Consider the following 115,343-nt stretch of genomic DNA (forward strand, 5'->3'; position numbering starts at 1 on the left):
ACGATGACCAATACCGAGATAGCAGTTAAGCGAGCGGGGAGTTATTTGGTCACAGGGGATTTGGCCATCATTGGAAAGGACATGGGAGCCAAGCTGAACTTTGAAGTCCACTTCTATGATGCAGATGACCAACTGATCTTCAAGAAAGAAACAGGTATTTTTGAATTTTACTCTGAGCCCAATCGTGCAGAACCGATCGTGTTTTATGGTGAGTTTGACTCGGACATAGCAGAAAAGGTAGATTTCATGGATTTCATCGTGATATCTAGCGAAGTATTGCCCTACTATGAGTTGTCATCAGATTGCTATGGTCCATGCAAGGATCATCAACTCAACGTAAGTATCAAGGAGTTTCGTAAATCATAAGAATTTTGACATGATCACGGGCGTATCATATCCTTCACCATACTCCCGTGTATATACTTCATCTATCAACCATCTTTTTTAGAGTCTCTTAGATAAAAGATCATACTAGGAGATGAGTATTTGGATATTAAGGTCTAGCCTAACAATGGGCTGCCTTTTTGGCCTAAAATCTGTCTGTCCAATAGATAGATTGAGAGTCTGTGAACCTAAGGTGTTGACCTGCCTGTCATAGGTGGGTTTGGCCTTATTATGCATTTTATTCTCGGCTAAAATCATGGCGTTTTTAACTTATAGTTTGTTTAGTTAACCTAGTCTACTTGTCTTTTTAAATCCTCAAAAACGTGTATTGTCTATCGGCCTAATTTCCAGAATGGACTCGACCTGTGTGGAAGTTTAGAATACCATGGATCTATTTGGAGACTATAATCTCTTTCGGTGTGGTCTCGGCTTTCTTCTTTTTTCTTTAGATCGGTTAGAATGTAAATGTCGTGTAAGGCTGTTTTTATAATCACTGTAGCTTGTGTGCTGTAGTATATACAGACCTTTTTGGACTTTAAATGGTAGGATTAATTATTGTCTAAATATGTATAAATACCATTATTAATCTTGTTTAATCACTTAAATAAAGCTGTCAATTTATTTGATAAAACACGGTAAAAATATGCCTCTTACAGCTTTTATTATTTGTTTTTACCTGTTAGTCAACAGGTTATTGATGTAACCGTTATGTGATAAATTCCTGTAATTGCTATGAAATGCTAGGTTAAGTTGTTAATATTGGTATGTTAACAATTGGTTAATCAATTTATTGCGATCCAATTTGTTAGCGCATGATTTATACTAAAACTATTATTACTATGATTAACAAACAGAACAGGAGATGGAATCTCGGGGGATTCTCTGTCCTATTGATTGCAGCTATTTTGATATTTAGCTGCTCCGAAAATGAATTGCTCGAGTCAGAGGAGTTGTCTATTGTTTCGCCAGAAATGGCTACTCCCAATGTAGGAACGAAGTACTATCTGAAAAACAGAAAAAGTGGACGTTACTTAGATGTGGAAAACAAGAGCAATACGAATGGTGCTAATATCCAGCAGTGGGGAACCTCCTCAGGTACATCGGATACTCATCGTCAGTGGGAAATTCTTAGTACTAGTGATGGCTATGTGAGACTCAAAGGAGTAGACAGCGGTAAAAGCATAGAGGTATCTGGTGGTAGCAATGCCAATGGCGCCAATGTACAACAATGGGCTTATCAAGGCACCACACATCAGCAATGGCAAATACTATCGACGGGTGACGGTTATTATCGTCTCAAAAACCGGGATAGTGGAAAATCCATGGGTGTAGCTGGTGGCAGTACATCGAATGGCGGAAATGTAGAATCTCGCGCTTGGGACGGTAGTACTAAATTTCAGTGGCTATTTGAGGAAGTCGGTGGATCAAGTGGTGGTGGCGTACCTGGAGGTACAGCTAGTGTCCCTTCGGATTTGATGGACAATTGCAACCAATGGAAAATCACTTACCCGAATGGAGTAGAGGACAAGACTCTTTGTGGTGAGAGCAACAACGAGTATTTTTATGTCAATAGTGCCAAAAATGGTATTGTGTTTAGAACACCGATTCGCAGCAACAACGGTACGACACCCAACTCTGATTATGTACGTTCGGAATTAAGAGAGCGCAAGACAGATGGTAGTTCGGATGTTTATTGGACTACTTCTGGTAATCATATGGTATATGTCAAACAGGCCATTACCCATCTTCCGATCAATAAAGATCACTTGGTAGCAACCCAGATTCATGGCAACAAAGATGACGGTATCGATGATGCGATGGTACTAAGATTAGAAGGATCACATTTGTTTTTAAGTTTTAACGGGGGTGATCTAAGAAGTGACTTGACCATTAAAACCAACTATACTTTGGGTACCGTACACGAGGTGATATTTGAGGTGATAAATGGCAAACATTACTGCTACTATAGCGAAAATGGGAACCTAGCTAGTGCATATGAAAATGGCAATGCCTCTAGCTATCTTGTAAAAGATGGTAGTAATTCTTATGTTATGAACAGAAGCTATGACGATGCATACTTCAAAATTGGTAATTATACGCAGAGTAATGCAGAGAAAGAAGGTAGTGACACGGGCAACTCTAACAACTATGGAGAGGTCGTTGTTTATGACTTCTTTGTAGAACATTAATTAGGTACTTAATGAAACCTACAAGGCTTCATTCTTGTATGGAGGCTACCTCAAAAGGGTAGTCTCTTTTTAATTTAATGGTTTGGAATGCTTCGATTGGCAGGCTGTGAGATCGATCGGACGCTGAATTGTAACAGGCTGGAAACAGTGATATCAGCGGCAGTGGTTTGCAACAATCCCCGCATGAATTCTTTACCATCTCAGCCAAACCATATCCATCCATTCCCTTGCATACCATACCATTGTTAATCAAATTGAGCCAGCATTTTGAGATTCACATATTGGATTCGAAATGCTTTTTTCATTTTTAAGCTTTATTTAGGATCTAATCATAGATGACAATACAGTCTCAATATCTTGTGTCCACACAAGAAAAAATCCTGTCATCTATAAATCTTTTAAATCCTGTTCGGACAAATGACAGCTGTAGCAAATGAAAAAGAGATACCCATGTATACCTACTAAGATTTAAGGAGCTCTTTGTCCATGGGATGGTGGGGTAGTCTATCGGGCTGTGGTCTCTCAGGTCACAGGACGATTGGTCGGCTTGGCAGGGCGATCGGTAGGGGATAGACAGGTTAGGACACTCGTATCCTGGTAGTTTTGTATTGTCTCTGGCGTACCGTTACCATCAGGCAAAACTACCGTTAGGTTAGGGTCAGGAGTACGGTACTTTAGGGGGGTAGCCTCTAGTACCCTTGGGTGAGGGTACCGTTGCTAGGGAGCAATTGTACCGTTGACAGGGAGTGACCATAACGTTACCTACGACTGGAGGTAACGCTAGTCTACCTGTGCCGCTTTTAGGGAGAGCGAAAGCCTAAGTAAAGGTCTGTGTTCTTTTAACAAATTTTAGCGTTTTGGAACTAGTTTTTGGTATCAAACTTGCTGATAGTCAAGTGTGTCCCACAGAGCGCTCAGTTAGGATTACAAATCAAATAATTTTTTAATCTTTTAAATATTTTCAATTATGTCAGTAACATATAAAGTAACTGAGCGCGTTGATCCAAGGGATCTTACGCTCCCCAAAAAGTTTTATGCAAGAATCATCAATGGCGATGATGTCAATTTCGAAGAATTGGCCAGCATTATTAGCAAAGTGTCTAATCTCAATTATGGCTCGGTGGTAGGTACATTGGCCACTTTAATAGAGGTAATAGAGATGCAACTCGTCCATGGTAGACAGGTCAGGCTTAGCAACCTGGGTACCTTCTTTATGACCTTGAACAGTGATGGAGTAGAGTCACAGGAGGATTTTAGAGTCAGTAATATCAAAAACGCTAGAATACGGTTTCGTCCGGGTCCAAGGTTGAAGAGACTCATGAGAAACCTAGATTTTGAAAGAACTGCGGTTTTGGATGCATCTACTACGACAGCAGCATAAGTAGTAACGAAGTATAGATTTTCATTTAACAGACAAATACAATGTTCAATCTTACACCCTGAAACGGTCTCGCGATAGTGAGACCGTTTTTTTTTGTTTTGTTTTTCAGAATGCTAACTGGCTTTTTATCCTCATCGATAGCGACGAAAGTGAATTCTCCACTGATGGCTTTTTCTCGCTCGTTTTTGTACATCTGCTCTACGAATATATCGACACGGACTTTCATACTCGTATTGCCAACATGGGAGACGTTGCCTACTAGCTCCATGAGAGTACCGACCTATATGGGGTGAGAAAAATCGATACGGTCACTGCTGACGGTGATCATTTGTTACCTGCTGCACTTGGCCGGATATCTACTTTTTTCTTGACAAGGATATTAAGCTGCTCTTCTTCTAGATAAGACATGATCTCTTCGGTATTCCCCGGCCTGAGTCAGATATTGGCCATCCTACGAGTCTGGCTTACAAAAGCCATCAATGGGTGGTGGGAATTACGCCCGCGTTTATTGGATTGTAGTACTTCATCGCTTCTAAGCCAATCACAATAAACATATAGACTCGCCCCACCCCAAATACTTAACCAGAAACGCTCAATAATATGCTTTGGGTCATAACTAGAACCCAGAGCAGGTACATCCAGTTCGTCGAGCTTCTCTCTTATCCCTGTTGGATCAATGAATCGTTTCATCAAACTCATGTCTATGAAAGGAGTGACTGGCTTGCTTGAATACTCAATCGGAAGGTTAACCATTTTGGTGAATTTAGTTCCATACCAAAATCTTTATTCTCAATGCATAATCGAGGTTAAAGGTGTATTTGGAGATGTATTTTTGTAGTAAACGAAAGAAGTTATCTATTCAACGGGTATAATAGTTGTTTCAACGAGTAATTTGAATTCATCTCAAATGAAGTCGGTATTCTTGCAGGTAGAATAAATAAAAGAAGGGATGAGGTACCAATCAGAAGAGATGGAAACAAAGATTTTTCATGAATATCAGGAAAATTGTTTGTTGTTTAAATTTAAAAACAAGTTTACTGAGGAAGCCAGTGAAAAAGCATGCTCATTTTGGGAGCGTGAATTTGAAAAAAGAGACGTTGGCCATAAGATGTCACTGGTGTGGGACTGTACGGAGATGTCTGGTTTTGAGTTAAATGCTCAAAAAAGATGGGTCAAGTGCATGAATAAACATGTGTCTCAAATAGAAAGAGTGACGGTCATATCCGATAATATAGTGATAAGAGGTGCTGCGCGGTTGATCTTGCAGGCATATTCCTATGAGACTAAAGTGGTGAAATCATACAAGGAGTTGAATCTATTGCTTCATAGTAATTAAAAACGAATAAAGTCTGTGTCATACCTTGATACAGACTTTATTCGTTTTTCAGAATGCTAACTGGCTTTTTATCCTCATCGATAGCGACGAAAGTGAATTCTCCACTGATGGCTTTTTCTCGCTCGTTTTTGTACATCTGCTCTACGAATATATCGACACGGACTTTCATACTCGTATTGCCAACATGGGAGACGTTGCCTACTAGTTCCATGAGAGTGCCGACCTGTATGGGTTGAGAAAAATCGATACGGTCACTGCTGACGGTCACCATTCGTTGTCTGGAAAAACGTGTCGCGGTGATGAAGGCGACTTCATCCATGAGTTTCATGGCGGTACCTCCGAATAGTGTGTCGTAGTGGTTGGTCGTGTTAGGGAATACGGCTTTGAATATGTGCGTTTCTGAAGCTTTGATCTGTTCTTCGAGGGTCATACAAACATGGTTTATGCTTTGAATTACTTTAATGTATCAGCCCTTTTAGTCAGGCCGATGTTAGTACTATTGTCTCGTTCATATTCAGCACATCTGTAATCATAGCGTTGGAAGACTCCTGCCAAAATCAGATGATGCCGCAATCTATACAACTTAGCGCATAGCCTGTCTTAGCTATTAGATTAAGTCAGAGGATGGGCGAATATTACTACATTGTTTTTTGTGTGAGCAATCTGTACCCCATGTACAGATCATGATAGCGTAGTAGGAGTGTCGAATATCTAATTTCGGATCACCCTGTATTTCTGGGGGAGAGGTAGTAGATCATACTTCGTTATTCAAGATTCATTAATCGAAATTCGTGATTGTTTTTTTATAAAACAATCACCTATTATGCGTCTTTGAGGTAATATTTAAATGATTGGAGTAATGAATCTCGAATGCTCAATGTCGAATATTGATTTTTATCCCTAGAAATACCGACTGATCCCTAATTTTGATCTTAGCTATAGAGATGGGCTATTGAGAGAACATTGGATATAAAAAAAGCTACGCGGTTGGCGTAGCTTTTTGATTGTATCTTTCGATAGCTATTATTCGTTGTGAAGCCAAGCTTTCTTAGCGAGTAGCTCTTCTTCTTCTTCTTCGTAATCTGGATCATCGACACAGCAATCTACCGGACAGACAGCCGCACACTGGGGTTCTTCGTGAAATCCGTTACACTCAGTACATTTCCCAGGGACGATGTAATACAAATCTTCAGACACAGGCTCTTGTGCTTCTTTGGCATCTACCTGAGTCCCGTCTTCTAGCTCCACTTCGGTTAGGCTCGTTCCTCCAGCCCAGTCCCATTCTACACCACCTTCATAGATAGCAGTATTGGGGCATTCTGGCTCGCAAGCTCCGCAGTTGATGCATTCATCGGTAATAATAATTGCCATTTTAGTTTACTTTAATTATCCTAAAAATTAAGTGTGCAAAAATAAAGATTAATTTTGCCTGCCAAAGTGTTTCTGGCATTAGTTTAGGTATACGGATTTTATAAAATATGTTTTTAGAGGAGAGAGTAAAATTATTTGTGGGTTTAGGGAAGGTGCTGTCAAAACTGAGCAAGGAACAGCGGACAGAACTAGCGCTATCGGCTCGCAACCAAAACAGTTGGTTTACAGAGGAGAGTGTTGATTTTGCCTTGCAAGGCATTCAGTCTTTCTTAGAGCAATCTTCTTTAGAAAAGTGGGTCTCATCCTATGACTTGTCACATACCAGAGCCAAAAGGGTAGGGGTGATCGCTGCTGGTAATATCCCTTTGGTGGGCTTTCATGATATGCTATCGGTTTTGATCGCTGGACACCATTTGCTTATCAAACCTAGTTCTCAGGATACTTTTTTGGTGACTTATATCATTGCGGAGTTGGTCAAACTGGACCCACGAATCGATGCGTATATTTCTGTCGTGGAACGCCTCAACGATGCGGAGGCGTACATCGCTACAGGTAGTGACAATACGGCGCGGTATTTCAAGCATTATTTTAAAGACAAACCTAATGTCATTCGTGCAAACCGCACTTCGCTGGCAGTCATCACAGGTAAGGAAACTCAGACAGAACTAGAGGCATTGGGTGAAGATGTGTTTCGCTACTATGGTCTGGGCTGTAGAAATGTCTCTAAAATACTCGTCCCAAAAGGCTATGAACTGCCCCAGCTATTAGATGCATTTGCTGGTTATGCGGCAGTGGGAGATCATCACAAGTACCGAAACAACTATGACTACAACAAATCCATCTATCTGGTCAACCGAGAGCCACACCTAGACAATGAGTTTTTGCTAGTACGAGAGAGTGAAGAACTCGTGTCTCCTATATCTGTACTCTATTATCAGTACTATGAGAGTCATGCAGAGTTGGAACGCTATCTCCAAGCACACGAATCAAAAATACAATGCGTCGTAGGGCAAGAGTATATTCCATTCGGTCAGGCACAATTGCCGAGTCTGGAGGATTATGCAGATGGTGTGGATACGATGGCGTTCTTATCTCGTTTGGAATAGTTCGTGTCAGTTACTAACTTTTCTAGTAAAGAGGTAGATATATAGTGATTAGATTCTTGCTAAAAGTGTTTTTGCTTTAGGAATAGCAACTCACCATGATTATATTGATACTGTTACCCAGAAAAAGTAACTGAAACCACAACCTACTAGATGAGTAATGACCAACTAAACCAATATGTCTTTGAGAGAAAACTACTCATAGGGGTATGTATGATTGCATTGCTTCGATCCATGTATTCGATGTACCAGTTGTATATGGGAGTGATTGATACGGGAAACCTTGTAGGTCAGTCCGTATTATTTACGGTATACCTAGGGACTTTGATTTATGTATGGGTTATTGGTTATCGAAAAGGGGTCGCTATGTTTTTTGGTGTGGTTTTTTCATTGGCCAACTCATATCTTTGGTTGGTGAATGGTGGGGTGACTGGAGTGGTAGAGACGGGGATGGTAGCATCTGTTATTGTAGGAGCTATTATAACATCAGGACGTCATCATGTTTATATAGTCGTTTTTACCCTAGTGTGCCTGTTGGTTGCGATATACTTGTGGGAGTTTCAGCAAGATTTGATTTCAATAATCATAGGAGATCAAGGGAACTCTATATTCAAGTATCAGATTCTTGTAGTTCTAGTTACAATTGGTATGGTTTATTTTTCATTTCAGCACAATGCCGAGCGAAAGGATCAGTGGGAAATTAAAAATGTATTGCATAAGAAGATGGCTGAGATCAGAAAAGAGAACGTGAAACTCATAGAACAAGAAAAGGAATTGTTGGCACTGAATCAGTCACTAACTCAAAATGTGCAAAATAGGAAGGAGCAATTGAACAGGCAAAATAACGCAATAGAACAATATCTTGAGTTGACCAGTATGCAAATTTCTCCGTCTGTTGATGAAATGAACAATCAAATTATGCGGTCGAATTTTGAAGGAGAGTATGGTAAACTACTTAAGAAATCAGGTACAAGTCTGGTGAAATCTTTACTTCGTATTCAGGGCAAGAAAGACAAGAAAGAATAGGGAAACGATGAATATTCAAGATCGATATCAGGCACCTAGTGCTTATTTGTTTTTTTCAAGGCTCTTGAAGATATCGGTTCTGTGTTTTTTGATTAACATTCTGAGGGTTACATTTTTGAGTTTTGATATGTTAAGCTTATCTCTCAATATAGTGTTGCTTGGGGTTACGCTGTTTTGTATTTGGATGCAAACGAGAAAGAGACTGATGGCGTATGCAGTATTTGTTTACTGTGGATTCTTGGTTGCGATATACGTCCTGTTTTGGGGGACGCAAGGGGGCGTGTATGGGGCTTTTAGTACAGCATATTTCACAATATTAGTCATGTTGATAGCTGTTTTGCCAAGGGTGTACAAAATCCCTGCTGCGGTGATATTATGCCTGCTCACTCTGGTTTTGAGTACCTATTATAATAAACCGATTGAGGAAGCGGAATTGACCAGTATTTCCATGTATATGGATTTCTTGATCAATGTTGTTTTTGTAGCAATTTGTATTGTGTATGTCAAGAAAGATATGGAACAGGAACGCATAACCTACTATCAATATAATGGGCAAATCGATAGGTTGACCCAAGAACTGAATGATAAGCGGAAAATGTTGCTTGAACAACGAAAGCATATAGAAACCACCAAGAATAATCTAGAAAGTATCATAGAAGCCAAGACGCTTGAACTCAAAAAGAAGAATCAAACACTATATGACTATGCCTATGACAATGCACATATATTGAGAGCTCCCTTGTCTAATATCTTAGGGCTAATTGCGATTTTGGAAAAAGAAATGGGGACTAGTACGGATTTAACCAATGATCTGGAGCAGCTCAAAGCACTTGCTAATAGTTTAGATGATTTAGTTAAAGAAGTTAATGTGATTTTGCGTTAAACTTAAAAAGAAAAAGCCTTTGTAAATTCATTATTTACAAAGGCTTTTAAATTTCGAGAGCCCCCTGTCGGACTCGAACCAACGACCGCCTCATTACAAGTGAGGTGCTCTACCAACTGAGCTAAGGAGGCAATAAACTTGCGTAAAAAAAGAACCTTGATTCTATTTTCTTGACCTCTTTTGGTCAATTGCGAGTGCAAAATTAACGTAGAATTTTTCTCATGCAAGTATCTCTGATAAAATTTTCAGAGACTTTTATAAACCGTATTGATAGCCTATCCTGCGTAGGTGATTAGCTTTAATTCTTCCTTTAATTCTATCAATTGATTTTCAGCATCTTGAATCTTTTGTTCGAATTCTTTGAGCATCTTTTCCGCATTTTTAGAGTTGGCAAAGAATCCCAAATTATTTTTCCAAGTCGATACATCGCTCTCTAGATTCTGGATTTTTCTCTTCAACGAGTACTCTTTTCGCTGCAGTTTTTGATCCCCGTGAGGGCCAGCTTTGATTTTGTGAATGCTGATGAGTGACTTTAGTTCGTCTAGTTCGTCTTCTTCGAAATTTTTAGCATTGTTGACTACTGCTTTTAGCGCCGTTTGGTACTTGTTCTGAATACTCTTGATGGCCTTCTTAGGGACGAAACCTAGTGCATTGTATTCGTCTTGTAGTTCGTAGACTTTTTCTGGATCTAGATCATCGACATGTGCGAGTTCTTCTAGCTGTTTGATGATAGCTTCCTTTTTGACCAAATTATCATCATAGGATGATTCTTTGATTTTGTTGTGATCTCTGCGTTTGTTAAAGAAGGTGTCACAGGCTTTCTTGAAAGACTTGTATATAGACTCTCTTTGCTTTTCAGGAACTGGACCGATGTCTTTCCATTCCTTTTGTAAATCCTTTAGTTTGTTAGCCGTATTTTCCCAGTCATCATCTTTGCTGGCTAGTTCTACCGCTTGGTCGACTAGTTTTTGCTTGATCTCTAGGTTTTCTCCTCGCTGAGAATCCAAAGTCTTGAAAAATGCGGACTTGTTGCGGAAGAAAGCCTTAAAGGCTCCCCAGAATTTTTTATTGATTTGCTTGGCCTGCTCTTTGGGCATGCTACCAGTGGCATCCCACTCTTTTTGGAGTGCTAGTAGTTCTTTGGTTTTAGCATTCCACTCACCGATTTTTTCAGCACTAAATTCTGCGTACTCTTGGATTTGATCTGCGAGCGTTGATTTTTTGCTGAAGTTTTCTTTGAACTCTTCTTTTAGATGACCGTAGTATTCTTTTCTTTTCTGATAGATTTCATCCGAAGCGGACTTGAATCTTTGCCAAGTTTCTTCTTGTACCTCTTTTGGGATGGGGCCGATATGTTTGTACTCCTCATGCAGTTCGTTGAGACGTTTGATCGCTTCATTGAGGTTCTCATTTTGAGCTAATGCTTCTGCTTGATCGCATAACTCTAATTTCATTCCCAGATTTTTCTTCTTGTCGAGTTCTTTTAGTTCGAAATAGATGCTGCGATGATCGTAGAAGAGGTCCAAAAGTGCGTTGTAATTCGCCCACAGTGTTTTGTTGTGCTGAGGGTGAACTGGGCCTATGGATTTCCATTCATCTTGGAGTTTTCGTAGCTCGTTGATGCTGGCGGTGTTCTCGTCATCGTCTATGAATAGTCTCAGACGCTCTAATAGATCGTTTTTAAGTTTGAGGTTGTTCTCTTTTTGTTTTTCGAGTTCTTTGGCGTTTTTGTAACGCTTTTCTCTGAGTATTTTATGGTATGCTTCGAAATTTTCGCTTGTTTCATCAAGTTTGTAATCGAAATCATCTTCTTCGCCTCCGTCTTGGATGAAACGAGATAGTGCGGCTTCTTTCTCTTTGTCAAAGATTACATCGTAGGATGTACGAATGGCTTGTATTTTCTTTCCCTTTTTGAACCCCTCGTCAGATTTGGATATTTCAGCGATCTGATCCAGTAATTCTTCTTTGGACATGGAGGAGTAATCTACCTCATCGTCATGCTGGTCTTCATTGAGTTCGTCATGATCTTTGTGATCATCATCCGAATCATCATTGTCCTCGATCTTAGCTTCCTCGTTTGACAGAGTAGCGGGGTTAGACTCCTCTGTAGACTCAGTATGTGCAGGTGAGGGAGTAGATTCAGCTTCACTTGTGGGCAGCTCTGTAGTCGCAGTAGAGTCCTCTACTGGTGGCACATCTACTTCGTCACTAGATAGTTGTGTTTTGTCATCGGTTTGTTTGGATTCAGCCTCGGGCTGAACGGCATCTGGCTTCAATGCTTTCTCAGCATCTTGCGCAGCTAGGTCTTTTTTATCAGTCATAACTATCGGTTTCTCTTATTGCAATTTAGCAAAAATCAATATTAGTTCATTTTTGGGTCAGTAGGGTAGTTTGCGAACATTTTGAATTTCCCTCCAAGTTCGCTCATCGATACTTTCCAAAGTTCTTTGGTGTCTGTGTCTAAAATCTGTTTGGCATTGGCTCCTTTGTGCACGATCCACGATTTTGCTTCTAGTTCTTCTTCTAATTGGCCAGCGTCCCAGCCTGAGTAACCTACAAAGAATCTGAAATCGGTAGGGGCTATGATGCCCACCTTGATCATTTCCATTAGTCGATCATAGTCACCACTCCAATATAGCCCCCCGCCAATATCTTGTCCGCCAAGGGTTTCATCTGTAGATCTGTGGATGAAATGAAGCGTGTCTTGTTGCACAGGGCCGCCGACGTAGAGTTTTTCTTCAAAACCCTGCGCTTCAAGGATGGCTTCATCAAATCTCAGGTTGGCTTCCTTGTTGAGTACAAAACCAAAACTTCCCTCTGTACCATGAGAGCAAATCAGAATCACAGTTCGTTCAAAATTCGGGTCGGGCAAGTAAGGTTCTGAGATCAGTAAATCTCCTTTTTCTGGCTGGAAGGTTCTTTTTGAGTGAAAATAATCCATAGGCTAATGCAGTGCGGGTGTCAAGGGCATGTCTGCCATAATCTTCCCTTCAATTTCATTAATTTCTGTCAGACGATCAAACACTTCGTCTTCTTTGAAATAGTTGAGAGCCAATTTGACGAATACCTCACCATGTTTTGCCTCGGAGGCCCAGAGATCCTGGTAGAATTTTTTGAGTTCCCCTGGCTCTAGGTGTTCATAGACCAGCTTAAAGCGTTCAGCCCCTCGATTTTCTACGACAGAGGCTAATAACAGTCTATCCAGAAAGCGTTCTTCTCTACCGCTTCGGCAGTTTTTGATGAGCTTTTTCATGTAGAGGTCTTCGCGGATTTCGTGGCGTAGCTGGATGCCTCGCTTTTCCATGATTTCATAGACAGACCTAAAATGCTCGAGCTCCTCTACTGCTGTATCGATTAGCTCTGGGATGATCTCTAGCCGATCTGGAAATTTTGCTACAAAACTCATTGCCATTGCGGAAGCCTTTCGTTCACAGTCAGCATGGTCTTGCAGGAATTCATCGAAATTATCTAGCACGATTTTGACCCATTCAGGTGAACTGTCGTAGACTAGAGGTAGGCGTAATTGCATGTGATTATTCGTTTGGAGTGACGCTAGGAGGACGAACTATTGCCTCCAATTTTGCACATAGTTAATGATTTAATTCATATTTGCACAACATTGAAATAGAAAGATGGGAGAAGGAAATATACAAGGAATACGAAAAGATTATGGGGTGGAAGAACTTTCTAAAACCAGCGTTTTGGACAGTCCCATTGATCAATTTGAACTTTGGTTCAAGGATGCCATGAAAAGTGAAGGGAGTGAGGTAAACGCATGTGTGCTGTCCACTCTGGCTGAGGACAATTGCCCTGAAGGGCGGGTGGTTTTGCTGAAGTTTTTTGCGGAGGATGGTTTTACGTTTTACACAAACTACGAGAGCAAGAAAGCCCAGCAGCTGGCTAAACATCCATTTGCAGCGATGACTTTTTACTGGCGTACCAGAGAACGCCAAATTCGTGTTAAAGGCAGGGTCGAGAAGGTGTCTGCTGAGGTGTCTGATGCCTACTATTTCGAACGGCCAGAAGGGAGTCGGTTAGGTGCGTGGGCTTCTCCACAAAGCCAAGAGATTCCAGATCGGGCATTCTTAAAGAAGCGTGTAGAGAATGTGAAACAAAGGTTCGAGACTGAAGAACTAAAAAGACCTGATTTCTGGGGTGGTTATATATTGATTCCTACTGAAGTGGAGTTTTGGCAAGGAAGACCCAGCAGGCTGCACGACCGTATCGTGTATTCGCTCGTCGATGGGCAATGGGTGACCAAGCGTCTCGCACCTTAAACCAGCTGTCTTGAGTCATATTTACCTTACGCGCTATGCGTATCCCGAACGCTGCCTTGACGTGGACTGGCATGCAGAGAATCCCGAAATTATAGTCGTGCTACCTGCACACAACGAACCTGATTTGATAAGATCGTTAGAGGCCTTGGAGGACTGTGCATGCAGTGCGGCAGTGTCTGTTATCGTCATGGTCAACGCATCTGCCAAGGCTAGCGATCAGGTGAAAGAACTGAACCACAAGAGTTATAATGAAGCCTGTCAATGGTCTGTTGACCGAAAACACAATTACCACTTTATAATCAATAATGAGCTACCTGCTAAACATGCTGGTGTCGGACTGGCTCGTAAAATTGGTATGGACGAAGCGGCACGGGCATTTGATATGATAGACAAGGATGGCGTGATTCTGTGTTTTGATGCGGATAGCGTTTGTGAACCTAATCTATTGGAGGAAGTGCTTCATTTGTTTTCTGACCCCAAAGTCAACGGTTGCTCTATCCACTATGAACACCCGATGTCTGGTGACCTAGATCAAATGCAGTATGAAGGAATTATCAATTACGAACTGCATTTACGTTACTATATAGATGCTTTGCGATTTGCAGGGTTTCCATATGCCTTTCAGACGATAGGTTCTAGCATGGCTGCCCGATCATCTGTTTACATGAAGCAGGGTGGGATGAACCGTCGCAAAGCGGGTGAAGATTTCTATTTTCTTCATAAAATTATTCCTTTAGGTGGTTTTTATAACTTGAATACCACGACGATTTACCCTTCTGCTCGGGTGTCAGACCGTGTACCTTTTGGGACAGGCAAAGCGATAGGTGATTGGATGGAAGATCGTTCGGAGCACTACATGACCTATGCTCCTCAGACATTTTTAGATCTCAAGCAATTTTTGGAGCAAGTGTCGTCTTGCTATGAGATGACTGAGTCGGAGTGGGGTAGTTTTTACGATTCATTGCCAAATTCTATTCGTTCGTTCGTGTACAAAGTCGAGTTTATGGATAAGATGAAGGAGATAAAAGTACATGCCACGAATCATGAATTCTTCGAACGACGCTTTTACCAATGGTTTGATGGGTTCAAAATGCTAAAGTATGTTCATCACACAAGAGATCAGTTTTATCCTAATACACTGATTAGCGACGCTGTAGAATGGTTATTTGATGTGTTGGATTTGGATAGCTCGCAGAATGCTTTGAGGGATAAACTGGAAGTAATTAGAGCCTTTGATCAAAAACAGCCTTAGCTTTTACTCGTCCTGCATTTCCATGCCTAGTTCGCCCATGAGGTATTGGTTGTATTGTTCGCAGGTGAGTTTGCCAGTGAGTCCAGAGTAGGGGCATGTCTGGTAGACCGAACCGAAATTACCAGGTTTGATAAGCACACCACTGCCATGACAAATTGGACACATGACGTAGTCTGAGGGACAGTCATAGTACCCGTCAGTAGTCAATTGATTTTCGGTTTCTTGGACTTGTTGTTCTTTGATGAGTCGGTAGGCATTGTTGGCTCTGTCTAGATAGAGCACGGCTTGGTCGTAGTATTGGCCAGAAGTTCCTTTGAGTTGGACGTATTTGGTGAGCCAGTTGATGGCTTGTTTGTACTTTTTGAGGTGGTAGGAGTTGCGGCCAAAGTAGTAAGCCATTTCGCTAGGTAGCTTGCCTAGTTGATTTAACGCTTCGCGAAACAGGAGGTCGGCAGTTTGGTAGTTGCCATCGTACATCGCCTCAGCACCCTTGTCCATATTGGCTAAACCATCACGCTGGATGATTCCCTGCGCTGTAGCATCATGACTGCTGATGCTTACCCAAACCATAATGATCAATAAGATATATCTATTCACTCGTACTACTTAAATGTCTTTTCACTGTAAAAGGTTGCAAAGAAAAGGATTGCCATGATAAAAGTTGAAATTATTGCAATTATTCATAGTCATTAATTGGAATTTTGAAAATGTGTAAATATTTTCATGGGTTTTCTTTGATGTTATCTAATGAATTTTCAAATTTGGGGCATCAATAAAGACTATGAAGAACTCAAGAGCATATTGGAACTACTTTTATTTTTATTACTATGCAAAAGCATCAGGGGTGAAAGAATAGTTCTTTTGTGTAAACAAGAAATATAAAAACCTCGGATGTGTTCGGGGTTTTTTTTTGATATAAACATGATTAAATGGAGGTTGGAATTCAGGGTGTATTAGGATCGTTTCATGATCAGGCAGCGGCCAAATATTTCGCAAGAGAAGATTTGGAACTGCGTCCATTCAACGACTTCAGGTCGCTGGCCAAATCGATACAGGCCAAAGAGTTGGATTATGGCGTGATGGCTATAGAGAATACGATCGCTGGGAGCATTTTGCCCAACTATGCATTGATCAATGAGTACGATCTAGAGGTAGTAGGAGAGGTTTACATCAGGATAGAAATGAACCTCATCGTGAATCCTGGAGCTAAAGTGGAAGAACTCAATCAGGTGTTCTCTCATCCTATGGCGCTATTGCAGTGTGCGGATTTTTTGGCTTTGCATCCTCAGATCAAATTGACAGAATATGAAGATACCGCCGATAGTGTGCGGTTGATCAAAGAGTCTCAGCTGACGAATGCTGCAGCGATAGCCAGTAAAAAGGCCGCTGAGTTATTCGGTATGGAAGTACTCCATGAGAATATAGAGACCAATAAGCTTAATTACACAAGATTTTTGATCATGAAGAGTCGTATGAATGGTCATACGGCTGAACCAGAGAAAGCTTCTTTGAGGATCATGACCAAGCACGACCCGGGTCGGTTGTCTGATGTGCTGGTGGCGTTCAAAGAGCACAAGATCAATATGACGAAGATTCAGTCTATGCCTGTTTTAGGCCAGCCATACCGATACGCATTCAATGTGGATGTGGTGTGGGAGGATTACAAAGACTATCAATCTGCCCTCAAAGCCATTGAGAAAAGTGCGGAATTGATTAAAATACATGGTGAATACAAAAAAGGAGTAATGCCTGAATATGATAAAGGTAGCAGATAGAATAGCGGATGTAAAGGAGTACTATTTCTCTAAGAAATTGGATGAAATTAGGGCCATGGTCGCGGACGGAAAGGACGTGATCAATTTGGGGATCGGTAGTCCTGACTTGCCCCCAGCGCCAGAGGTAGCTGAGGAGTTGGTGAGGAGTGCCAGTGATGCGACGAATCACGCCTATCAGTCTTATCGCTCGATTCCCGAGTTGAGAGAGGCGATAGCTGCCTTCTACCAAAGTCATTATGACGTGGAGTTGAACCCCGTTTCGGAGATTTTACCCTTGTTGGGTTCCAAAGAGGGAGTGATGTACATCTCTATGGCCTTCTTGAATGCTGGGGATACGGTTTTGATTCCTAATCCAGGGTATCCTGCCTATAAAACAGCAGCGGAAATGATGGGGGCTAAAGTAGTGTTCTACGACCTGAAAGAAGAAAATGGATGGGTACCACAGTTTGATCAGATCGATGCAGCAGTGATCAAGGCAGCCAAGATGATGTGGGTGAACTATCCCAATATGCCTACAGGGAAAAAGGCGAACAAAGAAATTTTGGCTGGCTTGGCAGAGTTTGCCAATCAAAATGAAATATTGGTCATCAATGACAATCCATATAGTTTTATCCTCAATGACAACCCATTGAGTTTGTTGTCTATCCCGGGGAGCAAGGAGAATTGCTTGGAACTAAACTCTATGAGCAAGGCTTTTAATATGGCAGGCTGGAGAGTAGGGATGGTTAGTGGACGACAGGAGTACATCGATGCGATTTTGAGAGTGAAATCCAACGTGGACTCTGGGATGTTTAGACCTGTACAGGATGCAGCGGTTAAAGCACTGAGCCTTCCTAAAGAGTGGTTTGAATCCATCAATAAAGAGTATCAGCAGAGGCGTCTGTTGGCAGAGCAGTTGCTTGATATATTAGAATGTCAGCATGACGAACAGCAGTCGGGTATGTTTCTATGGGCTAGGATTCCTGAGGGGAGACAGAGCGAGGAGTTTGTCGATGAGATACTGCAAAACAAGTATGTGTTCATCACGCCGGGAACAATTTTTGGTTCGAATGGCGAAGGATATATAAGAATATCTCTTTGCTCTACGCAGGATGTATTGCGTACAGTATTGGGGAGATTAGAAACGGTAAAAGCATGATCGTATCAATAATAGGTTTAGGACTGATCGGAGGATCGGTGGGTAAGCGACTTAAAGAAGTAGGTTTTGCAGACTTAGTGCTGGGGGTGGATCTCAGCGATAACAACTGTGCGAAAGCGGTGGAGTTAGGGCTAGTAGATGAGACGGTCGTCTACCAGCAAGCGATCCAACGTGCCGATCTTGTTATTTTGGCAATCCCTGTAGATGGGATGACCAAACTGCTACCAGCTATGCTCGATGCGATTGATGAGGGGACGACAGTGATGGATCTCGGGTCTACCAAAGAGCAAATATGTCAGGTGGTAGAAGGACATGAGAATAGAAAGAGTTTTGTAGCGGCACACCCTATTGCAGGGACGGAGAATTCTGGGCCAGAAGCGGCGTTTTCGTCACTCTTCGATGGTAAAACGGGGATTATCTGTGATGCAGAGAAGTCTCAAAGGTCATGTTATGAGCTGGCCAAGTCATGTTTGCTGAATCTTGGGATGCATATCATCGAGATGGATAGTCAGTCGCATGATTTGCACATTGCGTATGTGTCACACATATCGCACATTAGCTCTTTTATCCTTGGACAGACGGTCTTGGAGATTGAGAAGAATGAGGCGAATATATTTAACCTCGCTGGGAGTGGATTTGCCTCTACGGTGAGGTTGGCCAAGAGTTCGCCACAGATGTGGGCACCTATATTTAAACAGAATAAAAAGCACATCAGCAAGGCGTTGGGTGCATATATTGATAATTTAGCAGCGTTTAAGACGCTGCTGGATGAAGGAGAAGAGGATGCCATGATCTCTTGCATGGATAATGCCAATGAAATCCGTAGGGTTTTGAAGGGTATTGATAGCAAGAAGAGGACTGACAGCCCCATTAAAGAAGAAGTAGTATAACTCATTATTATTATTTAAAGACATGAAAGTTAATTTGACATTGTCGCCTTTGGAAAACTGGATTGAAGGGTTGAACGCCCCTTTGATTATCGGTGGACCATGTAGCGCAGAGAGCGAAGAGCAGGTTTTAGAAACTGCTCGTCAGATCAAAGCAAATACCAATATTCAGGTATTGAGAGCGGGTATTTGGAAACCAAGAACAAGACCAGGAGCATTTGAAGGTATCGGTGTAGTGGGCTTGAAATGGTTGGAGAAAGCAAAAGCTGAAACGGGTCTTTTGACCGCAGTAGAAGTAGCGAATGCTGAACACGTAGAGTTGGCGTTGAAATTCAACGTAGACATCCTATGGGTAGGAGCAAGAACAACGGTGAACCCGTTTTCTGTTCAGGAAGTAGCGGACGCACTGAAAGGTCATGATGTACCTGTATTGGTTAAGAATCCAATCAATCCAGATTTGCAATTGTGGATCGGTGCGTTGGAGCGTATTAACCAAGCGGGTATTACCAAATTAGGAGGTATTCATAGAGGATTCTCTGCAAAGAGTGGTTCGCAGTATAGAAATGACCCGACATGGGAGATTCCGATCGAGTTGAAGAGAATCATTCCTAATCTACCTATTATTTGTGACCCTAGTCATATCGCAGGCAACAGAGCGTTGATCGAACCAGTGTCACAGAAGGCATTTGATATGCAAATGGACGGTGTAATGATAGAGACGCATATCGATCCTGACAATGCACTCAGTGATGCTAAACAGCAGATCACACCAAAGACATTGGCAGGTATCTTGGATAGATTGATCATCAGAGAAGCGAATTCTGAAGATGTGGATTTTGAATTGAGATTGAAAAATCTTAGAGAGAAGATCGACAAGATAGACAATGAACTGTTGGAAGTATTGGCACAAAGAATGCAAGTGGCTGAAGAGATCGCGATGCACAAGAAGGAGCACAATATCACGATCCTACAGGTCGGTAGATATGAGGAAATCATGGAGAATAGAGTGAAAAAAGGGAAGGACTTGTTGCTCCAAGAGCAGTTCGTACATGATCTCTACGAAATGATCCACAACAACTCTATCAAGAGACAGACAGCGATCATGAATTCTGGTGAAACAAAAGCAGAGAACGCATAAGGGATAGATTCCTTTGGTGAAATATCAAGCCCTGGTTTTCCGATTTGGAAGTCAGGGCTTTCTTTTTTTGAATTGGAGCTGAACGCCAATTGTATAACTTAATCGAGCGGGTTGTATTTTGTTTATAAAAGGAGCTTGGTGAGGTGCAGTTAGGTTGTTATCGTACTTCTTTTTCTATATCTTATTGTATAAACTTCTTTTCATTCCCACTTTTATTTGAAATCATCTTTGTACAAATTGCGACGAATACGGAATTATACAAGTACAGTACATGGAGGTAAGAGGAATAATGCTGAGAGGAATCGATGATTTTGTGTCGAGCAAGCATGAAGGGAAATATGAGCAATGGGTGTCTAAGTTGCCTCAACAAACATCTGAGCTTTTGGGTAACGTATCCAGTTCGTCATGGTACAACATCGAAGATGCATTACTCAAACCACTCGAAGCGTTGTGCAGCTTGGCATATTCAGATCCCCTGAGAGGTTCGTGGGAGGTAGGTCGATACAGTGCTGAGACAGGCTTGACAGGGATATACAAAGTCTTTGTGATGGTGAGTACACCGAGTTTTATTCTCAAGCGTGCCCCCAGAATACTAACGACTTTTTACAACCCTAGCCAACTGGAAATCAAAGAGAGTTCGAACAACGGCATCTTGGTGAGATGTACCAAACTGCCCGTCAATAGTGAGTTGATAGAGCACCGTATCGCAGGATGGATCGAGCGAGCAGGCGAGATCTGTGGCTGTGTCAATATGAAAGTCGAAATTCTAAGCTCGATGGCCAAAGGTGACGCCGTCTTTGATCTAAAAGCAAGCTGGGACTGATCGTTTTGAGTCATCCCATAGAGGACTCTGGTACTTCCTCCGACCTTTGTGCTTATTTGACTTAGACTATCGGTATTCTGGATTTTCAAATCCCCAACGTGTACCGTCACTCCATGCTTTTGTCGAGTTGCCATAGTTAGGGTAAGCGTCATTTGCTTTGAGCATGGCTGCTAGATGGAGCAGATTATAGGTCATGAAAGTTGCATTTCGATTGGTGAAGTTACTGTCGAAACCTACGGGAGGGTTGACTTCCTTGCCTTGCCATGAGGTGTCTCCATAGCTCGGGCCTGGTCCCACTTCGCCTATCCACCCGCAGTCTGCCTGTGGAGGGATCGAGTACCCGATATGCTGCAGCGCATACATGATCCCCATAGCGCAGTGTTTTACGCCATCTTCGTTTCCGGTGATCATACATCCGCCTACTTTTCCATAGTATATATATTGCTCTTTTTCGTTGGTTTTTGCACTCATGGCGTACAGTCTCTCGATGAGTTGCTGCGTCACCGATGATTTTTCTCCCAACCAGATAGGCGTACCTACGATGAGGATGTCCGCCGCTATGATTCTCTCGAATAGTGCAGGCCACTCATCGACCTCCCAGTTGTGCTCAGTCATGTCGGGGTAGATGCCGGTGGCAACCTGATGATCAATCAGTCTAATGTGGTCTACCTTGACATTTTCTCGCTTCATGATCTGCTTGGACACATCCATGAGCGTATCGGTATGACTGGTGTCGGGAGATTTTTTGAGCGTACAGTTGACATATACGACACTGAGGTTACTGAAATCTGGGATTTTCATAGGAACAGTGGGTTAGATGAACAGGGACTTATAGTAATACGGGAGGGGAGTGAGTAGGTTGGAGGCTGTCTAAATCAACTCTCTTTAGATAGACTAATACCATATCCAAAAAATACTCCAGGTTGAAAAATAAAAGGGGTATTGAAAAAAGATCCAGTATGTCCCGTTCTTGATATATCGAAATTAACTTCTGTGAATAGATAATTCCTTTTAAGGAAATATCTCATACCACCTTTGAATCCTATCCCTACTTGGGTTTTATTAGAATCAATATTAAATGTTGTTGGAGTTTTAGCATTTTCATCTAGTTCATTGCCCATGATAACGCTTGGATTTAATATAATATTGAAATTAACCCCAAGAGCCGCATATGGTCGCCATTTTCCAGAGGAAAATAGATAGTCTACACCAAGCTGTGTTTGGATAATGTCATACGCGTAACGGACCTTTTTTTTAAAAAAAATTGAAGAAGGATCTATGTAGTCTCCTGTGAACTCTTGACTAAAGTAGCTTACTCCGCTTATGAAACCCCATCTGTTACTTTTAAAGAGTGCTTGACTTTTAAACTTTACACTATAAATCATTGCGAAAGGATCAGTTAGCCAACTGGTATTTCCCGAGGGTTGTCCTGACGCACCATCATATGATTTATACCTCAAAGAGGTACGCATTACACCTATAGATGGCTCTATCGAAGACTGCCATTTAAACGATTTCGTGTAATCTATACATGCATATTCATCGCAAACAGCATTGTGATACTTCTTGGTCAGCCTAATCATAGATTTATCATATAGCTTTGCATTTTTTAGTTCACTGGAAATATCCGACGCATCAGAAAAGGCATACATGAGTACTCCTCGGTATTCTTTGGCTTCTCTAGTGTAGGTTTCGCCATCAATCGTTACTTCTTTTTCACTATTGACCAAATTATAGATTTCATCTTCTTTTTCTATGAAATATAAATCCGTCCCCTCAGTGCGTAAAGTATAGAGATTAGCATATCCTTTGACCAGATATTCCAAAAAGTAATTATGTGTACTATCATTTAAAGTCACCACTTTCGATATGAAAAAATCTCCTGCCTCGAAACGATAACCTAGGATATCTGTTGGCTGATACATTTTAGTGTCTTGTCCGTCTTTGTTCAGGCTAAATTCACATCGTGTATTACTCTTTTTTTTATCCATCACCTTGAGGTATCCACTCAAAGTGTCTTGGCTATGTAGGATTATATAGCCAGGTTGATAACTGTCTTGAGCATAGGTGACTCCTGATACAGTAAGTATTAAATAGAAAATGATAGTTGGTATTAGGCGAAAAGAATTCATGAGTCAATGATTACTACAAAGTATAGCTTCAAATATATAGTATAATATAGCTATTCTCTACGCTTATGATTTCAGGAATAATGATCCTAGGTTCTAATAGCAGGAAGGGTATCTTGCCCGTTGCATAGGTTATGCATTATGCTTAGGTGGTGTGCTGACATTCGCCTCGCCGGCTTGGCCTTACTTTCTTCCTTGATGAAGAAAGTAAGCAAAGAAATCAAGGGCTGCATTCATTTCTTAACGCATTTCGAAAGCGCAAATCAGGAAACAAAAGAAACTCTCCCTGCTGTCTGCTGCATGATGATTGTCTTTTGTGCCAGGGCTCAAACAGCTTTTGTTTCTGATCTGATTTTCCCTCTCTCAAAGTTAAAATGAATAATGCCCAATGGTGTTTTCTTTTCTTTGGTAGGTTAAGGGATGGTGATCCTAGGACTTAATATAGGGTTTGTTGATAGAGGAGAGTGGTCACGCATTGCATCGAAAAGGGCTAAATGTATCCTTTGGTGGTGCCAGTGCAACATGAGCTCTTGCCTTGCGCAAGCACCGGCTTCACCTTGCGCAAGCAGAGTCCTCACCTTGCGCAAGCATGGGGTTGACCTTGCCTTACATGAACCTTCATGTAAGCTTACTTCGAGCCTGAACTAAAGACAGCTAAAAGTGGAAGTATCTGTTTGATGTATACTATTGTTTGAAAATTAAAAACAGGAAGTATCAAAGTTTAGCTCACACGCACCTATTCAGGATACCATTAGTAACCTAATAGGGGTAGAGGAAGGGTGTTATGATCATTTTTTTCGTATTAACCTTTGTACGTGGCATCTCTGATAGATACTGACCCGTCTTTATGATATTCAATAACTTTACTGAAGTGGAGGTAAATAACCTCATCTCTATATTTGAATGGAGGATCTTTTTCTGATGAGTTTTCTAGCACGATCTGTTGTGGGAGATATGGTTCAATCAGTGCTTTGAGTTTTGTTTCCTTTTTGACAGAGATTTGGAATATAAGAGGGTCAGGTGTTGTTATATATATGAGTATTGGTTTCTGTCCGACGATATCATAATACGGAGGTAGATCGTTTTGTCGACTGTCAAAATTGAATAATGAAGGAGAAATATAGTATGCCATGAGTACATCTGGATTGTTTCCTTCTACAGCGCGAATTTCAAAATACCCTTGTCCTTTTTTAAAATAGTTATCGGTCTGGTTCAGGTCTGCTGTGAACGTTTCGATCACATGTATAAAGGTGCTATCGGAGATAATTGCTCTAGATACATATTCCTGTTCACCCTGTGCACAGAGCTGGCTCACAACCAATAAGTGTAGAATCAAATGAATGATGGTTATTTTCATGTTTAATTTATTTGATTGCATATTGAAGTCAAAGCTCCAATATGTTTATTAAAGAAATTGTTTTGTGTGCTATTGAATTGAGCAATAGATCCGTACCCCACTACCCAATGATTTATTGTAGGATATTTTTGTGCCAATAATTTATCATCTAGACCAACTTGATGAGAAGTTCCATCCGTATCGTCCTGTCGGCAAGGCGTGTGAGTATGAATGCTAGCAATTACTGGTATAAAAGTTCCAGATCTGTTGGTTATGGAACCTAGGTATGTATTCTTAGGAGTGCCACTAGAAGCATAATAAGATTGACCATTAAAGTTAATTATACCTGGAACACCACCTCCATTCAATGTAGCAGTGGCAGTTATTATAATTTGACCATCGGCAGTGAGGTAGCCAGCAACTTCATTGTTAGGATACTGATTCCACATGTGATTTATACCCGCACATTTGTTTTTGAACTCACTTATAGGAGTCGGATTCAACACCAAGTCATTTAATTTTAAAGTTACTTCTTTTGCGGTTGTCCCAGATGAGCCCCCTCCACCTGCACCCCGAACTTGGTTATTACAATCACTAAGCGCTTTGTAAGAAGTTAATTTAGTTAAAGGTACTATTTTTTAAGAGGATACTAGTTTTTGCTAAATGGAAAGTGATTCTTTTGAGTCATAGTTTTACTCATGAGGTATTTGATAGCCTAATTTGACTTTAATCCAGTTTTTGATTGACGTAGTATTGAAGTGAATTGAAGAGTCGTTGAAGTAGCTGTTTTTTATCATTCCGATACAAACAAGTCTTTCTTTGTTGTCTAGTTGGGCCAGTGTATGAGCACAGCTCGACTTTTTCAATGACAAAGACTAAATAGACGCGATGTATTTATTAGGATATGACTTGGGTAGTTCTTCGGTAAAGGCCGCCTTGGTAGAAGTGGATAGTGGCAAGACGGTAGCGTTGACGCAGTATCCAGAGGTGGAGATGGATATTATTTCGCACGAGGCGGGCTGGGCGGAGCAAGAGCCCCTCGTCTGGTGGAACAACATCCAGAAAGTGACGCAGAAGCTTCTCGCTTCTAATGCGATCGATACTACTCAAATCAAAGGAATAGGGATCTCCTATCAGATGCATGGGCTCGTGCTCGTGGACGAAAACGATGCACCACTGCGACCATCGATCATCTGGTGTGACAGCCGTGCGGTAGAGATAGGCAATCAAGCCTACCAAGAGATCGGAGAGGATCAGTGCCTCGAAAGACTCCTCAACTCACCGGGCAACTTCACTGCCTCCAAACTCAAGTGGGTCAAAGACAACGAACCAGAGATATTTGCCAAAGTGCACAAGATGATGCTCCCAGGAGACTTCATCGCACTCAAGATGACGGGCCAGGCGACCACTACGGTTTCGGGCTTGTCGGAGGGGATGCTTTGGGACTTCAAAGAAGAAAAAATAGCAAGCTTCCTATTGGATCACTACGGCATTGACGCCAGTGTGATCCCAGAGATCGTACCTTCTATAGGCGATCAAGGGCAGCTCACGGAGGCAGCAGCGGCATTCTTAGGATTGACGGCTGGCATACCTGTCGGGTACAGAGCAGGCGATCAGCCCAACAATGCTTTGTCCCTCAATGTATTCAACCCCGGAGAGGTAGCTGCGACAGGGGGTACGTCTGGTGTGGTGTACGGTGTGGTAGACAAGCCAGCCATCGATCCACAGACGAGAGTTAATTCATTTGCACACGTGAATCACACCCAAGAAAGCCCACGTGTGGGCGTCTTGCTGTGTATCAACGGGGCAGGGATACAATACAGCTATGTGAAGCAGATGATTGCTACCAACGGCATCTCGTATCCACAGATGGAAGAGATGGCTTCTGAGATCGCGATCAATTCGGACGGCTTGCGTATCATTCCTTTCGGTAATGGCGCAGAGCGTGTCTTGGAAAATCAAAATCCGGGTGCACATATATCCAATCTACAGTTCAACCGTCACGGACAGGCACACTTTTTCAGAGCGGCCTTGGAGGGGATTGCTTATTCGTTCATCTACGGGATGGAAGTGATGCAGGACATGGGCATGGATGTGCGTGTGATGAAGGTCGGCAATGACAACTTGTTTCAGTCCGAAATCTTCTCTACGACGATCGCGAGTGTCCTAGACTGTGAGATACAGATGCTGGAGGCGACAGGTGCTGTGGGTGCTGCCAAGGCATCAGGAGTAGCAGCGGGTGTGTATGAGAATGTCGAGGTAGCATTCGCCAAAATGGATACGATCAAAACCTACAAAGCGGCACAAGATCCTGCACCATATAAGGCAGGGTACAAGATTTGGAAAGAAGAATTACAGAATTTACTAAAATAGAAAAACAGATACAGACATGGCAGATGACGCAAAAATCGTGACTGGAGACAAAGAGTTCTTCAGCGGAATAGGCAAAATAAAATATGAAGGCAGGGATTCTGACAACCCGATGGCATTCAAATACTATGACGAAAACAAAGTCGTAGCAGGCAAAACCATGAAGGAGCACTTCAGGTTTGCGATCGCATACTGGCACACGTTCTGTGGGACGGGTGGAGATCCATTTGGCCCGGGTACGAAAGTATTTCCTTGGGATGCGAAAGCTGATGCAGTAGAGAGAGCAAAAGACAAAATGGATGCTGCTTTCGAATTCTTTACGAAGATCGGAGCACCATACTACTGTTTTCACGATGTGGATTTGGTAGACGAGGGAGCCTCTTTGAAGGAGTCGGGTGAGCGTCTAGATGCGATCACAGATTACGCCAAGTTGAAGCAAGCTGAGTCAGGGGTGAAGTTGCTGTGGGGTACTGCGAACGCATTCTCAAACCCACGTTACATGAACGGAGCCTCTACGAATCCTGATTTTGATATCGTAGCTTATGCTGGTGCACAGGTTAAAAATGCCATCGATGCGACGATCAAACTGGGTGGTGAAAACTACGTGTTCTGGGGAGGTAGAGAAGGCTATATGTCTTTGCTCAATACGAACATGAAGAAGGAGCAAGAGCACATGGGTAGGTTCTTGACCATGGCGAGAGACTATGCACGCAAGCAAGGCTTCAAAGGGAATTTCTTCATCGAGCCTAAGCCCGCTGAGCCATCTAAGCATCAGTATGATTTTGATTCGGCGACAGTGATTGGTTTCTTGAAGGAGCACGGATTAGAAAATGATTTCAAAATCAATATCGAGGTGAATCACGCGACTTTGGCGCAGCACACGTTCACACACGAACTACAGACTGCTGCAGATGCAGGGATGCTCGGTAGTATTGATGCGAACAGAGGAGATTACCAAAATGGATGGGATACGGATCAGTTCCCGAACGACATCACCGAAGTGACTGAGGCAATGCTCGTGATCTTAGAGAACGGTGGCCTACAAGGTGGAGGGGTGAACTTCGACGCGAAGACGCGTAGAAACTCTACTGATCTAGAGGATATCTTTTATGCGCACATCGGTGGTATGGACATCTTCGCAAGAGCACTGATGATCGCAGACGATATCTTGACCAACTCACAGTACTCTAACTTGAGAAAAGCGAGATACAGCTCATTCAACACGATCCAGGGCAAGGAGTTCGAATCAGGTAAGATGGATTTCGAGACGTTGGCCAAGATCGCACACGAAGGAGGCGAGCCTAAGTTAAGAAGTGGTCAGCAGGAGCTCTTCGAAAACATCATCAATCAGTATATAAGATAATATTGATAGAAATAACAGGGGTAGATTTAACATAAGTCTACCCCTTTTTTGTGCTTCATTTTGTAGCATTGCAGCAACAATTACTAAAGACTAAAACTATAACAATTTTGAAAACAGAAGAAAAAGTAAACAATCTCTATGTGATAGGGATTACGCTAGTAGCGACTTTGGGGGGATTCCTCTTTGGGTTTGATAGCGGAGTGATTAACGGTACCGTGCATGGGCTGGAGGTTGCGTTTGAAGCGGAGGATGTTGGCAGTGGATTCAATGTAGCTTCTATGCTGTTGGGCTGTGCAGTAGGAGCCTTCTTTGCAGGTAAGCTGGCAGATGCCTATGGTCGACGTACGATGCTTATCGTGGCGGCTGTATTTTTTATCATCTCTGCATGGGGATCGGGGATTGCGACGGTTTCTCCAGAATTTATCGTTTATAGAATCATCGGTGGACTAGCAGTCGGGGCGGCGTCTGTGATGGCACCTGCTTACATTGCGGAGATTGCACCGGCACGCTTCAGAGGGGCTTTGGCGACCGTGCAGCAAGTGGCGATTATCACGGGGCTATTTTTGTCTTTCCTTAGCAACTATATTTTGGCAGATATTTCTGGTTCGGCCATCAATATCCTTTGGATGGATTTTGAAACATGGAGATGGATGTTCTGGATGGAATTGTTCCCAGCAGCGATCTTTTTGATTTCCTTGTTTTTCATCCCAGAGAGTCCACGTTATCTCGTGGCTAAGCAAAAGAATGAGAAAGCGCTCAAGGTCATGGATACGCTCTATGGTGCAGGTATGGGACAGCCCAAAGTGGATGAAATCGAATCTTCTTTAGCCAAAGATCATCACAAGCCGCGTTTGTCTGATTTGTATGACAAGACATTGGGTAGAATCAAGCCTATCGTATGGATAGGGATAGGGCTCGCCAGTTTTCAGCAGTTCGTCGGGATCAACGTGGTATTCTACTACGGATCTATCCTATGGCAGGCCGTTGGTTTTGGAGAGAATGATGCGCTATTGATCAACGTGGTATCTGGCGCACTCAGTATCGGTGCGGTAGTGGCTTCTTTGTTGCTGGTAGACAAGATGGGTAGAAAACCTATTTTGGTCATCGGATCGATAGGGATGAGTATCACGCTTATTTTGGTCGTGGTGGCGTTTGCATCAGGATCATTGGTAGCAGACCCAGTGACAGGCAATGAAACGCTAGCACTCAGCGATTCGATGGGTGTATTGGCACTGATAGCTGCTAACCTCTATGTGATCTTTTTCAACTTCTCGTGGGGACCTGTGATGTGGGTGATGCTTGGTGAGATGTTTCCGAACCAAATCCGTGGATTGGGTCTGGCGATTGCAGGTATCGCGCAGTGGGTGTCTAACTTCCTAGTGACACTGACATTCCCGATGATTTTGGGATCAGCTGGTTTGGCCTTTGCGTATAGCTTGTACACGCTCGGAGCGATCATATCGATCTTCTTTGTGATCAAGTATGTGAAAGAGACCAAAGGAAAGGAACTAGAAGAGATGGAGGGCTAAAGTACCTCTCTTATAAGATTTTAAAAATCCCCTAGCTCCTCTGGTGTTAGGGGATTTTTTTATAATAAGCTGACTGGTAGTGTTGTAGGTGTATTGTACTACATTTTAAGCAAAAACCGTAAAAGTATAAATAGGTATTTATCAGGTAGTTAAGAATTTCGACTTGATCTAGTTTTGTAACAAAAGAAATTAGTTATGAAAAGAATCATATTCATTCTTGTTGTGATGGCTAGTTTTCAAGCGACAGCACAACTAACCTTGGAGAGCGGCAAGTACATTCATCAAAAGATCGTCAGAGTAGAAGGCGATAAAGTAGAGTTGTATAGAAAAGCACAGGCCTTTGCAGAAAATAGATTTTCTGGATCTGAACATAAAATTTATAGTCTAGAAGCGGAGAATAAAATCCGAATCAAGGCGACACAAGAGCATGAACTAGATGGGATGCCCAATGCGGTGAGTTATACTCTGGTGATTGAGTGCCTTGATGGGATGTATAGAGAAACCGTCAAAGATTTGACATATAGAACCAAGGGTAAAGTATATGTCCTAGAAGATAAAAAACTGAAAGCCAAAAAGAAGATTATCCCTGATTTGGATGGCGAGTTTCAAGTCATCTCCGAAAGCTTAAAAACGAGCATGTATGGAGAAATGATGGCGCAAAAACAGCCTTAAGAAATAGTAATTAGTCATATAGTTTTAGAAAGCAAAAGCCACTGATGAATCTCATCAGTGGCTTTTTGTTTGTGTCCGAAACTAAATGTGCAAATCTAGTTTTTGGGCTGTTACTGTTTGATAAAGCGTTGTGTATAGCTCTTTTGTGCCGTATGCAGTCTGAGCATGTAGACTCCATTGGGCAGGTGGCTCAGGTCAAGAGTGATCCCATTGCCGGCAGGGGTCCACTGTAGCTGCTGGTAGCTCTTGCCTGTCAAGTCCAAGATTTCCATCCACTCTATGTCCATACCTGATTGGTTCACTTGTAGGTGATGGGTGGTAGGATTAGGGTATAGTGTGAACGCCTGTTTTTCCTGAGTTAGAGCAGGGGAATTAATCGTTCTGGCACCAGAGCAGCTACTGCCTACTACGAAACTGTGTGGGTTGGCGGCTGTGTTCCTTTCGCCCCCTTCGGGTACACTGTATGTGTAGTAGAAGTAGACCGTTTGTCCTTCGCTCACATTGGATAGCGTCAGTGGCGTATTGGGAGATACGCCATAGCCAGGGTAGGGGCCCGTTGGGTTTGTGCCGTAGTAGAGGATCGCCAGTGAGGCACCGACTCCCGCATACCCAGGTTCAAAAGTTAAAGCAGGTGTATTGCCACCTGTGATACTATAGGTATAATCCCCATTGCTAGGTCCTCCTGAACAACTGCTCACTACACTGTTGACCGTGAGGTTGGTGTTGGCGCTGATACTGCCACTGGTGGCTGTGATGACATAGTTGCCCGCGCTGCTGGCCGTATACAGCCCACTGTTGTTGATGCTACCACCTGAGGCAGACCATGTATAGCTAGCAGCGATAGGGTCACCATTTTGGTCATATCCTTGTGCACTGTACTGCTGTGTCTGTCCTTCGTCTATTGTCGCATTGTTTGGTGAGACCGTGATAGTGGTCAATACAGGAGCTTCGTCTAGGCTAAAATCCATTCTGTTGATGTTGAAACCACTTGAAGTCGCTGCTAAGCGCAGTGTTTGACTGCCTGCCGAAAGACTGACTGATGAAGTCACGGTCGTCCATGCTTGCCATCCTCCTGTGGCGGTGAAGGTGACGTTGGTGAGGGTGGCACCATTGGATTGTATGTCAAAGGTTTTTTGCCCAGCGCCAGCTGCGGCCAACCTAAATGCAACGGTGTAGCTGCCTGATGTGGTTACGTTGACCTCATAGTCTAGCCAGTCTCCTGCATCGATATAGCCGACGTTGATGCCGCCTCCTGCGTCAGTTGATGTCTCGGTTTGAATACCTGAAGCATCGCTGTAGTCTTCAGCTTCGATACTGCCCGGTATTGCTAGGCCTGTACTGCTTGGTGTGACCAGTACAGGAGCAGTGGTTGTGATCGACCCTGCCTGTGCACTAATGGTGAAGTTGCCCTCGGCTGTCGCGGTGTAGGTGCCATTTTGATCGATAGTACCACCGTTTGCGGACCAATTGATGTTGGCAGACATGGCATCACCGTTTTGATCAAAAGCTTGTGCTGTGTAGACCTGTGTTTGTCCTAGGACTAGGTTGGCACTGGATGGAGACACGGAGAGGCTGGTCACTACAGGCGTGAAAACATCCGACTGTATGTCGATCCAGTTGATGTTAAATCCGCCAGTCGCTGCGGAGAGTCTGAGTGTCTGACATCCTGCATTGAGCGTGATCGTACTGTTCACAGTGGTCCAGTTTTGCCATCCACCTGTACCATTAAAGTTGACAGTCGCAGTACTGTTGCCATCGATCAGTAGGTCGATAGATTTAGCCGCTGTACCATCACCAGCGATACGTAGGTCGATACTGTAATTACCCGCATTCGGGACATCTAGGATATAGTCCATCCAATCCCCTTGGTCTATCCATCCGACATTGAGTCCACCGTCGGTGTCAGATGTAGCCTCTGTGTCTGTACCACTGGTTGAGTTGTAGTCCTCTGCTTGTATCAGCGCAGGCAGAGGCGTACTGCCAGCGCAGACAGAGGCTTCTGTGACGGTGATTTCTACCGATGCGGTATGGGTCAAGCTGCCGTCTGAGACTGTCAGGCTGGCGGTATAGCTGCCGGTAGCTGTATAGGAGTGAGAAGTAGAAGCTGTTGTTGCGCCATGTCCATTTCCAAAATCCCAAGAGTAGCTCAATGGGTCTCCATCGGTATCAGTCGATCCTGCTCCGCTGAACTGTACAGCCAATGGGGCATTGCCTGAGGTTTGATTTGTGGATATTACAGCGGTAGGAGCGGTGTTCGATCCATCATATTTGTAGTACACATCTGCAATGGCAATATCGCTGATGTTGCCCGCGCCACTGATACTGAGTAGTTGTAGGACATTGGCGAAGTTGACACTTTCGAAATCCGCCAATGGAATCTCTATTTCGTGCCATTGCCCATCTCTGGCAAATCCATAGGGATCACTGCCCGCGTCGAAATAGATCACGTCTTCCTGTAGTCCGACATTGATTCTCATTTCCAGCGTTTCGGTGGCAGACGATTTCATGGCGAGGTGCAAGTAGCCTCCCTGAAATGCCGACAAGTCGTGCAGTTCGTTGGCGGTAAATGCAAAGCCAAACCAGCCCTTGTTGTTGTGTGTGTAGCTGAGCGCTGCTTGCCCATCGAATGTCTGAGGAGTCCCTGCGATGAGTGTTTCGCCCCACACGAACAGCTCACCTTCGGTACCTAGGTCGAGCTCGTCCGCTACGGCCGATTCGGTAAACAAACCATAGTCTCCTAAGGCAGGTACGACTTTGGTGACTTGAGTAGAGGGCTCAGAGGAGTAGTGGATTTCGTCGATCTCTATTGTGAGGTCCGTACTTGGCTCGTTGAACTCCACATTGCCAATGATCAGCGGCATGTAGACTTGTTGGAAGTTGGTGATCAGCAGGGAAAGTGGAATCTCTACATCGTGCCACTGGCCATCACGGACCAATCCATATTTTTCTTCGCCACTGAGAAAGTCAATGCCTGCACTTCCACTGGCGCTTTCCGCAGAGATGCGAAAGGGCTCTTGTGACGAAGTTTTGAATTTGAATCGCAGCGAGCCGTTGCTATAGTTGGCGAAGTTGAGCACATCGGAGCTGTTGAATCCTAACCCAGCCCACTGATTGGCAGGGAAGGTGATACTATAAGCAGAATCTCCGTAGATACTGGCGACCGTCTGGATAGTGAGCGATGGCGCTACTTCGGCTTCCCAAGTGAATATCTCCGAGTCTACCCCGAAACCAAGCGAGCGAGGTGTACTGTGCGTCTCGTCATAAATGCCAAAGCCCTGAGCAGGGAGTAGGTCAGCCTCTACATTGCCTAGCGTAACCTGACCCTGTCCAGAGATGTCATAGACGCGGACATAGTCGATTTGCATGCTGGACTCTGAGCCAGGGTTGGGGAGGGCGCTGACATTGGCGGCAGTGTTTTCTCCGTTGCTGGGGTCAAAAGGTAGCCATCCGCCGACGGCTAGATTGAGGAGTATGTAGAAGTTGTCTCCCGAGAAGAACTCGTTTTGAAAGGTAGGTGTATTGGGGATACTGAATATGACTTTGGCTGTAGACTCTATCGGTTCACCTTGAGCATCCGTTTGGAGGATGAGTGTAGTGAGAGAGTCAGGTGTCCAATGCGCTCGGTAGACGAAAAAATCGTCGTTTAGCTGCTTGCCCGCTTCGATGCTCGCGTCATATTTGAATGCCTCTTCATTGCCGTATTGAAGGTTTCCTGTCACTCCAGCGTCTTCTGCTCTCCAGAACACGTTGGCTTTTGCTACGTCATTGCAGTCTGTAGAGAGCGCATTGAAGCCCGCTTCCATGATGTCAATCTCTCCCGTGAAGGGCCAGCGATTGGCATCTCCGAGCATCCAAAAGGCAGGCCATAGCCCATTGTTCATGTCGGGCAGTTTGATACTTGCTTCGATCATTCCGTATTTGACGCTTAGCTTGTCTTTGGTGAGTAGTCGTGCGGACGTGAATTCTTTGCCGTTGACGTTTTCGCGTCTCGCAGTAATCGAGAGGATTCCGTTGGATACACTGGTGTTTTGATCGGTGTAGGTCTGTAGCTCTTGGTTGCCCCATCCGGGGATGCCTTCCGCTGATCCATCACCGATGGCGTAGCTCCAGATGTTTTGGTCTAGCGTCGTCCCGTCGAACTCGTCCGACCAGAGTAGGTTCTGTGCCTTCACGGTAGTAAAACTCACCAGTAGACACAGGTAGGTGAGATAGTGTTTGACTTTAGTCTTAGTACTGTCTTTCATAATTTGATGTTTTAGTAATTAGTTATGGGTTCATGCTGTAAACCCATAACCAATGTTTATTTATCCGACTACTATTCAAAAGAAATCACCACTACAAAAATTCATCATTCCTTTGATGCTTAGTGATTTGTGAATGAATGATGGGTGTGAGAAACAACACCATTTCATAGCGTTGGCTGTTTTTGCTACATCATTACTACTTCATGCGTGGAGAGAGATTTTTTCGGAAAACTGCTCAATTTAGAATTGTCAAACTCGGACGATATCAACATATAAGGGGAAACGCCGTAAAGTATTTGAACAAAAGTGACTGCTGTTTTGTGATTTTTAGTCATCTGCTATATTGCTTCTCTATATTTGTGAATTGAAGAAAACCCTGTTCCCATATTTCCTAAGTGCCTCACTGCTTTTCCTGACTTTAGGGGCTGCGGTGGTCGGCTATTTTGCCTATCTCAATCTCAATAATATCATCATCACTCTTGAGAGGGAGGTAGAGCCTAACGTAGATTTGATCACACTGGGGCAAGTATCCAATGAACTGGAGCGGATGGAGAATGCCATTGAAGGGTATGTTTTCTACGAGGACTCTACCTATATGCTAGAGTTTGAAGAAAGTACAGCGCATGCGATTGCACTCCTTGGAGAGATCAAAATCAGAAACGAACATGCGGCGTTTGATGATTATATCGATTCACTCGAAAAACTTATACTTAATAAAGTCACCTTGCTTAATCAGGCGACAGAACTGGGTATGGAAACAGTAGAGGAAACGATTCAGTATATCCATAAGATTGGTGAGAAAAAGAAAGTAGAGCCTGCTGAACCCGCTCAGGTCAATGTAGTCGTTCAGACCAAGAAGATGGGCTTTTTTCAGAAGCTACTGGGCAAACGAAATCAAGAAGATACTGTGGCGGTCGATACGGTCAAGACTGTTGATAATCGTACCGAAGAAGTCTGGACAGAGGTGAACTCACAGTTGGATTCAATTTCACGGTCAGCACAGAAACGCGCCTACAATAAGAAGATAAGAGAATATACACTCTACCAAGATCATCTCGATATCGATAGACAGATCGTGTTGCTCATCGCTGAGATGGAATCATGGCAAGTGGAGCAGATCAAGACCCGTGCTACGTATGCTAAGGATAGAGCGGAATTTACCAATCGCTACGTGACGATATTTACCGTCATGGCGGCAGTGGTGCTATTGATTACCCTGACAGTACTCATCATCTATGTGCTGAGGACGCGCAGCTATCAAGATGCACTGAGTGCTGCCAGAGAGAGTGCGCTGCAGACTGCTCAGGACAAAGAGCAATTCTTGGCCAATATGAGCCATGAGATACGGACACCCATGAATGCCATCGCGGGTTTTTCTAACTTACTACTAAAGTCTAAGCTAAGCCACAAGCAAAAAGATCAGGTAGCCATCATTGATAAATCTTCTAAACACCTGCTTCACATCGTCAATGACGTACTGGACTTTACCAAACTCCAGTCAGGTAAAATCAAGCTGGAGGAGGTTGCTTTTAAGCCTATTGAGGTAATACAAGACGCAGTACAGCTCCTCGAACAAAAAGCCCAAGAAAAAGGGTTGGTTTTGGAACTCAAAATAGGAGAAATGCCCAGCGGATTGACAGGTGATCCGTTTCGCTTGAAGCAGATTTTGCTAAACTTGATTTACAACAGTATCAAATTTACAGAGCAGGGGAGTGTACTGGTAGAGGCGACTACTGTTGAAAAAGAGTCAGCGGTGGTGTTACAACTGTCTGTGACTGATACGGGTATTGGCATCCCCACGGATAGACAGCAACAGATATTCGAAGAGTTCGAGCAAGTCAGCCAGGGAGATAACCAAAAAGGGACAGGTTTAGGTCTATCTATTACCAAGAAGTTGATAGATATGCAGCAGGGGATGATATCCCTAGAGAGCAAAGTGGGAAAGGGTACGGTTTTCAATATCCAGATACCATACCAACCTATAGATCTTCCCGTCGAAGCATCAGGTACAACAGATACCGTAGCGCTTCGTGACTGGTCAGGGACGCATGTGTTGATCGCCGATGATGAGTTGTTTAACCGTAAGCTTTTGACCACTATACTAGATGAGCACGGGATCACATACCAAGAAGCGGAGGATGGTCAAATAGCCTATAACTATTTGACCAAAGAACGCTATGATATGCTGCTACTTGATTTTCGGATGCCAAAAATGAATGGCCCAGAGTTAGCCGTTAAGTTGCGCGCTTCGTCTATCGAGAATGCAACCATACCTATCATCGGACTTACCGCCACCATATCGGATCAGGATATCCTAAAAGCGAAAGACGCAGGTATAGACCATGTGCTGAGAAAACCATTTACTCCCGAGGATTTGCTAGCTACGATGGCAGGAGAACTGGATCAAACCAATATTGAGAGCAAAGAAAATCGTACACCTGACGACCACCCCATGTTTTCGTTGGAGGGACTGAGTCGAATGGGAGATGAGGCTTTTGTCATGGATATGGTAGAGACTTTCATCCAGAGTACCGAGACCAATCTTGATCTACTCGATCAAGCCCTGCAGCGTGAAAACTGGGAAGAAGCTGCTGATGTGCTGCACAAGATCATCGCTCCGGCACGTCACTTTCGGTTGACACAGTTGGTCACATTGATGAAAGAGACCGAACTCACTGCACGTCAGGGAGTCGCTATCTCGGCAGAAGATTATAAAGAAATCCGTCAATCTACGTTTTCAGTGATTGCGTCGCTTCGCCTATATTTACACCAAACACAACAAGCGCAATGAGAGATAAGCCCATGAAGGTATTTGTAGTAGAGGATGATGTGTGGTATAGCAAATTATTAGTGCACACCCTGAGTCTCAACCCTGATCATGAGGTGACGCCCTTTACAGATGGCAAGTCGCTGCTCGATCAGCTCAAACAGAAACCTGATTTGATTACCCTCGATTTCCGCTTGCCAGATTACTCGGGTACGGAGTTATTCGACAAGATCAAGGCTTTTGATCCCAACATAGAGATTGTCATTATCTCAGAGCAGCAGGATATTGAAACTGCTGTGAGCCTACTCAAACGTGGGGCCTACGACTACCTGACCAAGAGCGAAGACATCAGGGATCGGTTGATCCATGTGATGAACCAGCTAGGCAAGAACAGAGAACTCGTGCAGCGTGTTGAGACCTTGCAAGAAGAGGTAGAGCGCAAGTATGATTTTCAGTCTAGTATTATCGGGCAGAGCAAGGGGGTCAAGCGCGTCTTTAAGCTCATCGAAAAGGCTGTATCGACCAACCTGACTGTCATGATCTCAGGAGAGACTGGGACGGGCAAGGAAGTAGTGGCCAAAGCGATTCATTACAACAGTCCGCTCAGTAAAAAACCATTTGTGCCTGTCAACATGAGTGCGATCCCTAAAGATCTCGTGGAGAGTGAACTATTCGGTCATGAAAAAGGAGCCTTCACAGGCGCAACGGGTCAGCGCATAGGCAAGTTCGAACAGGCGCATGGTGGGACGATTTTTTTGGATGAGATTGGAGAGATGGATATTTCGCTACAGGCCAAACTACTCCGTGCCCTTCAGGAGAAAGAAATCACTCGAGTAGGTGGGACGCAAACCGTGAAAGTCAATAGCCGTGTCCTAGTCGCCACACACCGAAACTTGCAGGAGGAGGTGAAGAATGGCAATTTCAGAGAAGATCTTTACTATCGACTTTTTGGTCTTCCTATCGAGTTGCCTCCTCTTAGAGAGCGTGAGAAGGATGTATTGATCCTTGCCAAGCATTTTGCTGAGTCTTTTGCCAAAGAGAACAAGCAAGCCAATAAGAGTTTTACTAAAGAGGCGCAGCAGAAACTGCTCAACTATTCCTATCCCGGCAACATACGTGAGCTCAAAGCCATCGTAGAATTGGCGATGGTGATGGCGGATGGCTCGGAGATCGTACCCGATGACATTACTTTTGCACAACGCGATGTGGTCACGGACGTACTCTCCGAAAACCTGACAATGAAGGAGTACCAGCTCAAAATCATCCGACTCTACCTCAAACAGAACGACGACAATATCAAACTCGTGGCGGAAAAACTGGACATAGGGCAGTCCACCATATACCGTCTGCTCAAGGAAAACTAATTCCCACTTCCAAAGCTAATTTCTCATATTGAGAAAAATTACAATCCTATAGATGTGTAACTATCTGGTAATCAGTATTTTTTAGATTTGGTATGTCTCTTGGAAGACTAGAGGTAAACAGATTTGAAATCATGAAATATCTGATAATGACATTGACTGGCTTGCTCATGATGACAGGCACACTGTACGCTCAGAACATGCGTTCACGCTACGACTACCAGACTGCCGTTGGGGTGCGTGGCATTGGGACTTCTGGGCTGACGATCAAACATTTTACGAAACGATCTACGGCGATAGAAGGGATCATCGGGTTTTATCCGAATGCATTTTCGGCGACTGTACTCTACGAGCGCTATGCCTCAGCCTTTGACGTCCGCGGACTCAATTGGTACTACGGTGTGGGGGGACATATAGCCACTCAGTCAGATGTGGTGGACAATGAGGGTATCTATCGCCGCGAATCCTCCGAGTTTGGTCTCGGGGTGGATGGGATATTTGGGATAGAATACAAAATTCAAAACGTCCCCATCGCAGTTAGTTTGGATTTCAAACCCTTCGTCGAAGTAGCCACGGATGGAGATGCTTTTATGGCATTGGATCCTGGACTGGGGATCAAAGTGGCTTTTTAATCGCAGCGTGATAGCCTGTTGGGTTTTACACCCCTGTGAGGATTTGTTATCAAATGAGAAACACTAAATCAATCAAAATTCCAAAGTGGAATTTGTTAACCATAAATAGAAAATAAGAACCTAAAATTTAATAATCATGAAAGATAGAACCATTAAAATCACATTATTCGTCAGTGCGCTCGTCGTGACGGTGGGGCTTGCGGCGTTGTTCTTCACGATGGAAGAGGAGAAAGGTCGTTTGTCTGAGAAGTCTATGAGACTGGAAGAGAAACTACAGAGCAGAGATTCTGCATACAACGAGATCATAGACATCATGTACAACGTAGAGTCTAAGATCGAGACGATCAAGGACAGAGAAAACCTCATCACACAGACTGCTGTAGGTGAAGTGACCAAGCAAGACCAGATGCAGATGATGAGAGACATGAGTCTCATCGATAGCCTGATACTCGAGACCAACGATAAGGTGGCGAGTCTTGCAGATAGATTGGACAAAGCGAATTTTAACCTCAAGTCTTTTCAAAACAAAGTAGGACAACTGTCTGCTGATTTGAAAGAAAGGCAAGAGTCGTTGATCGCTCTCAGAGACAACCTGAAAGAGAAGGATGTCAAAATCATAGAGCTCTCTACCGACTTGGCGAGCCTAGAGACCAAAGTAGTCAACCAAGACTCTACGATCCAAGATCAGATGAGTGCTATCAACCAGCAGGAGGATAGACTGAACACGGCCTACTTGGCGATAGGGACCAAAAAAATCCTAGAAGAAGAAGGTCTCGTGACCAAAGAAGGGGGATTCCTTGGCTTGGGCAAAACCACCGCACTGAGACAAGATATGCCTCAGGAAAAATTTGAGGAGATAGATATTCGTACCGTCAAGAGTCTCGCCATAGACGCTGACGAAGCAGAACTCATCTCGGAGCACCCTGCCAGCTCTTATGAGCTGGTCAAAGAAGGTGACCATGTGAAGTACATCAGAATCTTGGATTATCAAGAGTTCTGGAAGATCTCTAAGTTCTTGGTAGTAGCTGTCAATAGCTAATACTTGGTCAGTTTGTGCACTTCTCGATCGGTGGATCGGGGAGTGCTAGTTCTTAATACACAAGATCGATACGATCAATCAGCAATAATGAAGGAATGACACACGAAGAGTAGTCAAATTTGTGTTTCATTCAAGCGGATGCTGCTATCTGCGACGAAGGCCAGCGTAATGCTGGTCTTTTTTTGAGTGTAACAATGTCTGGAAGTTAGATGCATGTAGAATATGATAAGTCTATTCATCTGATACAGTTATGCAATCAAATTTTAAAAATAGTATCTGTTTCGCGAGTAAATTTTGACCAACGTCTATGTGATTTTTCTTATGCACTAGTTCGAGAAAGATGATCATCCAATTTTTTACATTCTTAGGTCAATTGAAAATGCTATGCTATTTTGAGTTTTTGAAACCAGCCTTGGCTAGCTTTTGATGCTTAGTTTGATGTTTTTGATATTTGTGCAACAGCGCAATTAACTATTAATTGCTTCTTTGAGCTGTGGGAGTTTAGTTAGATCGGTATTCTCGTAGAGTATGTCAAAAATTACACCTTTTTGATATTGTTTTCCTTGAGCTGTAGATTGATCTAGTGTTTTTAAATGTTGACCGATCAATCTTGGAAATAATCTGTGAGAATAGATTTAAAATTCGGCATGGAAGTGTGCTGTTTTGTTGTTCAACCCTAAGATACGTTGGGACGCTATTTAAAGAGGGGTAAAAAAGTCCAAATACAGGTGGATGTTTCTGGTTATTTCTTTGATTAGGAGTTTGTATAGTATACATTTGCACCTCCAAAAAATTATTGATAGCGAAAAATGGCTGTAACTAGACTAAAAAGAAAAGGAAGAAGAAATAAGGTTGTTGCAAAACAGAAAGTAGCTAACATCCAGAGATTGAATAGCAAACCAGTGATTAAGGCTGTGGATGTGGATGCAATCAAAGAGGATTTTGCTAAATCTGCATCTAAACCGAAAGCGAAAAAAGCTGAGAAAGTAGAAGAGGTGAAGGCAGAAACTGCTGAAACAACAACTATAGAAGAAAAGCCTAAGAAAGCAGCAGCTAAGAAACCTGCCGCTAAGAAAACTGCTGAAAAAGCAGAGGAGACTGAAGAAAAGAAGCCAGTAGCTAAGAAAAAGCCAGCGGCTAAAAAAACAGCAGCAAAAAAGACTGAAGACAAGTCAGAAGAAAAATAAGCAAGCACTAAGCTTACTACTAAAAGCCTTGATAGTTAACTGTCAAGGCTTTTTTTACGCCCTGAGTCTGAATGATAACTGACATGAAAAATGTGCAGCCGTTATCTTTAGTTGAACACGAATGACGCCATGGCATCATCGCAGTTAACTACCCTGATGTGTGTGGTTTTTTTACGACTGTGTGGTTCCCAGTCCTTTGAGCTGTTACTTTTTGTCTTGAATCAATAGTAAAGCTGCCTTTGCTTGGTAGTCGATCCCGTCCTTGTACTTGTGCTTGTTGTAGGATTGGGCTTTCTTGAAATAGTATTTTGCTTTTTCGTAATCCGCTCGTGCTTCATAGATGTATCCAGTTTGTAGGCAGGCTGAGGGTGCAAAATACCAGTTCTCATTTCCTGATTTTTTGATGACATTGAGGTAGTTAAACAAAGCTCCTTCTGAATCACCCTGTTTGTCATACAGTCTGCCATACCTGTAGAAGTACTCTACTTCGTCCTTCTTATTTTTGATACTTTCTTGTTTAATCCGATCGAGTGTACGCTGTGCCATACTAAAGTATCCGCCATCGATGGCCAGTCGTGCCTTATATAGTTCAGGGTTTGGGTAGCGGTCATTGGAGAGGTAGTCTGTTGCATTTTTGTCTGCAGCGACGAGAGACCTTCCCGCTTTTTTGGCTTTGTCCCAGTGTAGTTCTGCATTTTTCTTTTGCCCCTCTAGCCAGTAGGTCAGGAAGATTTTGAACCAAGTGTCTTTGATGTAGTTTTCTCCCTTGTGCATATTGAGGAAGCGTGCGTAGTTGAGTCTAGCTAGGGCGTATTGCTGTTTTTGTAGATAGATCTCGCCGAGCTTGTAGTAGATGTTGGTGATGGGGTAGTAGCTGTCTCCTACGAAGGTTAGCTTAGTCAGTGTTGGGAGAGCTTCTTCGCTTTTGGCATATTTGACGAGCGCTACATTGTAGAGATAGCTGACGGCTAGGTTGTCCTTGTTGTGTCTGCGGATCTCATCTATCAGATCCATTGTCACCTTTTCCTTGTTGATGATATTGATTGCAATAAGACACTTGGATAAGCTAGTTTCTAGCCAGTAAGGGTTTTGAAAGGTGATGTTACTTAGTTCTTCCCAGCCTTCGATGACATTGGCACGTAGGCCGAAGTAGCGAAGTATCCAGTGGTAGCTCTCTGGGACTACAGCGAAGAGTACGTGCAGTGTGCCGAGTGTTTTGTTGTTGTGTACAAAATCGGGGAATTGTTCGATGTTGTCATTGATCTCTAGGTAAGCGCTACGGAGTGCCCACCCTGCACGCATTTCTTCCTGAAACATCGTCTTGACGAGTGCCCAGTGTACTTTGATCTCAGCGGAGTAGAAGCGTTTGTAAGGATCGTCACCGTCTAGGGCTTTTAATCCGTCTAAGTGATCTTCTTCGCTATCATCGTACCGATTGTATAGGTCTGGGTCTTCGGTGATGAGTATCTCTAAGGCATCTGCCAAACTTTTCGTGTAGTGGTAGTGTCCTAGTTCTTCGTGGCTGGGGATGATTTGTTTTAGTTTCTTTCGGCCCGATTCTATTTTTAGTTTGAGTATATCCTGATAGGCTGAGTAGACACGTGGGTAGCTGTCTATAGATTTTTGAGCGTGGGAGTCGAGAGATAAGAAAGTAAGGCTGAGTAAAAACAAAAAAAGGTGAGTACGACTCACCTTATATTTTTTGATATTTCCAACAGTATAGCTCAAGTTAAGCTTTTTTCTTAGCTGCAGTTCTTCTTGTTCTGGTTGGCTTTTTCTCTTCTACTTCTTCTACCTCTTCTACATCTGCCAATACTCTACCACAGTGCTCACATACGATCAGTTTCTTTTTCTCTCTGATCTCAGCTTGCTTTTGCGGAGGCACTACGTTGAAACATCCGCCACAGGCACCTCTTTTGACAGGTACTACAGCTAGGCCATTTCTAACGTTTTTTCTGATCTTGTTGTATGAAGTCAATAGACGCTCATCGATTTTGTCAGATGCTTTTTCTCGTCCTTTTAGAAGTTTCTTTTCCTCTTCTTCACTTTCAGAGGTGATGTTGTCGAGTTCTCCTTTTTTGTTGTCGAGATCCTTCTTTCTTTCTTCTAGAATGTTTTTGGTATCAATGATTTCCTCGTTTTTAGCATCCATTTTGGCGTGAGCCTCTTTGATTCTTTTTTCGAGAATTTGAATCTCCAACTGTTGCAATTCTACCTCTTTGGTGATTGCGTCGTATTCTCTATTGTTTCTAACATTCATCTGCTGCTCCTCGTATTTTTGGATCAGTTTTTCTGAATCCTTGATGGCAGTTTTGTTGTTAGTAATAGACAACTCTAGTTCCTCAATAGCACTGTTGTGGTTGCCCACTCTGGTTTCGTACCCAGCGACTTCATCTTCCAGGTCCATTACCTCTTCTGGCAATGCCCCACGGACTTTGATGATTTCGTCTAGTTCTGAATCTATTGATTGTAATTTAGTGAGAGCTTCAAGCTTTTGCGCTACAGTACTTTCCATGAATTTTCTAAAAGTAATTAACCGGATTTGTATTCTCCTCGGAGAAATTGACTGCAATATTAGGTATTTTTTCGGTTAAATGATCATATATTAATTCTTTTGTAAACACTTCACTTTCATAGTGTCCGATGTCTGCAATGATGATAGAATTCTCTGCATCGAAAAACTCGTGATACTTAAAATCCCCAGTGATAAATATATCTGAGCCACTCGCTTTGGCAGTATTGAGGAGGAAGCTACCTGCGCCACCACAGAGCGCAACTTTTTGTATGGTATCGGTGTGGATGGTGGTGTGTTTGATCACCGATAGGTTGAACTGGTCTTTGAGGTGTTGGAGAAAATCCAATGTTGGCATAGGTTTGACTAGGTGGCCGATCATTCCAGCGCCCACTTCATGGTTGGTGTTCTCCAATGTAATGAGATCGTAGGCTACTTCTTCATAGGGATGCGCTTTTTTCAAGGCTTGAATCACCTTATTTTGTAGATGACTAGGAAGGATAACTTCCACGCGGTTTTCCTTTTCCTGATGTTTTTCTCCGACTGTTCCGAGATGTGGTGTAGCCCCTTTGTTAGCACGGTAGCTCCCTGTGCCCTCTACCGAAAAGCTGCAATGTTCGTAGTTGCCGATCTGTCCAGCACCTGCGGCGTGGATCGCTTCTAGTACAGCATCCGTATCGTCACTAGGAATATAGGTCGTCAGCTTGATCAGCGTCTGGTTTTTAGGAGCTAATATTTTGCAATCGGTTAGACCGATGGTGTCTGCTATTTTTCGGTTGACACCTGAGGGGATGTTGTCGAGGTTGGTGTGTATACTAAATAGGGCTATGTCGTGCTTGATGGCTTTGATGACGGTACGCTCGACGTAGTCTTTGCCAGTAAAGCTTTTGAGTCCTTTGAATACGATCGGGTGATGCGATACGATCAGGTTGCACCCTTTGCGTATCGCTTCTTCGACTACAGTTTCGATGCAGTCTAGGGAGATGAGTACGCCGGTGAGTTCTGTGTTTGGGTCTCCCACGATTAGCCGTGAGTTGTCATAGGATTCTTGGTAGGCGGGAGGCGCCCATTGATTGAGGGTATCGATTACTTGACTGATTTTCATTGTGGTCTGTTGTATTGAAACATAGCGTTCAAATCTAGGGTTTTTTGATCACCTTTATGAATACTTTTGCAGTCATGATCTCAATCTCCAAGATACTTTTAGCCCCGCTGGTGGGGATGACTGCTTTTTTTGCGTTTTGGCGTAAGCGACAGTTTGAAACGGGTGTATGGAAGTCTGTGGAGTTCGAGTTGCCGACGATAGCGGTACTGAGTAGTGAGGATCATCGATCAGTGCCTGTCTGGTCCTTTGTACAGAGTATGCTGAGGCGGTATGATCATCAGGGCGCTCTGCTGGTGGATAAACGTGCCGCTAAGTATCGAGCGTTGTCTATAGAACCTATGGCAGATGCGGAGTATTTTGATCAGATCACTACTCCAACTAATTTGGGCGCTGCCTATGCTTATGCCAATAATCCAGTGATAGCCATGTCAGAGTCTGTAGCGATGTTCCCCGAGGAGGATTGTTTTGTGATCCCAAAACAGAAACTCTACAATGAGGTGAGACATCATTTGGCTATTTTGACGATGGATGTAGTGCAGCCTTATTGGAAGGAAAGTTATTGGCCTGTAGGAGGGAGATTTGAAGCACTGAAAGGTTTGAACGCTATAGATGTGGTGTTGTTTACTTTTTCTGGCTCTGTCCCAGATTTTAAATTTTGGCGAGATAAAACCTTGGTTTTTTGTCATTCTGAGGTCGTGGTTGCGTTTTTGGAATTAGATAGTATGAATGACGAGGAAGTTAAAAATGTATATTATTCAACCGATGGATCAGAATTTGTAGCGGATCGTGATACCTTTGAATCCTTGTTTATAAATTTGCTTTTTTAGAACAGAAACTACGGAGTGGCAGCCAAGAAAATCTCATTATTCTTATTGTTAAGCATCATCTCGTGGGGTGCGATGGCTCAAATCATCGATGACTCGACCAAGCTGGTGTATGGGCCGACTTCTACACGATATATCACGATCGGTGATCTCAAACACAGTGATACACTTTACCATATCATGGATAGTTCGATTCATAATATGGAAAACTTCGAGCTGCACCGTACTTCGGTCATAGACTATCAGTCCCTAGGCAACAATGGTACGGCACTAAAGCCAGTCTACTATCAGATCCCTACTACGATCGGGAGTACAACTGGATTTTCTGCCTTTGAGCCCTACGTTAAGAAGGTGGAGGATTTCAAATACTATGATAGTAAGTCCCCGTTTATTAATCTCCATGTTGCCATAGGAGGTAAGGGGCGCTCTATGGTGGATTTTAGTTTTTCTAGAAATATTAACCCTCAGTGGAATGTAGGGTTCGATATCTACCATGTGTCTTCGGAGAAGCAAATAGGCACTTCGTCCATTCGTGAAAACCAAGTCAAATCAACCGCCGCAGATTTTTATGCTTTCTACCGCAGCAAGAATAGAAAGTACCACGCTATGTTTCATGCCTATACCAACGATCAGGTGATCCTAGAGACAGGAGGGATTACTGAGGATACGCCTGTGAAGGAGTACTATGAGTATCAGGATGCCAATATCTACCTACAGAACTCACAAAGCTTTGACAAACGTGGACGTTTGTTTTTGTACCATCAGTATTCTCTCAAGCCATTTTTTGAGCTGTACAATACTATAGAGCGAACCAATACCAATAATCAATACACAGACACTCCACTGACCCAATCTATTACTGACGGATACTATGATCAAATTCTGATTCGGACAGACTCTACTGAGGATGCTTCTAATATGATAGAGACCAAGATCGAAGCGGGAATCAAAGGAAGAGTAGCTGACCGGATATTTTATTCTGCCTATGTCAAGCGTCGAGATATGAGTTTCAAGTATCGCTATATCGAGCCCTTTACGGGAGAGTATGAAAACTATCTAGGTGGGGATATGAAAATTCATCTCACGGATAAATACTTGGTAGGAGGTGAGATAGAGGCAATGGATGAAGGGAACTATTATTTCAAAGGCTTCTTCGAGAACAATTTCTTGCGCGCCAGTTATACGAGTAGTTTGTATGAACCAGCATTCATGACGGAGCGGTATTTTGGTAATCACTACGAATGGAGTAACAGTTTTAATTCTACGTTAGCGAATAGTATTCAGGGATCACTGTTCTACGCACTGCCGTTTTTGTACCTGGAGCCGTCGGTTGATATCAGCACGGTGGATGAGTATGTGTATTTTGATTATGACAAGATGCCCAATCAGTCCAGTAGCCCTATATTTATCAATAAGTATACCGCCAAGGCAAACCTTACGCTGTGGAAGCATATTCATCTAGACAACCGTCTGGTCTGGAATAATGTATCGGGCGACGGAGCGAATGCGATGCGGATGCCCGATTGGAACTATTTTGGGAAAGTGTATTATGAGAATATTGTCTTCAATGACTTCATGCAGTTTGAAATAGGGTTTGATCTAAGATGGCAGTCGGCCTATTTTGCGAAGGCTTATGACCCGATCACCCAGCAGTTTTTCTTGCAAGACGATTTTGAGATGCCGTCATACTTTACAGCGGATTTATTTTTTGTGATGAAGGCCAATGACCTAACTTTCTTCTTCAACTGGATCTATTTGAATCAAGCCAGAGATTCGGGGTATTTCACTTCTCCATATTACCCCGGTCAGCGTAGAGCCATAGATTTAGGCGTACGCTGGATGTTTTTTGATTAACACAATACACAATACACAATACACAATACACAATACACAATACACAATACACAATACACAATACACAATACACCTTAACTTAGAGAGCAACCCTATATCCCACTATCTGTATGGACAAGACAACTTTAGGACTCAACCTACCAACTGACCCACGATGGGCCAACGTATCCGAAATGAATCTTGCTGAGATATTGATTGATCACGCCTACTGTGAGCAAAAGGCTGCTTCGTCTGGCATATCATTGATCGTGACCTATCCTGAGCGTACAGAACTGGTGGAAGTGATGACGGATTTGGTTGCTGAGGAGTGGGGGCATTTCGAGCGTGTGCTAGAAAAGATGAAAGCCCGAGGGATCACGTTGGGACGGAAAAGAAACGACGAGTATGTGGCAGCCATTAGCAAGATTTCGAAAAGCGGAGGCAGCAGAGACGAACAGCTGGTAGAAAAGCTCCTGCTCAACGCCCTGATCGAAGCTCGTAGCTGTGAGCGGTTCAAGCTGTTGTGGAAGAATATAGGAGATGAAGACCTATCCAAGTTTTACTATGAACTGATGATCTCCGAGGCAGGTCATTATCATACCTTTTTGGATCTAGCCAAAAAATATAAAGGGGAGGAATATACGATGACACGATGGGCTGAGATTCTGGAGAAAGAAGCCGAAATTATTCAAAAACTGGAGGTGCGGTCTGATCGGATGCACTAAACAACTCATGTAGGGAGAGTGTTAATTCTTAGCAAAACACCTTTTTGTTAGATTGATTTTCAATGATTCGCTCATTCGTAGTGAGATCTTCTAATTTTATGTTGTTAAAATTAGAAATCTACTTGACCCATATCATATATTTCATAACTTACGCATCCCTCTATTCATTGAAATTTGATTTCAATTTTGAATAAAACACAGCATGTTTAAAAGAATATTGTATGGTGTCTTTCTCTCGTTGGAGATGCTTCTATCTAATGGCTTGCATGCGCAAGTAGATGTGTCTATTTTAGACCTAGGTGGAGATTTAGAAGCTTGGTATCAAGAAACTATAGCGCTCAAAAATACACCCATTGCCGTTGGTGCTTATTATCATATTCAACCTCAAAGCATTAAAGAGCACCAGTTCTTTTTGAGCCCTGTCTGGGAGGAGGGGAGCGTGCATATATCAGATGAGTTCTTTCAAGATATCCGTATGTTGTACAATACCTACGAGGATATTCTTATCGTCGAGAATAGTGGGATTTATCGATCTAGTTATCAACCTCTCAAACCTAATCAGCAAGCAATCGGTTCTTTTAGTATTCACGGAGCAGAATTTATTCGGCTAGATGCTAATGAGATTCTTCCGGGTGGTTTTTATGAATTGCTTTATGAAGGGGGGCAAGCCCGTGCTTTGGTAAAGCGAATAAAAATTAAACGAGTTGCGTCTCAAGGAATAGAGTATGAGACTCAGGAAGTGTTGTACTTGCAACTGGGTAGTGTTTATTATAAGTACAGAGGAAGAAAGACCTTTTACGAATTGTTTCCAGACCATAAAAAGGAAATCAAATCTTATATCAGAAGTCAAGGTATAACGAACCTAAACCGTCATAACGAATCGGGATTTGTGTATGTACTCCAATTTTGTGAAAAATTCATGCCTGCCTTATGAGATACTTGATATTAATCCTCTTTCTGGCAGTTGCACAGTTAGGCGCAGCACAAACTCCGGACTCTGTAAGACTGGATATGGTATTAGCCGAGATAGCGTCGCACACTGATTATGAATTTTCCTATCGTAGCGAGTGGCTGAACGGTATCTATGTGAGTTCTAAGGTAGATTACAGTCAGCCAATTGTTCCACAGTTGGATCAAGTGTTGGTTAATACTGTTCTTACTTTTTATGTCATGGGCAACCAGATCGTGTTGCTCAACAATCAAGAGATTGTCACAGAACCTGTTTTTGTACAGTCTATCAATTCCAAACAAGAAGTAGTGCCAGAGGATGAGGACGTTGTGTTTAGTCGCGAGCAGTCTGGTCAGGACTTGAGTCTAGAGGAGACTCTATTAGACGTAGGGAATAGAAAATTGTACGAAAAAGGTAAACGTTGTACGCTGGCAGGGTATGTGAGAGAGTCTGGTAATGGTACACCGGTACAGGATGCTTATGTCTATATAGAGAGTCCATTCATTGGGACGACTACAGACGCAGAAGGCTTTTATTCACTCAATGTACCGAATGGTAAACGTACTTTGCTTATTCAGTCTGTGAATATGAAAAATACGCATAGACGTTTAATGATGTATTCGGATGGACGACTGGATGTGGATATGGCCGTAGATGTGATTGCACTTAATTCGGTGGTGGTCAGTGCCGAACGGGAGGCCAATACGAAGAGTCCTCAGATGGGATTGACTAAAATCAGTCCAGAGAATATGAAAATCGTACCTGCGCTGCTAGGAGAGAAGGATTTGGTTAGAGTCGCTACTACGACAGCTGGTGTGCAGTTTTTGGGTGAAGGCTCGGCGGGTATAAATATACGGGGAGGTAAAGCAGATCAGAACTTGTTTTTGTTCGATGGTACGCCTGTATATAATACCAATCACTTTTTTGGGTTCTTCTCGGTCTTCAATGCAGATGCCCTCTCAGGGATGAATTTGTACAAGAGTGCAATTCCTGCGGAGTATGGAGGTAGACTTTCTTCCGTATTTGATATCAAATCAAAAGAGCCGAACAAGGAAAAATACTCTGGTTCGGGAGGAATAGGACCTGTGACTTCTAAACTCATGGTAGAAGGTCCAACCTTCAAAAATGGCCCGACCTTCATGGTAGGAGGGCGAGCAACCTATTCGGACTATGTACTCAACAAAATCAAGAACTCCCCACTGAAGAATAATGATGTGTCTTTCTATGACCTGGTAGGAAAACTGGACTATGAGATCAATGATAAAAACTCGGTCTCAGTTAGTGGATATTATAGCAAGGATAGATTTCAACTGTCCTCAGATACGCTTTTGTCCTACACGGATTTTTCCTATTCTAACAAGCTGTTGACTGCCAACTGGCGTCATGTATTCAATGATAAGTTGCAGGCGGATTTTCAGGCAGGGATGACGCAGTATGATTACGATATTGGGTACGATGTATTGCCGACGCAGGCGTTTCGTATTGATTATGGGGTAAAGGAAAACCACTTGTCAGCTAAGTTTGACTACTATGTCAACGAAAAATTGAATTATAAATTCGGGATGCAGGTCAAGCATACTTCTGTGACACCAGGTATCAAATCTCCCACTGGTAGCGAGTCGCTAGTAGACAAAGATCGAGTTCCTGATGAGCAAGGTGTAGAACTGGCTCCTTATGCCTCTGCACTTTATAGCCCCACAGATAAGCTGTCTGTAGAGGGAGGGATTCGGTTGTCAATGTTCGCTGTATTAGGCCCTGGAGAGGTGAATGAGTACGCACCGAATCAACCCATCGATCAGAATTATGTCATTGGTACTGATACGTATGGAAAGAATGAAATCGTGAAGACCTATATAGGACCGGAGTATAGATTATCGTCTAGGTATTCATTGACAGAGACGAGTTCAGTCAAGGCGAGTTATAACCGTACCCGCCAGAATATCCATCTGTTGCTCAACTCTTCGTCTATTGCTCCGACTGATATGTGGCGGTTGTCAGGTCCTTATATCAAACCACAGATATCAGATCAGGTTTCTCTAGGTTACTATCGCAATATCTATGGAAAACATGCACTAGAGATGTCCGCAGAGGTATATTATAAGCATATTCAGAACCTATTGGATTTTAAAGTAGGAGCGGATTTACAGTTCAATAAACATATAGAGACAGACCTATTGCAAGGCACAGGTAAGTCTTATGGTATAGAGTTGTCACTCAAAAAGAGCTCGGGTTGGCTGACGGGCTGGATTAATTACACCTATTCGCGATCGTTGATCCAGCTTGATGGGGATTTTCCAGATGAGATTATCAATGGTGGAGAGTTCTTTCCGACAGGGTATGACAAACCGCATTATCTTAACTCTGTGACGAATTATAAATTTACCCGTAGACTGACGATGACGGTCAACTTCGTCTACGCGACGGGAGTGCCGACGACTTACCCTACAGGGAAATACACCTTTCAAGGTTCTGAAAACCTCTTGTATTCTGATCGAAACTCGTACAGAATACCAGACTACTTCCGTGTGGATCTGGGAATTAATATAGAAGGCAATCATAAAATTAAGAAACTGGCACATTCCTATTGGTCATTTTCGGTGTACAACCTCCTAGGTCGTGACAATGTTTATTCTACTTTCTTTAGAGTAGAAGATGGAGAGGTCAAGGGCTATAAGATGACGGTTTTTCCATCTCCGATTCCTACGATTACTTATAATTTTACTTTCTAAGATCATGAAGAGACTATTGTATATCGCGCTAATTCTGCTCGGTTTTGATGCCTGCGTCGAACCTTATGATTTCGAAGTGAGAGAGACAGATGAAGTGATGGTAGTAGATGCTGTACTTACGAATGTTTCCGAGCATCATACGGTGAGATTGAGTATATCGTATGCGCTAGATGGTGAGCAGGCAACGAACGTGTCGGGTGCCACGGTATCAGTGGAAGAAGTTGGAGGGATGCAGTACGCATATACAGAAGTAGAGGCTGGAGTGTACGAGTCAGATTTGGAATATGCAGGAGTGCCTGGACATAGCTATATCTTGCATGTAGAGTTGAATGATGGCAATCGCTTTGTGTCAAGTGAAGAGTTTTTGCCTAGCCCAGTGCCTATCGATAGTATTTATGGTAGGTATCTAGAACAGAATTCGCAAGTAGACGAGGGTCAATTAAAAGGAGTTCAATTCATGGTGGATAATCATAACAATTCAGAGGAATTCTCTAGCTATCGGTATGAGTATAGAGAGGACTATGAGGTGAAGGTGCCCTATCCTTCAAGTTATGAATGGTTAGCGGCAGAGGAAGTATTGGAACTTCGTGAAACATATATTGGTACATGTTATAGGTTTTTGGAGTCAAATGAGCTGATAGCTGAGACGACCAGTGGGCAAGTGGAAAATAGATTGTCAGAATTCCCTATCGTTTACATCGAGGATAATGAGGCTCAACTACGTTATACTTTCTCGCTCATTGTGGATCAGTTTTCTATCACTCCAGGAGCCTATCAGTACTATAAGAATTTGAAGGAAAACAATGAATCGGCAGGTAGCTTTTTTGACAAACAAAAAGGTACAGTGTTAGGCAATATGAGTCATGTGAGTGATGCGTCTTACCCAATTTTAGGCTATTTCGAAGTAGCCGGTGTGAGTACCGATTCCCGAGTATTTCGAGCAGGGTCATTTAGAGATCAGGGTTTTTCGCCGATTCAGTCATACAATTGTATCTATGATCGGGTAGCTGATTCGGTAGCTGTGGAAGAACTTCCAAAATACTCTGGACTGGGTTTTTCTTATGAGGTGTATCAGTTGACTTATCCATCGCCAGACACTGCTATTATTATAACGAGTACTTGTAGTGATTGCCGTAAACACGGGACTTTGGATAAACCAGATTTTTGGGATCAATGAAGAGAATTTTAACATACCTTTTGCTATTATGCATTAGCCTGACAGGATATGCTCAGCAAAATATAGAAGAGCGGGTTTATCTTCATCTCAATGCCACGGATCTAATCGTAGGTGAGGCATTGTACTTTTCATCGTACACTACGAGCCAAGTGACGGGACAATTGTCTGGGTTGAGTTCATTGCTGTATGTGGAGTTATTGGATGAGGAAGGAAACCCCGTACATCAGACGAAAATAGCCCAGAAGCAAGGAAGAGGAGCTGGTAAAATTTTCCTCTCTACGGATTTAGTGACGGGTCGCTATCAATTGGTCGCTTATACGCGATGGATGCGGAATTTTAATTCCTACTACAGTCAGTCCGTGACGATTGTGAATCCATACAAGACCTATCAAAATGGAGTCTATGAAGAAGAAGTAATCTATGATGTGAATTTTGAGGTTGAAGGAGGATTTTGGCCTCAGGGGAAAGAAGCAAATGTGCTACTTCATATCAAAGATCAATATGGTAGAGCCCAGCAGCCCAAAGCACGTATCCTTGCTAAGGGGGGAGAGAAGGTGGTTGATGTGGAGTGGGATGCTTATGGTTTTGCAGAAGTGACGCTTGATGCCATGTCTGTAGTTGACTACCAACTGGCTATAGAAACAGAATCCGCTTTTCGGTTCATTGATTTACCTAAGCCATGTAATTCGTGTACAGGCTTGAGTGTTGAAAGAGATCCTTTGACTGGGGATTATCAAGTACAGGTGACCAGTACTTCAGATTTGAGCAACCAGTTGGGATACTTGGAGATTTGGGATCAGACTGGAAAGATACAGGGTATGCCAACCACGCTCAATACTAATACCCTCTTGGTATCAGCAGACTTGACAGCAGGCAAGCTGACTGTCAAACTCTTGGTGGGCGGTGCTGTTCAGAATACGCGCGTTTTCTGGAATGGAAAGCGAGAAGCGATTAGTCAAGTAGTACTCCCACAGATGTCAAAAAAAGAGAAGGTGACTAGAGTATTAGACTATCCAGTAGGCAGTACGCTGTCCGTATCAGTAAAAAAAGTATATGGCTATGACCAGCCCGAGTCTAGTGCAGCATACCGAATAGTTCCGATGAAGTATCGGGGTTTATCCTTGTCTTCGGATGCGCTATCGGGTGATTTGCTTGATAGAATGATGTGGTTGTCTCGATCCGTAGATATTGAAAGTGACTCTATCCAAATGGTCAAGTATCTGCCAGAGTATAGGTCTGGTGTCGTGCAAGGAGTCGTGACATCTAGTAGCAAACTGGTAGACAAAAACGTTAATGTAGCTCTGTCGTTTCAGTCTTCGGATATGGAGATAGATGCTACTTCAGTATCAGACTCAGGTGTATTTTTCTTGAAGTATAATCCCGGTTTCGCTAATGAAAAAGGAGTGGTGAGAGTACTTAATGATCCAACGGGTGATTATCAAGCTACGATTTATCAAGAGTACAATGAAGCTTATGCTCCCTTGTCAGTTATGCCACTGGTTTTCGATACGATACGTATTGAGCAGGTGGCACAGCGGTCTATCGCCAATCAAATCGAAAATGCTTACTATGTGGTGGATACTGTGCCATCGGCCACCCGACCATACCCTGTAGTAGATGAAATGATTTCTTACGTGTTAGCAGACTATACACGTTTTCCTTCGATGCGTGATACGTTCATCGAACTAGTATACCAGGTGGGGGTGAGTAAAAATGAAAACAAGTTCGCATTTAACATGCGAATAGTTGATCTCCCATTTTCTGATAAATTGGACGTAGAGACGATGGTGCTGCTGGACGGAGCATTTTCTACTGCAGAAGACGTTCTCAAGCTTTCGCCTTATTTGGTGGAAAGAATCGATGTGATGAACAAACGCTTCTTTATAGGGGATGTGATGTTCGATGGGATTATTTCGATAGTTACCTATGAGCAGGACGGTGGCGATACCGAGCCAGTAGGAGAATCACTGAGTCTATCTGAGGTACAACCTGAGTCAGAGATAGTGACCACTGCTTTGCCTACTGAGAAAGCGCCAATGTTTAATGATATGTTATATTGGAACCCTTTGATCTATACAGATAGCTCCAATGCGACGGTAGAGTTTTTTACCTCCAATGTGACAGGAATCTTTGAAATTCAGATAGAAGGGGTTGATAAAGCTGGAAACACTATTTCTGAGACTTCAAGATTTGAAGTGAAGTAGTTTTTTGGTTTGACTTTTTTAATATTCTCTTTTACAGCTTGTTAGTTGTTGGTTAGTGTTTTTTCTTTTCATTTTTATGATTTCAATGACTTGATTACTCTTGTTGTTAGAACGCATGAAGACAGCATAAATAATTAACAGTTAAATCATCATACCATGAAAAGAAGAAATTTCATTCAAAAATCCAGTCTTACTGTAGCCATGGGAGCACTGGGAATCCAGCAGGCTTTTTCCTCGAATCATAGGGCCATCGCTTCTACCGAGGTGATCAAGCCCAAGGTGCTGAAACTAGGAGATACGATAGGTTTAATCACCCCTGCAAGTGCCGTGAGCCGATCTGCTTTCGAAAAGACCCTGGAGAATATTGATCGACTGGGTTTTAAAGCTGTCTATTCTGATAACATTCGAGTAAAGAGAGGGTTTTTGGCTGGGACGGATGAGCAACGTTTGGCAGATATACATGCGATGTTTGCCAACGACCAGGTCGATGGGATCGTCTGTGCACGTGGAGGCTATGGTACGGGACGCTTGTTGAGCGAGATAGACTATTCGATCATCAAGGCGAATCCCAAGGTGCTGATCGGGTATAGTGATATCACAGCCTTACTTTATGGTATTTATCAGCAGACGGGATTAGTTTGTTTTCATGGTCCTGTTGGTGCATCTAATTTTACGGACTTTACTACAGATGGCTTCAATGAGGTGTTGATGAACAAGACGAAAGGGACTGTGATCGCTCGACCGAAGACTTGGGAAGAGAAAGGAGCTACTTATGATACTTATACGATTACACCGGGTAGTGCTAGAGGCAAGTTGATTGGTGGTAACCTTAGCTTAGTCGTTTCTTTGATAGGTACACCCCATGACATTGATTTCACTGACAAGATTGTATTCATAGAAGAGATCGGAGAGTCCTCTTATCGAGTAGACCGTATGCTAACTCAGCTGTTACAGTCAGGGAAATTAGAAAAGGTGAGGGGTATTGCTTTGGGTATCTTCAATGACTGTGACTATGAAGAAGAGGATCAGAGCTATCCTAGCTCTATATCTCTCAGAGAGGTGCTAGAGGATAGACTCGAAGATCTAGGAATACCTGTAATGTATGGATTGCCTTTTGGTCATATTGCAGATAATGCTACCCTTCCTTTTGGGATAGAGGTAGAGTTGGATGCTTCTAACCATACGTTGACCCTTTTAGAGTCTGGTGTTTCTTAATCTATTTTTTGAGTCGTGAATTCTCATCTCGGTCGTTATCGTTTAGCCTTTGATTCTAATAACCTGAGTTCGATTAAAAATGAATCATGCTCTATATACTTTATTCAAGCGGTTTGAAAATCATACTGTTTACACGGTAGCACGTTTATAGGTTCTCTAGCCCCCTCTTCTTTCATTGACAATGAAAGAAGAGGGGGCTATTTATCTACCGGAGGTATGGTCTATCTGGCTTGAAGACAAAGTATGATTGATGCATTTCCGACAAGGGTTTAATGAATGTTGTAATCGAACTCAGGTTAACAAATGACTGATATTTAAGTGGTTGGTGAAAACACTTGTTTTTTCAGTGATTAACCCATTGTAAAGCCTGTGTTATGGCATTTGACACTGTGGTAACTATGGGGTGATAATTCTTATTTCTTACACTTGACCATTGATATTAGAGTGGTCAAATATATGACCTTTTTATAATACTGTTAATCAATGTTTTAAGTGTTCTTATTTATCATTGTTGACCGTTTTTTTATAGAGATTGACTTGGGTAAAATTGATTAATTGAAATTTTCTAGAACCAAAAAACGTTTTACCTATGTTAAGAGTTTTTACTTTATTAACGCTGTTTTTCGCGGTGGTGGTCTCGGGAGCGTATGCTCAGCAGACCGTTAGCGGGAAAGTATTCGGCGAACTGAATGACCCACTTCCAGGAGTGAGTGTTGTGATAGCAGGTACCACTCAGGGTACTATTACTGATTTGAACGGAGAGTATAAGATAAGTGTAGATGGAGACAGTCCTTCTCTTATATTTTCTTTTATCGGATATGAAAATCAATCTGTAGAGGTTGGTGGTCGTTCTGTAGTAGATATTACTATGGTAACTGACGTAAAGAGCCTAGATGAAGTCGTGGTGACAGCTTTTGGCGTAGAACAAAAGAAGAAGGCTCTGGGGTATGCTGTTCAACAGTTGGACTCAAAAGAATTGATGGAGTCGCAGCAGACCAATATAGTGAATGCACTACAAGGACGGGTAGCTGGGGTACAGATCAATAGCTCGAGTGGACAGCCGGGAAGTGGATCGAGTATTATTATTCGAGGAATTACTTCATTAAACCCTAGCGCCAACAACCAACCATTGATCGTAGTAGATGGGATCGTTATGAGCAATGCGACGGATGTACCTGATATATTGCCATCGTCTGGTAGTAATGCAGCTAACTCTGCAGAGCAGGGGTCAAGCACGAACAGAATGGCTGATATCAATCCTAACGATATAGAATCACTCAATGTACTCAAAGGTGCAGCAGCAGCAGCCCTCTATGGAGTGAGAGCTGCGAACGGTGCTATTATCATCACGACTAAATCGGGTAAAGCAGGGAAAACAGTTGTTAATTTCAGTGCAACTCAAGGATGGGATGTATTGGGTAACCGTCCAGAATTACAAGAGAAGTATAGAGAAGGTCGATATGGACGATTGAGATTTAATAGCGATGGTTCTCCATTGAGGTTTCAGACTCAGGGACCAAAAGTTAGAGAAGGAACAGAAATATATGATAACATCGAAAACTTCTTTGAGACTGGAAGACGTCAGGAGTACAATATCAGTGCACAGGGTGGTACGGAGCAGGCTCGCTTTTTTACATCTATAGGACGTCTAGATCAGTCGGGTATCACACCTGAAAGTGACTGGGCTAGAACTACTTTTAGATTGAGGGGTGATATTACTGCTTCTGATAAATTGACCATAAGATCTGCAATCAGCTATACTAATTCTGGAGGAAATAAAGCACTTTCAGGAGACAAGTCCATCATGAGTTCTATGAGTTATATGACCAACAGTTTTGACGTAACGGATTATATAAACCCGGATGGTTCTATGAAGGATTATTCAGATGGGATCATCGATAACCCACTGTACTTAGCGAAGTATGCCAAGTATACCGATGATGTCAATAGAATATCTGGGAACGTAGGGTTCAACTATAAGATCACCCCATGGTTGTCAGCAGACTATACGATAGGGCTTGATCAGTACAATGATAACCGAAATAGATTTATGCCTCCAGGGCTAGATGGGACTTCACAGACCGGTGGCTTTATCGTAGATGCCAATATCGGTAGACGGGAGATCAATTCTAACTTTTTGTTGACGGCAACAGTTGATCTCACAGAAGATTTAAATGCTAGTTTGACGCTAGGGCAGCAGGTTGTTGATATTAATTCTCGCTCTACTACTAGAAGAGGAGAGGGCTTTTTGTTCTCTGATTTTAATGATATAGACAATACATCTAATCTTTTTGGTAGCGATAACAAGAGCCAATACAGACAAGTAGGTTTTTTCTTTGATGCAAAGGCAAATTATAAAGGAATCGTCTATCTCGGAGTGACAGGGAGAAATGATATCTCGTCTTCATTGTCAGAAGAAAACAACAGTTATTTTTATCCTGGAGTGAATTTAGGACTGATATTTAGTGAGTTCTTATCGAGCAATCATATCTTGAGCTATGGTAAAGTACGAGCGAGTTGGGCTCAGGTAGGAAAGGATGCAGCGCCTCATCTCATTGGCTTTACTTATAGTGGTGCCTCTGGTTTTCCATTTGATGGTGCCAATGGCTTCCGAAAGAGTTCAGTCGCTGGAGATGAAAACCTAAAACCAGAGACTACTACGTCCTTCGAGATAGGTACAGATCTACGCTTTATCAATAACAGATTGTCACTCGATGCAACATATTATGTCCAAAATAGTACGGATATGATTACGAATGTGCCATTGTCTAATTCTACCGGTTTGTCTAGATATACCACTAATGCGGGTGAAATAGAAAATAAGGGGATAGAACTGATGTTGAATGCGCAAGTCATCAAGACATCAGCTTTCACTTGGGATATGAATATGAACTGGTCTAAAAATGAAGCTACCGTGATATCTGTCGCTGATGGTATAGACGAAATCGAGGTGTACAATGAGGGTAAATCGGAAATTATTTACAAGCTAGTACCAGGAGGAAATGTGGGTGATTTGTATGGTAATACCATGGCAAGAACCGAAGATGGCCAAGTGATTATAGGTTCGGATGGTTTTCCACAAAGAGCAACTGATCCCGAAACAGGTGCATTGGCGATTTCTAAAATCGGGAATGCCATACCAGATTTTATTGCAGGGTGGAACAACCGTATCTCCTACAAAGGAATCTCACTCTCAGCGTTGCTTGAATGGCGCAAAGGGGGTGATGTAATGGATATGGCACTGATCAATGGTCAAAGAAACGGGATTTGGAAAGATACCGAGAGAAGGTTCGAGGACGTGATTTTTGCTGGAGTTAAAAACGTAGGTACAGCAGAGTCGCCAGTTTACGAAGACAATGATATCGTAGCAAGATTAGATGATGGCGGTAATACATACAGAGCGAGTTGGTTAGCGTATGTGGGAGAAAATACGCTGCAGGATGCATCTTGGTTACGCCTGAGGACAGTGACGCTCGGGTATCAGCTTCCTTCTACTTTGATCAATAAGGTAGGCTTGACGAGTGCGAGAATCACTTTTACAGGAAATAATCTTTTTGTGAATACTCCTTACAAAGGATATGATCCAGAGTCAAATTACTTTGGTTCGGGTAGCAATATAGTAGGCTTTACGGGTATGACTGTACCGGGTACGAAAAGCTATTTGGTGACATTAAATCTTAAATTTTAATTGAGATGAGAAATAAAATATATAAAAATATAGCGCTAGCTCTTTGTATCATATTTGGTGCAAGTGCTTGTGACGATTTTGTAGGCAATGGGTTCAATGACAACCCTAATGCTGTAACTTCAGTGTCGTTAGAATCTTTGCTGCCAGTAGGTATAGAGTCTGCAGCAAGTTTGCAGTATCAAGTTAGTTTTACGACTAGCCAAGTGACACAGCAGATGTATGGTGGTGGAGCCTCTGATCATGAGCCATTTTCACTACCAGGATCATGGACAGAAGCGTATTTGGTGTCATTGCTGAACATGGATCAAGTAGTCAAACAAGCTACTGAAGAAGGGGTGCCTCACTACGCTGGAGTCGCTCAGGTTTTGATGGCACAAACCGTAGGAATGGTAACTGATACATGGGAGAATGCTCCATACTCTGAAGCTCTTTCTGGTTTTACAAATCCACAGCCAGCTTACGATTCGCAAGAGGATCTTTATGTGGCTATTGATGAACTATTGACCAGTGCATTAGTCAACTTGTCTACTCCTGCAGTAGAAGGTGTTGAAATCGGAAGTGAAGATTTAGTATACGAAGGAGATATTGCTAAATGGATTAAGCTGGCTTATTCCTTGAAGGCTAGATATGCAATTCATTTGACTAACAAAGGTGCGACAGCAGCCGCTGACGAGGCTTTGTCAGCGATTACTAGTGGTTTTGACTCCAATGATGATGATTTCGAATTGATTTATAATGATGTCAACAAGAATCCATGGCACTTGACACCTGTATTGGCTAACAATACAGGGAATATAACGATCTATCCTGGAGCCTATTTTATCGACGAGATGAATGGAGTGAATTTTCCATTTACTACGATTACTGAAGACCCTAGGTTGAGAGTGTTAACTACGCCAAATGATCCATCATTTACTACTTTGGTAGGGACGTCATTGGACGGGACGCAGCTGGGTAATACCAACCTTAGTGAAACATCGTATAACACGACCGTGGATGCGCCTGTGACAGTGATGGGATATGCAGAGTTGAAATTTATTGAAGCAGAAGCATACTTGATTAAGAATGATAATGTGAATGCTTATAGTGCTTACCTCGAAGGGATTAGTGCTACTATGGAAAAACTTGGAGTAGATGGATCATCATATTTGGAGGATGCCAGTGTCTCTGTAGGGGCGGCTAATTTGACGATGGCGTTGATTATGAAGGAGAAGTATATAGCATTGTTCTTGAGCCCAGAGACGTGGGTAGATATGAGAAGAATGGGCTATGATACTGATGTCTACCCTAATTTTTTGGCTCCCCCTGTGGAGATTCAAGATAGCGAGGTGCCAGAGGGAGAGTTTCCTCAGCGTGCATTGTACCCACCAGATGAGTATAGTAGAAATAACGCAAGCGTGACAGCAGCCTTTAATTCGTTTGCTGATCAGATGTGGAGAGATCAATAATTTAATGACTAAAGAAATTTATTATGAAAAAGATATATAACGTACTTATGGCTGTGGCACTGACGGCTTTGGTAACATCCTGTTATGAGAAGCCTGAGGCCAAGATCGATGAGTTGATAGAAGAGAGCTTAGGTTCTGTGCCTGTGGCAGCAGATTATACCTTTGTAGGGGATGCTCCTGTAGTAGGTGGACAGGTTAGTTTTACATTTAATTTTTGGTCAGATGTGGAGATAGCCACCATCAACATGTATTCGTCAGTAGATGGAGGTACGACGTTGGTACTAGAGCAGACCAATACGTTCGCAGATGCGGCATATTCGGAATACTATGATACGGATACCATCGCTTATACATTTGATATTCCTACCACTTTAGTCTCGAAAGATGCGATTCAGTATATCGGGGAGGTAATCAATGAGAATACCAATAGTGATAGTCGAACACTGACGTTCGAAGTACAATAAACTTCTTTTGATCAAAGGTAGAAGAGATTCTACCTTTGATCAATAATACTTTTTTTGGCTTAGTGATAATTCCAAAAGACAAGGCATCATTATGCCGTGAAGACGTCATTCATAAAGTCTTAATATTATCTAAGATCATCTAGATTAGACACTAGTTCGGATGATATGTAGTTGTCTTTGTTGCGTTTAAAATAGTCTAAAATACGCCCTTCTGCTTGTTCCGGATCAATGTCTGAGTGAGTGGATATCTCATGGTGACTAATCTCATTAAAGTCAAAGTTTTCACCCACTCGAAGTAGAATATTCTTTTTGGAGATGGCTTGTTTCTTGTTGTTGAGTGATGAGGATGACCCCATGAGTATCTGGGGGAATGGAGCAATTCCGATGTTGAATATCAAGTATTCGTTTTCGTCCCAGTTGAGATTCTCCATCAAAATGTAGATAGCACTGTCTCTGATTTCGATATGCTTGCTTTTATAACTGTGCCCGATGGTTTTGCTCTCGGCTACCACGGTCCCAAGGTTATTTTCGTAGATTCGAAAAGGAACTTTTGCGATGGTGTCACCGAATTTGGATTTTTGGTAATACCGGAAGTAATTCCCGAGATAATTTTTCTTTAATAACACTTGGCTGGGGTTTTGACTGGTATGTGGAAGTAGTTCTGAACGCTCTTTTTTCCATTCATCCCACTCTTCTATTTCTACCTCTAAGAAGCATAGGAGGGTATTGAGTTTTTTATCTTTGGGTGTAGAGGGTTTAGTCCAGTAGGTTTGCAGGGTTTTACCACTGATCCAGTTGAATGTACGATACTTTGGGATGCTTTTGAGGTAGTCTATCATATCCTCAAAAGATTTGAGAGACTCGGTATGAAAGAGCCTATTGAGCTCATTTTCTCCTATGAGCCATTGGTTTTCTACCAGTACTGGATTGTTGATTACTTGACTCGTTACTTTGTAGTTTATCCTCTTCGCTATATGCGTAAATACGGTTCTATTGTATTCGCTCCAGTTTAGACCATTTTTTTGGGTGTTGATGACAGAACGGATTAGCTCTGAGCTTTCGAGTGCATTTTTTATTTTTGAAGGTATCACCTATCAAATATATGGTGTAGGTGCATTCATTATCAAGTTTATGATACTAATATTTAGCGGATAAACAGACTATTTGTGAACCTGAAATTGTGTTAGATCAGTTGTCTGATTGGTAGGGTGATAATGAAGGCTGTACCTAGTCCGACTTTGGTTTTTAACTGAAGCTTTCCATGATGCTTTTTGATCAGATCAGCCGTGATGGATAAACCTAGCCCTGTACCTTCACTTTGTGTTTTGGTGGTGAATAATGGGCTAAACATCTTCTCTTTTACGTCATCTGGGATACCGCTACCGTCATCTTGGATAATGATTCTCACATGTGTGTCCTCCACTTGCTTGATCGTAATGGTGATGGTGCCATACTTATCGAGTGCATCTACACCGTTACCGATGATATTGATAAATACCTGATTGATTTCTCCTTGGAAACAATCTATTTCAGGTATGTTTTCGTCGAACTTCTTAACGATTTCTGCCTTGTGCTTGTACTTGGGTTTTAGGATGAGTAAGGCAGCGTTCATGACCTGAACGATATCTGCTTTTTGGAAAGTTACATCGTCTTTTCGTGAGTAGACGCGTAGACCTTCTACGATCTCATGAATCCTAGTCGTACCGAATTTGGTGTCCTTGATCAGCTCTTTGATATCAGATCTTATTTCGTCGATTTCTTCATTTTGTACACTGACATGCTTGAAGAGTTCTTCAGCATTTTCTTCTATCAACAGTACACCATTGGAGATGAAGTTGATTGGGTTTTTGAGTTCGTGAGCGATACCAGCTGTGAGCATACCGAGTGCAGACATTTTTTCTGCTTGGATCAAGCTGTTGTGTGTTTCTTTCAGATCCTGGTGAGCTTTCTCGAGTTCTTGCCTGATTTTCTTTTCCTTTTGGAAACCTTTTGTCAAGTCATCTTGTGCCTGCTGTAGGTAGCTGTTGGTTCGTTTGATGTCGTTGTTACTTGCTTTTAGTTGTATGTTACTTTCAGCAATGGTCACTTGCTGTTTAGCGAGCATTTTGTTCAATTTGCGTACTCTGACATACTCTATACTGAGTATGACAATCACGATCACTACTGCGATGAGTAGGGTGACATAATAGAGTCGTTGTTGGCTATGGATTTTTAACTCCTGTTCAAGAATGACTTTTTCCTCTTCGGCTATTTTTCTTTTACTTTCTTCATTTTCTTTGGCTAGTCGGTTTCGTTCAGACTCTAGTTTGTAGCGAGCTAGTTCTGCTTGCCTTTCACGGTTTTCATATTCGTGATGTGCGATCAGTAGGTCCTGATGCGTGTATTCTGTTTCGATTGCCGAATGATCTAAAATTTTAGTTCCTAACAATAGGTTGTGAGCAAGGTCTGAGAGTTGTTGTTTTTCCTGTTTATGGACATTTTGTAAGACGCTTGATTCTGATTTGGATTCCTTTTGCTCTTTGGCTTTGATTTTATTTAGCGCATTGGCTTCTAGTTTTTGTGCATAGAGTTGTGCCTTGTTTAGTTCTGTTTCCGATGTTTTGGAGGGGAGCTTAAACTTGATGGTTTTTGACCGGTATGCTTTGGCTTGCTTTGGATTCCTTTTGATCGCGACTTCTAAGAATTCTTCTGCTTTAGAAGTTTCTCCCATTTTTTCATAAAATATCGATAGGTGATAGGCTACTAGTCCAATAGTAGGAGTGTTACCTTCACTCTTAATAAGGTCAAAATAGGCTAGGGCATACTCGCTACCTTTTTGTGGTTGGTCTAATGCATCATAAATTTCAATCAATCCGTCATAGGCTTCATACTCGAAATAGCTAATGCTGTCTTTGAGAGCGAGTGCTAGTAGGTTTTTAAAATCACTTTCAGCGGCGGTGAGTTGATGGGCACGAATATGGTTGTATCCAGCAGCTAGGGATATTTCTATCATCCCTAGTTCATAGTCTATTTTTTCGAATTGGGTATAGGCTTTTTCGTAGTATTCTGTCGCTTTGTCAAAGGCACTAATTGCTGAGAAAGTATTGGCTAATGAAAAATATGCGTTTGCCGAGATAGAATAATTCTGTCTTTTCTCTCCAGATATAGCCATATCTAGGAACAGGTTTACAGTTTTGTCATACTGTCTTTGCATGAGGTATATCTCGCCACGTAGATTTTGCGCTTCCCAGGAGAGTTGCACGTTTTCGATTTTGTCCGCACGTGATTCGGCTTGCTGAGCCAGACTCAGTGCCCAGCTGTAGTTGCCCTGTGCAAAGCTATTTCTACCTTTCTCCAGTGTTTGGTTGATACGCGCCACTTCTGCCTGATTGATGTTTTGACCAAAAGAGACAAAGTGAATTAGAAGTAAGGTGATAATGCAAAGAGAATTTCTCACGTGTATTATGATGTTATTTTTAATATGTGGCGAATATACGAGATAATCGATTTTCTATTCTAATATAATTCTCTTCATTGAATATCCTAAAGATATCTTGCTCTAATACAACGTGTATATATTAAAAAAGGTACTAAAGTGCTTTGTGCTCCTCTAGTACCTTTTTTGTCCGAATAGATATTGACTATTCAGTGATTGGAATTCCGAAATAAAATTCTAACACTTTGAGTTTGAAGATATAGTCGAATTTGGCACGTACTACCTCGGACTGCGCCGCTTCTAGTGCTTGCTTTGTCTGTGTGAATTCAAACGTGTTGATCACGCCTACACCATATCGCTCTTCTGCATAGTTGTAGGCTTGTTGGCGAGCTGTTTGCGTTTTGTCTGCAGCGGTATAGGCTTTGGCCGCTGCGGTAGCGTCATTGTATGCTTGATATACGTTGCTCTCTAGGTCAATTTTCGTGTTTTCTAGGTTAAGTTTCGCTTTCTCTAGGTTGATACGGTTTCGCTGCATATTGACATGGTTACTAAATCCGTTGAAAATCGGTATGTTCAGTTGTAGACCAAACGAATGCCCTTTGTTGAACTTGAATTGGTCGTACAATGGATCTGCACTTCCAGTAATGACATTATAGTTTGGTGCGACTACATTATCTCCACTATTCTGAACTTGTCCGATTACTTGCGTAGGATTGTCAGGGTCTATTTCAGAACCTGTCACGATACCTCTGTTGCTTGCTCGGGTGTTGAAACTATAAAATGCTGATAGTGTAGGCATTGCTCCACCGACAGACAAGTCATAGTCTTTCTCGGCGATCTCTACATTGGTTTCCGAGATTTTCACTTCGTTTCTAATCTGGAGTGCCTTCATGTATATCTCACCTGGATTGGTGTCCAGTATGGCAGAGGCTGGGATGTCGTAATCATCCGATGCGATTTCAAAGTTGTCGTAATCCGAGATTAACAAAAGCTGCGCAAGAGAAATGGTCGATAGGCGGACATTGTTTTGTGCCACGACGATTTGTTGTTCTAGACTGGCTGCATTTGCTTCCAGATCATATATTTCTCCTTCTGGTAGTTGTCCGTTCTCTATCAAGGAACTGGTACGTTTCAGCTCAGAGAGATTTAGTTGATGCTGCGACTGAGCTACTTTTAGAGATTCTTTGTTGAACAAAATCTGTAAAAAAGCATTGGCAACCATCAGAGAGATGTCATCCTTCATGCCATCTATTTGGTACTGATTGGCGAGGATCTGAAGGTTGGCCTTGTGGAGTTGATTCAGGTTGTTGAGCCCCCTGAAAATATCTACACCGACTGATGCGCCCAGAGCTGTGTTTTGCGTGGTTTGATTCACCAAGATACCCGTCGTGATGTCTTGGTTCAAACCTATGTTCCAAGAGTGACTGGCATTCGCATTGACAGAGGGGAGAAAGTTGCCGACAGCCCCTTTTTTGTTATACTCTGCTGATTGCGCGTCTAACAGGCTTTGTTGGATAGATATATTGTTCTCTAGTGCATAGTTGACGCACTCTTCTAAGGTCCATTTTTTGACCTGAGCAAAGCTCGTAGCACTGATGAATAGACCCAGTGATGCTATGATGATTCTTATTTTCATTGCAATTCTTTTAGTGTACTATTTAATCGTTGGCGTATTGGCTGTCTCTTTTGACGGGTTCGGTTTTGTTCCAGACTTTGATTTTGTCTTTGTCTGTTACACCTGAGAGTATTTCTACATTGATACCATCGGAGAGACCTAGTTCTACGTCTTTACGTTCGAATACCTGATCCGCAGTTTCTATTTCTACATAAGGGTCATTGGTCTCTTTGTCAAACTGTAAGAGCACCTCTTTGATAGAAAGTACACTGTCTCGTGAGTCGAGTACCATGGTGGCATTCGCACTGTATCCTGCACGGATGAAGAACCCTTCGTCTAGAAAGACGTCTGCTTCTATCGTGAACTGCACTGTGCCAGATTCTTCGGTTCCTTTGGGTGCGATAAACCTGAGTTTAGCATCAAAAGTCTTGTCCTTGATCGCAGCTAGGCTGATAACCAAAGGCATGTCCATTTTGAGTTTACTCACATCCGCTTCGTCTACTTTCCCCTCAAAAATCATTTTCGTTAAATCCGCGATCGTTGCGATGGTGGTTCCTTCATTGAAGTTATTGCTTTCGATCACTTGGTCTCCTTCTTCTATAGGGATTTCCAAAATAGTACCCGGTACGGTTGCTCGAATCAATGTATTGGTAGCTCCACCTCCAGCAGTTCCTTCCTTGATGATCTTGAGATCATTTCTGGCATTTTCCAGTTCCTGGATGGCTTGTGAATGATTGAGTTCTGATACGTTGTAGGCTTGATCCGCAATGATACCTTTCTCGTAGAGTTTTTGATTTCGCTCAAAATCTATTTTGGCATTCTTCAAGACGATTTGAGCATTTTTGACTCTACCTTCAGCACTATTGAGACTGGCCTCATTAGGGACTACTTTGATTTTAGCGATTAGCTCACCTGTCTTAATGACCGTTCCTTCCTTGACATAGACTTTGTCGACGATTCCAGATAGTTGGGGTTTGATTTCTACCTCTTGCTCAGGGATGACTTTTCCAGTTGCGACGGATTCATTTTGAATCGTAGCGATAAAGGCGGTTTCGGTTTCGAACGTTTCTGCAGTCTTGCTATTGGATTGGATAAAGAAGTTCGTCGCAAAGGCAACCCCGCCCAGGGCTATTACGATCGCAAGGTATTTCAATACTTTTTTCATTGTTGATATAATTATGAGGTTTAAGCTTTTTTGTCTTGTCTAATGTCTAATTCGTTATTCTTCTCTGAGTGCATCTATGGGCTTGATACTGACAGCACGCTGTGCTGGGATCAGACCAATCAGTGTACCTAGTACTACCATGATGGCTAAGGCTCCCAAAACAAATGAAATAGGAACTGTAGGGTTGGAGTAGGGGAATTCGAGTCCCTGTGTGGCTGCATTGATCCCAAAGAGAACAAATGCGCCGAGGATGATTCCCATCATTCCAGCGACTAGAGTGAGGAATACTGATTCCAGTAGTATCAATCCGCGGACTTCTCCAGGAGTCGCACCGAGTGCACGGCGTATGCCGAGTTCTTTGGTTCTTTCTTTGACCGAAATCAAAAGGATATTACCGATCCCGATGACGCCCGCTAGGATGGTAGCAACTCCCACGACCAGCGAGAGAAAGGTCATGCCATTGGCAAAGCCCATGATGCGGTTGAACATCTCTCCGAGGTTAAACGACCCTAATGCTCTGTCATCTTCTGGTGCGATTTGGTGTATTTTCTTGAGTGTATTTTTGACATCCGCTTCTACCTGTGTCACATTCGCGTCATCATAAGCTGCGATGGCAAACCATCCAACGTTTTCGCCGGAGTTGTAGAGCTTTCGGAAAGTGGTAAATGGGATATAGATGTCACTATCTGACTCAAATCCACCGCCTGGCTCGAATTTGTGTACACCGATTACTTTGAAGTAACTACCGTCTACACGAATGTATTTACCCAGCGGATCATCTTCTTTGTCAAAGAGGTCTGTTTGGGTTCGTTCTCCGATCACACAGACTTTTCTACTGAGGTTGATGTCTTCTTCATTGAGGAAGCGTCCTCCATCGAATATCTTCTTGGCTGCAATTTTCACCAATGAAGGGAAGTCTCCATACACGTTATAGCTTCCGTCTTTTTGTCCATAGACTACTTTAGCAGGAGAACCATCCCACATGCCTTTGACATTTCGTGGTGCTATAAATTCGATCTGTGGGATTTTGGTTTTGAGCTGTTCTACATCCGAGATTTTGAACTGTGGTCTACGGCCTGTTTTGAATCCTGCATAAGGGACGCTGGTTTGGTTGGACCAGACGAACATGCTGTTAGTGGCCATATCCTGAAATTCTAGCGTAAACCCGTTGTTGAGCCCTTTGGCAGCCCCTGATAGGGTGATATAGATGAAAATCCCCCATAGTACGCCGATGACCGTGATGACGGTACGTCCTTTGTTTTTTCGGATAGAGCCGAATATCTCTTGCCAAGTATCTCTGCTAAATAAAAGTTTCATCTTATTCGTCTCTAAGTGCTACAATTGGTTTGATTCGGGCTGCGCGACGAGCTGGGATATAGCCTGCTATTGCACCGAATATGATCAGTATGACTGTAGCAAATATCCCTGTTTGCATGTCGATATAAGGGTTTTTGATAAAGTAATCCTCTAGTGTCACACCTAGGGAGTTGAGAATCAAAATCCCAGCAAAAAGTCCTATGTATCCTGCTATTGTCGTGATGAAGATAGACTCCTGTAGGATCATCGCGATAACGGATCGAGGTGTTGCTCCGAGTGCTTTTCGGATACCTAGTTCTTTGGTACGCTCCTTCACTACAAAGACCATAATGTTACTGATACCAATGATCCCTGCCATGAGTGTGCCTAACCCGACGAAGGTTACGATGATCTGCAGTACGCTAGCAAATTGCTGGTTTTGCTGTAGATCATCTGCCACGTTTCGAATGAAAATACCACGCCTATCATCTGGATGGATTTGATGCTTGTCTTTGAGGAACTGCCGTAGCTTCTCTTCGAACATCATTGCTCCGGTATACCCAATTTCTGGCTTGAACCCGATTACGAACTGATCTAGTTTGTCAGTATTCTTCTCCATGAGTTGTCTTGTAGTGTAAGGGATGTAAATTCTACGCTCCTCATTGTCTCCACCATCGTCTTGGAATACACCGATTACTTTGAACATACTGCCTCCTACATCTACATATTCACCTAATGGACTTTTCTTCCCAAACAAATCGTCTCTAACGAGTCGACCGATGACTGTATATTTTTCTTGGTTCTGGGTGTCGTCCTCATTGATAAAACGGCCTTCCATGAGATAGACTTTCTCTGCGAATTGGTAGCCAGGTGCTATGGCTTGGATGCTATAGTTGTTGTATTCGTTTTTGTATTTTATTTTCTGATTTCTATTTATACCAGGTGATATGTAGTCCATGTACATACCAAAATTATATTTGATGTCTGCTATATCATCATTTTTAAATTCGATTTGCCTGTTGGATTTAAATCCCTTGTAGGGCATGGATGTCCTGCCTCGATATACCCAGATAAGGTTGGTGGCATCATTGAGGAAAAATGATTCGAAAGTATTTTTAAGTCCATTACCTAACCCAAATAAAATCACAAAAATGAAAATACCCAGTGCAACAGTAAAGCCAGACAAGAAGGTTCTGAGCTTGTTTTTGGAAATCGTCTGGAAGATTTCCTGCCAGCGGTCTCTATTGAACATACTGTGCGGCTCTAACTTGTTCTACTTTGACATCTTCGATGATGACACCATCTTTGAGCCGAACGATGCGTTTGCACATGTTGGCGATATCCTCTTCGTGTGTCACGATGAGGATGGTTTTTCCTTCGTCATTGATCTGCTGGATGAGGTCCATTACTTCGTAGGAGGTCTTGGTGTCGAGTGCTCCAGTAGGCTCATCAGCTAGGAGTACTTTCGGCGCTGCAGCTAGTGCTCTGGCGATGGCGACTCGTTGTTTTTGTCCACCAGACATCTCGCTAGGTAAGTGTCCTGCCCATTCTCCTAATCCTACTTTTTGGAGGTAGGCAAGTGCTTTCTCTTGCCGCTCTTTTCGGTTGGTTTTTTGATAGTAGAGTGGGAGTGCTACATTTTCGGCAGCAGTCTTGTAGTTGATGAGGTTGAAGGATTGAAACACAAACCCTAGGAATTTGTTTCTATAGTGTGCCGCTTTGGTCTCGTTTAGGTTTTTGATCAAAACTCCGTCTAGGATATACTCACCTGTTTCTGCTTCGTCCAGCATACCGAGTATATTGAGTAGCGTAGACTTTCCTGATCCAGAGGATCCCATGATGGCAACTAGCTCTCCTTCGTTGATGTTGAGGTTGATTCCTTTCAAGACTTTTAGGGAGTTTTGTCCCATTTTGTAAGACTTGTGTATGTCTTTTACTTCTATCATGGAGTATTCGATTGGCGTTTAATTGAGTTCATTTGATTGCTATGCCCTATAAGTGCGATAGAGCAGGGGTTTATTACAAGTAAAGTTAAAAAAAGATAAATTCTTTCTTTTTGTTGTCTGTAGGGGGCTATCTGCTGTTTGGTGGTACGATTGACTAAAGCATAGTAATTCTTATTTTATGGTGTAGTGCGTGTGTCTACAGTTGTGAAATCATGGGGGAGTGAGTATTAATTCATAGAAATGAGTTGTTTGGCGGACTTGCCATTTAGCGTTAGAAATACCCTCCTTAGCTAATATATTTCTCCATCTTTTAACTCGGGTATACTTTTATCTTGTGGTTATGATTAAGACCTCTTTGATCCCTTGTGGTCATCGAGATCGGACTTGTAATATGAAAGATCAAAATTTAGTAAGATGAAATATTTATATCTGGTTGTTTTTAGTCTCTGTGCTACATTCACTTCCGCGCAAAACATCAACGGTTTGGAGAATTTGATGCCATGGCCGAAACAGATTGAAATGAAGGATGGGAAATTTAGGCTAACAGAAGGTTTTGTACTGGGAATGACTGAACTCACGAGTCCGAGGCTGTGCAAAGCGAGTACCAGATATATAGAACGACTCACGAACCGTACGGGACTTTTTCTTGATCAAAATATCATTACAGCGGCTGATACGAGTCGTAGTACGGGCTTACAGATACAAGTAGACCGCATAGGGCAAGTAGAGTTAGGGGAGGATGAAAGTCATCAGATAAGCGTCACAGCATCTGGTATTGTACTCAAGGCAGTGACAGATATTGGAGCGGTGAGAGGTTTGCAGACTTTGTTTCAGCTTATCTCTGTGGACGAAGTGGGGTATTATTTACCGGCTGTGGAAATCGTGGATGATGCACGTTTTCAATGGAGAGGCTTGATGATAGATGCGTCGAGGCATTTTCATCCCGTAGATGTGATCAAGAGAAATATCGACGGTATGGAAGCGGTTAAACTCAACGTACTGCACTTTCACCTCTGTGATGACCATGGCTATAGAATTGAGTCAAAGTTGTTTCCGAGACTGAATGAAGTCAGCTCTGATGGGCAGTATTATACTGTTGCAGAGTTGAAGGATATCATTCAGTATGCTGCTGACCGTGGGATTCGTGTGATGCCTGAGATCGACGTGCCTGGGCATGCATCTGCACTGTTGAAGGCTTACCCAGAGTTGGGTAGTAAGGATACGACCTATTACTTGTCCCGAAATGCAGGAGTGTTTGACCCTACTTTGAATCCTATCATAGATGAGACCTATACTTTCTTGGATCAGTTGTTTGGAGAGGTGATTTCTATATTTCCAGACCCTTATTTTCACATCGGTGGAGATGAAAATGAAGGGAAACACTGGGATGAAAATGAGGAGATTCAGGCCTTTATGAAGGCGCATGATATGCATTCTAACCACGATCTACAGACCTACTTTAACCAGCACCTGTTTGAGATACTCAAAAAACATGATAGACATATGATGGGATGGGATGAGATTCATACTAATGGAATCCCCAAAGAGACCGTAATTCACTCATGGAGAGGTGGAGGGCAGAGTTTGGCTGATACGACGACATTGTTTAATGCTGCACGTCAGGGATTCAAGTCTGTTTTGTCCAATGGTTATTACATTGATCTGATGTACAATGCTGAAGATTATTATCGTGTTGATCCTTATTTTGGGTATGAATTAGATGAGGAGATGAAAGCAAATATTATGGGGGGAGAAGCGACCATGTGGAGTGAGTTGGTGACACCACTGACCATAGATACCAGAGTGTGGCCTAGAATGGCAGCACTTGCGGAGCGGTATTGGTCGCCTGTGGATACCAGAGATGTACGTAGTATGTACTCGCGGATGAACAAGCTGTCGTTGGTCCTAGAGCACTATGGTCTACAACATATCGCTGCACAGGAGAAGATTCTCCGAAACCTTGCGAATTCACGTGCTATAGAACCAGTTCGTGTGATTGTAGACGTATTGGAACCTATGAAGGGCTATACGCGAAACGCAGGTGGGTTCATGTATGATGTGTTCGATCCCTATACCAAGCTTGCTGATGCAACTCTAGCTGATGCAATGGCTGCAAGGAATTTTGCCTATCAGGTAGAAGACTATCAGCGTGGTAAGGTTGATTCTAAAGCTATGATGGCACAGTTAAAACTGTGGGTGGGGAATGATGATGCATTGCAAGCAGCGATCAAAGTATCACCGATTTTGGCTCAGGCCAAGGAGCATTCGACTAACCTGAAATTGCTGTCCGAAGATGCGCTAGTCGCAATAGACTATATCGATAGCGGTAAAAAAGCTCCCAAGAAATGGTACAAGCAGGCTGTGTCACATCTCGAACAGGCGAAGATACAAGATGGCCGTGTAGAGCTACAGGTGATCGCTCCAATCAGTCAGCTGGTAGAGATGACCCAGAGCAAGAGCTCAGTACAGAACTAAAGATTACTATTAGAGTTAGAGTTGAGGTTAGCAGCGCTGTGAGAATGGAGACTCACAGCGCTTATTTTTTGTCCAAAATGAGAGCTTACCTTGGCGTATATTACGTAGGGATCGGGTATCCAGCTTCTGAATCCTTAAGGCGTAGTTTGGTACAAACTGAACGGCAAACTGATAACAGGTGATTTAGGTTCCCAGTAGTAGATCCTTGATGTCCTTTTGATAGTTTCGACCGATCGGTAGGAGTTTGTCTCCTACCTCGACTTGGTTGCCATCGATGACTTTGACTTTTTTGATGGCGATGATGTAGGAGCGATGTATACGTACAAATTCATCTGCGGGCAGTAGTTCTGCTACACTCACTAGGTTGTTGTGGTTGATTAGGCTCTGATCAAAGGTTTTGATTCGGATATAGTCTTTGAGACTTTCGATATAGAGTATTTCATCTAGGTAGACTTTGATCATCTTCTTGTCCACTTTGAAGAATACGTGGGGTCTTTCTGTCTCTGCAGAGTTTGTAGGTTCGGTTCGGTTGACGGTTTTTTCTTCCAGTCTCGATTCTATGCGGTTGACAGTCTTCATAAACCGTTGTAAGGCAAAGGGCTTGACCAAGTAATCTACCACGTCCAGTTCGAAGCTCTCTACTGCATACTCACGGTAGGCTGTGGTGATGACAATCATCGGAGGTTTATTCAAGCTTTTGAGGAAATCTAGTCCACTGATTTTGGGCATGTTGATGTCTAGGAATATCACATCTACCTCGTGCTTAGAGAGGAAATTAAACCCCTCGACCGCATCAGGGCAAGTGCCCAATAGCTCGAAGTTCTTAAAATTGACCAAGAAATTCTTGATGACATTGATAGCCAGTGGCTCATCGTCGATTATCAAACACTTTATACTCATATACTAATCGATAGGTATAGTTAATATTACCTTGTACTTGTCAGCGGTCTCCATCACCTCGAGGCTGTGGGTATCGCCATAGACCAGATTGAGCCGACGTTTGGTGTTGGTCATCCCTACACCATGCTTGTGCGTCTCTAGACCATTGTCTAGCAGGATCTCATCTGGTTTTAGATTTTCGGTCGAAAAGGTCAGTATATTATCAGTCACATCCAAGGAAATATCTATCGGGATGAGTTCGCTATCTACTTTGGTGCCGTGTTTAAAGCTATTTTCTATAAATGGGAGTAGAAGGACGGGAGGGATCACTTTGCCCTCTATGTCTCCAGATATGGCGAGATCTATCTCTAATCGGTCGCCGTAGCGTAGCATTTCCAAGTCCAGATAGTTCTGGATATGTTGAACTTCATTGATCAGTGGTACTCTTTTTTGTTTGGCATCATAGATTACATAACTCATCAGTTCGGAGAGTTTCAGTACCGTGTAGGGTGCTTTGTCTGACTTGTCTAGGGTCAGTGAATACAGGTTGTTCAGCGTATTAAAGAAGAAATGAGGCTGTATTTGGGATTTCAAAAAGGCAAGTTCTGTTTCGAGGTTTGTTTTGACCAGTTCGCTGGCTTTGTTCTTATAGGCTATCCAGTCTATGGTCATTTTGACTGCCATGGCGATTGCGACAACATAGACCTGTCCGATGTAGGCAGCTAAGACATAGTTGAAGTCGAATAGATCTGTGTGTTCGAGATTCGATTCTTTGTAGATGTCTGTCGTGACCAGAAAGTAGTTGAGGATAATCCGAATGATGACGATACCTAAGATCGATAGAGCCAAGAGTATGATGTACCAAAACACGCGTTTCGGGATCAGTCGGGGCATCAAAAAGTAGATATTAAAGTAAACGATGGCTAGGTGCAAGGGAAACTCCACTAGGTTAGACTCAAACGAATAGGTATAGTCATCAAAGTAACTACCCCACCTCAGCCAGTTGATGCAGAAGTAGGCACCCCAAAACAACGAATGTTGAATAAAAGGTTTTTTGAGGAATCCCAAATATGCTGGCATAGTGAGCGATTGTTTGTCCAATAGGTATGTGTATGAGAATGCCAATTTAGAAAATTATGGTTCGAAACGATGTTTATATATGTATAATAATTACTTAAAATCTGCTATGCATTTCATATCGCTGTACCGAGTCATTCTGTAGACCAACGGCGAAAAAACACCCTTTTGATGGAGATAGGAGTGGGTAGGTGACGTTCGGAGGAGAATTCTCTCCACTGAGCTAATATATTATTCGCTTCACGATTTAGTAACGATCATTAAGATGTTAAAATCAAAAAACGATTACTAATAACTAAATATTAATTCTATGATTAAAAGAATACTCATATTGAGTTTAGCTCTTTGCACGACGCTGTTCGTGCAGGCTCAGACTCGTACGGTATCTGGTAAAGTAACTGACTCGGCAGATGGAGCAGCCCTACCAGGAGTAAATGTGCTAGTGAAGGGATCTTCTAATGGTACAGTGACAGACATCGAAGGTGCTTATAGTGTAGAAGTGTCTGATTTGGATGTCTTGGTGTTTTCTTTCATTGGCTATCTCACAGCTGAACAGCCAGTAGGAGCTAAGACGGTGCTAGATCTAGGGATGGAGCCAGATGTAGAGCAGTTGGACGAAGTGGTGGTGACGGCTCTCGGTATATCGAGAGACAAGAAGTCATTGACCTATGCTGCACAAGAAGTAGACGGTGAAGAGTTGACGAAAGTCAAAGATGCCAACTTTATGAACTCATTGACAGGTAAGGCTGCCGGTGTGTTTGTCAATAGAAGTGGCTCAGGTGTAGGTGGATCTACGAGAGTAGTACTTAGAGGTAACTCTTCTACAAGAAATAACTCTGTGTTGTATGTGATCGATGGTGTGCCTATGAACAACTTTTCTCCCTCACAGCCTAGTGATGTCTGGGGACAAAACTTCGGTGTAGCTGGATCTGCCGGTACTGGTGGAGCAGGTAGAGATGGTGGTGACGGTGTTGCTAACATTAATCCTGAGGATATCGAAAGCATCAACGTACTGAAAGGAGCATCTGCAGCAGCACTATATGGTAGCCAAGCAGCGAATGGTGTGATCTTGATCACGACCAAAAGAGGAAAAGCAGGAAAAGTGTCAGTCTCTGCTTCATCTAATTTTACTTCAGAGTCAGTATTGATGATGCCTGAGATGCAGTTCAATTATGGACAGACTTCTGCTGGAGCTTTAGATAGCTGGGGAGGATCTGTAGATGCTAAGGATCATGTAAGTGACTTTTTTGACAATGGCAAAACATGGATTAATACGGTCTCTGTTGCTGGTGGTAACGAGATGGCACAAACCTATTTCTCTTATGCAAATACGGATTCTAAAGGGATTATTCCTAGCAACGAATTGCAAAAGCATAATGTGACTTTCAAAGAGTCTTTGAGTCTCTGGCAAGATCGCTTGAAAATGGATGGTGGTGTAAGCTTGATTACGCAAAGCACTAACAATAGAGCAAACTCAGGAATGTACTTCAACCCATTGACTGGGTTATACTTCTTCCCAAGAGGGTTGGATTTTGATGAGTATAAAAACAATTATGAGACCTTTGATGCCAATAGGAACTTCAATACGCAAAATTGGGTCAACAACATTGATGTGCAACAAAACCCATATTGGATTCTAAATAGAAACCAAAACGAAGACTCTCGAAACAGAGTAATCGGTAACATCGGAGCGACATTGAAGATCGTAGAAGGTTTGACTTTCCGTGTGAGAGGTAATATCGACAAGTCTGTGGATAGATACGAACAACGAGTTCACGCATCTACTCAAGCGACATTGTCAGATATCAATGGTCGATATGTACAGCAAAATGCAGAAGCTACGCAGATGTATGGAGATGCTTTGTTGATGTACAACAAGACATTCGAGAAATTCAGTGTATCTGCGACAGTGGGTACGAGTATCACGGATAGCGAAGTGAAAACGCAGTTTTTCGATTCGAAAGGAGGAGACGATATTCGAAACGAAGGTATTGAAGGGTTGTTTTATGCCAATACTTTCAACATTCAAAACATAGCCATTGGAGGAACAGCTTTGTTCAACGAAGGAGGTAGCCATTCGCAGTTGCAATCAGTGTTCGGTAGTTTGAACTTAGGCTACAACGGTATGTTGTTCCTAGACGTGACAGGTCGAAACGATTGGTCTTCTACTTTGCCTGATACAGATTTCTTCTATCCATCTGTAGGTTTGACTGCTGTGATCTCTGAGATGGTGGACATATCTTCTGTAGACCTTTTAAAGGTAAGAGCATCTTTTGCTCAAGTGGGTAATGCAGTGAATGCGTATGATTTGACATCTGGCTCTTTCAACTCGATTATCCCTTATGGTACGGTAACGACTCCTACGAGTAGAGTAGAACCAGGACAGACTTTGAATCCTGAAATGCAAAACTCGTTCGAAGTAGGTGCTGAGGTTTCTGTTTTAGACCAAAGAGTTAGTTTAGATGTAGCATACTACAACACCGTGACTGAGAACCAAAGAATTCCTATCGTAGCACCAGCTAGTAAGGGTGGAGGTTTCTTCTATATCAATGGTGGTGAGATCGTAAACAAAGGTATTGAAGCTGCTTTGACAGTAGTACCAGTTTCTACGGAGAACTTCACTTGGACTTCTACATTGAATTTTACGAAGAATATCAACGAAGTGAAGGCGCTACCTAGTGAGCTAGAAGACGGTAGACTACAGTTGACAGCTCCTGGAGTGAATAGTTATGCAATGATGCTTACCGAGGGATCGCAGTTTGGTGATATCTACGGACAGAAATTCGCTAGAAATGAAGATGGCGTAATAATCGTAGATGCAGATGGCCGTCCACAGGTACAAGAAGGGGGACTAGATTATGTTGGTAATCCTAACCCTGATTACATGTGGGGATGGAATAACAACTTTAATTACAAAGGGATTTCGCTTGGTTTCTTGGTTGATGCTCGGATAGGTGGTGAAGTAATGTCGATCACCGAAGCGATGAATGACCTTTATGGTGTATCTAAAGCAACTGGTGACGCACGTGATGCAGGTGGTGTAGATATGAAAGCAGTATATGCAGATGGTACGGCATATTCAGGATTGTTGCCAGCGCAAGAGTTCTATACAACTGTCGGAGGTAGAGCAGGTATCACGGAGCAATATGTGTACAGTGCTACTAATATTAGGTTGAGAGAGATGTCGATAGGATATTCGCTTCCGTCTACTGTGATGGAAAAGTTGGGTCCTATCAAGACAGCGAAGCTTTCATTGATCGGTAGAAACTTGTTCTTCCTAAAGAATGATGCGCCGTTCGATCCAGACGTGTCTATGTCTACAGGTACAGGACTACAAGGTGTTCATGTTTTTGGTTTGCCATCTACGAGAAGCATCGGTTTCAACCTGTCTTTGACACTATAATTACTGTTCACGATAAAATTTAAATCATGAAAATAAATAAGATATATAAATCAATGCTTGCTTTAGGAACTGCCTCTATCATGACAGTTGCTATACAAGGTTGTACTGATAATTTCGAAGAGATCAATACCAATCCTTATGGGATATCCAATGAGGCATTGACGCAAGATTTCAATCACATCGGGGGTAGAATTGTACAGGCTACTCAGAATATTTATGTGATTACACCAGCTTGGGTGACGCAGTTGCAGCAGAACTTGAATGCAGATATTTATAGTGGGTATTTGGCACCACCTACACCGTTTGCAGGAAACATTAACAACAATACTTACGGTCTAGTAGATGGATGGAATGGTTTCATTTGGTCTTCTGCATACGAAAGCGTAATGTATCCATTGGCAACTATGGATGAGACTGCTGGTGATGAGTTTCCTCAGTTTGTAGCATGGGGCAAGATCATACGTGTAGAGGCAATGCACCGCGTGTCTGATGTTTTTGGTCCAGTTATTTACTCACAATATGGTCAGTCTCCAGCGATGTATGACTCGCAGGAGGAGGTGTACAAGCAGTTTGTCGCAGATTTGGATGAGGCGATTACTGTATTAAAAGGGTATACCGATTTTGTAGGCTTTGCCAAGTTTGACTTGGTGTATGGCGGTGATGTCAACAACTGGCTGAGGTTTGCTAACTCTTTGAAACTGAGATTAGCGATTCGTATGTCTGGAGTTGATCCAGCTTATGCTAAGACAGTTGGAGAAGAGGCTTTGACAGATGCTGTAGGTTTACTTGATAGCAATGGTGCGAACTTTACATTGTCTCCTAGTGCAGGTGATCACCCACTCAATACACTCAGTGGTGCATGGGGCGATACACGTATGAGTGCTGAAATGGAGTCAGTATTGAGTGGATACAATGACCCACGTCTAGAAGTTTACTTTGCTCCATCTACGGATGCTACTTTAGCAGGAGGCTTTAAGGGAGTTAGAAGCGGAATAGAGATAGCATCTAAAGATACATATGTAGGTCATTCAGCAGTATCTACTCTTGGTGGAGTGCAGTTGATGACAGCAGCAGAGGTAGCTTTCTTGAAAGCTGAAGCAGCTCTCAAAGGATGGGCAGGTGCAGGTACTGCACAGGCTAACTATGAGGCTGGTATTGCTTTGTCATTTGCACAGCATGGTGCTGGTGGGGCGGATACCTACATGGTAGATGCAGTTAGCATACCTGCTCCGTTTGTAGATGCCTACAACGCTGACAATAGTGTATTGGCGGGAGACCCTAACCTTAGTACAGCGACGATTGCTTGGGATGCTACTGCTACTGAAGATCAGCTCTTAGAGAAGGTGATCACGCAGAAGTGGATTGCGATGTTTCCTGATGGACAAGAGGCGTGGTCTGAGTTCAGAAGAACGGGATACCCAAAGAAATTCCCTAATGTAGTGAACTACAGCGATGGAAAAATCGATACGGATGCACAAATCAAAAGAATCAACTTTTCAGCAACTGAGTTGACGACTAATCCTGATGGTGTTGCGTCAGGCATACAAGCACTAGGTGGACCTGATACAGGTGGAACATCACTTTGGTGGGATATTAATTAAAACACCCCTGTTTATTGTTCAATGCTTTTAGTATTTGAAATGAAGAGCCATGCATGCATGGCTCTTTTTTTTGATTAAATTTAGCTGTGTGTCCGCACACAAAATGAAATTTAGTCTATATTGCATACATTGCTGTTTAGCTTCAGTAGCACTCACTTCAGCTAATATCTTTTAGCAAGTGGAGGAGTAGAATTAGTTTTAACCAAGCAATTAAATCCAAAGGGCTATCGCCCTGCGATTAAATACTTTTTGAGTTTGAATTAGTAAAACAAGACCAGGTACAAGTGTTTGTGTCAATAGTTAGTCAAAATTGTCGACTTATATCTGGTCTGTTTTTCTTACATTTAGATAGTTTGAATAGCCATGAATACATTAGAAGCAAAGCCTAAGATGAAACGTATCAGTAGAAAGGAGTGGAGTACTCTAGAGTCCACCAAGTTTGAAAAAATTCATTCAGAAGTATTCACAGATGCAGAAGAAGCATCTGTCATTGTAGCACACGAGATAGCAGCATTGATCCGTTACAAAACAGAAAAAAATGAAAAATGTGTATTAGGACTGGCCACTGGATCTTCTCCCATCAAAGTCTACAAAGAACTGATCAGGTTGCATAAGGAAGAAGGGCTTAGCTTTAGGAACGTCGTGTCATTCAATCTCGACGAGTACTATGGATTGGCCAAAGAGGACGTGCAGAGTTATATCTATTTTATGCATCATCACCTCTTCGATCATGTAGATATTCTTCCCGAAAACATTAATATCCCTGATGGGAAAGCACCCTTCGAGTTCATGTCTGAGGCGTGTACACAGTACGAGGAAAAGATCGAAAGCTATGGTGGACTAGATTTTCAGCTCCTAGGAATAGGCCGTACGGGACATATTGGGTTTAATGAACCTGGATCTAAGATCAACTCTACCACTCGAATGATTACCCTAGATCACTTGACGATCCAAGACAATGCTTTTGCATTTGATAGCATGGCAGATGTGCCTACCAAGGCAGTCACGATGGGAGTCGGTACGATCCTTAAAGCAAAAAGAGTCGTGATCCTAGCATGGGGAATGAAGAAGGCTGAGATTGTCAAAAAGACCGTGGAGGGCGAAATGTCTAGCAATGTACCTGCTACTTTCTTACAAGAGCATAGCGATGTGTCTTTTGTGATGGATGAGTCTGCTTCACAGCAGTTGACACGTATACAGACACCGTGGCTCGTGGGCGAATGCGAATGGACAGATGCCTTGAAGCGTAAGGCTGTGGTGTGGTTGAGTCAAAAAGTGAATAAGCCTATCTTGAAATTGACTGACCGTCATTACAATGACAACAGTATGTCAGATATCTTAGGAGAGGGAGGTTCGTATGCGGTTAACATTAAGATGTTCAATCATTTTCAGCACACTATCACAGGGTGGCCTGGGGGCAAACCAAATGCAGACGATAGTCACAGACCAGAGCGTGCCAATCCAGCTAAAAAGCGTATTATTATTTTCTCTCCGCATCCAGACGATGATGTGATCTCTATGGGAGGCACATTCCTGAGACTCGTAGATCAGGGGCACGAAGTACATGTGGCTTATCAGACCTCAGGTAATATCGCAGTGGCAGACCATGAGACTTACCGTTTTGCGGAATTTGCCAAAAATCTCTATGAGTATGCGGCAGGAGAAAAAGCGGATGATAAAGTCTTTGATAAGCTGTTCAAACAGATCAAAGCTGGCGCTAACAAAGAGGTGCTTCCTGTAGAAGTACGGAAGATCAAAGGTTTGATTCGAAGAGGAGAAGCCATCAGTGCTTGTCGTTATTACGGTATTCCTGATAGTCAAGTGCATTACTTGGATTTGCCATTTTATGAGACGGGCAAAGTAGAGAAAAACCCACTCGGTACTGCAGATGTACAAATTATCAAGAACCTCATAGAGGAGATCAAACCGCATCAAATCTATGCAGCAGGAGATTTGGCTGACCCACACGGGACGCACGAGGTTTGTCTCAAAGGGATTTTTGCGGCAGTCGATCAGTTGAAAACAGAGAAGTTTATGAAGGACTGTTGGATGTGGCTCTATAGAGGGGCATGGCATGAGTTTCCTATCGATGAGATAGAAATGGCTGTACCGATTAGCCCAGAGGAACTACTCAAAAAACGTGTAGCGATCTGGAGACACCAGTCCCAAAAAGATGGTGTGGTATTCCAAGGAGAGGACGATAGAGAATTTTGGCAGCGTTCTGAGGATAGAAATAGGCAGACTGCCCATGAGTACGACGAACTCGGACTAGCCGAATACGAGGCTGTAGAAGGTTTTGTTAGACATCACTTTATGTAATAATTGTTGGGAAGTGTTTACTTCTCTATCCACTTGTATTGCTTAGGTTTGAGTTGGTTAATTTTTATAATCGAATAGAATTCATATGTTATTAGAGACAATAGATTGGGTTATTATCGGGATTTTCTTCCTGATAGTTTTAGGGATAGGATGGCAGGCATCTAGATCCGCTGGGCAGAGTTCTAGCGAATTTTTCCTTGGAGGTAGAGGTATGCCGTGGTGGTTGTTGGGTATCTCGATGGTGGCTTGTACGTTTTCGGCAGATACGCCCAATCTAGTGACAGGTTTCGTTCGCGAAAATGGTGTAGTCAAAAACTGGGCCTGGTGGGCTTTTTTGATTACTGGTATGGTGACCGTGTTTATCTATGCCCGTCTGTGGAGAAAATCTGCTGTGAGTACGGATTTAGAATTTTATGAAATCCGATATGGAGGCAAGAAGGCTTCTTTTCTTCGAGGCTTTAGAGCGATCTATTTGGGCGTGTTTTTCAACTGCTTGATTATGGGGTCTGTGACTTTAGCAGCGATCAAGATCGGTGGAGTCATGCTTGGTCTTGATCCATGGGTTGTCGTAGTGGGAGCTTCTATTGTAGTAGTGATCTATTCAGCCTTGGGCGGGATCAAAGGGGTCGTTTGGGCCGATTTTTTCCAGTATGGTATAGCGATGTTTGGAGCTGTATATGCAGCGTATGTGGCGTTGAGTCAGCCAGAAGTTGGAGGATTGACTAAATTGATTACTCATCCAGCAGTACAGTCAAAACTGAGCGTAGTGCCAGATTTTACTGATCCGTCGGTATGGGTGCCGTTGTTGTTATTTCCGATCGCTGTGCAGTGGTGGGCAGTGTGGTACCCAGGCGCTGAGCCAGGTGGGGGAGGTTACATCGCCCAGCGTATGCTCTCAGCCAAAGATGAAAAAAATGCTGTTGGTGCGACCTTGCTATTCAATTTTGCGCACTATGCGTTGCGACCTTGGCCATGGATTATCGTAGCACTTGCTTCGATCATTATCTATCCAGATATGGCTTCTATTCAGGCGGAGTTTCCGAATATAGACCCTACCTATCTCAAAGATGATATCGCTTACCCTGTGATGTTGTCCAAACTCGGGTCGGGTTGGTTAGGTTTGGTGGTTGCATCTATTATTGCGGCCTACATGTCGACGATAGGGACTCATTTGAACTGGGGGTCATCTTATTTTGTCAATGATTTTTATAAGCGATTTGTCAAGCCAGATGCGAGTGAAAAGCAAATGGTAGCCATGGGGCGAATGACAACTGTAGTGCTGATGTTTTTTGCAGGTACGTTGTCTTTAACTATCCTAGATAATGCTACAGATGCCTTTAATATTCTCCTCCTTTCTGGTGCCGGGTCAGGTGCTATATATCTTTTGAGATGGTTCTGGTGGAGAATTAATGCCTTGACGGAAATCGTCGCTATGGTGGTCGCTACAGTCATGGCAGTGGTATTGACTTTGGTGGTAGATGATGCTACGGTAGCTACTTCATTACTCGATGGGATGACGATGAAGATATTGATTACGACTGGTGTAGTGACGGTGACATGGTTGGCTACTGCGCTTTTGACACCTCCAGAAGACAAAGAAACATTGAGAGCGTTCTATAAGCTCACTCGTCCAGGTGGACCAGGATGGAAAAAAGTAGTAGAAGAAGCGGCTCAAGAAGGTAAACCCTGTGATGAAAATGAAGGGATAACCTGGCAGATGCCAAGGCAGGTTCTACTCATATTTATTGGCTGTACAGTGATATATTCTTCATTGTTCGCCATAGGTGGGTATGTGTATGGCAATATGATACAAGGGGTCATCCTGACCATGGTAGCGATAGTAGGCACGGTTGCCTTGTTTAAAATAATGACTAAGCTTAATCTGGATTAAAAAAGATGGAAAGTGTGATTGTAGGGATTGATATCGGGGGGACAGGAACAAAGTTCGGTCTAGTCGATAACAGTGGAAATTTACTATGTGAAGATAAAATTGACACGGGCGGAGAGACGTTTGATCATTTTGTAAGTCAAATAGTGGAAGCTATTCAGCAGATGTTGGTTCAGTATCCTGATTGTCAACTCGAAGGAGTTGGAGTAGGTGCACCAGGTGGTAATTATTATACGGGAATGATCACAGGAGCCTCCAATCTACCTTGGAGTGGTGACCTGCCGTTAGTAGAAAAAATGAGTCAGTATTTTGACGTGCCGGTGGTTTTGAGTAATGATGCCAATGCCACAGCCATGGGAGAGAAGGTTTTCGGTGGAGCCAAAGGGATGAAAGACTTTGTCATGATTACTTTAGGGACTGGCTTGGGTAGCGGAATAGTCTCTTCTGGTAACTTGCTAATAGGAAGTGATAGTTTGGCAGCCGAGTATGGTCATGTATTGATCAAGGGCAGTGGGGGTAGAGATTGCAACTGCGGTAGGAAAGGCTGTTTAGAGACTTATGTGTCTGCTACCGGGATTAAACGAACCATGATGGAGCTATTAGCAAAGTATACTACACCTAGTGTTTTGAGAGGGGTGGCATTTGATGACTTATATTCTAGAGATATAGCTACAGCAGCGAATGCTGGGGATGCTTTGGCACAAAAGGCTTTTCGTATTACAGGAAAGGTTTTGGGTAGGCAGTTGGCTAATTTGGTAGCAGTTGTGAACCCTGAGGCTATATTTTTATTTGGTGGACTTGCTTTGGCAGATGGATTGATTTTAGACCCGACACGCAAGCATTTGGAAAAAAACCTCCTCGGTATGTACAAAGGCAAAGTGAAACTTATGCGTTCTCAACTGGGGACTCAAGGGGCAGCGATAGTAGGTGCTGCAAGTCTAGCCTATCAGTTCAAAGATTATTTACAGTTTCAAGAGGATTGAAACTGTGGTGTTGTGAGTAAAGTGATTATTTATATGGTCACTTTACTCATATTGTAGGATTTTTTCTTTTCATCCAATATCCTTTCGAGTTCTTCGAAGTGCAACTGATTATGATATTCGCTCTGTTGCATTTTGCCTAGTTGTAACTGGACATCACTCAGTTCTTTAAATACATTTACCGCTTGCTTGTTTCTTTCATTATGAGGGTAGTAGATTACTGCTCTTTTTAGATTATTTTCTGCTTCATTCAGGTCGCCTGTGTTGCGATATATCCTACCTAGCAAGAAATAGGAGGTAAACAGTAGGTCATCATAACTGCGCTCGGTTTTTATCTTGAGTGCTTCCAGTGCATGTAATTTAGCACTGTCATAGTCTTTAGAAGCATATTCTGCTTCTCCGAGCCCTTGGAGAGCAATGGCTCTGGATCTGACATGATTCTTAGTGTATTCGTTATCCAATGATTCGTAAAAGTACTCTGTAGCGGCTTTGTAATTCGTCGTTTCCAACATCAGATTACCCAAATCTGACAAACAATACACTTCATATCTTTTGTCTTCAAACTTGGAGGCATACTCCAGTGCCTTATAATAAGAATCTATACAAGCAATGTTGTCTGTTTGACTTTGACTATATGCTAGGTTGTAGTAGGCTATAGGGAGCTTCTTGTTGTTTCCAGTTTCATAGAGGTTAATGGCCTGTTGAAAATACTTGATGGCCGAAGGGTGAGTTTGTTTGTGTTGAAAGATAACTCCGACCATGTTGAGTGCATTGGCTTTCTCGGTAGGTTCTATATGCTTTATAGCTAAGGCCTTACTATAATAAAGGAAGGATGAGTCAAGGTCTTTTTTCTTGAAATAGCTATAACCTATTATACTAAGAGAATAGAAGCTGTTTTTTGAGTTTTGAGAAGTTTGAAGTATTTGTTTAGCTAAAATGATAGCTGAATCATACTCGCCATTACTCATTTTTTCTACAGAAGACTTTACCTCAATAGAAATGTCTTTTCGACTAGGAGAGAAGAAGTAGTATATAGCTGATCCTACAAGAATGGCAAAGAGTGCAGCTATTATAAATTTATTCATGGATTAAAGATAATTTATAGTGGACATACTTTCCATACAAATCTTCTTTAATCCATTTTTTGTTGAGGCACCTCGGTAATTAGTCTTGTAACGGAGGGGTCTCTCCGTCTTCTCTGTCACCTACTACACCTTCTGTGTCTTGAAGATCAATAGTTGGTAATACTAGCTCTTCTTCTTGGCTACATGCTGATACTAATGTCAATAATGCGAATGCTACAAATGCTGCTTTTAAAACTTTCATCTACTTGATTTTTAGTTACTTGATGAGCAAATATGTGTAAAAAAAATAACAATTACACATAACGGTATAAAAAAATAATTTTTTTTATAAAAAAAGGAGGTTGAATGTAGTTAGGGGCATAAAAAAAGCCTTTCTGGTTTCCCAGAAAGGCTTCAATTCTTGAATTAGATACTAGTGTCTAGTATCTAATCATATTACTTTTTATCTTCTACTTCTTCGAATTCTACGTCAGAGACATCAGAGTCAGCATCTGCACCAGCGTCAGGATCTGGTTGCGCTCCACCGGCAGCACCTGCTGCGCCGTCTTGCGTATCCTGGTACATTTCCTGAGAAGCTCCCTGCCATGCGGCATTGATTTCCTCTAGGGCAGTGTCGATAGCTGCTAGGTCACCGCTTTTGTGTGCCTCTTTCAACTTTTCAAGCGCTGCGTTGATTTTGGCTTTGTTGTCATCAGACAGCTTATCGCCAAATTCTTTCAACTGCTTTTCAGTTTGGAAGATCATCGAATCGGCAGCATTTACTTTTTCGATTTTCTCTTTCTCTGCTTTGTCAGACTCAGCATTTGCTTCAGCCTCTTGTCTCATCTTTTCGATTTCCTCGTCTGTCAATCCAGATGAAGCTTCGATACGGATACTTTGTTCTTTGTTAGATCCTTTGTCTTTAGATGTCACGTGCATGATCCCGTTAGCATCTATGTCGAAAGTCACCTCGATCTGTGGAATACCTCTTTGTGCTGGAGGAATACCATCTAAGTGGAATCTACCTAGGCTTCTGTTGTCTTTAGCCATTGGACGCTCACCTTGGAGTACGTGAATTTCTACAGATGGCTGGTTGTCAGCTGCTGTAGAGAATACCTCAGACTTCTTAGTAGGGATCGTTGTGTTCGCATCGATCAACTTGGTGAATACACCGCCCATGGTTTCGATACCTAAAGAAAGTGGGGTCACGTCTAGGAGTAATACATCTTTAACTTCACCTGTCAAGACACCACCTTGGATCGCAGCACCGATGGCTACTACTTCGTCAGGGTTGACACCTTTAGATGGCTTTTTGCCAAAGAACTTTTCTACTTCTTCCTGAATGATTGGAATACGAGTTGATCCACCTACCAAGATTACTTCATCGATCTCAGATAGAGAAAGACCAGAGTCAGCCAAAGCTTTCTTTACAGGATCCATTGATCTTTTGACCAATGAGTCAGCTAACTGCTCGAACTTAGATCTGCTCAAAGTTCTAACCAAGTGCTTCGGTACACCATCTACTGGCATGATGTATGGCAAGTTGATCTCTGTAGAAGTACTGCTTGACAATTCGATTTTTGCTTTCTCAGCAGCTTCTTTCAAACGCTGTAGCGCCATTGGATCTTTTTTCAAATCCAACCCTTCGTCGTTTTGAAATTCAGCAGCCAACCAGTCGATGATTACTGTATCGAAGTTGTCTCCTCCAAGGTGTACATCACCGTTAGTAGATTTTACTTCGAATACACCGTCACCGAGCTCTAGGATAGAGATATCGAATGTACCCCCTCCAAGGTCAAACACTGCGATTTTCATGTCAGCGTTTTTCTTATCGAGACCGTAAGCCAATGCCGCAGCAGTAGGCTCATTGATGATTCTCTTAACTTCCAAGCCCGCGATAGCACCAGCTTCTTTGGTTGCCTGACGTTCTGCGTCGTTGAAGTATGCAGGAACAGTGATGACTGCCTCTTTTACTTCAGTACCCAAATAATCCTCAGCAGTAGACTTCATTTTCTGAAGGATTACTGCAGATAGCTCTTGAGCGGTATATTTTCTGTCACCGATCGCTACTCTGATCGTGTCATTGTTTCCACTTTCTATTTTGTAAGATACAGTTTTGGCTTCCTCAGAGATTTCACCAAACTTCTTACCCATGAACCTTTTGACTGAGCTAATGGTATTCTCAGGGTTAGTGATGGCCTGTCTTTTGGCAGGGTCACCTACTTTTCTTTCGCCTTTTCCACCGTCCAAAAATGCAACGATAGAAGGAGTTGTTCTCTTTCCTTCACTGTTAGGGATGACAACTGGCTCGTTACCTTCCATTACAGCGACACAAGAGTTGGTAGTTCCTAAATCGATTCCGATTATTTTTCCCATGATCTAATTTTAATTTATCGCTTCTAAATTCTTTTTCTAATTGATACTCTGCTTTCAACAACAGCTGTGCCAATTCAAGTTTGACTGACAGAAGTGACACATTGTCATAAATGTGACTGGCGAAGTGAGAAGATGTCTGCCGAATTGTAAACTTAGGTGGCTGAAAAGTGTGACAACATGTGAGTCATCGATAAAGAAATCTCGACACAGGAGGAGTTACAGTGTATGCTTTTAGTGTATTTGAATAAAGAATATCGACATGAAAAACTTATCACTCAAACTGGACGAAAGTGTTTTTTCGGAGACCGAGAAGATTATCTCTCAAATCAACAAGAAAAGAAACAAGTACATCAATGAGACCCTAAAGTTTTACAGTCAGTTCCAAAAACGCCGATTGATGCGGCAGGATTTGCTACAGGAGTCGCAGGCGGTATATGTGAGCTCTGCCGAGGTGTTGCGTGAGCTAGAGGAGTTGGAGGATGATGGCTTCTTGTTGGGTTGAGGATGCCGAGACCTTTCGAAATCTGGTTGACAGACCTCAATCCACTGAGAAGCACTGAGCCAGGCAAGGTGAGGCCAGTTATGATTGTACAGTCCAACCTACTCAACGAGGTGCATTTGAGTACGCTCGTTTGCCCGATGACTACTCACCTCGTCGATGATGCGAAAGTGCTTAGGGTACGTGTACCTACTGTACTGTCAGGATTAGATACTGATTTTGATGTGTTGATTGATCAAATCCGTGCCATTGATAACCGCAGGCTTCTACAAAAGCCAAGAGATTTGCCCATGGATTTAAAAAATGTCGTACGGTTCAATTTGAAAGTAGTGCTGGACTTAGATTGGTAATCTGTCCAGCACGATATGCTATTCGTTGTTGTTCAATCCTCCCAATAGTGAGTTGATCAATGAGAGTATTAAGCTGAACAAAAAGGACCACCAAAAGCCATCTACCATGAACCCGGGGACGAGTGCACTGACGAGCATGATCATAAGTGTGTTGATGACGAGCAGGAAGAGCCCGAGTGTCACGATGGTCACAGGGATGGTCAATATCACCAAAATTGGTTTGAAAAGGATGTTGACGACAGCCAGCACGCCAGCTACTACGAGAGCAGTCCAAAAGCCATCTACGTGAGCGCCAGGTAAGATGTAGGCACAGATCAGAACAGCAATTGCGGATAGGATTAATCGAATCAATGTGTTAGTCATAGGGTTGTGTTTCTTGTTTAGATGGGTAAAATAAAGAATATCATACAATCGAAAGAAGTTTTTGGAGTAACAATTAGACTCAAGGAAGATCATTTTGGAGGTAGTTGTCAACATCCTTTCACAACTTCAAAATGGCATACTATCTTTGCGCCTCATTTTGAAGTGAATCCATGACAATACAGGAAGAAATAAAGAAGAGACGGACATTTGGCATCATCAGTCACCCTGATGCAGGTAAAACTACTTTGACAGAAAAGCTGTTGCTGTTCGGGGGAGCGATCAAAACGGCTGGGGCGGTTAAGTCTAATAAGATCGATAGACACGCCACTTCTGATTTTATGGAGATAGAGAAGCAGAGAGGTATCTCTGTAGCGACTTCTGTGATGGGGTTTGAGTATAAGGATCGCAAAATCAACCTGTTGGATACACCTGGTCACCAGGATTTTGCGGAGGATACTTATCGTACGCTTACGGCGGTAGATAGCGTAGTGCTCGTCGTGGACTGTGTTAAGGGGGTGGAGATTCAGACTGAAAAGCTCATGGAAGTTTGCCGTATGCGAAACACGCCTGTCATGGTGTTTATCAATAAATTGGATCGTGAGGGGCAAGATCCATACGATTTGCTCGATGAAATCGAAGAAAAACTCGGGATAAAGGTGAGGCCACTTAGTTGGCCGATCAGTATGGGCAAGACCTTTAAGGGGGTTTATAGCTTGTATGAAAAGAAATTGAAGCTGTTTACGGCTAGTAAGCAAAAACTCGATACCGACAATGATATCAGTATCACGGATCTCAATGATCCTAAACTGGATGAGTTGATCGGTGAGAACTATGCCAAGACACTGCGTGAGGATGTGGAGTTGGTAGATGGTGGGTATCCAGAGTTTGAGATCGAGACCTACCGTAGCGGTGAGGTAGCCCCTGTGTTCTTTGGCAGTGCGGTCAATAATTTTGGTGTACAGGAGCTGCTGGACTGTTTTATCGATATCGCACCCAACCCGATGAAACGGGAAACAGATGAGCGTGTCATCGAACCAGAGGAGTCCAAGTTTTCAGGGTTTATCTTTAAGATTCACGCCAATATGGACCCCAAGCACAGAAACCGTATTGCCTTTGTGAGAGTATGTGCGGGGACTTTTCAGAGAGGAAGTACTTACTACCATACGAGGTTGGATAAGAAATTTAGATTCTCCAATGCGACGGCATTTATGGCGCAGAGTAAGGAAATCATCGATGAGGCATGGCCTGGTGATATCGTAGGACTCTACGATACGGGTAACCTCAAGATTGGCGACACGCTGAGTGAGGGAGAGAAGGGGATGTACAAAGGTATCCCGAGTTTCTCTCCAGAGATATTTCGTGAAGTTATTAATACCGATGCGATGAAGACCAAGCAACTCGAAAAAGGGCTAAAGCAGCTCATGGATGAGGGAGTGGCACAGCTATTCACCTACGAGATGGGAGCTAGAAAAGCCGTCGGTACGGTAGGCGCTCTACAGTTTGAGGTGATTCAGCACAGATTGCTCCATGAGTATGGTGCGTCGTGCCGTTTTGCTCAGATGAATTTATTCAAAGCATGCTGGTTTACGAGCAAGGATAAGAAAAAATTGGACGAATTTATCAAGTCAAAATATAGACATATCGCGAAGGACAAGGATGGCCAGTTGGTCTTTATGGCTGAGTCCAAGGCATGGTTGCAGATGGTGCAGGATAATTTTCCTGACATTGACTTTCATTTTACCAGTGAGTTTTAAGTTTATCTTTGTTCACACATTAACTTACTATCATGCAAAAGCCGTTTTACTCAGTATATGAAGACAATCACCTGCTCATCGTAGATAAAAGGCCAGGTATCCTTGTACAGGGGGACAAGACAGGAGACAAACCGCTCTTGGATTACTGTAAGGACTATGTCAAAGAAAAGTATAATAAGCCTGGAGCGGTATTTTTAGGGACGGTTCATCGATTAGATAGGCCGGTCAGTGGTTTGGTGGTATTCGCTCGAACATCTAAGAGTCTGGAGCGCATGAACAAACTCTTCAAAGACCGGAAGATCAAAAAGGTATATTGGGCGATTGTGAAAAATAGACCACCGAAGAAAGAGGATAAACTTGTACACTGGCTCAAGAAAGATCCCGCCAAAAACAAGACTGAGGCGTTTGACAAAGAAGTAGAAGGCTCGCAAAGAGCTGAACTCAAGTACAAAGTCTTAGGAGGGCTCAATGACCATTATCTGTTAGAAGTACAACCGCAGACAGGGAGGCCTCACCAGATTCGCGTACAGTTGGCTAGTATGGACTGCCCGATCCGGGGCGATTTGAAATATGGGTTTGCTAGAGCCAACCCAGATGCCAGTATCAACCTGCATGCGCGTTCGTTGGATTTTATTCATCCCGTTAGCAAGGAGCCTGTCAAGGTGGTGGCAGGGGTGCCAGTTAATGATTTTTGGGAGCAATTTCTCGTTTTGGACAAGAAGTCTCCTAAAATCAAGAGCAAGGACAAGTATATGGATAAACTGCAGTAAATGGGTTTTTTGGATAAGTTGCAAGCGAGGTGGAAGCTGAAAAATGCTTGGCAAGTAGTAGTGGTGCTTCTAGTTTTTGCTTGTACGGGGTTTTCTGTGATGTTTTTGAAAAAACCCATTATGGGCATGATCACGGATACAGACCAATATGAGTTTCTGTTTACTATTTTGTACTACATTTTTATCCTTCCTGTTTACTTGGGGATCCTTCTTTTTTATGGTTTTTTGTTTGGCCAATTTGCGTTTTTTTGGGGCTTTGTCAAAAGGACGTGGTACCGGATGACGCGTCAAAAATCAAAACTCGATGCGAAGTAAAACCGAGGCAATCGCTCGGATCAATGAATTGGCATCTGCGCGTACTCCATTCTTGTTTATTTCTGACTTCAAAGGGCAGAATAATCTAGTACTGACCACAGAAGAGATCGATCCGACACAGATCATGTATCAGATCAACGGCCATGGCAATGCGCAGGGGAGTGATCGCAGAGATGTGTCTACGCAGCTAGAGAGGAGTCCGATGTCTTTCGCAGCATATGAGGAAAAATACAACCGAGTCCATCACGAACTGACACAAGGCAATAGTTACCTGCTCAATTTGACTTGCCCTACGCCTGTGCAGGGAGATTTTAGTCTACAAGATGTGTTTTTTCGTAGCAATGCCCGCTATCGACTGTGGTGTCGCGATGAGTTTGTGGTTTTTTCGCCTGAGATATTTGTACAGATTTATGAGGGACAAATATCTTCTTTTCCTATGAAGGGGACGATTGATGCAGATTTGCCACATGCCCGAGATGTTTTGCTGAATAGCAAGAAAGAGCTCGCTGAGCACGCTACGATTGTTGACCTCATTCGCAACGACATGAGTATTCATGCGTCGAACGTGCGGGTGGAGCAGTTTCGCTATTTAGATGAGATCAGGACCAATCATAAGCATCTTCTACAGGCCAGTTCTAAGATTACAGGTCAGTTGCCCACGGATTATTTGGAGCGAATGGGAGAGATTATTTTTTCACTTTTACCCGCGGGATCGATCAGCGGAGCTCCTAAAGCCAGGACGTTGAAAATCATAGAAGAGGTGGAAGGGTACGACCGAGGTTTTTATACAGGGGTAATGGGGTATTTTGATGGGGAGAATTTTGACAGTGGAGTCATGATTCGCTTTATTCAAAATGAACGTGGTAAATGGGTTTACAAGAGTGGAGGAGGGATTCATTCTCTCAGTGATGCTAGTGCCGAATACCAGGAAATGATAGATAAAGTGTATGTCCCAGTTTATTGAAAGTATTAATTATCAAGGAGGTAAACCAGAACTGTTAGATTTGCATCAGCAGCGTGTGAACAGAACCTTTGCTCACTTTTATCCACAGGCGCATATTCATGATTTGGGTAAGTTGCTTCCAGAGATTCCTGATTGTAACCAGCATAAGTGTAGAGTGTTGTATGACGAAAGTGAGGTGTATGTAGAGTTTATCGTTTATCACCGACCCACTATTCAATCTTTACGGTTGGTCGAGGGGGATGAGATAGATTATACTTATAAGTATGTAGATCGCAGTGTGCTATCCACTTTGTTCGAAAAAAGAGGTGAAGCAGATGATATTATCATAGTTAAAGATGGGATGTTGACAGATAGTTATTTTGCCAATTTGGCGTTTTATGATGGAAATAGATGGTTGACTCCAGAGACTCCTCTACTGTCAGGAATACGTCGCACTCAGCTGATCAACGAGAAAATATTGCACCCAACGAAGATATCAGTTAGTGATTTACGTAGGTTTCAAAAGGTGTCATTAATCAATGCCATGAATGATCTGAGTAAATTAGAAATTAATGTTGATGGTATTATTTCGAACTGAAATAGTTTTATTTTAATATTGAGGTCAAATTCATCGCCACCCTTTTTTTCGTAGATATGAGGAAAAATAGAAACAGAAGTAAGCAAGCAACCCAGCTCAATCACCTGAAAAATATAATTGCATTTCAGGATCTCATGCAAGAATCTGCAGCCAACATTGTCTATTTGGGCAAAGTGACTCAGTCTACTATCGATGGTATCACAGATATGATGGAGGAGAGTATGATCGAACGTCAGGAGAGCAAACAGACAACCAAACGTGTCTATCATGTGATGATCGAAGCGCTTCAAAACATCTGTAAACATGCGGATAGTACAGCAGATTATGCATCCAATAGTCTTGAGCAGGGTTTGGCAAAGGATGGTATTTTCTTAATCGGACACAATGAAGACGAGTATTATGTCACCACTGGTAACCAAATCTCTACTGAGAACACGATTAGGTTGCGTGATACTTTGGATAAAATCAATGCGTTAGATAAAGATGGGTTAAGAGAAATGCACAAACAGGCGATGGCCGAAGGGAGTATCTCTGATGTGGGGGGGGCTGGCCTTGGTTTTATCGATATCAAGAAGAAGACAGGGACCGAGTACGAGTATTATTTTGACCCTGTCAGTGCAGAGCACTGCTATTTTATCTTAACGATTCGAATTCTTAAAGAGTCAGTTAAGGATTTTTGATATACCACAGGTTGAGAACTGCATTAGTACCAGTTTTACGAGAATTTCTTAATATCTAAATTAGGTAGAATAGCCAGTTGTATCCAGAACATTAGTTTTCTACATTTGTAACAGCAGTAGAATAGAATGTTTCACAGTAGGGATACCTACCAACCCCCACCAAAAATATGGATGGATATTTCATTAGAGCCACAGGATCAACGCCTTCGATCGAATTCAGCCCTGCCAAAGGACTGTTAGAGATTACGGGAGTGTCGACACCAGATGATCCGCTGAGCTTTTATGGACATATATTTAGTCTTTTACATGAATTTGAAAGTGCCAATAAGAAAGAGATCGTCGTAAACTTCGGATTGAAGAACATGACTGGGTCTACTACCTATATCTATATTCTAGTCAAAAAGTTGATTTCGCTAGAGAATGAAAATAGAAAAGTGACTTTTAATTGGTATTACGAAAAAAACAATGAGAAAATACTGGAAACTGGCAAAGAGATGAGTCAGCATTATCAGCATCCATTTAATTTCATTGGGGTATTCAAAATCAAACAATCTCTTAAACAGGCTAGTTAAACTTTAGACTTTCTAGTGTGTGTTTTTCTTTCTACTGCTATATTTAAGAAAAGAAAAATATTGTGAAGAGTAAGCATTATCTACCGTTGTTATTAGTTGCCTTGTTTGTCTATTCGGACACCATAGGGCAGACCATCTCCCGTGAGGAAATCAATAGCCTTAAAGATCAGGCTGCATCCTCCAATGTATATCTGGTTTTTGCCATCGTTTGTTTTGCCCTCCTTATTGTAGGAGCTTTTGTGGCTTTCAGTAAACTAAAAACACTTCAATCCCTCGAAAGTGAAAAGAAGAAACTACAAAGCCAATACGGACAACAGATTAACGAACTCAATGAAGATTTAAAAGATTGTAGGGTTCAGAGTCAGAGTCTTTATCAAAAACTCAATCTCCTCAATAACAAGAGCAAGGAAATGAAGAAGGTCTTTAAGGAGGCCTATGATAAAGTAGTCGCGCAAAATGGAGAGCTCAAAGGTCGCCTAGGTGAAAAACAAAAAACAAGCAGTCAGACCGAATTGGAGCAGATATATGACAAACTAGAGGACGCACAAGCCATGGTATTGCATTCTGAGAAGATGGCTTCACTGGGACAGCTTACAGCAGGTATTGCGCATGAAATCAACAACCCTGTCAACTTCGTGTCCAACGGGGTTAACTCCATCAAAGAGAATTTTGAGAAATATCAATTGTTCATTCAGAACTACCGCACGGTGTGTGAGCAGCCTACGATAGAAGATGTCAAAAAGCTCTACAAGTCTATTCGTGATGATGACAAAGAGTACGAGGAGCTTCGAACGTTGACAGAGGAGTCCATCGATGATGTAAGTTACGGTACCAACCGTATTACTGAGATCGTCAATGGCCTTAGGATCTTCTCTCGTCAAGACGAACATGAGGTTAAAGAAGCAGAGGTAGGGACTATTATTGATAATGCCCTGCTGATTCTAAAGCCAAAGTATAAGAAGAAGGCTAAGATTCTCAAAGATTTTGATCATGGGCTAAAGGCCATAAAATGTCTTCCTGGGCAACTCAATCAAGCACTGGTCAACCTAATCGGTAATGCTGCTGATGCGATTGACTTCAAAGGGACAATAACGATTCGTACCATTGATAAAGATGCGGACACGGTACAGATTCAAGTGCAAGACGACGGGAAAGGTATTCCTGAGGATGTACGCAAGAAGATTTTCGATCCGTTTTATACAACTAAGCCTGTGGGTAAGGGTACAGGTTTAGGTCTGTCGATTACTTATAGTATTATTGATAAGCATGGAGGGACAATTTCGGTAGATAGTACTGAGGGTAAAGGAACAGTGTTTACGGTCAACTTGCCTAAAAAAATACAGCTCAAAAAAGAACGAGGAACAAACCAATTTATCTAAGACTAAATATACAACGTGGAGGACTTGTTGAATAAATCATATAAAACGGACGTAGATAAGAAGTACACAGTACTGTATGTGGATGATGAAGAAGTGAATCTGCGCGTATTCAATAGGAACTTTGGTAAGTTTTATCATGTCTTAACAGCTATCGATGCGTTCGAGGCACAGCAAGTGCTATCACAGAATACAGTCGATTTGATTATGACGGATCAGTGTATGCCTCGTATGAACGGGTCTGATTTATTGTTGAAAATCGTACCGATGTATCCTGATATTATACGGATGATCATGACGGGGTTTAGTGATGAAGAGGATATCAGTGAAGTGAAGAAAAAAGTAGGGCTACACCGATTTTTGAAAAAACCATGGGATCCCGAAACGCTCCGTAAAGAAATCGATGTAGCCTTTGAGAAAAAAGAAGAGCGTCTAGCAGAAAAAGCTGTGGCAAAGAAACCGCGGCCTGCTGTCAAAAGTCAAGATACAGGAATTGACCTGCTCGAGTCAACCATGTCTCTGGTGGAAACTAGCGAGTCTAAGCAACTCAAAAATGATATCAATAGCCTGGTAAAAGAGTCAAAGACCAAGAAGTCCGAATTTATGGATGGAGGAATTAATTATCTCCTGAGCCTGAAGGACTCTATGTTACCTAACCAGCATGAACTCAAGCTATATACAGAAGATGCTTTTATCGTCTATGATAAGAACCGTGTCAATCAAAATGGATATTGGTTTGGAGAGTGTAATGATCAATTGGTTATTGCCTCGTTTTTTTCGAAGACCCATACCAGAGAGGCTTTAGCACTCAATTCTTTCGTGAGTGCTATGCTGACTGAGATTGTCTACAAAGAGAATTGCACTAAATCAGATTTGATTCTCAAGAAACTCTCCACTAGAATATATGTGAGGTTTTTGGGACAAAAGACTGAGACAACTTGTCCACTAGAGATAGCAGTGAATGTATATGATAAGAAACAGGACAAGCTGACGCATTCTGCTGCTTATCACGATGTGTTTTTTCTCAATGATAGAAATGAGTTTAAGACTCTGGCAGGTAATCAGGAAGTGATGGTGCCTGGTAAGGACATAGAGTATGATGTCAATACGGTGTCTGGCGAGAATATCAAAGCACTGTACATCGTACCCGTCAATATTCTCGAAGAAACGAATGAAAAACGAGAAGACGCAGGCGCATTGAAGATGCTGTTGAGTGAGGTGCACAAGCTGCCATTTGGCATGCAGTCTAAGATGTTCTCAGACTATGGGTATAGGAGCGTGATAGGTTTGAAAATTTAAGCAGCAAGGAATTTAAATCAAGAAGTATTAATATCAATCTGACAAAATGAGCAACGAAATAGCTACCCAAAGTGAGAGTCAAGTGTCTGCAAAACGAGCACTGTCGGATGACGAAAGGCTAAAATTGATCAATGACACTGCTCAGGCTGTGAAAGAGATGAATGATGATGGTCAGGGGCGAGATATTACCGAACATGAGGAGACTTATATGTTGGTGGCCTTTAGCGTGGGAGATGAAGAGTACGCGGTTTCGATTGATCAAATCAAGGAGGTCGTGCCATGCCCTACGATAGCACCCGTGCCTCAGGTACCTGATTTTGTCAAGGGGGTAGCGAATGTAAGAGGGAATGTTCTGGCAATCATTGATTTGGCACTCCGATTCGGACTGAAGCATGAAAGGACGGAAGGAAAGTTTGTACTGGTCATGAAGAGCGAGGATTTGAAATTTGCGATTAGTGTGCAGGCTGTACCTAATACTATGATGGTAAAGGAGAGTGAAATTACGCAGGCCACCAATATCATCAATCAGTCGACACTTGGATTGAATTATGTTAAAGGTATCATTAGACGTAATCAAAAAATTGTGGTTTGGATTGATATGCTTGACATAATGAAAAATGAAGATTTAGGAGAGAAATAATAGATTATATGTTAAAAGACATGAACATTCGGGGGAAACTAATATTCCTCGTACTCGGTGTTGCGATAGGGATTTATGCAGTGACCTTGACATACGTAGGGTACAACATGAGAGAGAAGTCTATTCATGATGCTGAACAGCTTCTTAACTCGGTGGCCAAGGAGAAATCCAACGAGATCAAGGCTCAGCTAAATGATGTGATGTCTTCTATTAGAGCGATGGCAGTTATCATTGAGTCTTATGCTACTCGACCTGCTGACGAACGAAAAGCACTTCAAGAGGACTTGATGTTTAGTGTATTGGAAGAATACCCACTCTATGAGTCGACTTGGCTAAGCTGGGAATTAACAGCCATAGATACCACTTGGACAAAACCTTATGGTAGAGAGCGTACCACATGTTATTTAGAAAATGGTCAGAGAAATACCACGATCACTATGTTGAATCTGGACGGTGATGATCAGGGGAGTTTGTACCTCGATACCAAAATCAAAAAGAAGGAGACCATATCCCCCCCGTATACTTATGACTCCTATGATGTAAACTCTAATGATTTGATATTGGGTACTTCTCCTATTGTACCTATTGTTGATGATATGGGTAACTACATGGGGATGATAGGCTCTGACATGTCTTTGAATGAATTTAAGGAGATGTCTCAATTGAATGGTTTTGAAGGAGGATATACCTTTTTGGCAGCTTATGATGGTACATTGGTGTCGTACCCTCAGGATTCATTGATCAATACTAATATTGACGATCTCCCTATTAATCAATCATTGGATTTTCGCATGTCAGATCTAATTCAAGACTCAGACTTTGCCTCATTTACGGTATATGATGAGGTGTTGGGAGATAAAATATACGTAGCACTGTCAGCACTAAATATAGGCAGATCTGAAGAGCCGTGGTTTGTTGTGACAGTAGTGCCCTATACTGCGATTACCGCATCATTTGTATCTACGCTCAGAAACACAATTATCGTCGGGATATTGGGGATGATTCTGCTGACTTACATTGTTTATAATTATTCGAATCAGATCACAGTAGCGATAGAACGAACCCACCGTGTCTTACAAAATTTATCTGTGGGACAGTTGGATAGTAGCGACTTAGAGATCGATGATAAAAATAATGAACTGAGTCAGATGCAGTCTCTCATGAATAAGCTAATATATGACCTGAGAGGTAAGACCGATTTTGCCAAGGCGATCGGACAGGGAGACTTGGATAGAGAGTATACGCCTTCTGGTGAAAAAGATGAACTGGGGCATGCTTTATTGATGATGCGTGGCAATCTTCGTGAAGCTTTGGAAGACATTAATACAGTTATTTATGAAGCAGGCGAAGAGGGGAATCTGTCTGCTAGAATCAATACTGAAACTAAAGTAGGTGCTTGGTCAGGACTTGGCGAAAGAGTCAATAATCTGATAGAGTCATTCTACAAACCACTCATGAGATTTAACCGTCTTTTGGGAGCGATGGCCGCAGGAGATTTAACCTTGCGCTATTCAGATGCTGCAAAAGGAGATATCAAAAAAATGGCTGATAACATGAACTTGGCCTTGGAGAATCTAGATGGATTGATGCATCAGATTGCACAGAGTGCCATTTTTGTAGAAGAGTCATCAGCGGAAATGAGGGGGTCTAGTGAGGAGATGAGTACCAATACGCGAGAGATCGCTTCAGCGATATCGCAAATGAGCCACGGAGCACAGACTCAAGTGTCCAAGGTAGATGAGTCATCTAATCTGATTGAGGCAATTTTGACATCATCGAATGAGATGGGGCAAAAAGCTGAAACGATTAATGAAGCAGCTAAAGCGGGATTAATCAGCAGCGAAAAAGGTAAGGAAATGGTCAACCGTGTGATGTACAACATGGGAGATATCTCAGCTTTTTCTAGTCAGACCAATGATTCGATCAAGGTGCTGGCTGACCGATCTAAGGAAATCGCAAGAGTGTTGGGTGTGATAACTGATATCGCATCTCAGACCAATCTTTTGGCCTTGAATGCGGCGATTGAGGCAGCTCAGGCTGGAGATGCAGGTAGAGGTTTTGCTGTGGTTGCAGAAGAGATTAGGAAACTAGCCGAAGGTTCAAGGAAATCAGCACAGGAGATTGAAAAACTAGTTACCGATGTTCAGGCGGATACACTAGAGGCGACCAAAGTAATCGAGGTGATGATTAGTAGTGTTCAGAGTGGGGAAGAAACCTCTAAAGAAGCAGCGAGTGTGTTTACCGAGATATTGGATTCCTCAAACTCTACCTTGAGCTATTCTGAAGAAATATTGAACTCAGCTAAGAGTCAGACTGAAGGGATAAACAATGTAGTCTCGATAATAGAAGGTGTCGTTGTGATTGCAGAGCAAACTGCTGCGGGTACAGAGGAGGTGGCAAGTTCAGCGACCGAGCTGTCATCAGGTATGGAGACTTACAATGAGAAGTCTCTGAAACTATCAGAGATTGCAGAGAAGCTAAAAGATGGCATCAGTATGGTGAAGTTGTCTGGTACAGCCACTGAAAATACGGCAATCTTTAAGATGAAAGAGGCCTATGAAAAAGAGAAGTATCTCCTTGATGCTTTACTGAATTATATGCCTGACACCATTTATTTCAAGGATCTTGATAGCAAGTTTATCAGAAATAGTGTGTCTCATGCTAAGCAGTTTGGGTTAGATGACCCGAAGGGGTTAGTAGGCAAGAGTGATTTTGATTACTTTGGAGAGCATGCTAAACAAGCCTATGATGATGAACAAAAAATCATTCAAACAGGTCAACCATTGCTCAATCAAATCCAAAAAGAGGATATGCAAGGTGGTAAAGTCAGCTATGGTTCTACTACCAAGATGCCTTTGATAGATCTGGATGGTAACATAGTGGGGACCTTTGGTATTACTAGGGATGTCACGGAGTTGAAAGCTTCAGAGATTAAGTTTGATAAACAAGCACAAGAGTTAAAAGAGAAGGAAGCGGCTTATCAAAAGGAGAAATCGTTGCTGGATTCGCTACTAGAGTATATGCCTGATGCGATTTATTTCAAGGATTTGAATAGTAAATTTATTCGTGCGAGTAAGACTGTCGCCAAATTAGTCGGGCTGAATGATAAGGATGAGGTCATAGGTAAATCTGATTTTGATTATTATGATAAGGATTTAGCTCAGGAATGGTTTGAGCATGAGCAAAAGATCATAAAATCAGGTAAGGGAGTAGAAAATGACATCAGTGAGAACCGTTTGCCAAGTGGCGAAATAATCTATGTGACAAATACCAAAGTGCCGCTAATGGATGTTGACGGGAAGGTGATAGGTACAATGGGGATTTCTCGTGAGATCACAGAAGGGATGAAAAATAAATTGAGTAAGTAATAACGGCTAACCATGATAATTACAGTCATCAATCAAAAAGGAGGAACAGGCAAGACCACTACTTCAGTGAACTTGGGATGTGCACTGGCACAGACGAAGAAAAAAGTGCTATTGATTGACCTAGACCCTCAAGGGAATTTGAGTTATTGGTTAGGAGTGACTGCTCCTGAATTGACGATGGCTGATGTGATGATGCAGGAAGCTAAAATAGCAGATATATTGCAGGAGCGTGAAGGGCTGTCTGTTGCGCCCTCAGATATGAGTTTGGCAGATGTTGAGATCAATATAGCCAGTATCGAGCAGCGAGAATCTGTTTTGAAAAAGGCACTAGAAGAGGTAGAAGCAGACTATGACTATATAGTGATAGATTGCCCACCGTCTTTGTCATTACTGACAGTCAATGCACTAACGGCTACCGAAAGGGTGATTGTACCCCTACAGATGGAGGTATTAAGCCTTCAGGGACTCGATCAGATTGTTAGCAGTGTTGCTCGGATCAAGGAGGTACTTAACGACAAGTTGGAGATACTCGGTTTATTACCCGTGATGGTAGATGGACGGAGAAATCTTAGTAGAGAGATTTACGATTATATTGAAGAAAATTATGATTTGAATCTCTTTGAGAGTAAAATCAGAAGTAATGTTAGAGTAAGCGAAGCACCATCATTTGGTGAGAGTGTGTTGAGCTATTCGCCTAACTCCAATGGAGCTGAGGACTATCGTCAGTTTGCTAAAGAAATCTTAAAATTAACCAAGAACTAGCAGCCATGCCACTAGGGAAGAACTTAAAGAAAGATACATTGATTCCTTCTGAGAAGAAGGGAGAAGAAACTGTGGCTAAACCGACAGTTAAGTCCGCAGCTAAGCCAAAGGCTAAAGCGAAAAAGGCAGCTTCTAAATCAAAAGTAAATGAAAAGATAAAGGCTAAAACTACACCCAAGGCTGTCAAGACTCCTGTTAAAAAGACTGAGTCTGCCAAAGAAAAGGTGTCGGCTAAAAAAGTAAGCTCCGTCAAAAAAGATGTGAAAAAGCCGGTCAAACAACCTGAAGTTCCTCAAACTGAGACAAAAAAAGAGCTTCAGTCTGTAGCTCCAACAGTGGTTGACGAAAAGCAGGAATCACCAGTAGACATAGTTCCGGGTGTCGTTTCTATAGAGAGAGAGCAGCGTTTAGCAAAACCTCCACAGGCACAAGGGATAGATTTACTTCGTCAGAAAATCGGGACAGTTAAGTATCTGACTGAAGAGGAGTATCAAGCAAAGAAGAGACTGAAAGCCAAATTTGATCAGGAGATCAAGAGCTATGCAGGCAAGAGTGTCCAGTTGATCGTGTTCAAGATGGGTGGGGAAAAGTATGCCATTGAAATCGATAGAATCAAAGAGGTTGTCCATACGCCTAAGGTTTCTAAAATTCCACATGCTCCTAATTTTATCAAAGGGATTAGCAATGTCCGTGGTACAGTGATGGTGGTCTTAGACCTTGGACTAAAGTTCGGGATAGAGACCTCTGAAGAACTGAAAGAATTCATATTAGTGATTCAAAATAAAGACTTTAAAGCAGGGATTTTGGTAGATGAAGTACCTCTGTCAGTCAAAGTGTCTGGTGATGATATTGTCAGCTCGTCTGGACTGTTGCGAAATACCTCATTAGATGAGACCTATATCAAGGGGATCATTAATACCAGCGAGGATATGATCATTTTTATAGATATAGCAGAGCTCGTTCAAGAAGACGAAGTAAGTATTATTTCCCAATCTTTAGTTGGGCAAGCCTAAACCGAATGACATTGAATAAGATTCGAGTAGTAGTAGCGGATGATTCAGGATTTATGAGACTTTTAATCTCTGACATATTGAGCGAAAGCGGTAGCGTCGAGGTAGTAGGAACTGCCGTAGATGGCAAAGATGCTGCGCTTAAGGTTGCAGAGTTAAAACCTGATGTCTTATTGCTAGATATGAATATGGGAGAGTATGATGGCCTATATGCGGTCAAACGCATCATGGAAGAATCTCCTCTGCCCATCATTATCCTGAGCTCGATAGGTAATACCAATTTGCAACCCATATTTGATGCCTTGGATTTAGGAGCAGTAGACTACCTAAACAAGCCACAAAAAGGGAATTCTAAACTTCGAAATATAGAAGTAGAACTGCTACAAAAGATAAAAAGTGCCAAGCGAGCCAATGCGGGTGCTATTCCTAATCCACATGCCAAGGTTAATACCTATGAGCATACATTTAGTGATAAGCGGAAGTATGATGTGATCGTCATTGGCGCTTCGACAGGAGGGCCTAGTGCCATTGAGAAGGTGATCAACTCCTTGCCGGGCAACCTTAATGTCCCCGTGTTGATTTGTCAGCACATGCCGCCTAATTTTATACCCTCGTTTGTCAAGCGACTCAATGGTATGTCACCTCTCAAGATAGAAGTAGGACAGGCCAATATGCGCCCAAAAGCAGGAACGATCATCGTGGCACCAGGAGAGTCTAATATGATAGTGACTAAAAAACGCGGAGGAGGTGTAGTGATTGATTTTACCGACAAGGTCTTCCCAGAGTATAATAACCCCTCTATCAATGCCCTGATGCTGTCGGTAGCTGAAGCCTATAAAGACAAAAGTATCGGAGTGATCTTGACTGGGATGGGGAAAGATGGGATGCTAGGGATGAAGGAAATCAAAAAGTACGGTGGGTTTACCATAGCTCAGAGCGAAAAGTCATGCGTGATCTACGGAATGCCTAAGGCGGCTGTAGAGCAAAAGGTTGTCGATCGATCGGTTGACATCAAGGAAATAGGAGGTTTTTTAGTGAATAGCTTATAAACAGAAGAAACTTGGATTCGAAGGAACAACAATATCGCGATTTATTTCATCAAGAAGCCACAGAGAGCTTTGAGGAACTTAATAAGTTATTTACTGACTTAGAAAAAGATCACGGCAATCAGGGTGCCATAGATTCTATTTTCAGAATCACCCATACCATCAAAGGGAATGCCATGGGCATGGGCTTTGATGATATCGCTAAGCTATCTCATATCATGGAAGATGTCATGGGAGCGGTGAAAAGCGGTGATATGACGCTGAACAGAGAGCTGTTCGAAAGTTTATTTACGGCCAATGACAAGCTAGGAGCGCTCATCGATGCTCTAAAGTCTGGAGCCAAGGTGAGCTATTTGGGAATAAAGACCAAACTGGGTGTGATCATGAAAAACGTGACCCAAGCACCCATTCAAGAAAATAATCAGGAAGAGAAGAAGGCTCCAGATCCAGTGGAACATTCTACTGCTATAGAATCAGGATCTACGGAGTCTTCTCCTTCTTCTGAATCCGATAAAGATAATGAAAATGCTGAAAGTAAGGCGCAACCTGACGAGCAACCTAGCATTACTTTTACCGATGTAATTCAGATTCCTGTCAAGAAGATGGATGAGCTCATGAATCTCGTGGGGCAGTTGACCATCGAGCGTGATCGTCTAATCAGTATTAGTAGCCAGAATGGCAGTCGAGCGTCTGAGTTTGAAGGACTGCAGCGGATCTCGTCAGATTTGCAATACAGTGTGATGAATGCTCGCATGGTGCAGGTCGGTTTTCTGTTCAATAAGTTTCACCGTATCGTGCGCGACGTGGCACATATCGAAAACAAGCAGGTGGACCTAGTTATCAAAGGGGCAGACGTAGAGATCGATAGAAATATCCTTAAAATCATGAGTGATGCCATGATACACCTCGTGAGAAATGCCGTGAGTCACGGGATAGAAGGGGAGGAAAAGAGAAAATCAAAAGGTAAAATTGCAGCAGGCACAGTGACTTTGAATGGTCGCTACGAGCGGGACAACGTCGTGATAGAAGTCAGTGATGATGGCAATGGCATAGATGCGGCTATTATCAAAAAGAAAGCGATTGAGAAGGGGCTCGTGAGCAAGGAGATAGCTGATAAGCTTAGTGAGAAAGAGATCATTATGTATATCTTCGAGCCTGGGTTTTCTAATGCGGAGAAGATTACAGAAATATCTGGTAGAGGTGTAGGGATGGATGTCGTCAAAAAGGCTACTGAGTCGATCGGAGGACAGCTGTCGGTATCTACAGAGGTTGGCAAAGGGTCGACGATTAGTTTGATTCTGCCTTCGTCAATGGCACTCAAAGGAGCACTGCTTTTTGAGATTAATCATCATGAATACGCCGTGCCATTGACGTATACGGACGCAGTGATCTCTCTGCCGAAAGATGAAATACATAAAATAGGAGATGGTCTGATGGCCAATTATCTGGAGGATACGATATCAGTCGTATTTTTGAAGGATTTTCTCAATACCAAACAATTGACCGACCTGTCTGAGACAGGAGCGCTGCATCGCAGTTTCGATCAATTGGAAGATAATGCAGTTTTGGATGTGATAGTTGTCTCATATATGGGTAAATTAGTTGGACTCGTAGTAGACAAACTGTTGCAACAAAAGGAGATTTTAGAAAAATCATTGGCTCGACCGCTTGATAGAGTTAAATTATTGAGTGGTACGACTATATTAGGCAATGGGAAGGTGTGCCTAATCGTAGATGTGGGAGCCATTACAGAGTTGTTATTCAAGACAATGACTCAAAATGCAACAATGAATTAATGTTTTACAAAAACCATAAACAGGATGTTTAGCGATTTGACTGAAAATGAAAAAGGCATAGCAGAAAGGCTGATGAAGCTGGGGCTTGCCAAAGGAGCGTTGTCCTTAGAGATGATGGTAGGCAGTCCGGTGGTGATGAAAAGCGTAGAAATGGGAGTACCCAGTGTAAAGGGTGTCAATCAGTATACGAACAAAGAAGACCATAAGCTTTATTTATTAAAGACGGAGCTAGTGGGAGACTTGAAAGGGTTTTGTCACCTCATTTTTTCTGAAGAAGATGTTCTCAAAATTCAAACCAAGTGTTTGCCTCCAGATATCATGGAAGCCAACAACTCTCAGAGTAGGTTGATGAAGTTGGAGTTCATGACGGAGATTGACAACATGGTAGCAGGCTCTGTAGTGACACAGTTGGCCAACTATCTCAATCTGGAAGTCTATGGCAATGTGCCGATTCTGACGACTATGAAAGCCGAGGAGGCCAACGGACACATCGATACCGAATCTGTAGATCATAGCTCTACCAATATTTTGAGGACTGTGTATCACGTTCCCGAATTGAACATATTCACAGAGTTTGTGTGGCTCTTCCAGGACAGGTTCATGGATTTGATCTCTGAGTTTTCTAAGAGTGAAAAATCGAAAGAATTTGCCTCGTTATAATTTATTCAATAGTACAAACTGTAAACTAACCTGTAGCCCGTGGTAGAAAGTATATCCGATGAAGAGTTGAATGCTTTGATGCAGGCGATGAAGAATAGATACGGTTTGGATTTTACAAACTATGAAAAAAAATCCTTCAAACGAAGTATCGTTCGACTCATGATGAAACATAAGATTGGATCTATGCTGGAGTTATGGTCTCGGATATTGAAGGATAAACAGTTTTTCTTAGATGGGATAGATGACTTATTGGTCAATCTGACTGAGCTGTTTAGAAATCCAGATGCATGGATCATGATTAGAGATAATATTTTGGACAAGTTCAAAAATAAGTCTCAACTCAAAATCTGGCATGCGGGATGTTCTACCGGAGAGGAAGTGTACACCATGAGTATGGTTTTAGATGAAAAAGGGATGCTTTACAAGACCAAATCGCTAGCAACCGATTTGAGTGATGCAGCACTGAATAAAGCAAAGAACGGGGTGTATTCACTCTTGATTATGAAACAATATCTAAAGCCATTTCTGGAATTTTATCCAAAACGGAAAATGGATGATTTTTTCGAGTTTCAAGAGAAAGATGCCGTGATCCGGCAGGATTATAAAAGGCATATTACTTTCAAAAAACACAACTTGGTACAAGATCATGTCCATGAAAAATTTGATATAATATTTTGTCGAAATGTAATGATATATTTTGACGAGACTTTGAAGTTAAAAGTGCTAAACTTGTTCAATGATTGTTTGAACGAGGGTGGTTACTTGGTAATAGGGTATTATGATATCATGCCAGATGGTGGCAAACAGATATTTGATACTTATGATGTTAGAACAAGAATTTACAAAAAGAAAATAAATAAATATTGAGCTTATGAGCAAGAGAATATTAGTAGTAGACGACTCTATGTACATGCGCACACTAATCAAGGATGCATTATCTAACGAAGGATTCGAAATAGTAGGGGAAGCTCCGAATGGAGAGACTGCGATCGATCTAGCGATGGAGTTGAAGCCTGATCTTATCACGCTTGACAATATTCTTCCAGATATGATTGGGACGGACATATTGAGAGTATTGATGGACGAGGGTCTAGAGTCTAAAGTGATCATGGTGAGTGCTGTGGGGCAGCAATCAGTGATCAATGAAGGGATAGAGTTAGGAGCATCTGATTATATTGTGAAGCCTTTTACGGCGGATGACTTAGTAGATGTGGTCAAGAAGCACATAGGTAGCTAAGATAGTTATAGAGGTCTTAGAAAAAGGAATGGACACCTGCAACGTATGTTTGCAGGTGAATGACTTTATGCGAAACCTTACCTTATGGGTAGGGTTTTTTGCGTTATGACGATGTGTATGTGGAGCGGACTAGTCTGTAAAGTTGGGCGCAAAAAAAAACTGGATTTACCAAACTTGTCAGATGGAATGAAGAGGTTGAGAAAGAGAGGTTCAAAGGTTTTAACCCTCGTCTTTTTAACGATTAACTACTGAATTGCACAATTCAGGTTAAAATTACAGGTAGAACCAAAAGGACAATATCCAAAATCGTATGAATCGAAGAAAGTTTATAGGGCGTTCTGCAGTGTTGGCTGGAGCGAGTGTGTTGCCTTACCAAAGTGTAGAAGCCAGGTCTCAGCAGGGTGAGTTGCCCATCATTAAGCCTAAAGCCTTGGCAGTGGGGGATACCGTTGGATTGGTCACGCCAGGGAGTGCTTTAGTCGGGGATGCGGAAGCTAAGGCTGAAGCCAATATGAAGGCACTAGGCTTTAAGGTCGTCAAATCTAAGAACTACAATGTGAGAACGGGTTTTGTCGCGGGGACTGATCAGCAACGTGTCGATGATCTTCATGAGATGTTTAGCAATCCTGACGTGGATGGTATAGTCTGTGCGCGTGGCGGCTATGGAACGGGTAGACTGTTACAGATGCTTGATTATGATTTGATCAAAAGGAATCCTAAGGTCTTGTTGGGGTTTAGTGATATTACAGCGTTGCATTACGCCATCTATCAACAGACCGGTTTGGTGTGTTTTCATGGGCCAGTAGCGTCTTCTGAATTTTCTATCCATACCACTACCGATGCGCAGCGGGTATTGATGGCGGGTGATCGTGCGGTCATCAAGCGACCACTGACTTGGGAAGAAAAGTCAGCCGAATCCTACCAGTACATGCGTTTGGTGGATGGAGTAGCGAAGGGGCAGCTGATAGGAGGGAATCTGAGTATCGTATGTTCCATGCTGGGCACGCCGTATGATGTGGACTACACAAACAAAATCGTCTTTCTGGAAGAGGTAGGGGAGTCCCTTTATCGCGTGGATCGGATGTTGACCCAGTTGCTGAACAGTGGTAAGCTGGATGCGTGTGCTGGCGTGGTATTAGGCGTGTTTGCGAGCTGCAGGGCTAAATCTGGTGGAGTGGATGATGATCACTACGTGACGCTCACCAAAGTGCTAAAGGATCGTTTGGGCGAGTTGAACGTGCCAGTGATTTATGGGCTACCGATTGGACATATCGATGACAATAGTACACTCCCAATAGGAATAGAAGCGAAGATGGATTCAAAAAAAGGTACACTGACCTTGCTAGAGACTGCGGTCTGCTAGTAGATCGATGTACCTTTCATGAGGAGCTAGTGTTTTATGCTAAAAAACTGCCTCAGCTATTTTTTGGACACTCGTTGATTTGCCCATCGAGTAATAGTGGAGTACAGGTACACCTCGCTCCATGAGCTCTTTGGATTGTTTGATACCCCATTCTATCCCTATTTCTTTTGCTTGTTTATTGTCCTTGCATTGCTGCAGTGCTTCACTTAGTTCTACAGGCAGGTCGATGTGAAAAATACTCGGTAGTATGGTGGATTGGGCTTTCGTAGCAATGGGCTTAAGCCCTGGGATAATTGGTACATTGATCCCCATCTCACGGCAATGATCTACAAACTCAAAGTATTTCTCATTGTCAAAGAACATCTGAGTCACGATGTATTCTGCACCCGCTTCTACTTTCTGTTTCAAGAAGTCAAGATCCATTTCTAGGTTGGGTGCTTCGAAGTGTTTCTCAGGATAACCCGCTACACCAATACAAAAATCAGTCGGTGTAGGATCGTCCAAACTGTCGTCAAGGTAGACTCCTTTGTTGAGTCCATCGACCTGATGTAGTAGGTCGATCGCATAGTTGTTGCCATCTTTCTGAGGGATGAATTTCCCTTCGGATTTGATAGCGTCTCCACGTAGCAAAAGGACATTGTCTATCCCCAAGAAATCTAGATCGATTAGCGCGTTTTCGGTTTCTTCCTTAGAGAAACCACCACATATGATATGCGGCACTGGATCTACATCATAGCGATGACGGATCGCTGCACAGATGCCTACTGTGCCTGGACGCTTGCGGGTTGTTTTCTTTTCTAGTAGCCCGCTCGGATGCTTTTTGTAGACGTATTCTTCTCGGTGGTAGGTCACGTCGATAAACGGTGGATTGAACTCCATCAAAGGATCGAGGTGATTGAATATGGTCTGTACGTTTTCGCCTTTTTTGGGAGGGATGATCTCAAGTGAAAAGAGTGTCTTCCCGTTGGCGTTTTTAATATGTTCGGTAACCTTCATAGGTTGTTTGTTAATCGTTATTCTTTAATAGGTAATAGGGCAAAACTAGGCATCATAAGCGAGATTTGGCGAAAGCCATTTTTCTGCTTCTTCTAGCGTCAACCCTTTTCTTGCGGCGTAGTCTTTTACTTGATCTTTTTCGATTTTCCCCAATCCGAAGTATTTCGAATGCTCGTTGGCGAAATAGAATCCACTCACGGATGAAGCTGGGTACATGGCGTTAGACTCAGTCAGGATGATGCCTGTTTCTTTTTCTGCATTGAGCAGATCAAATAGAATAGGCTTTTCGGTATGGTCTGGACAGGCAGGGTAGCCAGGTGCAGGACGTATGCCTTTGTATTTTTCTGAGATCAGCGCATCGTTTTCGAGCGATTCATCTGGGGCATAGGCCCACAGTTCTTTTCTGACTTTGGCGTGCATCAGTTCGGCAAATGCCTCTGCCAATCGATCCGCTACAGCTTTGATCATGATGACGTTGTAGTCGTCATGATCTTTCTCGAACTGCTCGATGAGTTTTTCGATCCCGATACCTGTGGTGACGGCAAAGCCCCCCATGTAATCTTGGCGACCTGAAGTTTTCGGCGCTACAAAATCAGCCAGCGATAGATTGGCGATGTTCTTTCCTTTCTTCCCTTGCTGACGCAAAAAGTGGAAAGTGGTGACTGCTTTTCCTTCGCGATCTGATATTTCTATGTCATCCCCGTTTGTGTTGATAGCTGGGTAGATACCGATCACGCCGTTGGCCTGTAGGCTTCTTTTGGCGATCACATCATCGAGCATCTTGTTGGCATCTTCGTAGAGCTTGGTCGCCTCGGTACCGATCACCTCGTCTTGTAGGATTTTAGGATACTTGCCTTTGAGCATCCACGTCTGGAAGAAGGGTGTCCAGTCGATGAACTTTCTGATTTCTTCTAATGGATAGTTGTTGAAGGTCTTGTTGCCGATGAACTTGGGCTCGGTGATAGGAGTGGTCTCCCAGTCAATCTGAAAGTGATTGGCTTTCGCCTCTGGCCACTTGATGTAGTTTTTATCCTTGGTTCTCCCCGCATGATTTTCTCGTGCTTCGAGGTATTCTTGTTTGGTTTTGGCGACAAAGGCCTCTTTCTTTCCGCTAAGGAGATCACCTGCGACAGGTACACTCCGTGACGCATCGAGGACGTGGATCACTGGGCCACTATAGCACGGGTCTACTTTGACAGCTGTGTGAATACGCGAAGTAGTCGCACCACCGATCAGTAGTGGGTAGCTAGCGCCCTCTTTTTCGAGGAGCTTCGCAAAATCAACCATTTCGTCTAGTGACGGAGTGATGAGTCCACTTAGGCCTATGATGTCTGCATTGACTTCTTTGGCTTTGGCGAGGATCTTTTCGTTGGGGACCATGACGCCCATGTCTATGATCTCGTAGTTGTTGCAGGCCATGACTACTCCGACGATGTTTTTGCCAATATCGTGTACATCGCCTTTGACAGTAGCGAGTAGGACAGTCCCGGCATTTTTAGCATCACCTTCTGCTTTTTCTGCTTCGAGGTAGGGAGTCAAATAGGCAACTGCCTTTTTCATAACTCTGGCACTTTTGACTACTTGAGGCAAGAACATTTTTCCTTCGCCGAACAGATCGCCTACGACATTCATACCGTCCATGAGTGGACCTTCGATGACGTGTAGTGGCTTGTCTAGCGACTGGCGAGCTTCTTCGGTATCCTCATCGATGAATTCCACGATTCCTTTGACAAGGGCGTGTTCGATTCTTTTGCCCACTGGCAAAGAACGCCATTCGTCGTTTTTCTTTTCTTTCTTTTCTGCACCGATAAAGGACTCTGCAAAGTCTAATAAACGCTCCGTCGCGTCATCTCTGCGGTCAAGTAATACGTCCTCGACATGTTCTAGCAGATCTTTCGGGATGTCGTCGTATATCTCCAACATGGCAGGGTTAACGATCCCCATGTCCATGCCTTGACCAATGGCGTGATAGAGAAATGCAGAATGCATGGCTTCACGTACGGGGTTGTTGCCTCGAAAAGAGAACGAGACATTACTCACCCCACCGCTGACGTGTGCAGCAGGGAGGTTTTCTCTTACCCAACGTGTCGCTTTAAAGAAGTCCATGGCGTTTTGCCTGTGCTCTTCCATCCCTGTAGCGACAGGGAAGATGTTGAGGTCAAAGATGATGTCTTCTGGCTTGAAATTAATTTTTGGACCAACCATCAGTTCATAAGATCGCTTGACGATCTCGACGCGTCGCTCATAGTTGTCGGCTTGTCCATCTTCGTCAAAGGCCATGACGATTACGGCTGCTCCGTACTGCTTGACAAGTTTGGCCTGTCGGATGAATTCTTCTTCGCCGACCTTGAGACTGATAGAGTTGACTACAGACTTACCTTGGGTACATTTTAATCCCGCTTCGATGATTTCCCACTTGGACGAATCAATCATGACCGGTACTCGTGCAATATCTGGCTCAGAAGCCATCAGGTTGAGGAAGTTGGTCATGGTTTCAGCTCCTTCGAGCATCCCTTCATCCATGTTTACATCGATGATCTGCGCGCCTCCTTCGACTTGGTTGCGTGCTACAGCGAGTGCTTCTTCGAATTTCTCTTCTTTGATGAGACGAAGAAACATCCTAGAGCCTGTTACATTGGTACGCTCGCCGACGTTGATGAAGTTCATGTCAGGTGTAACGACTAGGGGTTCTAATCCGCTGAGTTTCATCGGCTCGTATTCGTGCCACTTGTATTGGTACTTGCCAGGGTAATCGGGATGAATGATTAAGTCCATATATTTTTATTTAGTCGATGGTCTTTGGGTGTCCCCAATGCCATGGATTTATTCTTTTTTTTGAAACGGCTCTAGGTTTTGGCTAAAGAGCTGGGTTATCACTGAGTTAATTGTCTCGGTTCATATTTAGCAGCCAGTTCTGCGATGGCCTTGATGTGCTCAGGAGTCGTGCCACAGCAGCCTCCGATGATGTTGATCAGTCCATCG

At 42.7% G+C, this 115,343-nt stretch carries 94 protein-coding genes and 1 tRNA gene (2 of these 95 cut by a window edge); 62 read left to right on the plus strand and 33 right to left on the minus strand.

Annotated elements, in window-relative coordinates:
* From BGP76_RS03045 to BGP76_RS03055, 3 genes are all read left to right on the plus strand, one after another.
* Positions 1-366, plus strand: the 3' portion of a protein-coding gene (locus BGP76_RS03045; RefSeq protein ID WP_147407355.1) for a hypothetical protein. It extends 177 nt beyond the left edge of the window; the window shows 366 of its 543 coding nt (coding positions 178-543); its start codon lies off the left edge, out of view; it ends in the stop codon at positions 364-366.
* A gap of 857 nt (positions 367-1,223) precedes the next feature.
* Positions 1,224-2,573, plus strand: a complete 1,350-nt coding sequence (locus tag BGP76_RS20585) for an RICIN domain-containing protein (RefSeq protein ID WP_305000229.1) — start codon at positions 1,224-1,226, stop codon at positions 2,571-2,573.
* A gap of 967 nt (positions 2,574-3,540) precedes the next feature.
* Positions 3,541-3,954: an HU family DNA-binding protein gene (locus BGP76_RS03055; protein WP_073119414.1), complete on the plus strand. Its 414-nt coding sequence runs from the start codon at positions 3,541-3,543 to the stop codon at positions 3,952-3,954.
* A 25-nt stretch (positions 3,955-3,979) separates the two neighbouring features.
* On the opposite strand, the gene BGP76_RS03060 is transcribed toward BGP76_RS03055, so the two are convergent.
* Positions 3,980-4,222: a hypothetical protein gene (locus tag BGP76_RS03060; protein ID WP_185146834.1), complete on the minus strand. Its 243-nt coding sequence runs from the start codon at positions 4,220-4,222 to the stop codon at positions 3,980-3,982.
* Between the two features lie 167 nt (positions 4,223-4,389).
* On the minus strand, positions 4,390-4,707 hold the full coding sequence (locus BGP76_RS03065; RefSeq protein ID WP_119843553.1) for a hypothetical protein: 318 nt from the start codon (positions 4,705-4,707) through the stop codon (positions 4,390-4,392).
* Between the two features lie 217 nt (positions 4,708-4,924).
* Here BGP76_RS03065 and BGP76_RS03070 point away from each other — a divergent pair, with 217 nt between their 5' ends.
* Positions 4,925-5,290 (plus strand): STAS/SEC14 domain-containing protein, encoded by a 366-nt coding sequence (locus tag BGP76_RS03070; RefSeq protein WP_147407356.1) that lies wholly within the window; start codon positions 4,925-4,927, stop codon positions 5,288-5,290.
* 37 nt (positions 5,291-5,327) lie between these two features.
* On the opposite strand, the gene BGP76_RS03075 is transcribed toward BGP76_RS03070, so the two are convergent.
* Complete coding sequence (locus BGP76_RS03075) at positions 5,328-5,720, minus strand: acyl-CoA thioesterase (RefSeq protein ID WP_073119407.1); 393 nt, start codon at positions 5,718-5,720, stop codon at positions 5,328-5,330.
* Positions 5,721-6,313: 593 nt separating this feature from the next.
* Entirely contained in the window at positions 6,314-6,661 is a 348-nt protein-coding gene (locus BGP76_RS03080; protein WP_073119405.1) for a 4Fe-4S dicluster domain-containing protein, read from the minus strand.
* Between the two features lie 107 nt (positions 6,662-6,768).
* Here BGP76_RS03080 and BGP76_RS03085 point away from each other — a divergent pair, with 107 nt between their 5' ends.
* The 3 genes from BGP76_RS03085 to BGP76_RS03095 all read left to right on the plus strand — a co-directional run bounded on the left by BGP76_RS03085 (position 6,769) and on the right by BGP76_RS03095 (position 9,673).
* Complete coding sequence (locus BGP76_RS03085; RefSeq protein WP_119843555.1) at positions 6,769-7,767, plus strand: acyl-CoA reductase; 999 nt, start codon at positions 6,769-6,771, stop codon at positions 7,765-7,767.
* 150 nt (positions 7,768-7,917) lie between these two features.
* Positions 7,918-8,790 (plus strand): hypothetical protein, encoded by an 873-nt coding sequence (locus BGP76_RS03090; RefSeq protein ID WP_147407357.1) that lies wholly within the window; start codon positions 7,918-7,920, stop codon positions 8,788-8,790.
* A 184-nt stretch (positions 8,791-8,974) separates the two neighbouring features.
* Positions 8,975-9,673, plus strand: a complete 699-nt coding sequence (locus tag BGP76_RS03095) for a hypothetical protein (RefSeq protein WP_139280878.1) — start codon at positions 8,975-8,977, stop codon at positions 9,671-9,673.
* A gap of 58 nt (positions 9,674-9,731) precedes the next feature.
* Here the strand turns inward: BGP76_RS03095 and BGP76_RS03100 are convergent.
* From BGP76_RS03100 to BGP76_RS03115, 4 genes are all read right to left on the minus strand, one after another.
* Positions 9,732-9,804: transfer RNA gene (locus BGP76_RS03100), tRNA-Thr, on the minus strand.
* Between the two features lie 144 nt (positions 9,805-9,948).
* Positions 9,949-11,994, minus strand: a complete 2,046-nt coding sequence (locus tag BGP76_RS03105; protein ID WP_119843557.1) for a DUF349 domain-containing protein — start codon at positions 11,992-11,994, stop codon at positions 9,949-9,951.
* A 41-nt stretch (positions 11,995-12,035) separates the two neighbouring features.
* A complete protein-coding gene (locus BGP76_RS03110; protein WP_119843558.1) occupies positions 12,036-12,614 on the minus strand; it encodes a YqgE/AlgH family protein in 579 nt (192 codons plus the stop codon).
* A 3-nt stretch (positions 12,615-12,617) separates the two neighbouring features.
* The gene (locus BGP76_RS03115) at positions 12,618-13,202 is read right to left on the minus strand and encodes a tRNA-(ms[2]io[6]A)-hydroxylase (RefSeq protein ID WP_073119394.1); all 585 of its coding nucleotides are present in this window, start codon (positions 13,200-13,202) and stop codon (positions 12,618-12,620) included.
* Between the two features lie 103 nt (positions 13,203-13,305).
* On the opposite strand from BGP76_RS03115, the gene pdxH reads away from it, so the two are divergent.
* Positions 13,306-13,950, plus strand: coding sequence for a pyridoxamine 5'-phosphate oxidase (pdxH, locus tag BGP76_RS03120; RefSeq protein WP_119843559.1), 645 nt, complete (start codon positions 13,306-13,308; stop codon positions 13,948-13,950).
* A gap of 10 nt (positions 13,951-13,960) precedes the next feature.
* Complete coding sequence (locus BGP76_RS03125) at positions 13,961-15,202, plus strand: glycosyltransferase family 2 protein (protein ID WP_119843560.1); 1,242 nt, start codon at positions 13,961-13,963, stop codon at positions 15,200-15,202.
* A 3-nt stretch (positions 15,203-15,205) separates the two neighbouring features.
* On the opposite strand, the gene BGP76_RS03130 is transcribed toward BGP76_RS03125, so the two are convergent.
* A complete protein-coding gene (locus tag BGP76_RS03130; RefSeq protein WP_147407358.1) occupies positions 15,206-15,799 on the minus strand; it encodes a tol-pal system YbgF family protein in 594 nt (197 codons plus the stop codon).
* Positions 15,800-16,131: 332 nt separating this feature from the next.
* Between BGP76_RS03130 and BGP76_RS03135 the strand changes: the two genes are divergently transcribed.
* The 5 genes from BGP76_RS03135 (at position 16,132) to BGP76_RS03155 (ending at position 20,963) form a co-directional block, all read left to right on the plus strand.
* The gene (locus tag BGP76_RS03135; protein WP_073119388.1) at positions 16,132-16,977 is read left to right on the plus strand and encodes a prephenate dehydratase; all 846 of its coding nucleotides are present in this window, start codon (positions 16,132-16,134) and stop codon (positions 16,975-16,977) included.
* Positions 16,958-18,115, plus strand: a complete 1,158-nt coding sequence (locus tag BGP76_RS03140; protein ID WP_073119386.1) for a pyridoxal phosphate-dependent aminotransferase — start codon at positions 16,958-16,960, stop codon at positions 18,113-18,115. Before BGP76_RS03135 ends, BGP76_RS03140 begins: the two co-directional genes overlap by 20 nt.
* Complete coding sequence (locus BGP76_RS03145) at positions 18,112-19,005, plus strand: prephenate dehydrogenase (RefSeq protein ID WP_119843562.1); 894 nt, start codon at positions 18,112-18,114, stop codon at positions 19,003-19,005. The genes BGP76_RS03140 and BGP76_RS03145 overlap by 4 nt, the downstream gene beginning before the upstream one ends.
* A gap of 22 nt (positions 19,006-19,027) precedes the next feature.
* A complete protein-coding gene (locus tag BGP76_RS03150) occupies positions 19,028-20,140 on the plus strand; it encodes a chorismate mutase (RefSeq protein ID WP_073119383.1) in 1,113 nt (370 codons plus the stop codon).
* A gap of 271 nt (positions 20,141-20,411) precedes the next feature.
* A complete protein-coding gene (locus BGP76_RS03155; RefSeq protein ID WP_119843563.1) occupies positions 20,412-20,963 on the plus strand; it encodes a hypothetical protein in 552 nt (183 codons plus the stop codon).
* Positions 20,964-21,029: 66 nt separating this feature from the next.
* Here BGP76_RS03155 and BGP76_RS03160 read toward each other — a convergent pair whose 3' ends face one another.
* Together BGP76_RS03160 and BGP76_RS03165 are read right to left on the minus strand one after the other, a co-directional pair.
* Positions 21,030-21,764 carry a flavodoxin family protein gene (locus BGP76_RS03160; RefSeq protein WP_119843564.1) on the minus strand — a complete coding sequence of 245 codons (735 nt, stop codon included), beginning with the start codon at positions 21,762-21,764 and terminating at the stop codon, positions 21,030-21,032.
* Positions 21,765-21,838: 74 nt separating this feature from the next.
* Entirely contained in the window at positions 21,839-23,095 is a 1,257-nt protein-coding gene (locus tag BGP76_RS03165) for a hypothetical protein (protein ID WP_119843565.1), read from the minus strand.
* A gap of 195 nt (positions 23,096-23,290) precedes the next feature.
* On the opposite strand from BGP76_RS03165, the gene BGP76_RS03170 reads away from it, so the two are divergent.
* On the plus strand, positions 23,291-23,470 hold the full coding sequence (locus BGP76_RS03170; protein WP_147407359.1) for a hypothetical protein: 180 nt from the start codon (positions 23,291-23,293) through the stop codon (positions 23,468-23,470).
* A 424-nt stretch (positions 23,471-23,894) separates the two neighbouring features.
* On the opposite strand, the gene BGP76_RS03175 is transcribed toward BGP76_RS03170, so the two are convergent.
* Both BGP76_RS03175 and BGP76_RS03180 read right to left on the minus strand, forming a co-directional pair.
* Complete coding sequence (locus BGP76_RS03175; RefSeq protein ID WP_119843567.1) at positions 23,895-24,449, minus strand: hypothetical protein; 555 nt, start codon at positions 24,447-24,449, stop codon at positions 23,895-23,897.
* A gap of 2 nt (positions 24,450-24,451) precedes the next feature.
* Positions 24,452-24,931 carry a hypothetical protein gene (locus BGP76_RS03180; RefSeq protein ID WP_119843568.1) on the minus strand — a complete coding sequence of 160 codons (480 nt, stop codon included), beginning with the start codon at positions 24,929-24,931 and terminating at the stop codon, positions 24,452-24,454.
* 385 nt (positions 24,932-25,316) lie between these two features.
* Here BGP76_RS03180 and BGP76_RS03185 point away from each other — a divergent pair, with 385 nt between their 5' ends.
* From BGP76_RS03185 to BGP76_RS03200, 4 genes are all read left to right on the plus strand, one after another.
* Entirely contained in the window at positions 25,317-26,801 is a 1,485-nt protein-coding gene (locus BGP76_RS03185; protein WP_119843569.1) for a xylulokinase, read from the plus strand.
* Positions 26,802-26,817: 16 nt separating this feature from the next.
* The gene (xylA, locus tag BGP76_RS03190; RefSeq protein WP_073119371.1) at positions 26,818-28,161 is read left to right on the plus strand and encodes a xylose isomerase; all 1,344 of its coding nucleotides are present in this window, start codon (positions 26,818-26,820) and stop codon (positions 28,159-28,161) included.
* Between the two features lie 50 nt (positions 28,162-28,211).
* The gene (locus BGP76_RS03195) at positions 28,212-29,690 is read left to right on the plus strand and encodes a sugar porter family MFS transporter (RefSeq protein WP_255416049.1); all 1,479 of its coding nucleotides are present in this window, start codon (positions 28,212-28,214) and stop codon (positions 29,688-29,690) included.
* 195 nt (positions 29,691-29,885) lie between these two features.
* Positions 29,886-30,362, plus strand: a complete 477-nt coding sequence (locus BGP76_RS03200; protein ID WP_119843570.1) for a DUF4468 domain-containing protein — start codon at positions 29,886-29,888, stop codon at positions 30,360-30,362.
* A gap of 110 nt (positions 30,363-30,472) precedes the next feature.
* On the opposite strand, the gene BGP76_RS03205 is transcribed toward BGP76_RS03200, so the two are convergent.
* Positions 30,473-34,606 carry a carbohydrate-binding protein gene (locus BGP76_RS03205; RefSeq protein ID WP_119843571.1) on the minus strand — a complete coding sequence of 1,378 codons (4,134 nt, stop codon included), beginning with the start codon at positions 34,604-34,606 and terminating at the stop codon, positions 30,473-30,475.
* A gap of 364 nt (positions 34,607-34,970) precedes the next feature.
* Here BGP76_RS03205 and BGP76_RS03210 point away from each other — a divergent pair, with 364 nt between their 5' ends.
* From BGP76_RS03210 to BGP76_RS20380, 5 genes are all read left to right on the plus strand, one after another.
* Positions 34,971-37,397, plus strand: coding sequence for an ATP-binding protein (locus BGP76_RS03210; RefSeq protein ID WP_119843572.1), 2,427 nt, complete (start codon positions 34,971-34,973; stop codon positions 37,395-37,397).
* On the plus strand, positions 37,394-38,737 hold the full coding sequence (locus BGP76_RS03215; RefSeq protein WP_119843573.1) for a sigma-54 dependent transcriptional regulator: 1,344 nt from the start codon (positions 37,394-37,396) through the stop codon (positions 38,735-38,737). The genes BGP76_RS03210 and BGP76_RS03215 overlap by 4 nt, the downstream gene beginning before the upstream one ends.
* Before the next feature lie 131 nt (positions 38,738-38,868).
* Positions 38,869-39,366 carry a hypothetical protein gene (locus tag BGP76_RS03220; RefSeq protein ID WP_073120559.1) on the plus strand — a complete coding sequence of 166 codons (498 nt, stop codon included), beginning with the start codon at positions 38,869-38,871 and terminating at the stop codon, positions 39,364-39,366.
* 136 nt (positions 39,367-39,502) lie between these two features.
* On the plus strand, positions 39,503-40,405 hold the full coding sequence (locus BGP76_RS03225; protein WP_119843575.1) for a hypothetical protein: 903 nt from the start codon (positions 39,503-39,505) through the stop codon (positions 40,403-40,405).
* Between the two features lie 809 nt (positions 40,406-41,214).
* Positions 41,215-41,592, plus strand: coding sequence for a hypothetical protein (locus BGP76_RS20380; RefSeq protein WP_185146840.1), 378 nt, complete (start codon positions 41,215-41,217; stop codon positions 41,590-41,592).
* 204 nt (positions 41,593-41,796) lie between these two features.
* On the opposite strand, the gene BGP76_RS03235 is transcribed toward BGP76_RS20380, so the two are convergent.
* From BGP76_RS03235 to BGP76_RS03245, 3 genes are read right to left on the minus strand one after another with little or no spacing between them, the layout of a single operon-like run.
* Positions 41,797-43,284: a lipopolysaccharide assembly protein LapB gene (locus tag BGP76_RS03235; protein ID WP_147407360.1), complete on the minus strand. Its 1,488-nt coding sequence runs from the start codon at positions 43,282-43,284 to the stop codon at positions 41,797-41,799.
* A 37-nt stretch (positions 43,285-43,321) separates the two neighbouring features.
* Entirely contained in the window at positions 43,322-44,107 is a 786-nt protein-coding gene (locus BGP76_RS03240; RefSeq protein ID WP_073119353.1) for a zinc ribbon domain-containing protein, read from the minus strand.
* 7 nt (positions 44,108-44,114) lie between these two features.
* Positions 44,115-45,209, minus strand: coding sequence for a Nif3-like dinuclear metal center hexameric protein (locus tag BGP76_RS03245; protein WP_119843577.1), 1,095 nt, complete (start codon positions 45,207-45,209; stop codon positions 44,115-44,117).
* 56 nt (positions 45,210-45,265) lie between these two features.
* On the opposite strand from BGP76_RS03245, the gene BGP76_RS03250 reads away from it, so the two are divergent.
* The 11 genes from BGP76_RS03250 (at position 45,266) to BGP76_RS03300 (ending at position 62,465) form a co-directional block, all read left to right on the plus strand.
* On the plus strand, positions 45,266-46,036 hold the full coding sequence (locus tag BGP76_RS03250; protein ID WP_119843578.1) for a hypothetical protein: 771 nt from the start codon (positions 45,266-45,268) through the stop codon (positions 46,034-46,036).
* A 15-nt stretch (positions 46,037-46,051) separates the two neighbouring features.
* Complete coding sequence (locus BGP76_RS03255) at positions 46,052-47,887, plus strand: putative porin (RefSeq protein WP_147407361.1); 1,836 nt, start codon at positions 46,052-46,054, stop codon at positions 47,885-47,887.
* A gap of 110 nt (positions 47,888-47,997) precedes the next feature.
* On the plus strand, positions 47,998-48,591 hold the full coding sequence (locus BGP76_RS03260) for a tRNA-(ms[2]io[6]A)-hydroxylase (RefSeq protein WP_119843580.1): 594 nt from the start codon (positions 47,998-48,000) through the stop codon (positions 48,589-48,591).
* Positions 48,592-48,793: 202 nt separating this feature from the next.
* Positions 48,794-49,525 (plus strand): hypothetical protein, encoded by a 732-nt coding sequence (locus BGP76_RS03265; protein WP_119843581.1) that lies wholly within the window; start codon positions 48,794-48,796, stop codon positions 49,523-49,525.
* Positions 49,522-52,269, plus strand: coding sequence for a carboxypeptidase-like regulatory domain-containing protein (locus BGP76_RS03270; RefSeq protein WP_119843582.1), 2,748 nt, complete (start codon positions 49,522-49,524; stop codon positions 52,267-52,269). The genes BGP76_RS03265 and BGP76_RS03270 overlap by 4 nt, the downstream gene beginning before the upstream one ends.
* 4 nt (positions 52,270-52,273) lie before the next feature.
* Positions 52,274-53,446, plus strand: a complete 1,173-nt coding sequence (locus tag BGP76_RS03275; RefSeq protein ID WP_119843583.1) for a DUF4249 domain-containing protein — start codon at positions 52,274-52,276, stop codon at positions 53,444-53,446.
* Positions 53,443-55,650, plus strand: coding sequence for a hypothetical protein (locus tag BGP76_RS03280; RefSeq protein WP_119843584.1), 2,208 nt, complete (start codon positions 53,443-53,445; stop codon positions 55,648-55,650). Before BGP76_RS03275 ends, BGP76_RS03280 begins: the two co-directional genes overlap by 4 nt.
* 156 nt (positions 55,651-55,806) lie before the next feature.
* Positions 55,807-56,865 (plus strand): LD-carboxypeptidase, encoded by a 1,059-nt coding sequence (locus BGP76_RS03285; RefSeq protein WP_119843585.1) that lies wholly within the window; start codon positions 55,807-55,809, stop codon positions 56,863-56,865.
* Positions 56,866-57,454: 589 nt separating this feature from the next.
* A complete protein-coding gene (locus BGP76_RS03290) occupies positions 57,455-60,553 on the plus strand; it encodes a SusC/RagA family TonB-linked outer membrane protein (RefSeq protein ID WP_119843586.1) in 3,099 nt (1,032 codons plus the stop codon).
* 5 nt (positions 60,554-60,558) lie between these two features.
* Positions 60,559-62,001 carry a SusD/RagB family nutrient-binding outer membrane lipoprotein gene (locus tag BGP76_RS03295; RefSeq protein WP_119843587.1) on the plus strand — a complete coding sequence of 481 codons (1,443 nt, stop codon included), beginning with the start codon at positions 60,559-60,561 and terminating at the stop codon, positions 61,999-62,001.
* Positions 62,002-62,024: 23 nt separating this feature from the next.
* Positions 62,025-62,465 (plus strand): hypothetical protein, encoded by a 441-nt coding sequence (locus tag BGP76_RS03300; protein WP_073119331.1) that lies wholly within the window; start codon positions 62,025-62,027, stop codon positions 62,463-62,465.
* Between the two features lie 125 nt (positions 62,466-62,590).
* On the opposite strand, the gene BGP76_RS03305 is transcribed toward BGP76_RS03300, so the two are convergent.
* The 7 genes from BGP76_RS03305 to BGP76_RS03335 form a co-directional block, all read right to left on the minus strand.
* Complete coding sequence (locus BGP76_RS03305; RefSeq protein WP_119843588.1) at positions 62,591-63,556, minus strand: hypothetical protein; 966 nt, start codon at positions 63,554-63,556, stop codon at positions 62,591-62,593.
* 92 nt (positions 63,557-63,648) lie between these two features.
* Positions 63,649-65,901, minus strand: coding sequence for an ATP-binding protein (locus tag BGP76_RS03310; protein WP_147407362.1), 2,253 nt, complete (start codon positions 65,899-65,901; stop codon positions 63,649-63,651).
* A 184-nt stretch (positions 65,902-66,085) separates the two neighbouring features.
* Positions 66,086-67,516, minus strand: coding sequence for a TolC family protein (locus tag BGP76_RS03315; RefSeq protein WP_119843590.1), 1,431 nt, complete (start codon positions 67,514-67,516; stop codon positions 66,086-66,088).
* 22 nt (positions 67,517-67,538) lie between these two features.
* Positions 67,539-68,660 carry an efflux RND transporter periplasmic adaptor subunit gene (locus BGP76_RS03320; RefSeq protein ID WP_073119322.1) on the minus strand — a complete coding sequence of 374 codons (1,122 nt, stop codon included), beginning with the start codon at positions 68,658-68,660 and terminating at the stop codon, positions 67,539-67,541.
* A gap of 54 nt (positions 68,661-68,714) precedes the next feature.
* On the minus strand, positions 68,715-69,977 hold the full coding sequence (locus BGP76_RS03325; protein WP_119843591.1) for an ABC transporter permease: 1,263 nt from the start codon (positions 69,975-69,977) through the stop codon (positions 68,715-68,717).
* A gap of 1 nt (position 69,978) precedes the next feature.
* Positions 69,979-71,208 carry an ABC transporter permease gene (locus BGP76_RS03330; protein ID WP_119843592.1) on the minus strand — a complete coding sequence of 410 codons (1,230 nt, stop codon included), beginning with the start codon at positions 71,206-71,208 and terminating at the stop codon, positions 69,979-69,981.
* The gene (locus BGP76_RS03335; RefSeq protein ID WP_073119317.1) at positions 71,198-71,902 is read right to left on the minus strand and encodes an ABC transporter ATP-binding protein; all 705 of its coding nucleotides are present in this window, start codon (positions 71,900-71,902) and stop codon (positions 71,198-71,200) included. The genes BGP76_RS03330 and BGP76_RS03335 overlap by 11 nt, the downstream gene beginning before the upstream one ends.
* A 414-nt stretch (positions 71,903-72,316) precedes the next feature.
* Between BGP76_RS03335 and BGP76_RS03340 the strand changes: the two genes are divergently transcribed.
* Entirely contained in the window at positions 72,317-74,377 is a 2,061-nt protein-coding gene (locus tag BGP76_RS03340; RefSeq protein ID WP_119843593.1) for a beta-N-acetylhexosaminidase, read from the plus strand.
* Between the two features lie 183 nt (positions 74,378-74,560).
* On the opposite strand, the gene BGP76_RS03345 is transcribed toward BGP76_RS03340, so the two are convergent.
* Positions 74,561-75,277: a LytTR family DNA-binding domain-containing protein gene (locus tag BGP76_RS03345; protein WP_119843594.1), complete on the minus strand. Its 717-nt coding sequence runs from the start codon at positions 75,275-75,277 to the stop codon at positions 74,561-74,563.
* A gap of 3 nt (positions 75,278-75,280) precedes the next feature.
* The gene (locus BGP76_RS03350) at positions 75,281-76,336 is read right to left on the minus strand and encodes a sensor histidine kinase (RefSeq protein ID WP_119843595.1); all 1,056 of its coding nucleotides are present in this window, start codon (positions 76,334-76,336) and stop codon (positions 75,281-75,283) included.
* A 307-nt stretch (positions 76,337-76,643) separates the two neighbouring features.
* Between BGP76_RS03350 and BGP76_RS03355 the strand changes: the two genes are divergently transcribed.
* The 5 genes from BGP76_RS03355 (at position 76,644) to BGP76_RS03375 (ending at position 86,527) form a co-directional block, all read left to right on the plus strand.
* Positions 76,644-79,736, plus strand: coding sequence for a SusC/RagA family TonB-linked outer membrane protein (locus BGP76_RS03355; protein ID WP_119843596.1), 3,093 nt, complete (start codon positions 76,644-76,646; stop codon positions 79,734-79,736).
* Between the two features lie 26 nt (positions 79,737-79,762).
* Complete coding sequence (locus tag BGP76_RS03360) at positions 79,763-81,337, plus strand: RagB/SusD family nutrient uptake outer membrane protein (protein ID WP_119843597.1); 1,575 nt, start codon at positions 79,763-79,765, stop codon at positions 81,335-81,337.
* Between the two features lie 390 nt (positions 81,338-81,727).
* On the plus strand, positions 81,728-83,656 hold the full coding sequence (gene nagB, locus BGP76_RS03365; protein WP_119844315.1) for a glucosamine-6-phosphate deaminase: 1,929 nt from the start codon (positions 81,728-81,730) through the stop codon (positions 83,654-83,656).
* A gap of 85 nt (positions 83,657-83,741) precedes the next feature.
* Positions 83,742-85,547 (plus strand): sodium:solute symporter family protein, encoded by a 1,806-nt coding sequence (locus BGP76_RS03370; RefSeq protein WP_073119306.1) that lies wholly within the window; start codon positions 83,742-83,744, stop codon positions 85,545-85,547.
* A gap of 5 nt (positions 85,548-85,552) precedes the next feature.
* On the plus strand, positions 85,553-86,527 hold the full coding sequence (locus BGP76_RS03375) for an ROK family protein (protein WP_073119305.1): 975 nt from the start codon (positions 85,553-85,555) through the stop codon (positions 86,525-86,527).
* A gap of 29 nt (positions 86,528-86,556) precedes the next feature.
* Here the strand turns inward: BGP76_RS03375 and BGP76_RS03380 are convergent, their stop codons facing one another.
* From BGP76_RS03380 to dnaK, 3 genes are all read right to left on the minus strand, one after another.
* A complete protein-coding gene (locus BGP76_RS03380; RefSeq protein WP_119843598.1) occupies positions 86,557-87,609 on the minus strand; it encodes a lipopolysaccharide assembly protein LapB in 1,053 nt (350 codons plus the stop codon).
* A 79-nt stretch (positions 87,610-87,688) separates the two neighbouring features.
* Positions 87,689-87,850, minus strand: coding sequence for a hypothetical protein (locus BGP76_RS20215; RefSeq protein ID WP_158584024.1), 162 nt, complete (start codon positions 87,848-87,850; stop codon positions 87,689-87,691).
* 194 nt (positions 87,851-88,044) lie between these two features.
* Positions 88,045-89,964: a molecular chaperone DnaK gene (dnaK, locus tag BGP76_RS03385; RefSeq protein WP_119843599.1), complete on the minus strand. Its 1,920-nt coding sequence runs from the start codon at positions 89,962-89,964 to the stop codon at positions 88,045-88,047.
* 259 nt (positions 89,965-90,223) lie between these two features.
* Here dnaK and BGP76_RS03390 point away from each other — a divergent pair, with 259 nt between their 5' ends.
* Both BGP76_RS03390 and BGP76_RS03395 read left to right on the plus strand, forming a co-directional pair.
* On the plus strand, positions 90,224-90,466 hold the full coding sequence (locus BGP76_RS03390; RefSeq protein ID WP_119843600.1) for a hypothetical protein: 243 nt from the start codon (positions 90,224-90,226) through the stop codon (positions 90,464-90,466).
* Between the two features lie 2 nt (positions 90,467-90,468).
* Positions 90,469-90,813: a type II toxin-antitoxin system PemK/MazF family toxin gene (locus tag BGP76_RS03395; RefSeq protein WP_119843601.1), complete on the plus strand. Its 345-nt coding sequence runs from the start codon at positions 90,469-90,471 to the stop codon at positions 90,811-90,813.
* A gap of 18 nt (positions 90,814-90,831) precedes the next feature.
* Here the strand turns inward: BGP76_RS03395 and BGP76_RS03400 are convergent, their stop codons facing one another.
* Complete coding sequence (locus tag BGP76_RS03400) at positions 90,832-91,176, minus strand: phage holin family protein (RefSeq protein WP_119844316.1); 345 nt, start codon at positions 91,174-91,176, stop codon at positions 90,832-90,834.
* Between the two features lie 170 nt (positions 91,177-91,346).
* Between BGP76_RS03400 and BGP76_RS03405 the strand changes: the two genes are divergently transcribed.
* The 19 genes from BGP76_RS03405 to BGP76_RS03495 all read left to right on the plus strand — a co-directional run bounded on the left by BGP76_RS03405 (position 91,347) and on the right by BGP76_RS03495 (position 111,365).
* Complete coding sequence (locus tag BGP76_RS03405; protein ID WP_119843602.1) at positions 91,347-92,930, plus strand: peptide chain release factor 3; 1,584 nt, start codon at positions 91,347-91,349, stop codon at positions 92,928-92,930.
* Between the two features lie 29 nt (positions 92,931-92,959).
* Positions 92,960-93,700 (plus strand): RluA family pseudouridine synthase, encoded by a 741-nt coding sequence (locus BGP76_RS03410; protein WP_073119294.1) that lies wholly within the window; start codon positions 92,960-92,962, stop codon positions 93,698-93,700.
* Entirely contained in the window at positions 93,701-94,015 is a 315-nt protein-coding gene (locus tag BGP76_RS03415) for a DUF6787 family protein (protein WP_119843603.1), read from the plus strand.
* The gene (locus tag BGP76_RS03420; RefSeq protein ID WP_119843604.1) at positions 94,005-94,979 is read left to right on the plus strand and encodes an aminodeoxychorismate synthase component I; all 975 of its coding nucleotides are present in this window, start codon (positions 94,005-94,007) and stop codon (positions 94,977-94,979) included. The genes BGP76_RS03415 and BGP76_RS03420 overlap by 11 nt, the downstream gene beginning before the upstream one ends.
* A complete protein-coding gene (locus BGP76_RS03425; RefSeq protein ID WP_119843605.1) occupies positions 94,963-95,556 on the plus strand; it encodes an aminotransferase class IV in 594 nt (197 codons plus the stop codon). Before BGP76_RS03420 ends, BGP76_RS03425 begins: the two co-directional genes overlap by 17 nt.
* Before the next feature lie 56 nt (positions 95,557-95,612).
* On the plus strand, positions 95,613-96,236 hold the full coding sequence (locus tag BGP76_RS03430; RefSeq protein ID WP_084190318.1) for a SiaB family protein kinase: 624 nt from the start codon (positions 95,613-95,615) through the stop codon (positions 96,234-96,236).
* Between the two features lie 167 nt (positions 96,237-96,403).
* On the plus strand, positions 96,404-96,808 hold the full coding sequence (locus tag BGP76_RS03435) for a DUF1987 domain-containing protein (protein ID WP_073119287.1): 405 nt from the start codon (positions 96,404-96,406) through the stop codon (positions 96,806-96,808).
* A 62-nt stretch (positions 96,809-96,870) separates the two neighbouring features.
* On the plus strand, positions 96,871-98,187 hold the full coding sequence (locus BGP76_RS03440) for a sensor histidine kinase (protein ID WP_147407363.1): 1,317 nt from the start codon (positions 96,871-96,873) through the stop codon (positions 98,185-98,187).
* A 27-nt stretch (positions 98,188-98,214) separates the two neighbouring features.
* The gene (locus tag BGP76_RS03445; RefSeq protein ID WP_158584026.1) at positions 98,215-99,483 is read left to right on the plus strand and encodes a response regulator; all 1,269 of its coding nucleotides are present in this window, start codon (positions 98,215-98,217) and stop codon (positions 99,481-99,483) included.
* A 46-nt stretch (positions 99,484-99,529) separates the two neighbouring features.
* A complete protein-coding gene (locus BGP76_RS03450) occupies positions 99,530-100,123 on the plus strand; it encodes a chemotaxis protein CheW (RefSeq protein ID WP_073119282.1) in 594 nt (197 codons plus the stop codon).
* An 8-nt stretch (positions 100,124-100,131) separates the two neighbouring features.
* Complete coding sequence (locus BGP76_RS03455) at positions 100,132-103,491, plus strand: methyl-accepting chemotaxis protein (protein WP_119843608.1); 3,360 nt, start codon at positions 100,132-100,134, stop codon at positions 103,489-103,491.
* A gap of 12 nt (positions 103,492-103,503) precedes the next feature.
* Complete coding sequence (locus tag BGP76_RS03460) at positions 103,504-104,253, plus strand: ParA family protein (RefSeq protein WP_073119279.1); 750 nt, start codon at positions 103,504-103,506, stop codon at positions 104,251-104,253.
* Positions 104,254-104,258: 5 nt separating this feature from the next.
* Entirely contained in the window at positions 104,259-105,266 is a 1,008-nt protein-coding gene (locus BGP76_RS03465; RefSeq protein ID WP_119843609.1) for a chemotaxis protein CheW, read from the plus strand.
* An 11-nt stretch (positions 105,267-105,277) separates the two neighbouring features.
* Complete coding sequence (gene cheB, locus BGP76_RS03470; RefSeq protein ID WP_158584028.1) at positions 105,278-106,312, plus strand: chemotaxis-specific protein-glutamate methyltransferase CheB; 1,035 nt, start codon at positions 105,278-105,280, stop codon at positions 106,310-106,312.
* An 11-nt stretch (positions 106,313-106,323) separates the two neighbouring features.
* Complete coding sequence (locus BGP76_RS03475; protein WP_073119274.1) at positions 106,324-108,105, plus strand: chemotaxis protein CheA; 1,782 nt, start codon at positions 106,324-106,326, stop codon at positions 108,103-108,105.
* A gap of 24 nt (positions 108,106-108,129) precedes the next feature.
* The gene (locus tag BGP76_RS03480; protein WP_073119272.1) at positions 108,130-108,765 is read left to right on the plus strand and encodes a hypothetical protein; all 636 of its coding nucleotides are present in this window, start codon (positions 108,130-108,132) and stop codon (positions 108,763-108,765) included.
* Between the two features lie 39 nt (positions 108,766-108,804).
* Positions 108,805-109,632, plus strand: coding sequence for a protein-glutamate O-methyltransferase CheR (locus BGP76_RS03485; protein ID WP_119843610.1), 828 nt, complete (start codon positions 108,805-108,807; stop codon positions 109,630-109,632).
* Positions 109,633-109,636: 4 nt separating this feature from the next.
* The gene (locus tag BGP76_RS03490) at positions 109,637-110,002 is read left to right on the plus strand and encodes a response regulator (RefSeq protein WP_073119270.1); all 366 of its coding nucleotides are present in this window, start codon (positions 109,637-109,639) and stop codon (positions 110,000-110,002) included.
* A 310-nt stretch (positions 110,003-110,312) separates the two neighbouring features.
* Complete coding sequence (locus tag BGP76_RS03495; protein WP_119843611.1) at positions 110,313-111,365, plus strand: LD-carboxypeptidase; 1,053 nt, start codon at positions 110,313-110,315, stop codon at positions 111,363-111,365.
* A 39-nt stretch (positions 111,366-111,404) separates the two neighbouring features.
* Here BGP76_RS03495 and metF read toward each other — a convergent pair whose 3' ends face one another.
* From metF to BGP76_RS03510, 3 genes are all read right to left on the minus strand, one after another.
* Positions 111,405-112,361, minus strand: coding sequence for a methylenetetrahydrofolate reductase [NAD(P)H] (gene metF, locus BGP76_RS03500; protein WP_073119260.1), 957 nt, complete (start codon positions 112,359-112,361; stop codon positions 111,405-111,407).
* 45 nt (positions 112,362-112,406) lie between these two features.
* The gene (gene metH / locus BGP76_RS03505; RefSeq protein ID WP_119843612.1) at positions 112,407-115,136 is read right to left on the minus strand and encodes a methionine synthase; all 2,730 of its coding nucleotides are present in this window, start codon (positions 115,134-115,136) and stop codon (positions 112,407-112,409) included.
* Positions 115,137-115,234: 98 nt separating this feature from the next.
* On the minus strand, positions 115,235-115,343 hold the 3' end of the coding sequence (locus BGP76_RS03510; RefSeq protein WP_119843613.1) for a homocysteine S-methyltransferase family protein. It continues 884 nt past the right edge of the window; 109 of the gene's 993 nt are visible here — the last part of the coding sequence; its start codon lies off the right edge, out of view — the gene reads right to left on this strand; the stop codon is at positions 115,235-115,237.

This window comes from Reichenbachiella sp. MSK19-1 (genome assembly GCF_003590315.1).
GTDB classification, from domain to species: domain Bacteria; phylum Bacteroidota; class Bacteroidia; order Cytophagales; family Cyclobacteriaceae; genus Reichenbachiella; species Reichenbachiella agariperforans.

Bases quoted from the DNA above. Each gene is read 5' to 3' on its own strand.
- BGP76_RS20585 (WP_305000229.1), top strand. From the start codon at position 1,224: ATGATTAACAAACAGAACAGGAGATGGAATCTCGGGGGATTCTCTGTC.
- BGP76_RS03055 (WP_073119414.1), top strand. From the start codon at position 3,541: ATGTCAGTAACATATAAAGTAACTGAGCGCGTTGATCCAAGGGATCTT.
- BGP76_RS03060 (WP_185146834.1), bottom strand. From the start codon at position 4,222: ATGGAGCTAGTAGGCAACGTCTCCCATGTTGGCAATACGAGTATGAAA.
- BGP76_RS03065 (WP_119843553.1), bottom strand. From the start codon at position 4,707: ATGGTTAACCTTCCGATTGAGTATTCAAGCAAGCCAGTCACTCCTTTC.
- BGP76_RS03070 (WP_147407356.1), top strand. From the start codon at position 4,925: ATGGAAACAAAGATTTTTCATGAATATCAGGAAAATTGTTTGTTGTTT.
- BGP76_RS03075 (WP_073119407.1), bottom strand. From the start codon at position 5,720: ATGACCCTCGAAGAACAGATCAAAGCTTCAGAAACGCACATATTCAAA.
- BGP76_RS03080 (WP_073119405.1), bottom strand. From the start codon at position 6,661: ATGGCAATTATTATTACCGATGAATGCATCAACTGCGGAGCTTGCGAG.
- BGP76_RS03085 (WP_119843555.1), top strand. From the start codon at position 6,769: ATGTTTTTAGAGGAGAGAGTAAAATTATTTGTGGGTTTAGGGAAGGTG.
- BGP76_RS03090 (WP_147407357.1), top strand. From the start codon at position 7,918: ATGAGTAATGACCAACTAAACCAATATGTCTTTGAGAGAAAACTACTC.
- BGP76_RS03095 (WP_139280878.1), top strand. From the start codon at position 8,975: ATGCAAACGAGAAAGAGACTGATGGCGTATGCAGTATTTGTTTACTGT.
- BGP76_RS03105 (WP_119843557.1), bottom strand. From the start codon at position 11,994: ATGACTGATAAAAAAGACCTAGCTGCGCAAGATGCTGAGAAAGCATTG.
- BGP76_RS03110 (WP_119843558.1), bottom strand. From the start codon at position 12,614: ATGGATTATTTTCACTCAAAAAGAACCTTCCAGCCAGAAAAAGGAGAT.
- BGP76_RS03115 (WP_073119394.1), bottom strand. From the start codon at position 13,202: ATGCAATTACGCCTACCTCTAGTCTACGACAGTTCACCTGAATGGGTC.
- pdxH (WP_119843559.1), top strand. From the start codon at position 13,306: ATGGGAGAAGGAAATATACAAGGAATACGAAAAGATTATGGGGTGGAA.
- BGP76_RS03135 (WP_073119388.1), top strand. From the start codon at position 16,132: ATGGAGGTTGGAATTCAGGGTGTATTAGGATCGTTTCATGATCAGGCA.
- BGP76_RS03140 (WP_073119386.1), top strand. From the start codon at position 16,958: ATGATAAAGGTAGCAGATAGAATAGCGGATGTAAAGGAGTACTATTTC.
- BGP76_RS03145 (WP_119843562.1), top strand. From the start codon at position 18,112: ATGATCGTATCAATAATAGGTTTAGGACTGATCGGAGGATCGGTGGGT.
- BGP76_RS03150 (WP_073119383.1), top strand. From the start codon at position 19,028: ATGAAAGTTAATTTGACATTGTCGCCTTTGGAAAACTGGATTGAAGGG.
- BGP76_RS03155 (WP_119843563.1), top strand. From the start codon at position 20,412: ATGGAGGTAAGAGGAATAATGCTGAGAGGAATCGATGATTTTGTGTCG.
- BGP76_RS03160 (WP_119843564.1), bottom strand. From the start codon at position 21,764: ATGAAAATCCCAGATTTCAGTAACCTCAGTGTCGTATATGTCAACTGT.
- BGP76_RS03165 (WP_119843565.1), bottom strand. From the start codon at position 23,095: ATGAATTCTTTTCGCCTAATACCAACTATCATTTTCTATTTAATACTT.
- BGP76_RS03170 (WP_147407359.1), top strand. From the start codon at position 23,291: ATGAAGAAAGTAAGCAAAGAAATCAAGGGCTGCATTCATTTCTTAACG.
- BGP76_RS03175 (WP_119843567.1), bottom strand. From the start codon at position 24,449: ATGAAAATAACCATCATTCATTTGATTCTACACTTATTGGTTGTGAGC.
- BGP76_RS03185 (WP_119843569.1), top strand. From the start codon at position 25,317: ATGTATTTATTAGGATATGACTTGGGTAGTTCTTCGGTAAAGGCCGCC.
- xylA (WP_073119371.1), top strand. From the start codon at position 26,818: ATGGCAGATGACGCAAAAATCGTGACTGGAGACAAAGAGTTCTTCAGC.
- BGP76_RS03200 (WP_119843570.1), top strand. From the start codon at position 29,886: ATGAAAAGAATCATATTCATTCTTGTTGTGATGGCTAGTTTTCAAGCG.
- BGP76_RS03205 (WP_119843571.1), bottom strand. From the start codon at position 34,606: ATGAAAGACAGTACTAAGACTAAAGTCAAACACTATCTCACCTACCTG.
- BGP76_RS03215 (WP_119843573.1), top strand. From the start codon at position 37,394: ATGAGAGATAAGCCCATGAAGGTATTTGTAGTAGAGGATGATGTGTGG.
- BGP76_RS03220 (WP_073120559.1), top strand. From the start codon at position 38,869: ATGAAATATCTGATAATGACATTGACTGGCTTGCTCATGATGACAGGC.
- BGP76_RS03225 (WP_119843575.1), top strand. From the start codon at position 39,503: ATGAAAGATAGAACCATTAAAATCACATTATTCGTCAGTGCGCTCGTC.
- BGP76_RS20380 (WP_185146840.1), top strand. From the start codon at position 41,215: ATGGCTGTAACTAGACTAAAAAGAAAAGGAAGAAGAAATAAGGTTGTT.
- BGP76_RS03240 (WP_073119353.1), bottom strand. From the start codon at position 44,107: ATGGAAAGTACTGTAGCGCAAAAGCTTGAAGCTCTCACTAAATTACAA.
- BGP76_RS03245 (WP_119843577.1), bottom strand. From the start codon at position 45,209: ATGAAAATCAGTCAAGTAATCGATACCCTCAATCAATGGGCGCCTCCC.
- BGP76_RS03250 (WP_119843578.1), top strand. From the start codon at position 45,266: ATGAATACTTTTGCAGTCATGATCTCAATCTCCAAGATACTTTTAGCC.
- BGP76_RS03260 (WP_119843580.1), top strand. From the start codon at position 47,998: ATGGACAAGACAACTTTAGGACTCAACCTACCAACTGACCCACGATGG.
- BGP76_RS03265 (WP_119843581.1), top strand. From the start codon at position 48,794: ATGTTTAAAAGAATATTGTATGGTGTCTTTCTCTCGTTGGAGATGCTT.
- BGP76_RS03270 (WP_119843582.1), top strand. From the start codon at position 49,522: ATGAGATACTTGATATTAATCCTCTTTCTGGCAGTTGCACAGTTAGGC.
- BGP76_RS03275 (WP_119843583.1), top strand. From the start codon at position 52,274: ATGAAGAGACTATTGTATATCGCGCTAATTCTGCTCGGTTTTGATGCC.
- BGP76_RS03280 (WP_119843584.1), top strand. From the start codon at position 53,443: ATGAAGAGAATTTTAACATACCTTTTGCTATTATGCATTAGCCTGACA.
- BGP76_RS03285 (WP_119843585.1), top strand. From the start codon at position 55,807: ATGAAAAGAAGAAATTTCATTCAAAAATCCAGTCTTACTGTAGCCATG.
- BGP76_RS03290 (WP_119843586.1), top strand. From the start codon at position 57,455: ATGTTAAGAGTTTTTACTTTATTAACGCTGTTTTTCGCGGTGGTGGTC.
- BGP76_RS03295 (WP_119843587.1), top strand. From the start codon at position 60,559: ATGAGAAATAAAATATATAAAAATATAGCGCTAGCTCTTTGTATCATA.
- BGP76_RS03300 (WP_073119331.1), top strand. From the start codon at position 62,025: ATGAAAAAGATATATAACGTACTTATGGCTGTGGCACTGACGGCTTTG.
- BGP76_RS03315 (WP_119843590.1), bottom strand. From the start codon at position 67,516: ATGAAAATAAGAATCATCATAGCATCACTGGGTCTATTCATCAGTGCT.
- BGP76_RS03320 (WP_073119322.1), bottom strand. From the start codon at position 68,660: ATGAAAAAAGTATTGAAATACCTTGCGATCGTAATAGCCCTGGGCGGG.
- BGP76_RS03325 (WP_119843591.1), bottom strand. From the start codon at position 69,977: ATGAAACTTTTATTTAGCAGAGATACTTGGCAAGAGATATTCGGCTCT.
- BGP76_RS03330 (WP_119843592.1), bottom strand. From the start codon at position 71,208: ATGTTCAATAGAGACCGCTGGCAGGAAATCTTCCAGACGATTTCCAAA.
- BGP76_RS03335 (WP_073119317.1), bottom strand. From the start codon at position 71,902: ATGATAGAAGTAAAAGACATACACAAGTCTTACAAAATGGGACAAAAC.
- BGP76_RS03340 (WP_119843593.1), top strand. From the start codon at position 72,317: ATGAAATATTTATATCTGGTTGTTTTTAGTCTCTGTGCTACATTCACT.
- BGP76_RS03345 (WP_119843594.1), bottom strand. From the start codon at position 75,277: ATGAGTATAAAGTGTTTGATAATCGACGATGAGCCACTGGCTATCAAT.
- BGP76_RS03350 (WP_119843595.1), bottom strand. From the start codon at position 76,336: ATGCCAGCATATTTGGGATTCCTCAAAAAACCTTTTATTCAACATTCG.
- BGP76_RS03355 (WP_119843596.1), top strand. From the start codon at position 76,644: ATGATTAAAAGAATACTCATATTGAGTTTAGCTCTTTGCACGACGCTG.
- BGP76_RS03360 (WP_119843597.1), top strand. From the start codon at position 79,763: ATGAAAATAAATAAGATATATAAATCAATGCTTGCTTTAGGAACTGCC.
- nagB (WP_119844315.1), top strand. From the start codon at position 81,728: ATGAAACGTATCAGTAGAAAGGAGTGGAGTACTCTAGAGTCCACCAAG.
- BGP76_RS03370 (WP_073119306.1), top strand. From the start codon at position 83,742: ATGTTATTAGAGACAATAGATTGGGTTATTATCGGGATTTTCTTCCTG.
- BGP76_RS03375 (WP_073119305.1), top strand. From the start codon at position 85,553: ATGGAAAGTGTGATTGTAGGGATTGATATCGGGGGGACAGGAACAAAG.
- BGP76_RS03380 (WP_119843598.1), bottom strand. From the start codon at position 87,609: ATGAATAAATTTATAATAGCTGCACTCTTTGCCATTCTTGTAGGATCA.
- BGP76_RS20215 (WP_158584024.1), bottom strand. From the start codon at position 87,850: ATGAAAGTTTTAAAAGCAGCATTTGTAGCATTCGCATTATTGACATTA.
- dnaK (WP_119843599.1), bottom strand. From the start codon at position 89,964: ATGGGAAAAATAATCGGAATCGATTTAGGAACTACCAACTCTTGTGTC.
- BGP76_RS03390 (WP_119843600.1), top strand. From the start codon at position 90,224: ATGAAAAACTTATCACTCAAACTGGACGAAAGTGTTTTTTCGGAGACC.
- BGP76_RS03395 (WP_119843601.1), top strand. From the start codon at position 90,469: ATGCCGAGACCTTTCGAAATCTGGTTGACAGACCTCAATCCACTGAGA.
- BGP76_RS03400 (WP_119844316.1), bottom strand. From the start codon at position 91,176: ATGACTAACACATTGATTCGATTAATCCTATCCGCAATTGCTGTTCTG.
- BGP76_RS03405 (WP_119843602.1), top strand. From the start codon at position 91,347: ATGACAATACAGGAAGAAATAAAGAAGAGACGGACATTTGGCATCATC.
- BGP76_RS03415 (WP_119843603.1), top strand. From the start codon at position 93,701: ATGGGTTTTTTGGATAAGTTGCAAGCGAGGTGGAAGCTGAAAAATGCT.
- BGP76_RS03420 (WP_119843604.1), top strand. From the start codon at position 94,005: ATGCGAAGTAAAACCGAGGCAATCGCTCGGATCAATGAATTGGCATCT.
- BGP76_RS03425 (WP_119843605.1), top strand. From the start codon at position 94,963: ATGTCCCAGTTTATTGAAAGTATTAATTATCAAGGAGGTAAACCAGAA.
- BGP76_RS03430 (WP_084190318.1), top strand. From the start codon at position 95,613: ATGAGGAAAAATAGAAACAGAAGTAAGCAAGCAACCCAGCTCAATCAC.
- BGP76_RS03435 (WP_073119287.1), top strand. From the start codon at position 96,404: ATGGATGGATATTTCATTAGAGCCACAGGATCAACGCCTTCGATCGAA.
- BGP76_RS03450 (WP_073119282.1), top strand. From the start codon at position 99,530: ATGAGCAACGAAATAGCTACCCAAAGTGAGAGTCAAGTGTCTGCAAAA.
- BGP76_RS03455 (WP_119843608.1), top strand. From the start codon at position 100,132: ATGTTAAAAGACATGAACATTCGGGGGAAACTAATATTCCTCGTACTC.
- BGP76_RS03460 (WP_073119279.1), top strand. From the start codon at position 103,504: ATGATAATTACAGTCATCAATCAAAAAGGAGGAACAGGCAAGACCACT.
- BGP76_RS03465 (WP_119843609.1), top strand. From the start codon at position 104,259: ATGCCACTAGGGAAGAACTTAAAGAAAGATACATTGATTCCTTCTGAG.
- BGP76_RS03480 (WP_073119272.1), top strand. From the start codon at position 108,130: ATGTTTAGCGATTTGACTGAAAATGAAAAAGGCATAGCAGAAAGGCTG.
- BGP76_RS03490 (WP_073119270.1), top strand. From the start codon at position 109,637: ATGAGCAAGAGAATATTAGTAGTAGACGACTCTATGTACATGCGCACA.
- BGP76_RS03495 (WP_119843611.1), top strand. From the start codon at position 110,313: ATGAATCGAAGAAAGTTTATAGGGCGTTCTGCAGTGTTGGCTGGAGCG.
- metF (WP_073119260.1), bottom strand. From the start codon at position 112,361: ATGAAGGTTACCGAACATATTAAAAACGCCAACGGGAAGACACTCTTT.
- metH (WP_119843612.1), bottom strand. From the start codon at position 115,136: ATGGACTTAATCATTCATCCCGATTACCCTGGCAAGTACCAATACAAG.